Below are 112604 nucleotides of genomic sequence, written 5' to 3'. Positions count from 1 at the left end.
ATGACGGTGCCGAGGCCTACAGCGGCAAAATCTTCGGCGCCACCATCGCGGCGCTGGACCTCGCCAGTCGGGAGGTCGCTCCCGAGCGCATCGAGCGCATGGTCGACTACCTGATCCAGGCCAAGCAGATCCACTTCTTCGGACTCGGTGCCTCCGGCGCGGTGGCCCAGGACGCCCAGCACAAGTTCTTTCGCTTCAACCTGCCGGTCAGCGCCTACATCGACGTACTGATGCAACGCATGGTCGCCTCGGCCTGCCACACCGGCGACGTGGTGGTGGTACTGTCCTACACCGGGCGCACCCGGGAACTGGTCGACATCGCCGCCCTGGCCCGTGAAAACGGTGCCGTGGTGCTCGGTATCACCGCGCCGGACTCACCTTTGTCGCGCCAGTGCACCGAAACCCTTGCGGTCAGCGCGCCCGAAGACACCGACCACTACATGCCGATGACCTCACGCATGGTACAGCTTGCGCTGATCGACGTGCTGGCCACCGGCGTCACCCTGCGTCGCGGCGAGGACTTCCTGCACCACCTCAAGAAGATCAAGGACAGCCTGCGCAGCACAAGGTACAGCGTCGACGAGTGACAACAACGTCAGGCCCGCTCCTCGGCTTGCCTCCTTAGCGTATTGGCACAACAATAGCGGCCTGTCTTGCGTCCCTGTCCGCACGCCGCCATCCACACCATTGCCAGGAAGCCTCATGCGATCACTGCCATCCCTGACCTCCGTTCTGACCGTCTTGAGCCTGGGGCTGTTCAGCCTGCCGACGCTGGCCGACCAGACCGAGACCTTCCGCTTCACCGCCATCCCCGACGAGGACGAATCGCGTCTGGTGGAGCGCTTCTCGCGGGTGGCCGACTATCTGTCCGAGACGCTCGAGGTCGAGGTCGAGTACGTGCCGGTGAAGTCCTACGGTGCGGCGGTCACCGCCTTCCGCAACGACCAGGTTCAGCTGGCCTGGTTTGGCGGTCTGTCCGGTGTCCAGGCCCGTCGTCTGGTGCCCGGTTCCCAGGCGCTGGCCCAGGGCGTCGAGGATGCGGCCTTCGAGAGCTATTTCATCGCCCACTCCAGCACCGGACTCGAGGCCGCCGACCAGCTGCCCGAAGAGATCGAGGGCAAGACCTTCACCTTTGGCGCCAAGACATCCACTTCCGGTCGCCTGATGCCGGAGCACTACCTGCGCGAGCGCTTCGACGCCGCGCCGGAAGAGCTGTTCTCACGGGTCGGCTTCTCCGGTGATCACTCACGCACCATCGCCCTGGTCGAGGCCGGCACCTACGAGCTGGGCGCGGTCAATTTCAAGGTGTGGGACGCGGCGCTGGAAAATGGCGATGTCGACACCGACAAGGTCAGCGTGATCTGGTCTACCCCGAGCTACCCGGACTACCAGTGGACCCTGCGCGGCGACGCCGATGAGGCCTTCGGCGAAGGCTTTACCGACAGGGTTCGCCAGGCACTGCTCGAGATGGAAGATCCCGAACTGCTGGAGAGCTTCCCGCGTTCCGGCTTCATTCCCGCCGACAACAGCATGTACGCCCCCATCGAGACGGTCGCCGAGAGCCTCGGCCTGCTGCGCTGATGGACGATGGCCAACGTCAGGTCACCGGCGGCCGGGACAACGGCCACGGTGACTTCCCGACACTGATCCTCGACGGGGTCGACCTGGGCCACGCCGACCACAGGGTGCTGCATGACGTCCACCTTCGCCTTGCGCCCGGCGAGCGCGTCGCCCTGCTCGGGGAAAGCGGCGTCGGCAAGTCCACCCTGCTGGCGGAGTTGCGCCGCCGTCTTGGCCGCCACGCCGCCTGGTGTCCCCAGTACCACGGCCTGGTGCCTCAGCTATCGGTCTACCATAACGTCTACATGGGCAGGCTGGAGCGCCACTCGGCGCTGGTCAACCTGTGGAACCTGGTCAGGCCGCTGCGCCAGGCCTGGGAAGATGTCGCAAGTCTGTGCGCTGAACTAGGGCTCGAAGGCGCCATCAGGCGCCCGGTAGGTCGGCTGTCGGGTGGCCAGCGCCAGCGGGTCGCCATCGCCCGTGCGCTCTATCAGCGCCGCCAGGTCTTTCTCGGTGACGAGCCGGTCGCCAGCGTCGACCCCCACCAGGCCATGGCGCTGCTCGATCGAATCGATGCCCAGCACGCTACCACGGTGATGGCCCTGCACCAGCGCGAGCTGGCGCTGAGCCACTTCGATCGCGTCTGGGGGCTGGCCGACGGTCGCGTGGTGCTCGACGCGCCCAGCCAAGATCTAAGCCTCGATGATCTCGACGCGCTCTACCCCAGTGCGTCACGCACGGCCTCCTCTCCCGCTGCTCCCAGCCCTGCTCGCGACGACAACAGCGATTCGCCGGCCGAGGCCAGCGCTCGCCACGCCTCGCACCAGGCCGGCGAGGAGCAGGCACGACCGTGAGCGCCGCGCAAGCGACACGCCCAGGCCTGTTGGCCGGCGACGGTATCGGTGCCCGCCTGGCACGCCACAGCCTGTGGCTGGTGGTGCTGGCTGCCCTGGCGATTCCGCTGGCCGACCTCGAAGTATTGAGCCGCGATCCCTGGGGCGAACTCGGACGCATGGCAATGGGCCTGGCGCTGCCTGACTTCGGCGCCATCGAGACGCCCCTGCAGGCCATCGGCCTTACCATCGCGGTGGCCTTCTGGGGCACCCTGGCCGGCGTGGTGCTGGGGCTGCCCCTGGCGCTGGTCTACGCCCGCTCACGCCTGGTGCGCGCGGCCAGTGCCGCGGTGCGGGCAGTGCATGAGCTGTTCTGGGCGCTGCTGTTCCTGCAGGTGTTCGGGTTGTCCGCGCTGACCGCCCTGGCGGCCCTGGCGATCCCCTACGCCGGCATCTTCGCCAAGGTCTACGCCGAGATCCTCGAGCAGACGCCCCAGGCGCCCCAGGCGGCGCTGCCCGAGGGTACCGGGCGCCTTGCCCGGCTGGCCTATACCGAGCTGCCCCAGGCCTTCGCCCAACTGGCCGCCTACACCCGCTACCGCTTCGAGTGCGCGCTCAGAAGCAGCGTGCTGCTGGGTTTTGTCGGTCTGCCGACGCTGGGCTACCAACTCGAGAGCGCCTTTCGCGAGGGTCGCTACTTCGAGGCCGGCGCCCTGCTGTGGGCCTTTTACCTGCTGGTCGCCACCCTGCCCTGGTGGGCCCATCGGCGCCTGCTGCTGCCGCTGGGGCTGGCCAGCGTGTGGCTGCTGGGTCCCTGGCCCGAGATCGACCCAGGCCTGTTATGGCGCTTCGTCAGCGTAGACATCTGGCCCCGCGCTTTGCTTGAGGGCGACATCGGCGGTGTGCTCCGCTGGCTGGCCGAACTGCCCGACCTCGTCGGCGCGGTGGCCAATACCCTGCTGCTGGGGCTGCTCGGCACCGTCGGCGCCCTGCTGCTCGCCCTGGTGCTGTGGCCCCTGGCATCGCGCCACTTCGGCAATCGCGTCAGCCAGGGCATCGGCCAGGGTCTGCTGATCTTTCTGCGTTCGACCCCGGAGCTGATGCTGGCCTTCGTCTTCCTGTTGCTGTTGGGGCCATCGCTGCTGCCGGCCTGGCTGGCCCTGGCGCTGCATAACGGCGCCCTGATCGCCTTTCTGGTATGTCGCCACGCCCAGGCCATCGAGCCCGGCATGCCGGGACTCCCGGCCTCGGGGCGGCTGGCCTACGAGCTGTTGCCGCGGCTGTACCCGGGCATGCTGGCGCTGGTCTATTACCGCGCCGAGGTGATCCTGCGCGAAAGCGCCCTGCTCGGCATGCTTGGGGTCGCCACCCTCGGCGATAATATCGACGACGCTTTCCAGACCTTGATGTTCGACGTGGCCTTCGCCCTGCTGGTGATCACCGCCCTGCTCAATATCGCCGTCGACGCCCTGGCTCGCCGTCTGAGGCCTTGTGAGCCACCCATGGAAGACCCCTGTCTGCGCTGAAGGGAAGACCCCTGCCTGCACCGAAGACAAGACGTCTTGAAGGGCGGCACACGCGCTTTATCCGGCACATCCTGACGCCAGGACCAGTGCCTCAAAAACAACACAAACGACAACGCCGGCCACGGGGCCGGCGTTGTCGTTCGAGCGGACGGCTACGTCAACGGCTATGTCACTGCGGCTCTGTTACAGGCCCTTGACGGCGGCGGTGACGGTGATCTCGACCTTCAGCTCCTTGGCCGGCATCGGCGCGCACACGCAGGTACGGGCGGGGGCGTGGCCTTCCGGCACCCAGGCGTCCCATACCGCGTTCATGGCGGCAAAGTCCTCGCCGTTCTGCAGGTAGATGGTGGCGCTCAGCAGATGCTCGCGGTCGCTGCCCACTTCGGCCAGCAGCTCATCGACACGCTCCAGCATGCTGGTGGTCTGGGCGGTGATATCCCCCTGACGGGCGTCCGGTCCGGCGACCTGACCACACAGGTAGGCAACACCGTGGTGGATGACGGCGCGGCTCATGCGGGTCTTGGTGTCGTGACGCTGAATGCTCATCGCTCTCTCCAAAAAAGTCGGTATTTCTAAAAAATCTCGAAAAGACAGCCGATTCGACCACCTCTTCACCAGTGTCTTCTCTGCAACGTTAGACAGCCGCCCAATATAGCCAACTTCTCCCTGCGCCAGATAGTCTGTTGTCGCGCTTTTGCCTCTTTTGCGATGTCAGGTATCCCTCACCCCGGCGACATAGTCACGACAGTCCTGCTGTCGCCCAACCGTTTATATGAGGGTTTGCAAATGAAACGTTCCGTCATGATGGCCGCCGTGCTGTCCACCGCCCTGGCGCAAGCCGGCGCCATCGCCACCGTCCAGGCCGCCGATGGCGACATGGAAAAGTGTTACGGCGTCGCCCTGGCCGGAGAGAACGACTGCAAGGCAGGGCCAGGCACCACCTGCGCCGGCACCTCTACCGTCGACTACCAGGGCAACGCCTGGACCCTGGTCCCGGAAGGCACCTGTACCGATATCGAAACGCCCCACGGCAATGGCAGCCTGAGCGAGGTCGAGCGCCCCTGAGCCAGAGCACTGGCGCCACGGGGAGGCTACGGCCTTCCCGTGACGTTTACACGCCAAGCCTCAAGCCATAGCGAATCGCCCATGCCCTCTTCCCTGTCATCCAGCCTTCCACGCGAGTCGCTCGAGACGCCCGTCTCGGCGTCCTTGCCGGCGCCACAGCCAATGGCGGCCAATGCGGTCGGTATCGGCCTCAAGTTTCAGCATATGCAGGCGCTGGTCCATCTGGCTCACTCGGTTCACTCAGCCCAGTCGGCCCAGGCCCCGGACTTTCTCGAACTGCACGCCGAGAACTACATGAACGCCGGCGGGCCCCTTCAGGATCGACTCGATGAACTGGCACGCTGCTACCCGCTCTCGGTCCACGGCGTCGGCCTGTCGCTGGGCAGTGCCGAGGGCATCGACCCGGCCCATCTGGAACGTCTTGCACGCCTGGTCGATCACCTGAACCCCGCGCTGGTCTCCGAGCACCTGGCCTGGAGCCGTCTTGATGGCCACAGCTACAACGACCTGCTGCCGGTGCCGCTGACCGAGGAATCGCTGCGCGTCCTCGGCGACAATATCGCACGCACCCAGGACCGTCTCGGCCGCCGCCTGCTGGTGGAGAACCCGAGCCTCTACGTCAGCCTCGACAATCGCTTCAGCGAGACCGAGTTCCTCCAGCGGCTGGTGGAAATGACCGGCTGTGGGCTCTTGTTCGACGTCAACAACGCCTATATCAGCGCCGCCAATCTGGGACGCGACCTGGATGCCTATCTGGACGAGGTGCCCTGGGCCGCCGTCGGCGAATGGCACCTGGCCGGCCACAGCCTCGATGCCGCCGGCGAGCTGTACATCGACGACCATGGCAGCGCCGTCAGTGAGCCGGTGTGGCAGCGCTACCGCCAGGTGCTCGCCCGGCGTCCCGGCCTGCCCACACTGATCGAGTGGGACAACCGGGTGCCGACGCTAGAGCGCTGGATGCAGGAGGTCGACCTGGCACGCCGGCATCAGCATGCAGCCCATGGCCCCGGCGCCGATGCGAGCACCGCCCTGGCAGCCAGCGCCTCGGCGCAAGCCACAGGGAGAGCGCCATGAGCGGCCTGCTCGATTGGCAGCGCAGCTTCATCGATGCCATGCATCGCCCCCAGGCGACGCCACCACAGCTCGGCCACAAGGCCGGGCTCGACGTCTACCGCAACAATATTCGCTCAAGCCTGATCGAGGCCCTGAAGGAAGCCTTTCCCCATACCCTGACCCTGCTGGGCGAGGGCTGCTTCAGTGCCGAGGCCGCAAGCTACGCGGCCACAAGCCCCCCGCAGGACCCTCGACTCAGCCGCTACGGCCGGGGCTTTGCCGACGCTCTGGCGCGCGCACCGGCGCTTGCGCCCTATCGCTTCGTCGCCGATATCGCGCGACTCGAGCACGCCCGGCTTCAGGTCAGTCACGCAGCCGAGGCAGTGCCGCTGGAGGCGTCCGATATCGGCGCCGTCCTTGACGACCAGCGGCTCGTCCAGGCCCGTCCGGCCAGCCGGACCATCCGTTGCCAACATGACGTCGAAGCCCTGTGGCAGGCGCTGGAGAGCGGAGAGGGTGGCGCCCCCCTGGGCGAGCGAGGCGCCGGCCACTGGCTGGTGATCCGCTCGGGTCGCCAGGTCAGGCTTAGGCCACTCGATGCGGCAAGCGCAGCGTTATACGGCTTGCTGGACACACCGACCTCGCTGTCCCAGGCGCTGGGCGAACTGGCCGACAGCGGCGTGGCAGAGGATGCGCTCGGCCACGCCCTGGGCACCCTGGTCGGCCATGGCGCGCTCGCGGTACTGGACCCCGCCCCCACTTTGCTACGAGGCACCCCATGACACCGATGACAAACCTGCTGGACACCTACTACGGGCGACTCTGCCCCTGGCTCGAGCGTCGTTCGCTGGACCTGGTGCTGGCGTTGATGCGCCTGGTACTCGGCGCCGTGTTCTTTCTGTCGGCGCTGACCAAGGTGGAAGGGTTCGGTATCGCCGACAGCACCTTCTTCCTGTTCGAGCACGAATACGCCCTGCCGTTGATTTCGCCGGTGCTGGCCGCCTACCTGGCAACACTCGCCGAGTTCTCGCTGTCGCTGCTGCTGTGGGCGGGGCTTGCCACGCGACTTGCAGCCCTGGGTCTACTGATCATGACCCTGGTGATCCAGACCTTCGTCTATCCCGAGGCCTGGGTCACCCACGGACTCTGGGCGGCGAGCCTCGCCACCCTGATCCTGCGCGGCGGCGGCTGTCTCTCGCTGGAGTGGCTGCTGTGCAGGATGAAAGGCAAAGGTCGCGAACCGATGACGCCACAGCAGGACCGCGCCGACGACGCATAGACGCAAAAAAGAAACGACCCGCCGCCGAACAGGATTCGGCGGCGGGTCGATGTCGTGTCGATGTCGATGTCGGCTCAGCCTCGTCAGCGCAGCAGCAGCACCGGCAGCGAGGTGCGCCTGAGCACACTGGTGGTGGTGCTGCCCACCAGCAGATGGCGAATCCGCGAGTGGCCATAGGCTCCCATCACCACCATCTCGATGGCGTGGTCCTTCTGGTAGGCGCGCAGGGTCTCCTCGACCTCTCCGGCGCGAATCTCGCCCTGGGCCTCGTGACCGGCGCCCTTGAGGCTGTCCAGCGCCCACTCCAGCTGGGTGCGGTTATCACCGGTATCGGCGCCGACCATCACCACGTGACAGGCGATCCCCTTGAACAGCGGGCTCCTGGCCAGCAGCTCGACGCCCTTGCGGGTGGTCTTGCTGCCATCGAAGGCGATCATCACCCGAGTCGGCGGCGTAAAGCTCTCCGGTACCATCAGAATCGGCCGATGCAGACCGCGGACCACCCGCTCGAGATTCGAGCCCAGGTGCTCGCTGGCCTGCTGGGCGCTCTCGCCCCGCTTGCCGATCACCAGCAGGCGGATCTCGTCTTCCAGCTCCAGCAGTGTCTCCACCAGGGTGCCGTTGCGCTGTCGGCAATGCAGGTCATCAACACCACTGGCGCTGGCGCGATCCTTGGCCGCCTTGAGCATCAGGCGGCCGTGCTCCTGGGCGACCTTGGCCCGCCGCTCATCGAGACTGGCCAGCTCCTCGAGCAGGTGCTCCCTGGCGCCGAGTCCCAGGTTACCGGACAGATCGGCCTCGGCGGTCTGGGGGTGGTTATCCACCACGTGAAGAAACGTCAGCGGCGCATCGAGGGCCTGACTGGCCCAGGCGGCAGAGTCGCAGACCCCTTCGGAAAACGGGGACCCGTCGATGGCGGCCATCACCTGTTCTGTCATGAAATCGTCCTGCCTGGCGTTGGGGGCGAACGCGCGTCCTCAGACGTCGCGTTCCATCGATTGTGGCCTTGTCGTCGCGCCCGAGCGGGGCGCGACCCTCAGACCTGTTGTCTAGCCCGATCCGGGTGTTACCTCCAGTTCTACACCAACTGGCACACACCCGTCACATCTTCGGCGCCTGCCTCAGTGACCACCCATCAGCTTTTCCACCGCCGCCGGGTTATCGTGGATGGCGTAGCGATCGACGATGGTGGCGCTGGCCTCGTTGAGCCCGATCAGCTCGACGTCGGTGCCCTCACGGCGGAACTTGATCACCACCATGTCCAGCGCCTGGACCGCGGTGATGTCCCAGAAGTGGGCACGTGACAGGTCGATGACCACCTTCTCGACGCTTTCCTTGAAGTCGAAGGCGGCGGAGAAACGCTGAGACGAGGCGAAGAACACCTGGCCGACCACGCGGTAGCGCCGTCCCTTGCCAAGCTCCTCTTGCTGTTCCAGCTCGTCACTGGCGATGTACAGGAAGTTGCCGACCTTGTTGGCGAAGTTGAGCGCGGCGATCAGCACACCGACGAACACACCGATCGCCAGGTTGTGGGTCCACACCACTACCGCCACGGTGGCGATCATCACCACATTGGTGGACATCGGGTGCTTCTTGAGGTCGCGCAGCGAACTCCAGCTGAAGGTACCGATGGACACCATGATCATCACCGCCACCAGCGCCGCCATGGGGATGCGCGAGACCCAGTCCGACAGGAACACCACCATCAGCAGCAGGAAGACCCCCGCCAGCAGGGTAGACAGGCGTCCACGCCCGCCGGACTTGATGTTGATCACCGACTGGCCAATCATCGCGCAGCCCGCCATGCCGCCAAGCAGACCGGTACCGATGTTGGCCAGACCCTGGCCCTTGCACTCGCGGTTCTTGTCGCTGGAGGTATCGGTCAGATCGTCGACGATAGTGGCGGTCATCATCGATTCGAGCAGACCGACCACGGTCAGCATGACCGCATAGGGGAAGATGATGCCGAGGGTCTCGAGATTCAGCGGCACGTCAGGCCACAGGAACATCGGCAGGGTATCGGGCAGCTCGCCCATGTCACCGACGGTGCGGATGTCCATGCCGGTCGCCAGGTAGACGCCGGTCAGCACCAGGATGCACACCAGCGGGGACGGCAGCAGCTTGCCGATCCTGGGCACGTAGGGGAACAGATAGATGATGCCGAGACCCGCCGCGGTCATCGCGTAGACGTGCCAGGTGACGTTGGTCAGCTCGGGCAGCTGGGCCATGAAGATCAGGATCGCCAGGGCGTTGACGAAGCCGGTCACCACCGAGCGCGAGACGAAACGCATCAGGTCGGCCAGGCGCAGATAGCCGGCGATGATCTGCAGTACCCCGGTCAGCAGGGTCGCGGCCAGCAGATATTGAAGTCCGTGCTCCTTGACCAGGGTCACCATCAACAGTGCCATGGCGCCGGTGGCGGCAGAGATCATCCCCGGCCGGCCCCCGGCGAAGGCAATGATCACCGCCATGGAGAAGGAGGCGTAGAGGCCAATCTTGGGATCGACACCTGCGATGATGGAGAAGGCGATGGCCTCCGGAATCAACGCCAGGGCCACGACGATGCCGGACAGCACGTCGCCCCTAATATTGGAAAACCAGTCTTGCTTGATCGATCGCATCATGAGGCGGTCCAGGGGGAGTGGTTGTGAGATATCGCGACAAGCGGCCCAGGGCCGACCGTTTCTCCACGACAGCAGCGCACCGGGAGGCGTTAGCCTGGCGCTGTCATGATGTAGTGGAGACACGGGAAGGGGCGCAGTTTACCAGAACCACCCGAGCAAGGCGACGCTGCTACCCAGCCTGACTCCGACCAGTCTCGATCCGGCCAAGCCCGCCCGGTGGCATCTTCTTAAAAAAATGTGTAAGGATCGTTGCCCCCTGCCGACTCAGCTGACTACGTCCAAGGAACGCGACATGGAGCGATGCGCCTCGACGCCACCGTCATCGCGAACGGAGAGCCCATCGCCGGGCCCGCCGCTGATAGCGCTCGAGCATAGTCTCGCGCGCCATGGGAGGCCTCTGTCCGGGCATCGACTGGAGCCACTGGCCGATACCGGCCTGGCCCACTGGCATGTGCGCCTGGCCGGCGGCAGTGACAAGGGCGGCTGGCTGGCGCGGTTGCCCAAGCAGAGCCAGATGGGGCTGGACGCGGCGTCCAACCTGGCCTATCAGGTCGCCTGCTTTGACCGCGCCCAGGCCAGTGGCCATACACCCAGACTCGATGACTGGCTGCCCTGCGACGACCTGCTGCCCAGAGGCGCGCTGGTGGTGGAGGCCATCGATGGCCGTCCCGCCAGCCTGCCCTCGGACCTGCCGGCCCTGACCTCGGCCCTGGCCAGCCTGCACCGGTTGCCGCTGCCCGATCAACGCGCCCCCCTGGCCTCACCGGTGGATCCCTGGCGAGAGATGCTCGACGAGATCGCCACCCAGGCCCGCTTTCTCCCCGGGGCCGGGCTATCTCGCACCAGCACTGCCCTGATCGAACAGGCGCTGGCACAGCTCCCGCAGAGGCTTCGCATCGCCGACGACGAGATTCGCCTAATCAGCTTCGATGCTCACCCCGGCAACTTTCTGATCACGCCTCACGGACGCGCCGTACTGGTGGATCTGGAAAAGTGCCGCTATTCGCTACCCGGCTTCGACCTGGCCCACCTGAGCCTTTACACCTCCACCACCTGGGACCTCAACAGCCGCGCGGTGCTGTTCGTCGAGGATCTGGTGGCGCTGTATCGGCGCTGGCAGGAACTGATGGCCGAAGACAGTCATCACAGCGACTGGTCGACGCTGATCACCTGTCGTCGCGCCATGTGGCTATGGTCGCTGACCTGGTGTGCCAAATGGCGTGCCCAGCAGCGCCGCCAGGTCGACAGGCAGCACAGTGGTGAAGACTGGTCGGCACAGCTAAGCGACCATGCCTTGATCGCCCATGTGGCCGACCGCGTCGATCACTACCTCTCGGCCCCCATCATCAGGCGTGTCGCCGACGAACTCGAGGAACTCGCCCGTGCCGGCTGACTTTCCCGGCGCTGTCTGGCGCTGTCCAAGTCTGTCCGGCTCTGTCCGGCTCTGTCCGGTTCTATCCAACCCTGTCCGGCTCTATCCACCCCTGCCTATCCATCGTCACAAGGACGCGACCATGACCACGCCTTTTTCCTGTAGACGCCCGTTGGCCGACCTCCGCTTGACCTGGCCTCCCGGTGGCGCCTTCGTCCTCACCGCCCTGGCTGCCCTGGGGCTAGGCTCGCCCGCCTGGGCCCAGGATACGTCCACGCCGCTGAACCAGCCGTGGCAGGAGATCGAGCAGCAGGCCAGGGGGCAGACGGTCTACTTCAACGCCTGGGGCGGTGACCCCAACGTCAATGGTTATCTCGACTGGGTCGCCGGCGAGCTCGAACAGCGCCACGACATCGATCTGGTCCACGTCAAGCTCGACGACACCGCCGCTGCGGTCTCCCGGGTACTGGCCGAGAAGTCCGCTGGCAACGTCGACGAGGGCGCCATCGACCTGATCTGGATCAACGGCGAGAACTTCGCCGCGATGAAGGCCAATGATCTGCTGCTCGGGCCCTTTGCCCAGCGCCTGCCGAACTTCGCGCTGACCTCGCCGGACGCCAATCCCGAGATGACCACCGACTTCACCGTCCCCACCGAGGGATTCGAGTCACCCTGGGGCAAGGCCCAGCTGACCTTCTACTACGACAGCGAGCGTGTCGAGGCGCCGCCGACCAGCATGGCCGCCCTGCTCGACTGGACCGAGCAGCATCCTGGGCGCTTCACCTATCCACTGGTCCCGGACTTCCACGGTTCCACCTTTCTCAAGCAGGCGCTCATCGCACTGATCGACGACCCGGCGGTGCTTGCCCGCCCCGTCGGCGAAGCCGACGCCGAAGCGGCCATGGCACCGCTGTGGGACTATCTCGACGCCCTGCATCCCCATCTGTGGCGCCAGGGGCGGGACTTCCCCGCTTCAGGGCCTGCGCTCAGAAGCCTGATGGGTGACGGCGAACTGTCGCTGGCCTTTACCTTCAACCCCGCCGAGCCTGCCGCTGCGGTCAACAACTACCAACTGCCTCCCTCGATTCGCAGCTATGTGCTCGACGGCGGGACCATCGGCAACGTTCACTTTGTCACCATCCCGTTCAACGCCAGCCACCAGGCCGGCGCCATGGTCACCGCCAACTTCCTGCTCTCGCCCGAGGCCCAGGCGCGCAAGCAGCGCCTGGACGTCTGGGGCGACCCCAGCGTGCTCGATCTCGCGCGCCTGAATGAGGCCGAGCGTCAGGCATTGACGCCCATGGATGACCAGCCAGCGCGACTGGCGCCACAGGCCCTGCAACAGACCCTGCCCGAGCCGCACCCGAGCTGGATGGAAGCGGTAGAGGCGGCCTGGCTCGAGCGCTATGGCAGCCGCTGATACCTCGACCTTCTCCCGCCTGGTGGGGCTGGCGCCGGCGCTGACGGTACTGCTGCTGGTGGCCCCGGTGGTGGCCGGCCTGGCAGGCGCTGCGGCGCCGGCCTTCGGCTGGCTGCCGGTGCTCGGTGGAGAGCAGCTGAGCCTGGCGCCCTGGGTGAGCCTGGCGAACACCCCCGGGCTTTTCGAGATGCTGGTGCTCAGCTTCACCACTGGCCTGATCAGCACCGCCCTGGCCCTGACCATCGTGGTGCTGTTTCTCGGTGCCTTCGCCGACAGCACCGCCTTTGTCTGGCTCAAGCGCCTGCTGTCGCCGCTCCTGGCGGTGCCCCACGCCGCCGCCGCCATCGGTCTGGCCTTTCTGCTGGCGCCCTCGGGCCTGGCCATGCGCCTGGTCTCCCCGGCCTTGAGCGGTCACGCCACGCCTCCTGACTACCTGTTTCCCGGTGATCCCTTTGGCCTTGCGCTGATCGCCGGACTGGTGGTCAAGGAAGTCCCCTTTCTGCTGCTGATGAGTCTATCGGCGCTGCCTCAGTGCCAGGCCGACGATCGTCGGCACCTGGCACTGTCGCTGGGTTATTCGCCGGTGACCGCCTTTCTCAAGGCGGTACTGCCGAGCCTGTACCCGCTGATTCGGCTACCGGTCTATGCGGTCATCGCCTTTGCCTCGTCCAATGTCGATGTGGCCATGATCCTGGGCCCGTCCACCCCACCGACCCTGGCGGTCAGCGTGGTCCGCTGGCTTGGCGATCCCGACCTGTCGATGCGCTTCATGGCCTCCGCCGCAGCGCTGAGCCAGCTCGGCATCACGCTGCTGGCACTGGCCTGCTGGTGGTGCCTGGAACAGGCCGTACGCTGGTGCGCCACGCCACGCCTGACCGACGGCCGACGCAACAGCGGTCAACGCCTCGGTAGCCTGCTGGGCGGCGGTCTGACCTGGCTCAGCGTCACCCTGCTCGGTGCCAGTCTGCTGGGACTGACGCTGTGGTCGCTGGCGGCCTTCTGGCCCTTTCCCTCGGCCTGGCCCACGCCCCTGACCCTGGCCAACTGGGGTCGTGCGCTGCCAGGCCTGCTGCCGGCCGCCCTCGACACCCTGTGGCTGGCACTGGCCGCCACCGCTCTCGCAACCATCCTGGTGATCGGCTGTCTCGAGAGCGAAGCGCTCAATCACCGCAGCATGGGAGCGAGCGCCACCCTGGTGCTCTACCTGCCGCTGCTGGTGCCACCGGTCGCCTTTCTCTACGGTCTGGTGCAGCTTCAGGCGCAGCTGTCGGTGGCACCGGGCTTCATGGTGGTGGTACTGGGACACTGCCTGTTCGTGCTGCCCTACGTCTTTCTGTCACTGGCCGAGAGCTACCGGCGGCTTGACCCCCGCTGGGCCCAGGTCGCCGCAGGTCTCGGCCATGGCCCGGCCGCCGCCTTTGTACGCGTTCGCCTGCCGCTGCTGCTGGCCCCCATCGCCACCGCCGCCGCCGTGGGGGTCGCCGTCAGCGCCGGCCAGTATCTGCCGACGTTGCTGCTGGGGGCCGGACGCCTGACCACCCTGACCACCGAGGCGGTATCGCTTGCCTCCGGCGGGGATCGTCGCCTGACGGCGGTCTATGCCCTGGCCCAGCTACTCTTGCCGGCACTCGGCTTCGCCCTCGCCATCGGCTTGCCGCGCGTACTGCATAGCCACCGACGCGCCCTGCTGACCTGAACCGCCTCAACGCCATCCGAGCCCACCATGTCACAGACACCAGACACACGATGCCACCTTCCCCCCACGTCTCCAGCGAACCCGACGGGCGCACTGGTCTTCGATCGGGTCGTGATCTCGCTGGACGGTGCCCCCCTGGTATCACTGAATGCTCAGGTCGCCCCCGGCGAGGTGGTCAGCGTCATGGGGCCTTCCGGTGTCGGCAAGTCCACCCTGCTGGCCTACGCTGCGGGCTTTCTCGCCCCTGCCTTTGACGCCCAGGGCGAGGTCCGCCTCGGCGACAGGCGAGTCACCGACCTGCCTGCCTCGGCCCGCCGACTCGGTCTGCTGTTCCAGGATGCGCTGCTGTTTCCCCACCTCAGCGTCGCCGGCAACCTGGCCTTCGGCATGCCGTCGTCTGCCAGCCGACGCGAGCGCCGCGAGGCCATCGAAGAGGCCCTGGCGGATATCGGTCTTGCCGGATTCGGTGAGCGCGATCCGGCAACGCTGTCCGGCGGCCAGCGCGCTCGTGTCGCGCTGATGCGCACCCTGCTGTCGCGTCCCCAGGCGATGCTGCTGGACGAGCCCTTCTCCAAGCTCGACGCCGCGCTCCGCCAGGAGATGCGTGACCTGGTCTTCCAGCGCATCCGAGACCATCGTCTTCCGGCGCTGCTGGTCACCCACGACAGGGCAGACGCCGAGGCAGCGGCGGGTCCGATCGTCGAACTGGCGGCCGCCACCGAAGCCCCCGCCGGGGCCGCCTGGCAGGGTGCCCGCCGTGCCTCTCGCTGAACCAGGGTCCGAGGTCGTCGCCCCACACCTGTGTGTGATCATTCCCGTCCTCGATGAGGCAGCGACCATCGTCGCGGGTCTTGAGCGGCTATCCGAGTGGCGCCAGCAGGGCGTCGAGGTGATCGTCGTCGATGGTGGCAGCGAGGACGATACCCGGGCGCTTGCCCGCCCCCTGGCCGATCGTGTCATCGATGCCCCCCGCGGAAGGGCGCGCCAGATGAACCAGGGAGCCGCTGCGGCGAGTGCGCCGTCCTTGCTGTTTCTGCACGCCGACACTCGACTGCCCGCGGCGGCCATGCCGGCGATACTGAAGGCGCTGGAGAAGCGCCATTGGGGGCGCTTCGACGTGCGCATCCAGGGCCGCTCGCGCTGGTTATCATTGATCGCCGCCTGCATGAACCTGCGCTCACGCCTGACCGGCATCGCCACCGGCGATCAGGCGATGTTCATGCGTCGCAGCGCCTTCGACGCCGTCGGTGGCTTCCCCGACCAGCCGTTGATGGAAGACATCGAAATGTCCAAGCGCCTCAAGCGACTGTCGCCTCCTGCCTGCCTTGGCTTCAAGGTGCTCACCGACGGTCGCCGCTGGGAGCAGGGCGGCGTGCTGACGACGATATTGCTGATGTGGCGACTGCGCTTTCGCTATTGGCGAGGGGCCGATCCCGTTCGCCTGGCCGAGGAGTATCGCCATGTGCGCTGACCACGATAGCGACGGGCTGGCTGGCAGCCTTGGCCAGGTTGGCCTGAAGCTGGCCATCCTGGCCAAGGCGCCGATCCCCGGCCAGGCCAAGACGCGGATGATCCCCGCCCTCGGCGCCGAAGGCGCCGCTCGTCTCCAGCACAGACTGATCGAGTACACCCTGAAGACGGCGCTGGAGACGACGTCCGCGCGCAACATCACGCTGTGGACGGCGCTTGAGCACGACCATCCGTGCTTTGTCGATATCCGCCAGCGGTTCGGCGTGACGCTGAGACCACAGCCTGAAGGCGACCTGGGGGTGCGCATGCACGCGGCGCTGTGCTCGGCAGGTGGCCCGAGCCTTCTAATCGGCACAGATTGCCCGATATTGGATAAGACATTACTAAAAACTTGTCATAAACGGCTTAAAGACGCAGATAGCGTCTTTCTTCCGGCCGAGGACGGCGGCTATGCTCTGGTTGGAGTTCGTCGCCCCGATCCCCGTCTCTTCCGAGGAATCGACTGGGGCACGTCCAGCGTCATGTCCCAGACGCGCACACGTCTTGCGGAGCTTTTGTGGACGCTGGAGTGTCCAACGACCGTATGGGACCTGGATACGCCCCAGGACCTGGCTCGCCTCGCCGACATGGAAGCCCTCGCCCTGGAGATTCTGCCGTGACCCAAGAAACGCTCACCGACCGCCACAAGAAACTCGCCGCCGTGCGCCCCCGCCTGGTGTCCTTCGCCCGCATGCACCTGCGCGATCATGCCGCCGCCGAGGACGCCGTGCAGGAAGCCATGATCGCCGCCATCGAGAAGAACGACAGCTTTTCGGGGCGCTCCGGCTACGAAACCTGGGTATTCGGCATCCTCAAGTACAAGCTGCTCGACCAGATGCGCCAGCAGAAGCGTCATGGTCGCTGGGAGCCCTTCGATGAAGAGCACAGCGACGACGCCATCGACCGCATGTTTCAACAGGATGGGCACTGGGCCGCCGACGCCAAGCCCCAGGCATGGAGCACCCCGGAGCAAGCGTTCGAGAACGAAAATTTCTGGAAAGTATTCGACGCTTGTATGCTGAGTCTTCCAGAAAACGTGGCTCGCGTTTTCTCCCTGCGCGAATTGATGGGCCTTTCCACCGACGATATTTGTAAGGAAGTAGGCATCAAGGAAAACAACGCTTGGGTGATCCTGCATCGGGCTCGCCTCAAGCTTCGCGCTTGCATTGAAAAGGGATGGAAGGAGGACGCGGCATGATGATGTGCAAGGCCGCTACGCGGCTGATGTCAAAGCAGTTGGATGCCCCCCTGACGGCCAGGGAGCGTATTTCGCTGCGGTTTCACTTGATGTTGTGCTCGGCCTGTCGCAACTGCGAAAAGCAGTTCAGCATGCTGCACCGGGTCGGCAATGCCTATAACGGCACAATTGATAAACCCCAGGACGGTACGTCCCCTGGCGCGACTACCGACAACGTCGCCAGTGATCAGGACCTGCTGAAGGTAAAGGAAGCGATGGCCGAGGCGGAGACCCGTCGCCAGAACTGAAGGACTCGGCTGACGGACTTGGCGCAAGGACCTCGACTGCCCTACCTCGACTGCCCTACCTCGAGGGAAGCATCTCGCTGGTCGACCCACCATTCTGCCTCCCCCTGGCGGGCCACCAAGGCAGCCCGCCGACGGGGCGCCAGTTACCCCCCACCTGAGTCAGCCTCAAGCGATTGCGTGCCAGATCCCCGGTAAAGAGGTCCCGAGCCGGACCCGGTGAGCAAGGCTCGGGAGGTGCCTGGGCAAGACCAGGCCATCATTGCTGGCCCGCTGCCTCCCGCGCCAGCCCGGTCAGGGCCTCGGCGATCTTGTCCACGGGCAGCTCGCAGTCCTGCAGGCCGTGGCGCTCCACCAGGTAATGAGGGTCGTTCCACTCGATCACCAGGTGATCTTCCTGCTGGCGAACCAGCATCTTCTGGGGAAGATCCAGCGCGACACTACCCTCGCACTGCATCAGTCGAGTGCCCACCTCGGGCTTGCCGAAGATGTAGGTGCGTGTCGCTGGCAATTCCAGCTCCACCCCGGCGGCGTTGGCCTGGTGGTCCACGCTTGCCATCAGTCCCATTCCCCGTTTTTCCAGCCCCTCCTTGAAGCGAGATTCCACCGCCTCCAGGCTATCGGTCGACGTCAGACTGGCGATACCGCTGTCGCTCACCTCGACCTCGCCCTGCGCCCAGGCCATGGTCGCCATCGATCCTGCCAGCACGCTGCCCAGGCACAGGGTGAACATCTTGCGATAGCACTGCTTCATGATGGAGCTTCCTTTCCAGGTCAATGTGCCTACAGCATGGTCGCCGGTCCCCGACCACCACAAGGGGAAATCTCTCACAATCCGGGTTGACGCTGTGTAAGGTTCAACGCCGGGGCGACGACCCAGTACCCATAGCCGACGCGACTGGGCATAGTGCGCGCAATGCAGCTACACGATGTGCGCACAGGCGATGACCGCCCACACGATTTGGACCTGATGGTTCATATCGTTCATATCGTTCACGTCGTTTCAGCCGCTTCCCCGATTGCCGACGACAGGAGCCTGCATGGCCCGGATTCTTCCCCTTCGCCACCTCGCTGCCCCACCGCCGCGTACCCTGACCTGCGCCCTTGTCTCGGCTGCGGTCCTGATGGCCTCCTGCGCCCAGGCCCAGACCTTCAGCCCGCGCGCCATGCTCGACTGGCCAACCAAATCCTTCGCCGGCGAAACGGCCTACCGACTGGTCGAGCACGATGGCGTCAGCGTGCTCGAAGCGCGCTCCCGGGGGCAGGCCTCGGCCCGCTATCTGGAGCGCGACATCGACCTCGGCGAGACGCCCTACCTGCGCTGGTGCTGGCAGGTATCCGGGGTCTATTCCGGGGTCGACGAACGCACAGAGAGTGGCGACGACTATCCCGCCCGGGTCTACGTGGCCAGACGCACCGGCCTTCTGCCCTGGCAGGTGGAGTCGGTCAACTATGTGTGGTCATCGAATCAGCCGGCAGGCACCAGCTGGCCCAACGCCTTTACCGATCGTGCCGTCCTGCTGGCGCTGCAAAGCGGAGGTGCCAAGGCTGGTCAGTGGGTCGGCGAGGTGCGCGACGTGGCCGCCGACTACCGTCGACTGTTCGGCGCGAGCCCCGACGGCGTCGATGGCCTGGCGCTGATGAGCGATGGCGACAACGCCGGAGGCGACGCCACCGCCTGGTTCAGCAAGATGGAGTTCAGCGCCTCGTCGTCGCCGCCTGTCTGTCCCTGACATCAGCGCTGGAAGACCACCGTGCGCGAGCCGTTGAGAAACACCCGACGCTGCAGGTGCAGGGTGACGGCCCGGGCCAGGGTGATGCACTCGATATCACGCCCTCGGGCCACCAAGTCCTCGGCGGTATCGGCGTGGGTGACCGGCTCCACCCCCTGGGTAATGATCGGGCCTTCGTCCAGGTCATCGTTGATGTAGTGGGCGGTCGCCCCAACCAGCTTGACGCCCTTCTCGAAGGCCTGGTGGTAGGGCTTGGCGCCCTTGAAGCCAGGCAGCAGCGAGTGATGGATATTGATCGCTCGACCGGCCAGGCGTTCGCTCATCTCGCTCGACAGCACCTGCATGTAGCGCGCCAGGATCACCAGCTCTGCGCCACTGTCCTCGACGATCCGCCACACCTCGGCCTCCTGCTCGGCCTTGGTCTCGGCGCTGATCGGCAGATGGTGATAAGGCAGCCCGTGCCACTCGGCCAGCGGCGCCAGATCGGGGTGGTTGGACACCACCGCCTTGATGGCCACCGGAAGCTGGCCGGTACGATAGCGATAGAGCAGGTCATTGAGGCAGTGATCGGCCTTGGAAACCATGATCACCACCGGAGTGAGGCGCTCTGGTGAGGTCAGCTCGAACGCCATGGAGAACGGCGCCGCGCGCTCGGCAAAGGCCGCCTCGAAGGCGCCTGCATCGAACTCGCCCTCCTCGGGAGGGCGGAATTCGGTGCGGATGAAGAAACGACAGGAACTGCTGTCGTCAAAGGACTGCTGCTCGGTGATGTAGCAGCCCTGCTCGCGCAGAAAGCGGGTAACCACGTCCACGGTGCCAAGACGACTAGGACACTGGGCGGTCAGGATCCAGTGGGTCGTGCGCACGGCGCTCACGCTGATCGTCATGTCGTCTCCCCGGCGGTGACGTCACGCTCGACGCCGATGGCGAACTCCTCACCGGCATCGAGCAACCAACGATAAACGTAGTCGGCGAAACTGCGCCGCACCACCAGCTCCCAGCGTCGCTCGTCGGGGCGACGCAGGATGACGCTGGTCTTGGCCAGCACCGTGGTCACCCCCTTGCCCACCGCAAAGTGGCGCGGGTGGACGTCGTAGACCACCGACTTCATCAACAGCTCGCGCAGGGCCTGGTCATCACCGGTCAGCTCGATCACCGTCTGACCGGCGCTGACGTCGGAGAAGGCCACGCTGGCGTCGCCCAGGGCGCTGCGCAGCGCCGTCTCCACGCGAAAGGCGTCACCCTGGGGCAGCACGGCAAGCCACTCGTCGGGACTTAGCCACTGCAGCGAAGCCCTCTCTCCCTGACTGAGTTCCAGCGGACGCGCCGGCAACGACAGCCCCAGCACCGCGCGCACCGCCTCGTCGAGCACGATGGCGCCACCGCGCAGGATCAGATGGTCGTGCTGGCGTTCGCGCATCATTACCCGCGAGTGGGTGCCGGGCGCCGGGCAGCCGACGTGCTCAAACGACCAGGCCAGCGGCGACTCCAAGGGGATGCCTTCGTCCGGGAAGGCATCAAAGGTACGGGCACGTTCTATAGCTTCAGACATTCTGGCGCTCTCCCTTGGGGTCGAGGAAGATGGTGGAAACGATTTCGGCTTCGTGGACCTTGCCGTCGACACAGGGTAGATAGACGGTCTCGCCCATCCGCTGGTGGCCACCCTTGACCACCGCCAGGGCGAAGCCGGTTTCGAGCGTCGGGCTGTAGTAGCTCGAGGTCACGTGGCCGACCATCGGCATGGGAATCGGATGGTCAGGGTCGAGCACGATCTGGGCGCCCTCCTCCAGCACCACCGACGGATCCCTGGGTTTCAGCCCCACCAGCTGCTTGCGGTCCTGGCGCGCGGTGTCGCTGCGGGTCAGCGCCCGCTGGCCGACCCAGGAGAATGGCTTGTCGTAACCCACCGCCCACTGCATGCCCAGATCCTCCGGGGTCACCGAACCGTCGGTGTCCTGACCTGCGATGATGAAGCCCTTCTCGGCACGCAGCACGTGCATGGTCTCGGTCCCGTAGGGTGTCAGGTCGTACTTCTCGCCGTGGGCGAACAGCGCCTTCCACACGTGCATGGCAGCGTGGGCCTGGACGTTGATCTCGTAGGCCAGCTCGCCGGTGAAGGAGATCCGGAACACCCGTGCCGGCACCCCGGCCACCTTGCCCTCACGCCAGTCCATGAAGCGAAACGCCTCGCGATCCAGATCGATGCCCTCGGTAAGCTCGCGCATCAGCTCTCGCGCCATGGGGCCGGTGACGGTCATGGTGGCCCAGTGGTCGGTGACCGAGGTAAAGCTCACGTCGAGCTCCGGCCACTCGGTCTGGTGCCACAGCTCCAGCCACTCGAGCACTCCCGCGGCGCCACCGGTGGTGGTGGTCATCAGGAAGTGATCCTCGGCCAGACAACTGGTGGTGCCGTCATCCATGACCATGCCGTCGTCCTTGCACATCAAGCCGTAGCGCACCTTGCCCACGCCAAGCTTGGCCCACTTGTTGGTATAGATGCGGCCGAGAAACTCGCGGGCGTCCGGCCCCTGGATATCGATCTTGCCCAGGGTCGATGCGTCGAGGATGCCGACACCTTCGCGCACCGCGCGGCACTCACGCATCACCGCCTCGTGCAGGGTCTCGCGCTTGCCGTTGACGGTCCTGGGGAAGTACCAGGGCCGCTTCCACTGGCCCACGTCCTCGAACTCGGCACCCTGCTCGACGTGCCACTGGTGCAGCGCGCTGTAGCGCTCGGGATCGAACAGCGCTCCGCAGTAGCGACCGACGATGGCTCCGAAGGTGACCGGGGTATAGTTGGGCCGGAACACGGTGGTGCCGACCTCGGGAATCGAGCGCCCCAGGCAGCGCGCGGCGATGGCCATGCCATTGATGTTGCCAAGCTTGCCCTGATCGGTACCGAAGCCCATGGCGGTGTAGCGCTTGACGTGCTCGATGGACTCGAAGCCTTCCCGGGTGGCAAGCTCGATCCCGGCGGCGGTGACGTCGTTCTGCAGGTCGACGAACTGCTTGGGCGCCCGCAGGGTCGGCTTTTCGTGGGGCACCTGGAACAGCGCCACCGCCGCACCGTCTCGCCGCGACGCTACCGCCGGCAGTATAAGCTCGGCACTCTCGAAGCCGGCCTGGCTCGCCGCCTCGAGGCCGGCGTCGCGACCTTCCGCCAGCACCTCGGCCAGGCCAAAGGTGCCGCCGGCTGCACCGGCCGCCAACATGCCCCTGGGCAGGTTGGGCACGAAGGCGATCAGGTCGTCGCGCCAGCTCGGCCGCGTTCCGGTATGGGAGGCCAGGTGAATCACCGGACTGAATCCACCGGAACTGGCCAGCGTGTCGCAGTCGAGCGTCTCGCTGGCGCCGGTAACGCGAAAGGCGTCGATATCGATGGTCGCGACCCGCGCCGAGGCGACCCGCTGCTCGCCCCTGGCCTCGACCACTGCAGAGCCCGGCAGGATGCGAATACCGCGCGCCCGGGCAATCTCGACCAGTTCACCGTCGGGGGCGGGACGGGCATCGGCCACCGCCACCACCTCGCGCCCGGCGTCCAGCCAGTCGAGCGCGGCGCGGTAGCCGTCGTCGTTGCTGGTGGAAACCACCAGCCGCTTGCCCGGCACCACACCGTAACGGCGGATGTAGGTGGACACCGCCGAGCACAGCAGATTGCCCGGCACGTCATTGCCGGCGTAGACCAGCGGACGCTCATGGGCACCGGTGGCCAGCACCACCCGAGCGGCCCGCACCCGATGCAGGCGCGAGCGCGACTGACGGCGTCCCTCCACTCGGGGGGCACAGTGGGCCAGGTGCTCGCTGCGCCGCTCGTGCAGGGTGACAAAGTTGTGGTCGTGATAGCCGTTGGCGGTGGTGCGCGGCAACAGCGTCACCTCGGGGTTGGCGGCAAGCTCCTCGAGCACCTGCTCGACCCACTGCAACGCCGGACGATCATCCAGCAACGCCTGCCCGTCCAGCAGCGAGCCGCCAAAGCGCTCCTGCTCATCGCACAGGATCACCCGGGCGCCGCTGCGCGAGGCGGCCAGGGCCGCCGCCAGTCCCGCTGGCCCGGCACCGATCACCAGCACCTCGCAGTGGCGATTGATGCGGTCGTAGATATCCGGGTCGCGCTCCAGTGGACTGCGCCCCAGCCCCGCGCTCTTGCGGATATAGCGCTCGTAGGTCATCCACAGCGAGGCCGGCGCCATGAAGGTCTTGTAGTAGAAGCCGGGGGGCATCAGCTTGCCGCCAAGCTTGCCGATGGTCCCCATCAGGTCGCGCTGGACGTTGGGCCAGCCGTTGGTGGAACGTGCCGTCAGCCCCTCGAACAGGGCCTGCTGGGTGGCACGCACATTGGGCACCTGCTCGGCTTCGGTGTGGCCGAGCTGGACCACCGCATTGGGCTCCTCGGCGCCGGCGGCGACGATGCCGCGGGGACGCGAATACTTGAAGCTGCGATTGACCACGTCCACCCCGTTGGCCAGCAGCGCCGAGGCCAGGGTGTCCCCATGAAAGCCTGAGTACTCCTTGCCATTGAAGGTAAAGCGCAGGGGCCTGCTGCGGTCGATCAGGCCCCCGGTGTCGAGGCGATTGGGCTGGCTCATGCGCGAACCTCCTGGGCGGCGGTGGCGATGTCGCTGTCGTCAAGGGACTCAGGCGCTGACGCAACCACCCCGTCGGGGTTGTCCCGGGTAAAGCGCGGTCGCTCGCCGATGCGATAGGTCTCGAGGATCTCGTAGCTCTGGGTGTGGCGCGTCACGTTGAAGAACTTGCGACAGCCCACCGCGTGGACCCACAGCTCGTGGTGGATGCCGCGGGGGTTATCGCGGAAGAACAGGTAGTCGCCCCACTGCTCGTCGGAGCATCCGGCCGGATCCTCGGGGCGTGCGATGTGCGCCTGTCCCCGGGGATGAAACTCTTCTTCCTCGCGCCACTCGTCGCAGTAGGGACAATGGATATGGAACATGCAAACCTCCTGAAATCAGTGGGCGACACCGGCGGCGCCGTGTTCATCGATCAGCGCGCCGCTGTGGAAGCGGTCGATCGAGAAGGGGGCGGCCAGCGGGTGCATCTCGCCCTTGGCCAGGCTCGCGGCAAACACATGCCCGGAACCCGGGGTCGCCTTGAAGCCACCGGTGCCCCAGCCGCAGTTGAAGTAGAGCCCCTCGATTCGGGTCTTCGACAGGATCGGGCAGGCGTCCGGGCAGGTATCGACGATGCCGCCCCACTGCCGGTTCATGCGCACCCGCGAGAAGATCGGGAACATCTCGACGATGGCCTGCAGGGTGTGCTCGACGGTGGCGTAGCTGCCACGCTGGCCGTAGCCGTTGTAGCCGTCGATGCCCGCGCCGATGACAAGGTCACCCTTGTCGGACTGGCTGATATAGCCATGCACGTGGTTGGACATCACCACGGTATCGAGCACCGGCTTGAGCGGCTCTGACACCAGCGCCTGCAGCGGGTGGCTCTCCAGCGGCAGGCGCAGCCCCGCAAGCGATGCCATCACCCCGGAGTTGCCGGCGGTCACGCAGCCCACGGTGCGAGCCTCGATATCGCCGCGATTGGTGTGCACCCCAAGGATGCGGCCGTCGCGGATCTTGAATCCGGTCACCTCGGTCTGCTGCAGGATGTCGACGCCGAGGGCATCGGCACCACGGGCGTAGCCCCAGGCCACGGCGTCGTGGCGGGCGACCCCGGCACGGGGCTGCCAGGAGGCCCCCATCACCGGGTAGCGCGCGTTCTTCGAGCAGTCGAGGATCGGCACGATCTCCTGCACGCCCCTGGCGTTGAGCACCTCGCCGTCGATGCCGTTGAGCCGGTTGGCGTTGACCCTGCGCTGGATGTCGCGCATGTCCTGCAGGGTATGGCCAAGATTGAGCACGCCGCGCTGGGAGAACATCACGTTGTAGTTGAGATCCCGGGACAGCCCTTCCCACAGCTTCATCGAGTGCTCATAGAGCGCGGCGGCCTCATCCCACAGATAGTTGGAGCGCACGATGGTGGTGTTGCGGGCGGTGTTGCCGCCGCCCAGCCAGCCCTTCTCGATCACCGCGACATTGCGCACGCCAAATTCCTTGGCCAGGTAGTAGGCGGTGGCCAGGCCGTGGCCGCCACCACCGACGATGATCACGTCGTAGGCGGCCTTGGGGGTCGGGTTGCGCCACTGGCGCTGCCAGTTCTCGTGGTGACTCAGGGCGTGGCGGGCCAGCGCGAATCCGGAGTAGCGTTGCATAGGGTGTCCCTCAAAACTCTGGGCTAGAGCGTGTCTGAAAAGTGCCTGGGCGGTCGCTGCGTGCGTCACGACCGCCGGGGGGTCATCAGGCCGGCACGGCAGCGGCTTGCCGAGGGGTCGGATAGACCGGGTGGCGCGTGCATAGCTCGCCGACCCGCTGGCGTACGTCGGCTTCGATGGCGGCGGTGTCCTCGCCACGGGCCAGCACGTCCAGCACATCGCAGATCCAGCCGGCAAGCCGCTCGCACTCTTCGGCATCGAAGCCGCGGGTGGTCACCGCCGGGGTCCCGATGCGCAGGCCCGAGGTGACGAAGGGGCTCTGCGGGTCTCCCGGTACCGCGTTCTTGTTGACGGTGATGTGCGAGCGACCCAGGGCCGCGTCGGCGTCCTTGCCGGTGATCCCCTGGCGAATCAGCGAGACCAGAAACAGATGGTCTTCGGTGCCGCCGGAGACCACGTCGTAGCCGCGCTCGAGAAAGGTCCCGGCCATGGCCTTGGCATTGACGATGACCTGCTCCTGGTAGCGTACGAAGTCCTGGTTCATGGCCTCGCGGAAGGCCACCGCCTTGGCCGCGATGACATGCATCAAGGGGCCGCCCTGCTGGCCGGGGAAAACCGCGCCGTTGAGCTTCTTGTACAGCGCCTCGTCACCGCTGGCCGACAGGATCAGGCCACCGCGCGGCCCGCGCAGGGTCTTGTGGGTGGTGGTGGTGACCACGTGGGCGTGGGGCAGCGGGCTTGGATAGAGCCCGGCCGCCACCAGACCGGCGACGTGGGCCATGTCCACCAGCAGCCAGGCGCCGACGCTGTCGGCGATGGCGCGAAAGCGGCGCCAGTCGACCACCTGGGAGTAGGCCGAGAAGCCAGCGACGATCAACTTGGGGCGATGCTCGTTGGCCAGACGCTCGACCTCGGCGTAGTCGATCTGGCCGGTGGCCTCGTCCAGACCATACTGCACCGCGTGGTAGTGCTTGCCGGAGAAGTTCGGTGCCGCGCCATGGGTCAGGTGGCCGCCGTGAGCCAGACTCATGCCGAGCACGGTATCACCGGGGGACACCAGCGCCATGAAGGCGGCGGCATTGGCCTGGGCGCCGCTGTGGGGCTGCACGTTGGCGTAGTCGGCGCTGAACAGCGCGCAGGCCCGCTCGATGGCCAGACGCTCTACCACGTCGACGTGCTCGCAGCCGCCATAGTAGCGCTTGCCGGGATAGCCCTCGGCGTACTTGTTGGTCAGCTGGGTGCCCTGGGCCTCCATCACCGCGGGACTTGCGTAGTTCTCGGAGGCGATCAGCTCCACATGATCCTGCTGGCGAACGACCTCGTCGGCGATGGCCTCGGCGATCTGCGGATCGAACCGGGACAGTGACGAGCTGGACAGATGAGCGCTTGGCATGGGGTATCTCCGATAATGGCGAAGCGCCTCTTCGCGGCCGCTTTCGCCTGGTCGATATTGTCGTTGTGATGGCTGACGAAGACGGGCAGTCCCCCGCCTCCAAGGTAAGCCGCTATCCCGGCGCCGATATTCTGGAAACGACATCGGCGTCGCCGTCAGGGACATCGACGCTGCCCGGACCGGCCCAGACGGGCCCAGACTGGCAGAGCCCGGCCCAGACTGGCCCATACAGGCAGAGGCCGGCCCAGACGAGCGCAGGTGCCCGGCGGGATAAGGTCATTGAAGCCGAGCGGCTCCTTCAAAACTTGAACAAATGCGACAGCTTTGTTGGACGCAGGCATGAGCCGAGCGCCGTGGACGAGCGCTTGGATGACGTTGCCAGCGGCACGATCAGGGGAGCTATCAGCGGCACTATCAGGAGCAATATCAGGGGCAATTGCGCCAGCGGGGGGCGCTCAGCGATGCCCCAGGCGTGCACCGACATGCAGAAAGAAGGGGTCGACGCCGGCCTCCTCGCGACCGACGGGATCGCGACGCAGACGTGAGGGCGACTGTCCGAAGGCGCTGCGGAAGTGGCGGGAAAAGTGGGCGGTGTCGGCGAAACCACAGCGCTCGCCGATCTCGGTGACGCTATGGTCGGTGAAGTACAGAAGCCACAGACCGTAGCGCAGGCGCAGGTCACGGGCGAACTTCTGCGGGCCGACACCGAAGGCCTGGCGAAACTTGCGCTCGAGCCCCCGACGCGAGGCGCCGGCGCGCGTCGCCAGCTCATCCACCGACAGCGGCTCGCCCAGATGCTGCTCGAGAATTGCCACGGCACGACGCACGATGCGGTCCTCGATGCGATCGAAGACCACCGGCTGGGGCTGGGAGTGGTCGCCGCTTCGGTGGCCGTCCAGCAGCATGATATGCAGGCTCTTGCGTGCCCAGGCGCGTCCCAGGTGGCGCTCCACCAGATAGGCGGCCAGGTCCGCCGCCGCAGCACCACCGGCACAGGTCAAGCGGTCGCCATCGTCGACATAGAGGCGGTCGGCCACCGCGCTGACGGCGGGAAAACGCCGGGTCAGATCCAGGTGGTGGTACCAGCTGACGCAGCAACGCCGCCCCTCCATCACACCGGCCTGGATCAGCGAGTAGACCCCGGTGCACACCCCCACCAGCGGCACGCCCAGCGCTGCCGCATGGCGCAGATAGTCGAGGGTGCCGCCATCTCGCTCGGGGCGGTTTCGCTCGAGAGCCCGTCGTTCAGGGCTCGTTCGCTCAGGGCTATCAGCTTCCTCGCCTTCCCCCAGCACCCCGCCGATGACCACCAGGTAGTCGAACTGGCGGGGATCACAGAAAGGCTGCCCATGACGCCCCCCTATCGGCTCGCAGGGCGAGATCACCGCACCACAGCTTGACGCAACCTCGGCGCCATCCTCTGACAGAAAGCGCCAGCGGCAACGTAGCTGACGACTGCGATCGCCCTCGTCGGACGCCAGCCGCAGGCAGTCGACGAAGGCAGCAAAGGGCAGCAAGGTAAAGCGCGACAGCAACACAAAGCCCACCGACAGCGCCGGCGTGAGCGGCTCGCCGCCAGAGACATCGGCGTGCCCTTGCTGTGCTGACGATGGTGCCGGCGATGGCCGTGATGGATGGAGCGGGTGCAGGGGCGAGGATGGCATGGCGTCCAAATACCAGCAAAAATCAGACTCCAGCCTAACCGAATTTCTCACGGCCCTCCTATTTATCAACGCCATACGGAGTCACCTGCACCGGACGGTTACACCACTGCCGCGCTGGGTAGCCCACGACCCGCCTCCGCCGGGAGCCACCGCCGCTACCAGTCCACCGTGACGTTACCCCTGGGCCGACTGCAGCAGGACAGGATGAAGCCCTCGGCCACGTCCTCGTCGGTGATGCCACCGTTGTGTTCCATGTCCACCTCGCCGGCGACCAGTGGCACCCGGCAGGTGCCGCAGATGCCCATGCCGCAGGCCTTGGGAATATGCAGTCCGAGCTTTGAGGCCGCAGCGTGCACGGTCTCGCCCGGCTGGATGCGCACGCTCTTGCCCGCCGAGGCGAATTCGACACAGTGCATGTCGGCCGCCACGAGCTCCTCGGCCTCTGCCTCGGCCTGCTCCGCCAGCTCGTGGACGTCTTCCTGGACGTCGACCGGCGTGGCACCGAAGGATTCCTCGTGGTAGCGACTCATGTCGAAGCCACGCTGGGTCAACAGACGCCTGACCGCCGACATGAAGGGCGTGGGCCCGCAGCAGAAGACCTCTCGATCCAGAAAATCAGGCGCCATCAGCTCCAGCATGGGCTCCGACAGGAAGCCGCGGAAACCCGCCCAGGCCTGGTTCAGCTCGTTGTCCCGTTCACACACGATATTCAGCCGGAACTCGGGAATCCGCGAGAAGATATGCTCAAGCTCACGGTGAAAGATGATGTCCCTGGGGGTTCTGGCGCAGTGGATAAAGGCCAGGTCCACCGCCGCATTGGTATCGAAGAACCAGCGGGTCATCGACATCAGCGGCGTGATGCCGACACCGCCGGAGAGCATCAGCACCTTGTCGGCGGTATGGTCGATGCAGTTGAAGTCCCCCACCGGACCGTGCACCGCCAGCTCGTGGCCCACGTCCATCTGATCATGCAGCCAGTTGGAGACGCGCCCCCCCGGCACCCGCTTGACGGTGATCGAGAAGCTGTAGGGGATGGAGGGTGAACTGGCGATGGTATAGGAGCGGAAGACGCACTCGCCGTCGATCTCGAGCTCCAGAGTGACGAACTGCCCCGGCTTGAAGAAGAACATCACCGGCTGCTCGGCCATGAAGCAGAAGGTTCGGACGTCCCAGGTCTCCTGGATGACCTTGACGCAGCGCACGACGTGGCGGCCATTGGCCCAGGTCTGGGTGGTCACCGGATTGAGAAAATTCGTCACCATGGCGGTTTCGCTCGCAGACAGTCGGCGGTTCACCCAGGCCCCGAACCTCGTTCGAGGCCTGGTCATTGAGCGCATTCTGCCCCTCGCGCCTCGCACGCCACTTGTCTGATCGCGACATCAGCATACTCGAATCCTCCGGCCACGCTCGCTGCAGCGACAAAGAGGTCGCAACGGCATCATCTGGTGTCGCCACCAGATACCCAGGGTCCCCACCCTTGCCCCAGACTGCGCAGCATGACAACCGCGACGCACGCCAGCTGCCAGCTGATAGCGCCGCTAATGCTTTCCCCTGATCCATAGCGGCGCCCCTTACCATGGGCCACCGCGCCCATCGACACCGCATCTATCGCATCACGAGGAGTGCACCATGGAGCCCATCGCCCATCTCAATCTGGAGGATCCCCTGGGGGACGCCCGTCGTTTCGCCCTGGAGACGATGTCACATCACCCCTTCGGCTTCTCGTTGCCGCAGCCGTTCTACAACGATGAACGACTGTTCCAGCTCGACATGCAGACCATCTTCGAGCGCGAGTGGATCTTCGCCGGCATGAGCTGCGAGATTCCCGCCAAGGGCAACTTCATCACCCTCGACATCGGCCATAATCCGGTGGTCATCGTGCGCGGCGATGGCGACGCCATTCACGCCTTTCACAACACCTGCCGCCATCGCGGATCTCGCCTGTGCTCCACCGAAAAGGGCAAGCTGGCCAAGCTGGTGTGCCCCTACCATCAGTGGACCTACGAGCTGGACGGACGCCTGCTGTTCGCCGGCACCGAGATGGGCGAGGACTTTCGACTCGAGGACTACGGACTCGCCCCGGTCGCGCTGACCGAAGCCGGCGGCTACCTGTTCGTCAGCCTCGCCGAGAATCCGCCGGACGTGAGCGACCTCAAGGCCATCTTCGACAGCTACCTGAGCTTCTACGACATGGCCAACCTCAAGGTGGCCGTGACCACCACCATCGAGGAGCAGGCCAACTGGAAACTGGTGCTCGAGAACAACCGCGAGTGCTACCACTGCAACGGCTCTCACCCGGAGCTGATCAAGTCGCTCTACGAGTTTGACGACACCGAGGACCCCCGTGCCACGCCGGAATACCGCAGTCTGGTAGCACGCAAGCAGCAGGAGTGGGACGGCCTCGGCATCCCCTGGAAGATGAGCTGGGCGGGAGGCAAGCGCAATCGCCTGACCCGCACCCCGCTGGTCGAAGGCACCGTGTCCATGACCATGGACGGCAGGGCCGCCTGTCGCCGTCCGCTGACCCACCAGGGCCTCGAGGACATGGGCTCCCTGCGCATCCTGCATCTGCCCAATAGCTGGAATCACTTTGTCGGCGACCACGCCGCGGTGTTCCGGGTGCTGCCGCTGGGTCCCCAGCGCACTCAGGTCACCACCAAATGGCTGGTCCACAAGGATGCGGTGGAGGGTGTCGACTACGACGTCGAGAACCTGAGCCGAGTATGGGACGCCACCAACGCCCAGGACCGAAGGCTTGCCGAAGAGAACCAGCGAGGCATCAACTCCCTGGCCTATCGCCCCGGCCCCTACTCCCCCACCTACGAATACGGGGTGATCGACTTTATCGACTGGTACCGCACCACCTTGGCAGCCAACCTGGGCAGCAGCCCAGCGCTGAGCCTGGCCAGCGGCTAGGGCCTGTACGAAAAGTCGACGAGCGAAGGTTAGACAAGGCAAAAATCGGTGAGAAAGCGCAGTTTACGGGGTGTAAATGAGCATTTTGATCCGATTTTTAACGCCGTATTACCGAGCGCAGGCACTTTTCAGACAAGCCCTAGGGCCTGGCGGAAAAGCCCCTGCGCTTGTCGACATTGCGGCCCCCTGGGTGTCTCTCTGTCACGGCCTGGTGTCCGACCTGCTGACATAGCCCGCTGACATAGCCCGCTGACATAGCCTGCTGAAACGGCCTGCCGTCATCGCTTGCCCTGAAGCCAGCCCAGGTGTCGTCTTCAAGACGACACCTGGGCGGATTTCAGGACTCGGCGGTCGCTCAGCGTCGGCGCGCTTCCGCCCCAATCAAGTCCTGCCGATCCATCGGGACCTCCTGCTGCGGCGCCAGATGGGGGCGACGCAGCAGGCCGGCAAGCTCCCGGAAAGGCACCGGTCGAGAGAACAGATAGCCCTGGAAGGTGGTGCAGCCCAGGTCCTTCAGGGCGGCACATTGATGCGGTGTCTCGACCCCTTCTGCCAGCGCCTCGAGGCCCAACTCCTGGGCCAGGGTGATCACGCTGCGACAGACCGCGATATCTCGTTCACTGTCCAGGCACTGGGCGACAAAACCACGATCGATCTTGATCTTGTCGATGGGCAGGGACTTGAGGTAATCGAAGCTCGAGTATCCCTTTCCGAAGTCATCGATCGCCGTGGTGACCCCGCGGGCCGCCAGGGCCCCCAGTGTACGAGCCACGCGTTCCTGGTCATCCAGCAACATGCCTTCGGTGATTTCCAGCTCCAGACACTCGGCATGCAGGTGGGTCTGATCCAGCGTCTGGCACACGCTCGATAGAAAATCCATGCGATGAAATTCCAGCGGTGACAGGTTCACCGCCACCCGCCCCGGCTTGAGTCCACTTCGCCACAGGCGCTTGGCGTCGTAGCAGGCCCTGCGCATCACCCAGCGCCCCAGATCGATGATCTGGCCGGTTTCTTCGGCCAGTGGAATGAACTCCGACGGTGAGACCCAGCCGAATTCGGGATGGGACCAGCGTATCAATGCCTCCAGACCGGTGATCCTGCCCTCGCCATCCACCTGGGGCTGATAGAACAACTGCAGACGCTGCTGTTCCATGGCAATACGCAGCGCGTTGCGCAGGGTCACATGACGCCCGGGGACACCGTCGAGGGTGCGTGTGAACAACTGATACTGGTTTCGCCCGCGTTGCTTGGCCTGGTACATGGCCAGATCGGCCTGCTGGATCAGCCGTTGTGGCGACAGGGTGGTCCCGGTGTCCAGCAAGGCGATCCCGATACTCGCGGATATCTGCAGCTGGAAGCCGTCGACGCGGCAGGGTTCACGCAACTGGTTCAGCAGACGCTCGGCCACCGCGATGGCCTTGTCCTTGCCACCGATATCCACCAGCACCAGCACGAATTCGTCCCCGCCCAGACGCGCCAGGGTATCCGAGCGTCGCTGCCCTCGGCTCAGGCGTTTGGCGACCTGTATCAGCACGCGATCACCGACCTCATGCCCCAGGCTATCGTTGATCGGCTTGAACGCATCCAGATCGATGAACAGCACCGCCAGCCCCTGCCGATGACGTGTCGCCAGGGCTACGTCGTGCTCCAGTCGGTCGGCCAGCAGGGTGCGATTGGGCAGACCAGTCAGGGCGTCGTGGGTGGCCTGGTGGGCCAGCATCTCTTCCTGAACCTTGCGCTGACTGACGTCATCGACGATGCCGATGTAGTGACTTACGCCTTCGCGGAGCGCATGCACCGGCGAGAGCGTCAGGTCGTACCAGCGACCGCCTCCTCCTCCCTGGCTGGCCAGCGCAGTGACCGAGCCCGGCTGCTGGGTCTTCATCCAGTGACAGATCTCGGCTTCGGTCACCGGGTCCAGACACATGGTCCTGGCAAGCTCACTCGCCAGCAGTCCGGTCACCGAGGATGCCGAAGCATCCAGCATGCGGCACAGAGCAGCGTTGGCATACATCACGGGGCAGCCCCTGGACTGGGCGTCGAAGATTACGACCCCATTGCTGCTCTCCCTGAGACAGTGCTCCATGATCGACAGCCTGGCTTGCTCCTTCTGACGCAGACTGATGTCGGCGAAACTGGCGAAAAGGCCCACACAGGCCGCCCCCACCCGGACCTGCTGCAGGCGTATCCTGAAGGTAGAATCCGCGATCGAGCACTCGAACACCACGGACCGCTGTCGCCCGGTCATGACATTGTCGAAGTGCTTCATCAATTCATCGGGCGCATCACCGCATCCCAGCAGTCGACTGGCTACCTCGGTGAAGGGTCGAGCGATAGCCTCCCCTGCGCTGTCACCCAGAGCTTCCGTGGCAGAGTCGTTGAGCGCACCGATCAGGCCCGAACGTCGAACCTGCAGCATCGGCACGGGGTGTAGTCCGAACAGGGAATGAAACTCCTGTTCACGCGTCGCCAGCGAAATCGCCTGCTCTCTACGCAATCGCGCCAGCGCAATCCAGGTCATCAGTTGATAGGTGACAAAAAGGCCCAACGCCAGCAACAGCGCCGGCAATAGCACCCACTTGAGCGACAGCGGCTTCGATGCCTGAACCCGCAGCAGCGTGCCGCCAGCCAGGGCAATATCGTCTCGCATTACGCCGGCCAGCCTGCCGCGCTCGACCCAGACCTCGCGGGCACCATGATCCAACGCCTCTGCCGGGCGGAGCCCCAACAGCGACAGGTTCGCCGTCAGTCCTTCACTCATATGCTCAAGCCACAGCGTCGTGTCGACCAGTACGACCAGCCGGGGGCCCGCAGCACCGAAGCTGTTGACCTCCAGCAGCGCCGCGCCTTTGCCCGGAATCCACCAGCGCATGGCCTCGTTCTGACGCTGTTCGAGCCAACTTCGAACCTCGTGCAACGCCAGCATTTCTTCGAGTCGAGACGTCGCCCCACCACCGTCAGCGGGGTTCCAGCGCAATGCGCCCCTGTCCTGCCACCAGACGTAGGCAAGCACCTCTCCCCGGGCTGCGGGACCGGTGGGTTCCGGCGACCCACCTGCCTGGGTCAGTGGAAGGCTCCATTCGCTCCAGCCCAGGCGGTAGCGTTCTTCCCAATTGGCGATGCGCTCACTCAAGGTATCCAGCTGCGTGCTCAGATCCTGTTTCAGATCGAGCGAATAGAGGTGGTAGCCCCCAAAGCCCACCAGCATGCTGAGACTGGTGCCGATAAGCCCGACCTTGATCACCCTGGGCGCCAGCCGTCGCAAGTTCAAGCTGCGCTGGCGGGCGAACAGCCAGAAGATGACGCCATAGGTAAACACCATGACGGTGCCAAGCGGCCGGGACTCGAACAGTATAAGGCGCCAACGAGGGGCATCCTCCGTCGTCCAAAGGATCGAAAATCCCAGCGCACCAGCCACCATGCACACGATTCCCAGGGCCGCGTAGCGCCTGCGCCCGACGCCTCGACCGTGCCACAGACAGAAGGCGAACAGCAGCATCAGCAGCAACGACATTGCCGGCAGCGCCTCGAGGCTCACCTGACGATTGACTTGATCAAGCAGCCATAGCCCTTGTCCCAGGCTGTACCCCAGCAGCGCCAACGAGGCCAGCCGCCTGACACGATCACAGCCGATAACCAGCGCCAGAATACCGAGCGTCGCCAGCAACGACGCCACCGCGCCCCAACGGCTGAAAGTCAGAAGATCGAACAGGAACAATGAGGACGAGGAGGAGGCGAACAGGGTATGCAGGGCCATCAGGGCCCCGAAGGTCAGCACCACCAGCAGCAGTGGCGGAAAGCCCAGACTCCGCTCTTCCTCGGACTTCCAGTCACTCATCGGCCGGCCTCAGTGGTGAAGGAGCGTCCAGATGGGCGGCGCAAGCCTCCTGGGCGAACGCCTTAGATCAGCCCGCCTCAGGGGAAAGCTGCACAGATTTGTCTCCCTGCTAATTATCCTGCACAAAATGTCGCTACGACTCTCAGTAACTAATTCGTAATTTAATGTAAGAAAAAAGCCACAAGCTAAGCGCCGTGGCTTCACATTCTTATCGCGGGCAAGTCCTGACGGCTGGCTTTGTGGCAACCACCACCCTACCTGCAGACACACCAGCAGGCCCGATGCCCCCTGCGACATGATGACGGACAGCATCTAGGCACTACCTCGCAAGCGACAGCTCGCAAGCCGCCGCTCGCCACCCGCGAGAAAGATCAGCCTGTGGGTTTCAATGAGCGCCGTCGCCGGACGACAGCTCCAGACCCAGGAAAAGCTCCACCAGGCCGGTGAAGCAATGGGGAGAAATACCGGTAATCTCGTGGATGCGATCCAGCCGATAGCGCAGAGTGTTGCGATGGACATGCAGGGCATCGGCGCAGCGACTCAGGTTGCCCTCGTGCTCGATCAGCATTGCCAGGGTCTTGAGCAGACGCCCATGGCTGTCGGCGCCACGGATGCGCTCGACCGCCTCGCGCAACTGCTCGCCTTGCCAGCCATCGTTCAGTGGCGACAGCAGCACCGGAAGGCGCAGCTCTTCGTAGTGATAGGTCATTCGCTCGGGAAACTGGCGCTTGCCGATCGCCAGTACCTGCCGGGCGCTCTCGTAGGACAGGTGGAGGTGGCCGGGTGCATCGAAGGCACGCCCGACGGCGACCTTGACCCCGTGAATATCGTGGCGTGCCAGTCGCGCCAGCAGGGCTTCGATAGCCCCGTCGGGGCCTGGGTGTGCGCCCTGCCTGCGCTGTCCAGCCTGATCCATCACCGGCTGGAGCACCAGAGCGCGATGGGGTGACACCTGGGTGACCAGGCTGTCGTGGGCCAGAAGGTCCATCAATCGCTGCATGGCGTCCAGATCTGCACTGGGCGATCCTCTGTCCAGTTCGATCAGCACCGCCAGTCGCTGACAGGCGACGTCGATCCCCAGTCGCTCGGCCCAGTCATGAAGTTGCTCGGAAGAAAGCTCAGCGTTGACCCATGACAGGATAAAACCTTCCCGGTGGCGCTTGGCCCACTCAAGCTGACTCAGCATGTCGGCCTGTTCGACCAGCATCTCGGCGGTCACCTTGACCAGCCGCGCCGCCTGACGTACCTGCGATGGCGGACCGGTGATACCGAGCACTCCCACGGTCTCGCCGGCGCACTGAAGCAGCAGATTGATGCCCGGTCGCGCCCCCTTGAAGGCATCGACGTCATGCTCGGATATCTCGAGTCCATTGCCACGCTGAAGCGCCAGCATTGCGCCATCGTGCAGGGTACCCAGACGCGAGTGATCACCGCTGGCGATGATCACCCCGCGCGCGTCCATCACGTTGATGTTGGCGTCGAGAATATCCTGGGTCTTGTCGATGATCTGCTGTGCGAGCTCAGCGCTCAGAATCATGGGGCCACCTGCCGCCGCTGGCGAAGAACGCCATCTTCGCCTTGCGACTGAGCGGCTGCAAGCCGGCGGTCTAGCCTGCGCCCCAGGCTGAGCCATAGACGGCGGCATAGACGGCACCCTAGGCTAGGCGCCCTAGGCTGAGCCCTTCCCTGCAGCCCTGGATTCGCCGTTATCATCGAGCCCCAGCAGGTGGGCCTGGATGGCCTGATGGACCGACGGCAACAGCACCTCCTGCTTGTCCATCAATTCGCGCACCAGCGCCGCTAGGCCGGGCAAGCCGACCTCACGTGCCTTGAGCCGGGCCATCCTGGCGCAGGTCTCCGGGCAGGCATCCTCGGGCAGGCGCACTCCCAGCGCCAACAGCCGATCACGAAAGTCACGACCGTCGATCAGCTCGGCAATCATCATGGTGGGTGACTCCTTGTTGCTGTGTCTTACGTTCAGATTAGGGCTTGTCTGAAAAGTGCCTGCGCTCGGTAATACGGCGTTAAAAATCGGATCAACATGCTCATTTACACCCCGTAAACTGCGCTGTCTCACCGATTTTTGCCTTGTCTAACCTTCGCTCGTCGACTTTTCGGACAGCGCCTAGGTGACCTGGGCCGGCTCGGCGCGACTCAAGCGACAGGCGGCATACTTGAACTCCGGAATCTTGCCGTAGGGGTCCAGCGCCGGATTGGTCAGCAGATTGACCGCCGCCTCCACATAGCAGAAGGGCACAAACACCATGCCGTCGGGCATGCCGTCGTCGAGCCGCGCCACCAGGGTGATGGCGCCACGCCGGGTGGTGATGGTCACCCGCTCTCCCGGGTGCACGCCCAGCCGGGTGAGCTCCCCCGCCGACAGGCTGGCCACCGCCTCGGGCTCCAGGTCGTCGAGCACCTGGGCCCGGCGGGTCATCGACCCGGTGTGCCAATGCTCAAGCTGGCGTCCGGTGGACAGCACCGTCGGGTAGTCACGGTCGATGGGTTCATCGGGCGGCAGCGGCAGCGCCGGCGAGAAGCGCGCCTTGCCGCTCGCCGTGGGGAAGGCCTCGGAGAACACCACGTCTTCGCCCGGCGCCCCTTCCGCCAGGCAGGGATAGGTGACCGCGCCTTCGCGCTCGAGTCGCTCCCAGTCGATATGGTTCAGCGAGGCCATCCCCTTCTGCATCTCGGCGTAGACCTCGCGCGGGTGGCCATAGTCCCAGTCGAGGCCGAAGCGCCGCGCCATCTCCTGGATGATCCACCAGTCCGGCCTCGCATCACCGGGCAGCGGCAGCGCCTGGCGCCCCAGCTGCACCTGACGGTTGGTGTTGGTCACGGTACCGTCCTTTTCCGGCCAGCTCGAGGCCGGCAGGATGACGTCGGCGAACTGCGCCGTCTCGGTGACGAACAGGTCCTGCACCACCAGATGTTCGAGGCTTGCCAGCGCACCACGAGCGTGGGTCAGGTCCGGGTCCGACATGGCCGGGTTCTCGCCCAGAATGTACATGCCGCGGATGGTGCCGGCGTGGATGGCGTCCATGATCTCGACCACGGTGAGGCCCGGCTCGGGATCCAGGGCGTCGCCGCTGCCGTCGCTGCTTGTGCCGGCGTTGCCCCAGAGTTCCTCGAAGGAGGCCCGCACCTGGGCGTCGGACACCGGCTGATAGTCCGGCAGCACCATCGGGATCAGGCCGGCGTCGGAGGCCCCCTGAACATTATTCTGGCCACGCAGCGGATGCAGGCCGGTGCCGGGGCGCCCGGTGTGACCACAGGCCAGTGCCAGCGAGATCAGGCAGCGGGCATTGTCGGTGCCGTGGGTATGCTGGGAGATCCCCATGCCCCAGAAGATCATCGCCCGTTCGGCGTTGGCGTATTCCCGCGCCGCCGCGCGGATCTCGTCGGCGGGCACGCCACAGGCCATGGCCACCGACTCCGGCGTCTGATCGCGCACCGATGCCTTGAGCCGCTCGAAGCCCTCGGTGTGCTCACGGATATAGGCCTCATCGAAGAGCTGCTCGTCGATGATGACGTTCAGCATGGCGTTGAACAGCGAGACGTCGGCCCCCGGGGTGAAGCGCAGTACCCGATGGGCATAGGCGCCCATGGCCTGGCCCCGTGGGTCGATGATGATGAACCGGGTGCCACCCTTGGCCGCCTGCTTGAAGAAGGTCGCCGCCACCGGATGATTGACCGCCGGATTGCAGCCGGTGAGGATCACCACGTCGGCGTTCAGCGCCTGCATGAAGGAGGCGGTCACCGCACCGGAGCCGATGCATTCCATCAGCGCCGCCACCGAGCTTGCGTGACACAGACGGGTGCAGTGGTCGACGTTGTTGGAGCCGAAGCCGGTGCGTACCAGCTTCTGGAACAGCCAGGCCTCCTCGTTGGAGCACTTGGCACTGCCGAAGCCTGCCAGCGCCCTGGGGCCGTGGTCGGCCTTGAGCCGGGTCAGGCCCCCGGCGGCCAGCGTCAGCGCCTCGTCCCAGTCGGCCTCGCGAAAATGGGTCAGTGGCCGGGCGGGATCGAAGCCCTCGTCCATGCCCTTGGGCACGCCCTCGCGCCGCACCAGCGGCCGGGTCAGCCGTGACGGGTGGCGGCCGTAGTCGAAGCCGAAGCGTCCCTTGACGCACAACCGCCCCTGGTTGGCCGGGCCGTCGCGGCCTTCCACGTAGAGGATGGCGTCATCCTTGACGTGGTAGGTCAACTGGCAGCCGACACCGCAGTAGGGACACACCGAGTCCACCTTGCGCTCGGCGCTGTCGCTGTTACCACGGCCCTGGGCATCGATCAGGCTGGTCGGCGACAGGGCGCCGGTGGGACAGGCCTGGACGCACTCGCCACAACCCACGCAGCTACTCTGGCCCATGGCGTCATCGAGGTCGAACACCACCTTGCTGGCGGCGCCGCGATGGGCCATGCCGATGACGTCATTGACCTGCACCTCACGACAGGCGCGCACGCACAGGGTGCAGTGGATACAGGCGTCCAGATTGACCGTCATCGCCGGATGGCTGGTGTCGTGGCCTGCTGTCGCGGAAGCACGGCGCCCCCCGCTCGCATCATCTGCGATCGGCGGGCACTGGCCGGGAAGGCGAGCGCCGGGCGCATGACGCACGACGTCGGGCCTGCGCCTGGGGTAGCGTGCGCGGGCGCGGGTGGCGTCCACCGCCAGGTGATCGGCCATCTGCCACAGCTGGCTTGCACGGTCCGGGCTATCGTCGCGCGGCGGCTGATCGCTGAGCAGCAGCTCCAGCACGCCCTCGCGGGCGACCCGGGCTCGCTCGGACGACTGGCTTCTGACCACCATCTCGGGGCGCGCCTCCCTCAGGCAGCTGGCGGCGAGCACCCGCTCGCCCTCGATCTCCACCATGCAGGCGCGGCAGTTGCCGTCGGCGCGGTAGCCGCTGGCGTCCTTGAAGCACAGGTGCGGGATGGTCTCCCCGGCACGCTTGGCCACCTGCCACAGGGTCTCGCCGGGCCAGGCGCTCACCTCGACACCATCCAGCGTCAGCGTGAAGGACTCGAGCGTCGAATCTTCAGCGACGTGGGAGACAAAAGCGTTCCGGGATCCGGTCATCAGCATGCTCCCTCAGCGGTATCGGTGACGATGATGTCGTGGCGCCCCAGGTCATCGCGGAAGTGGCGCAGCAGACTCAGCACCGGATTCGGCGCCGCCTGCCCCAGGCCACAGATCGAGGCGTCCTGCATCACCCGGGACAGTCGCTCCAGGTCCTCCACCACCCATTGATCGCGCTCGAGCAGGCTCAGCATCTTCTCGCTACCGACCCGACAGGGGGTGCACTGACCGCAGGATTCATCGGCGAAGAAGGCCAGCAGGTTGGTGGCCACCGCGCGCAGGTCGTCCTGGTCGGACAGCACGATCACCGCCGCCGAGCCGATAAAGCAGCCCTCGGCCTGGAGGGTGTCGAAGTCCAGTGCGATATCCGCCTTGGCAGCGGGCAGGATACCGCCGGAGGCGCCCCCCGGTAGATAGCCGGCCAGCTGATGGCCAGGCGCCATGCCGCCGCCGTACTCGTCGACCAGTTCGCGCAGGCTGATGCCGGCGGGTGCCAGATAGACACCAGGCCGTCGCACCCGCCCGGACAGCGAAAAACTGCGCAGGCCGCTGCGCTCGCGTCGGCCCTGACCGGCGTACATGGCCACCCCCTCGCGCCACAGCACCGGTATCCAGTACAGGGTCTCGACGTTGTTGACCAGCGTAGGTCGGCCGAACAGGCCCTTGTGGGCGACCAGCGGCGGACGATGCCTGGGCTTGCCAGGCTTGCCCTCCAGCGACTCGATCATCGCCGACTCTTCGCCGCAGATGTAGGCCCCGGCGCCACGCCTGAGGATAAGCTGGCCCGGCTGCGCAATACCGGCGTCTTCGAGCTCCTCGATGGCCTCGATCAGTACCCGGTGGACGCCGGGATACTCGTCGCGCAGGTAGATATAGACGCCTTCTGCCTCAACCGCCCAGCAGGCCACCAGGGCGCCCTCCAGCATCTGGTGGGGGGCGCGCTCCAGGTAGTAGCGATCCTTGAAGGTCCCCGGTTCACCTTCGTCGGCGTTGACCGCGCACCAGCGAGGACCGGGCTCGGCGCGAACGCTCTGCCACTTGCGATGGGTCGGGAAACCCGCGCCGCCAAGCCCCCGCAGGCCCGCGCGCTCGAGCATCGAGGTCAACTCATCGGCCGTCACCTGGCCTTCCCGGCAGCCGCGCAGCAGCTCGTAGCCGCCCTCTCGGCGATATTCATCGAGGTGCTGCCACAGCACCGCCTCGGGATGGATCTTGCCGGTTTCCACCAGCACCTCCACCGCCTGCGGGGTGGCGTGGCCCAGGTGGTGGTGCCCCACCTCGACCACCGGCGCCAGGTCGCAGCGGCCCATGCAGGGGGCGCGGGTGACACGCACCTGCTCGGGGTCGAGACCGCTGCTCAGGGCCTCGGCCAGACGCTCGGCCCCGGCCAGTTCACAGGACAGCGAGTCGCACACGCGCACCGTCAGTGCGGGTGGCGGCGCCTCGCCGTCATGCACCACATCGAAGTGAGCGTAAAAGGTCGCCGTCTCGTAGACCGCCGCCATGGGCAGCGTCATGTAGCTCGCAAGCGCCCTCAGCCAGTCAAGCGCCAGATGACCATTGGCGTCCTGGATAGCGTGCAGGTGCTCGATCAATAGATCGCGCCGCCGCAGCTCGGGGTGCTTGCGTTCATCGCCCAGCAACCGACGCAATGCCTCGAGGAGGTCGGGATCGGTCTGGCGCCCCTTGAGGGTCGCCCGGGTACGCCGGGATCGGCTGGCGTCGGAAGTCACGGTGGTATCGGGTTCGACGGTCATTGCTTGACTCTAGTTATGTCCATGTAAGGCAGCGGTGCGGACTTTGCCGGGTCGACGCGCCCTGCCACTGGCGGTCCCTGCCTTGATGCTGGCACCGCTTGGCGTCAGCGTCCATCGCCTTGTGGGCTACCTTGTTGACCGTGCCGGGCCCCGCCGGCAGGCAAGACACCCTCTGCCTCGAGCATCGACAGGATGGCGGCGGCCCCTTCTGTGGCCGAGACATCCTCGAGCACCCGACCACCGCCACCTTCGGCCTTGGCGGCGGCGGCCTTGAAGCGATCCCGGGCGCTGGTGGCGGTGACGATCTTGAGCCGCCTGGGGCGGGCGCGGGCCGGTATCAGCGGCCACTGCTCCACCGCCGGGTCCAGCACCACCTCTTCGCCTGACTCGACCAGACGCAGCTGACCACGCCGGGCCGGACCGAAGGCACTCTGGCGCGCGGCCGGTGCCGCACTGTCCACCCCCAGGATGGCCGGCAGGGTCACCGCCAGACGGCGTCGCTGTCCCTGCGGCAGCGCCTGCAGCACGATGGCCTGGAACAGCACGGTCTCCCCGTCGTGCTTCGCCTCGCCTGGCTCACCGTCCTCAGCGTGCCGCTGGCGACCCTCGATCGCTTCAATACGCTCGAGGGCCACCACCCCAGGGACCCAGGCCCAGCCGAGTTGTTCGGCCAGCACCATCGGCAGCATGCCGGTGCCCTCGCCCTGCTCGGCACGCATCCCGCACAGCACCAGGCGCGCTTGACGGTGGTGAGCGTCCCCCGCCGAAGGCGATGCCAGCGACGCCCGAAGTGGCGCCATGGCGTCCGCCGCCGCCGGTGCCTTGATCCAGCGAATGGCGTCCAGGCCCATCCCCAGATAGCCACGCAGCGCCGCTTCGGTGTCGTCGCCCTCCGGCCCCAGGTGCCAGGGAGTCAGCTCCACCTCGGGAGGGGTCGTCTTCTCGGTCTGCAACGCCTGTCTCAGCGACAGCGCCATTTCCAGCGCCCGGGCGTCGCCATCGGCACGCTGGGCGCGACCGGTCAGGCGATGGCGCCCCACCGACAGCAGCACATCCAGGCGAAGCGATGTGATGTCGCTAGCTTGCGGGTAGGTGGCGTCTGCGCTGGAGGCCTTGGCCTTGGCTTTGTTTTTGACACCGCCGTTGGCATCGGCACTGGCGCCGATCTTGGCCTCGCCATGGGGGGAGGAAGATTCAGGCAACATTCAGGGCCTCCTTCGGGGATGTTTCCGCTGGCGGGGACTCGTGGGTATCGCCACGCTCGCTATCAACTTTGCCTCCACGTTCCCCCCTGGCCTCGACCAGACGTACCAGTTCGGCGAGGATCTCGTCGCCATTACCAATCACCGACAGATCGGCCCGCTTGACCATATCGCAGCCGGCGTCGCGGTTGACGGCGATAACCTTGTCGCAGCGCTGGATCCCCTGCAGGTGCTGGATCGCCCCGCTGATCCCCACCGCCAGGTAGACCCGGGCGCTGACGAAGGTGCCGGTGGCCCCCACCTGGCGATGGCGTGGCATATGGCCGTCGTCCACCGCCACCCGGGAGGCGCCTTCGCTGGCGCCCAGCGCCTGGGCGGCCCGGTGAAAGCCGGGCCAGTCGCCAACGCCATTGCCGCCGGACAGGATAAAGGGCGCCTCGTGCAGGGCGATCTCGGCGGGGTCCACCGCCACCGCGCCAAGATCCTCGACCCTCATCTCAGGCGCGTGCGATGGCTCCAGGGCCATCGCTCTCGCCTCGTGGCGGGTCTCGACCACCGGCTCGGCGCACTCGGCCAGCGCCATCAGGATGCGCGGCAGCGGACGGGGCTGGTCCTCGCGCCCGGACCCGGTCCGACAGACGCAGGACCCGCCGGCATCGAGCCCGCCATCCGCCTCGACCCGCCATACTCCACAGGCGGGCCGCTCGCCCAGCCGTACCGCCAGCCTGCGCCCCAGATCGCCGCCATCCAGGGCGGTATCGGGAAACAGCCAATGGCGCGGCGCCAGCGCTTCATCCACTCGGGTACAGGCCGCCAGGCGTGCCTCGGGGGCGTAGCCCTGGACCACCGCCAAGCAGACCACCCGATCGGCCCCGGCTTCACCGAGCGCCTGCTTCAGCGCGGGTGGCGGCGAATCCCCGAACAGGATGGCCACCACGGCCAGTTCAGCTCCCTCTGGCTGCGAGCCGCTATCGGCCAGTCGACGGGCCAGGCCGAACAGATCGCGATCATGCTCGGTCAGCCTGCCGGACGCGGTATCCGGGACCACCGCGATCCAGCCCGCCGGGGCTTCCAACGTCACCGCGCGGCGCCGGTCACGGGCGGCCTGAACGTCTGCGGTCTGGGCGCGACCTGCAGGCGACGCGGAGGCTCCCGCCTGGACACCGCTGCGGTCGATACGCCGGCGACCGTTGGGGCCAATAAAGCCCACCGCGTGGGGGTTCCGGCGCAACCGTCCCTGGGGGCCCATCCACGCCGGCGGCGAGGTGGCGCCCTCCAAAGCGGCCAGTACCGACTGATGCTGCGGATGCAGGCGGTTGCGGGCGATCCAGTCTTGCCGGGGATCGCGACGCAGCCGAGCCGTCGCTACTGGGGTGCTTTCTCGCGTCGCTTCATCGGACGTGCTCATTGGCTCAGCTCCTCTACGTCACGGCCCACGCCTCGGTCCACGACCGGGTCCACGCCTCTTGCCACACCTCCTTTTGCGGCGACCGTCCTGTCGTGTGCTTGCGCCTTGCGCGCTTGGCGCTTGCCGGCAGGTGGCTCGATCAATGCCTCGGCCACCAGCTCGGCGATATCGCGCACCTGGGCGGTGGCATCGACCACCCCTTCGAGCATGGCGGTGCATTGGGGGCAGCCCACCGCTACCAGCTCGGCGCCGGCCTCGGCCACGTCGGCCATGCGCATGTCGGGAATCCTCCGCTCGCCGGGCACGTCGGTGATCGGGGCGCCGCCACCCCCACCGCAGCAGCGCGAACGGAAACCGGAGCGCTGCATCTCGGATAGCTCGATGCCGAGCGCCGCCAGCACCTGGCGCGGCGCCTCGTATTCGCCGTTGTAGCGCCCCAGATAGCAAGGGTCGTGGTAGGTGACACGGCCGCGCTGACGGGATTCGAGCGTGAGCCGTCCGTCGGCGATCAACTCCTGGATAAAGGTGCTGTGGTGGCGCACCCGGTAGTCGCCGCCGAAGGCGCCGTACTCGTTGCCGAGCACGTGGAAGCTGTGGGGGTCGCAGGTGACGATGGTCTGGAAGCGATAGTGTGAAAGCGTCGCCACGTTGGCCCGGGCCAGACGCTGAAAGGTCGCCTCGTCTCCCAGCCGGCGCGCCACGTCGCCGCTGTCACGTTCCTCGTTACCAAGCACGGCAAAGTCCACCGACGCCGCCCGCAGGATCTTGACCAGGGCACGCAGAGTACGCTGATTGCGCATGTCGAAGGCGCCGTCCCCCAGCCACAGCAGCACATCCACCTGGCCGTAGTCGCGCATCAGCGGGAGCGTCAGGTCGGCCGCCCAGTGCATGCGTGACCCAGGGGCAAAGCCGCCGGGATTGTCCGTGGCGATCAGATTGTCGAGCACCGCCGCGCCCTTGCCCGGGGTCTTGCCGCGCTCCAGGGTCAGGTGACGGCGCAGGTCGACGATGGCGTCCACGTGCTCGATCATCATCGGGCACTCTTCCACGCAGGCCCGGCAGGTGGTGCAGGACCACAGGGTATCGGCATCGAGCAAGGCGCCCCCCGCCTCGACGACGATGGGTCCAGCCGGCCGGCCCTGGTTCTGAGACTTGTCTTGACCTCTATCTTGAGTGAGCGGCCGGCCGGGATAGGGCGAACCGTGGTAGCTGTCGGCGCTGGCGCCGGTCATGCCCCGCACCATATCCTGGATCAGCTTCTTGGGATTGAGCGGCTGGCCGGCGGCGAAGGCCGGGCACACCGCCTCGCAGCGCCCGCACTGCACGCAGGCATCGAAGCCCAGGCGCTGGTTCCAGGTGAAGTCCTCGGGACACGCCACCCCCAGCGGCACCTCGGGGTCGTCCAGATCGAGCGCCTTGAGCCCGGTGGAGCGCGGCGTGCGTCCCTCGCGCTCGCTTGAGCGCGTGGAAAAGCGCTCTGCCCGGCGATGCCAGGCCAGGTGCAGCGCACCGGCGAAGGCGTGCTTCATCGGCCCGCCCCAGGTCATCCCCAGCATCATCTCGGCGAGTCCCAGCGCGAGCCCCAGCAGCAGCACGCCGGCAAGCGTCCAGCCGAGGATGCCGCCGAGCCAGCCTGGCGGCAGCAGCGAGGACAGCAGACTGACCAGTGCAACGCCGGCAAGGCTTGCCGAGAAAACCGTGAGGCTCCTGGGCAGGCGCATCCAGGGGCCACGTGACAGCCGCGCCGGCGGCGAGCGCCGCCGCCTGGCGACCAGCCTGGCACCGACCAGCATCAGCACGCTGGCGGCGAGCATCAGGCCTGTCAGGCCGAGCCTTAGCCCCGCCGGCATCGGCACCAGCAACACCAGCAGCATCAGCAGCGCAGCGGCGACGAAGCCTCCGGCGGTGGCCACGTGGGTGTGGGCGAAGGCCTTGTCCCGGGCCACCACATGATGCAGATCCACCAGATAGCGGCGCGGCATCGCCGCCAGGCCCGCCAACCAGGGCACCGGCGAGGGCCGCCCACGTCGCCAAAGGGTGAAGCGTCTGGCCCCACCCACCAGGGTCAGTGTCAGCACGGCCAGCACCAACACGGCCAGCAGGTCAGGAAGAACGGTTGCGGGCATCTTCTATCTCCTCTCGACGAGGGGCAGGCGGGCGGCGACTGGGCCGCCCTCGTGGCTCGCTCAAACGTCCTTGCACAGACGCAGGGCGTCATAGATGGCGGCGTGCACATTGCGTGGCGCCACCCCGTCGCCCAGTCGGAACAGCACGAAACCGGCGCTGCGATCTCCAGCGCTGCGACCTTCTGCGTCCAGGTGCGCCAGGCAGGGCTGCGGCCTGGCCGCGTAGAGCGCTTCCAGATCGACCTGACCGCGATTGAGCGAGGCCTCCTTCATCTCAAGGTAAAGCCGCTCGTCCGGGCGCACGCCGTTCTCCACCACGATCTGGTCGACCACGCGCTCCTCCTGCACCCCGCTGTACTCGTTCTCGAGCACCGCCACCAGCGACGCCCCCTCGCGGTAGACCTCGTGCAGCATCAGGTCCGAGGTCATGATGACCTCCTTCTCGTACAGGCTGCGGTAGTAGGTGGGGAAGGTGGTGCCCCCCACCGCGGCCCCGGGCTTGATATCGTCGGTGACGATCTCGACCCGGGCGCCCTTGTCGGCCAGAAAGTCGGCGGCGGATACCCCAGAGAACTCGCAGATGGAATCGAACACCAGCACGTTCTGGCCCGGTGCCACCTTGCCCGAGAGGATGTCCCAGGTGCTGACAACCAGGCTCTTTTCCGGGTCAGGGTCGAAGCCCCAGTCGGCGTACTGGTCGAGAAACGGCCGTCCGCCGGTGGCCAGCACCACCAGGTCGGGCCTCAGGTCATCGATGGTGGGTACATCGGCCCGGGTGCCGAGGCGCAGGTCCACCTTGAGCCGGGCAAGTTCGAGCTGATACCAACGGGTAATCCCGGCGATCTGGTCGCGACTCGGGGCCCTGGCCGCCAGGGTAATCTGGCCGCCCAGGCTGTCCTCGGCCTCGAACAGGGTCACCTCATGGCCGCGTTCGGCCAGCACCCGGGCGGCCTCCATGCCACCGGGGCCGCCACCCACCACCACCGCGCGACGCCTCGGGCCTTCGCTCTGGCTGATGACATGGGGCAAGCCCATGTACTCCCGCGATGTCGCCGCGTTCTGGATGCACAGCACGTCGAGGCCCTGGTACTGGCGATCGATGCAGTAGTTGGCGCCGACACACTGACGAATCTGGTCGACCTGGCCCATCTTGATCTTGGCGATCAGGTGGGGGTCGGCGATATGCGCCCGGGTCATCCCCACCAGGTCGACGTAGCCACCTTCGAGGATGCGGTTGGCCTGGGTCGGGTCCTTGATGTTCTGGGCGTGGATCACCGGCACGCTGACCACTTCCTTGATGCCCGCGGCCAGGTGCAGGAAAGGCTCCGGCGGATAGGACATGTTGGGAATGACGTTGGCCAGGGAATTGTGAGTGTCACAGCCGGAGCCGACCACGCCGAAGAAGTCCACCTTGCCGGTGGCGTCGTAGTAGGCGGCGATGGCCTTCATGTCGTCGTGTGTCAGGCCATCGGGGTGGAACTCGTCGCCGCAGATGCGCATGCCCACCACGAAGTCGTCGCCGACCTCGGCACGCACCGCCTTGAGCACCTCCAAGCCAAAGCGCATGCGGCCCTCGAAGGTGCCGCCCCAGGCGTCCTCGCGCTTGTTGACGCGGGGGCTCCAGAACTGGTCGATCAGGTGCTGGTGCACGGCGGACAGCTCGACCCCATCGAGACCGCCCTCCTTGGCCCGGCGAGCGGCCTGGGCGAAGTCACCGACGATGCGCCAGATTTCTTCCTCCTCTATGGTCTTGCAGGTGGAGCGATGGACCGGTTCGCGGATGCCCGAGGGCGACACCAGGGTGGGCCAGTCGTGGCCATCCCAGCGCGAACGACGCCCCATATGGGTAATCTGGATCATGATCTTGCCGCCGTGGCAGTGCACCGCCTCGGCCAGATTCTGAAAGTGCGGGATGATGCGGTCGGTGGACAGGTTGACTGAGCTCCACCAGGCCTGGGGGCTGTCGATGGAGACCACCGAGGAGCCGCCGCAGATGCATAGCCCGCAGCCGCCCTTGGCCTTCTCCTCGTAGTAGCGCACGTAGCGCTCCGTGGTCATGCCACCGTCGGTGGCGTGGACCTCGGCGTGGGCGGTGCTGACCACACGATTGCGAATGGTCTGACTGCCGATGGTGATCGGCTCGAAGATCGCGTCAAAGGCCATGGGGAAACTCCTCTGCCCGGACGAAGGTGGAACCACGACAGACGCCTTGGCCCGAGGTGGTCGCTGACTGGGGTCGCTGGCTAAGCTCGCCGAATCGACGAGATAGCGCAGCTCAGCGAGGCACGGTGGCGAGCGGCTGGACCTCGAAGCGGCCCACCTCGCAGCCTGGCTCGGCGGCGCTCTGGGTCTGCTCGGCACGGGTACGCAGCCCCGACCCCGAGGCCGCCATGATCTGGTCCATGGCACCGGCGAACCAGCCGGTGAACATGTACTCGACCCGGTAGCCGACCTTGCCCAGCTGGTAGACGAAGGCGCTGTGTTCCAAGCGCACCCGGGCAGTCCCCGCCTCCAGGTCGATGGCCTCGGTAATGAAGCGGCCCCAGCCTCGCTGGGACAGACGCGTCATGTAGTGCTCGAACACCGCCTCGCCGGCCAGACCGTGCAACTCGGCCTCCTTTTCGCACCAGTGCCAGGCGCTCTTGTAGCCGGCGTGGTAGAGAATCTCGGCGTAGGCCTCGACGCCCAGCGCCTGCTCCACGGCGATATGGTTGTTGATAAAGAAGTGTCGCGGCACATACAGCATCGGCAGGGCGTCGGTGGTCCAGACACCGGTCTCGACGTCCACCTCTATGGGCAGTTCAGGCGCCATCTTGGTCACGGTCGACTCCTTGGCAGGCGGTATTGTTGTGGTGGTTATGTGCTATTCGCCCCAGACATCGGCCAGCACCCGTACCCAGTTCTCGCCCATGATCTTGCGCACCTGGGCCTCGCTGAGGCCGTGGCGCAGTAGCGCCTCGGTGAGGTTGCCGAACTCGCCGATGGTGCGAATGCCCTTGGGGTTGATGATCTCGCCAAAGGAGGTCAGGCGACGGGCGTAGCCCTTGTCGTGGGTCAGCCACTCGAAGAAGGCCTGGTCGTGGCCCTGGGTGAAGTCGGTGCCGATACCGATGGCGTCTTCGCCGACGATGTTCATCACGTAGACGATGGCCTCGACGTAGTCGTCGATGGTGGCGTTGACCCCGGCCCGCAGGAAGGGGGTGAACATGGTCACGCCGACGAAGCCGCCGTGGTCGGCGATAAACTTGAGCTCCTCGTCGGACTTGTTGCGCGGATGTTCCTTGAGCCCGGAGGGCAGGCAGTGGGAATAACAGACCGGCCTGGACGACTCGAGGATCACTTCGCGCGAGGTGTTGGCGCCAACGTGAGACAGGTCACACATCACCCCGACCCGGTTCATCTCGGCGACGATCTCGCGACCGAAGCCGGACAGGCCACCGTCGCGCTCGTAGCAGCCGGTGCCCACCAGGTTCTGGGTGTTGTAGCAGAGCTGGACGATACCGACGCCGAGCTTCTTGAAGATCTCGACGTAGCCGATCTGGTCCTCGAAGGCATGGGCATTCTGAAAGCCGAAGATGATGCCGGTCTTGTCTTCCTGCTTGGCACGCCGGATGTCCGCGGTGGTGCGCACCGGCAGCACCAGGTCGCTGCACTCTTCCATCAGCGCGTTGGTGGCCACGATATTGTCCACCGTGGCCTGGAACCCCTCCCACACCGACACGGTGCAGTTGGCCGCCGACAGCCCACCACGGCGCATGTCTTCGAGGAGTTCACGGCTCCACTTGGCGATGATCAGACCGTCGATCACCGTGGCCTCGCGGTGAAGCGCCCGGGCGTCGATGGCACCAGTTTCGGTTTGCGTCAGAGGGGAGTTCATCGCTGTTGTCCTTACCCGCTTCAGGGAGAGCGCCAGCAGCAGAACGCTGGCGTTGTGCGGGCAGGATAGCGCCGCCCCGGGGGGCCACGACGCCTGATTGCGACGACGAGAATTCCAAAAGCGTCACCGCCGTTCCGGCAGCGACAAAAGGCACCCGTGGGCAAAGGAAAGAAGCGAAACGACGCGCCTCAAAACACCGCGAAGACGTGCCGGAAGCAAAGGGGCGAAGGGAAAAAGAAGCGAATGGACAGAACCCAAAGGATCAAGGACTGCGACGCCTGCCGGCTACAGCTTCTCCAGGTAGCCAAGCCCCAGGTTATTCATCTGTCGCTGAATCCAGGCGGCGTGACGGGCGGTGCGCGGCCCCGGGTGCGAGGCGCTGCGCTCTCGCGGGTTGGGCAGCACCGCCGCCAGGCGGGCCGCCTGGGCGGCGCTCAACTGATCGGCACCGACGCCGAAGTAGTGGCGACTGGCGGCCTCCAGGCCAAAGACCCCCCGGTCGAATTCGACGATATTGAGATAGACCTCGAGGATGCGCTCCTTGGGCCACAGCAGTTCCATCAGGGTGGCGAACCAAGCCTCGAACACCTTGCGCACATAGTCTCGCCCGGTCCACAGAAACAGGTTCTTGGCGGTCTGCTGGGTAATGGTGCTGGCCCCGCGCAGCGAGCCTCCGTTCATGGCGGACTCGATTGCGCGCTTCAACTCCACCAGGTCGAAGCCGTGATGATCGGGGAAGCGCTGGTCTTCCGCCGCGATTACCGCCAGCTTGGCGTTGTCGGATAGTTCGTCCCAGGGACGCCAGCGCTGCTGGATGTCCAGCGGCTCGCCGGAGAACCAGGACGAGACCTCGCGCTCCAGCATCACCATGGAGCCGAACACCGGCACCACGCGAAACACCAGCACCAGCACCACTGACCCCAGCGCAAAGGCAAGGGTGGCGCGTAGCAGAAGTCGGCTGAGAGGGCGCCACCAGTTGCGCATGCATCGGGCTCGGTTGGAATCGATCCGGGGAGTATATCAAGGCCTTGGGTGGGGCGGGCAATCGCCGCTGTCAGCATTTTACCGGTGTGGCCAAAGGCTCTTCTGCCGATATCTGGCGTCCAGGCATGCCGAAGCCTGGTCCCTGGCTTCGTCCAGCAAATTCAGCCAGCGAAGGCGCATTGTTCAACACGCTCTTCGCTACTTGGGCAACACCTTGAAGCTGCCGTAGGTCGGCTCCCCGCGCGCTTCTTCCAACGCCGACAGCGCCCGGGACACCGGTTCGTCAGGGGCGGCCGCCAGCAGCGGGGATACGGTGCTACCGGCCACCACCGGTGAGAAGGCGCTCCAGCCCAGGCGTTCCTCCCGCGGCGGCAGGCCGAAGCACTCGCGGTAGCACTTGGAGAAGTGCGGGGTGGAGACGAAGCCACAGGCGGCGGCGATATCGATGATCGACATCGAGGTCTGCTTCAACAGCTGACGCGCGCGATTGAGCCGCAGGCGCATGTAATAGCGCGACGGCGAGCAGTGCAGGTTGCGCTGGAACAGCCGTTCCAGCTGGCGCCGCGACAAGCTGACATAGCGGGCCAGTTCGTCCAGGTCGATGGGCTCTTCAAGGTTGTTCTCCATCAGCGCGACGATCTCCTGCAGTCGCGGCTGGGTGGTGCCGAGCATATGCTTGAGCGGCACCCGCTGCTGGTCCTGCTCGCCACGCACCCGATCGCACACGAACATGTCGGAAATGCCCGCCGCCAGCTCGCGCCCATGGTCACGCCCGATCAGCGTCAGCATCATGTCCAGCGGCGCCGTGCCGCCGGAGCAGGTGAAGCGGTCCCGGTCCATGGCAAACAGCTTCGAGGTCAGGCCGATGCCCGGGTAGGCCTCCTGCAGCGCTGCCTGGCATTCCCAATGGGTGCTGACCTCATAACCCTCGAGCAGCCCGGCCCGGGCCAGCGCCCAGGCGCCGGTACACACCGAGCCAAATCGCTTGAGATGGCGCGCCTGGGCCTTCAGCCAGCTGACGTGGCCCTGGTGCACATGGCGGGTCGGCGCCACGCCGCCGCAGACCACGACCATGTCCAGCGACAGCGGCACCGTGATCGACGAGTCCGGCGTCACGGTCAGGCCGTCGCTGGCCTGAAGCGGCGCACCATCCAGGCTCAGGGTGAACCAGCGATAGAGTTCCTGGCCCGATAACTGGTTGGCCATGCGCAGCGGCTCGATGGCCGAGGCCAGCGAGATCAGGGTGAAATGCTCGAGCAGCAGAAAACCTACGGTCTGTGGCCCCTCGGGCCGGCTGGGCAGGGTCATGGTCATCTTCTCCACAGCGTCGGCCTCCTCGTCGCAAGCCACGAGGTACCGTCACGTCCATTTGTTGTTATCGCGACGTCGTAAACGGAACAGGACTCGCGCATGGTGTCGACACCCTCGACGTTGCCAGCGTCGCTACGGGTATCGCAGGCAGGAGCGTCCGTGCTTTTCTCCGACGACTTTACGCCTGGCGACTGAGTCTCGGCATCACAATAATCGCTATCGGCTGCCGCTTGACCAGTCGTCTCCGACAATGATGTCGCTGGTGACTATGACGAGGTCGCATCTGTCATCTGACAAGGCAAAGGATCGGCCATATTTCCCCATTCACGACAGGGCTATCTCTCCAGGCGACCCGGCGATGCCTTGCCGGGACGCCGCCTTTGGCTCGCCAGCCAGCGCACGCCCCCCCTGCCCGGACACGCCAAACCCAGCACTCTCTTCTCCCACTCCATGGCCCGGAAGTTCAGGCCGCAGAAATTCTGGACCCAAGAATCAAGAGCCCAGAAACGCCACGGCCCCCGATGATCGGGGGCCGTGGTGGATACCTTGGAGGGTACTGCAGGTTGGCGAGAAGTCTCGCTCAGCGCTTGGCGTAGAGCTTCTCGGCGTGGTAGCGCAGGTGATCCTCGATAAAGGTCGCGATGAAGAAGTAGCTGTGGTCGTAGCCGGGCTGGCGACGCAGGATCAGCGGGTGATCGCGCTCGGCACAGACCGCCTCGAGCCGCTCTGGACACAACTGCTCATCGAGGAAGTCATCGGCGTCGCCCTGGTCGATGAACAACGGCTGACGTGAGGCGCCACGGGCCACCAGTTCACAGGCGTCGTACTGGGTCCACTTGCTGGAATCCTCGCCCAGATAGGCCGAGAAAGCCTTGCGCCCCCAGGGGCACTGGGTCGGGTTGACGATCGGCGAGAACGCCGACACCGAGCGGTAGTGCCCCGGCTTGCGCAGCGCCAGAATCAGGGCACCGTGGCCTCCCATGGAGTGACCACTGATGGACTCGCGACCGTTGAGCGGGAAGTGCTGACGAACCACCGAAGGCAGCTCTTCGGTGACGTAGTCGTACATCCGGTAGTGGGCCTTCCAAGGCTCCTGGGTGGCGTTGACGTAGAAGCCCGCCCCGGAGCCCAGATCATAGCTGTCGTGCTCACCCGGCAGGTCGGTCCCCCTGGGACTGGTGTCGGGGCAGAGGATGGCGATGCCCAGTTCCGCCGCCAGCCGATGGGCACCGGCCTTCTGCATGAAGTTTTCGTCGGTGCAGGTCAGCCCCGACAGCCACCACAGCAGCGGCACCTTTTCCGTCTCGGCCTGGGGCGGCAGATAGATGGCGAAGGTCATCTCGCAGTCCAGCGCCCGCGAATGATGACGATAGCGCTTGTGCCAGCCGCCGAAGCTGCGATTGGCGCTGACCAGTTCCAGATGTTCGCTCATGGACATGGCGACTTCCCCTCAACGATGAAGCCCCGAGGTCCGGGGCGGATAAAACGACGCGGTGCGTTCTGGCGGACGACGCGGCCGTCTGGCGGTGGGGCGAGCTGGCATCAATACTGCGCCAGCATTCGACTCACCGCCAATCGGCGCCCGCCTGGCCCATCGCTTGGGTCAGGCGGGCGTGGCCTCATCAGCGCCGTCTCGATGCTACCGGCTCAGTAATGCAGTACGGTGCGGATGCTCTCGCCGGCGTGAAGCAGGTCGAAGGCTTCGTTGATCTTCTCGAACTCCATGTTGTGGGTGATGAAGTCGTCGATGTTCAGCTCGCCCTTCATGTACTGCTCGACGTAGCCCGGCAGCTGGCTACGGCCCTTGACGCCACCGAAGGCGGAGCCCTTCCATACCCGACCGGTCACCAGCTGGAAAGGCCGGGTGGAGATCTCTTCGCCGGCGCCGGCGACACCGATGACGATCGACTCGCCCCAGCCCTTGTGACAGCACTCCAGCGCCGAGCGCATGACGTTGACGTTGCCGATGCACTCGAAGGAGTAGTCGACGCCGCCGTCGGTCAGGTCGACGATCACCTGCTGGATGGAATCGCTGTAGTCCTTCGGATTGACGAAGTCGGTGGCGCCAAACTGCTTGGCCAGCTCGAACTTGTCCGGATTCACGTCGATGGCGATGATACGACCGGCCTTGGCCATCACCGCACCCTGGATTACCGCAAGGCCGATGGCACCGAGACCGAACACAGCCACGGTGGCGCCCGGCTCGACCTTGGCGGTGTTCATCACCGCGCCGATCCCGGTGGTCACCCCGCAGCCGAGCAGGCAGATCTTGTCCAGCGGCGCTTCCTTGGACACCTTGGCCAGCGAGACCTCCGGCACCACGGTGTACTCGCTGAAGGTGGAAGTGCCCATATAGTGATAGAGCGGCTTGCCGTCCAGCGAGAAGCGCGTGGTGCCGTCAGGCATCTGGCCCTTGCCCTGGGTGGCACGGACCGAGCTGCACAGGTTGGTCTTGCCCGAACGGCAGAACTTGCACTCGCCGCACTCGGCCGTGTACAGCGGGATGACGTGGTCACCGGGCTTCAGGCTGGTGACGCCCTCCCCCACTTCTTCCACCACACCGGCACCCTCGTGACCCAGTACCGACGGAAACAGCCCCTCCGGGTCGGCTCCGGACAGGGTATAGGCGTCGGTGTGACAGACGCTGGTAGCGACCACCCTGACCAGCACTTCGCCGGCCTTGGGGCCTTCGACATCGATTTCGGTCAGGGTAAGCGGCTTGCCGGCTTCCAGGGCAATGGCGGCGCGAGACTTCATGGCAATCTCCTCGGATCGGGGGTTGCACGCCAGGCATGAACGACCAAGCCTGGCGCACTAACGTAAGGGGCACGGGTCATCCTGACCCGGTGGATGATGACCACAGTCTAGACCTCGCTACGGACTGGGATAAAGCACGCATTCGGCATAACATTGTTGCTGTCTCGCAACAATGGAGAGCGCCATGCATCCTTGGGCCGGCATTGAAGCCTTTATCGAGGTGGTGCGCCTGAAGTCCTTTGCCGCCGCCGCCCGACGCCTGGGTGTATCCAGCTCCCACGTCAGCCGACAGGTGGCCGCCCTGGAAAGCCGCCTCGATACGCCGCTTCTGTATCGCACCACCCGCCAGATAAGCCTGACCGAGGCCGGTCGGCTCTACTATCAACAATGCGAGGCACTGGTCGACGGCTTTCGCGAGGCCGACGCCGTGGTCAAGGACTTCGAGGCTCACCCCAGGGGCGAGCTGGCGCTGACCTGCGCCACCACCTTTGGCGAGCGCTACGTGGCGCCTCTGATCAATGACCTGTTGATCCAGTACCCCCAGCTCGGCGTGCGCCTGCACTTCACCAACCGCCAGGTGGACCTGATCGAGGAAGGCTTCGATATCGGCATCCGCATGGGCACGCTGGAGGACAGCACCATGATCGCCCGTCGTCTGGCCGATCGCCGCGAGTACGTGGTGGGCTCCCCCGACTACTTCCAGCGCTATTCGCAGCCCCACGCCCTGTCCGAGCTGAAGCATCACCGCTGTCTGCATGGCTCACGCGATCGCTGGCGCTTCGCCGTCGACGGCATTCCCCGGGAAGTGGCGATCAAGGGGCCCTGGCAGGGCAACTCCGGCCCGGCCCTGCTCGACGCCGTGCTGAAGGGCGTGGGCCTGGGTCAGCTTCCCGACTACTACGTCGAGCACCATCTGGCCCAGGGTGAGCTGGTCTCGGTACTCGACACCTACCGTCACAGCGATACCGGCGTCTGGGCCGTCACCCCCCACCACCGCCACCGCTCCCCCAAGGTCCGCGTGGTCATCGACTACCTCGCCGAGCACCTCGCAGAGCGCCTGCCACCGCGATATCGCGACAGGCGAGGCATCGACGAGCCAGCGCCATCCGATTAACCCCCAGCGACAAAAAGGCCCTCGATACGCTTTCGTATCGAGGGCCTTCGACATCTGGTCACCAAAAGCCTTGTCTCCTATTGCCTGCCATCTGCGGCTATTGAAAGGTCCCATCCTCCTGATACTCCAGGCCGTAGTAGCTGGGAACAAAGATATTGTGTTCTTCCTGCCACTGGCGAGAAAGTCGGATCGCCTCACGGATCTGCTCAGGGGTCATTTGTTCTTCAAGGCGGGCTTTGTCGGGGGCGCTGCCGGGGGAGAGAAGGTCGTAATATTTATAGACTTGGACGAGATCTATGTCGGTACCGATACCTTTTTCATAAAATGCTGCCAGCCCTCTAAACCCTGATGTATCGCGGCCATAAGGCATATCCTCCGTCCTAGAAAACCAACGAAATGCCTCATCGTCATCTTTATCTACACCTCTTCCTTCGTGAAGAAACACTGCCACATTCGTTGCAGAAGTCCTATCTCCTTGCTCTGCAGCCAATAAAAACCATTCGAATGCTGCAGCTTCATCTTTATCCACCAAGTCACGTAAAGTTAGCCCCCTATATGCCACGCCCAATTGTCTTTGCGATCTAATAAAACCTAGCCTAGCTGAATCCAATAGATATCTTAATGCAACTCCTTTGTTTTTCTCGACGCCACCCCCGGTATAGTACATTCCAAACAGAACGTATCCCGCATCAACTGCACCCAACCTCCAGGCGTTCTCATTATATTTCACCATATCTTCAATATTTTTCTCCACATCAAAACCACGCACTCCACCCTGAGATAAAAATCCTGACAAAAAAAGCCCGGCCTTGAGGCCGGGCAGCGGGAGAACAGCGGCAATCGCCGTGTCTATTTGAAGTTCTTGCGCACCATGTTCTGGATCTCGCCGACGATACCGCTGCGAAAGCTCAGCACGCAGAGCACGAAGATGGACCCCAGGATGACGCTGACCCAGTTGCCCAGCGGCGACTGCGCCAGCTGAGTCTGCAGGCTGACCACCAGGCCAGCGCCGACCAGCGGGCCGAACAGGGTGCCGACACCACCGACCAGGGTCATCAGGATGACCTCGCCGGACATGTGCCAGTGGGCATCGGTGAGCGAGGCAAGCTGGAACACCACCGTCTTGGTCGCGCCGGCAAGGCCAGCAAGCCCCGCCGAGATGACGAAGGCCACCAGCTTGTAGGCGTCGACGTTGTAGCCCAGTGACACCGCCCGTGGCTCGTTCTCGCGGATGGCCTTGAGCACCTGACCGAAGGGCGAGTGCACGGTGCGCTGGATGATGGCGAAGCCGATCACGAAGATCGCCAGCACCACGTAGTACATCGCCAGGTTGTCGGACAGATCGATCAGCCCCAGCAGCTTGCCCCGCGGCACACCGTGCAGGCCATCCTCGCCCCCGGTGAAGGGCGCCTGGATGTAGAAGAAGAACATCATCTGGGCCAGCGCCAGGGTCACCATGGCGAAGTAGATGCCCTGACGACGGATCGCCAGCGCCCCAAACAGGGTGCCGAGGATCACCGCCGCCAGGGTGCCGACGACGATCCCGAGTTCCGGCGTCAGGCCCGGATAGCTCGACAGCAGAAAGCCGGTGACGTAGCCCCCGGTGGCGAGAAAGGCGGCGTGGCCGAAGGACAACAGTCCGGCGAAGCCCAGCAGCAGGTTGAAGGCACAGGCGAACAGCGCGAAGCACAGCACCTTCATCAGGAACACCGGGTAGGCAAACAGCGGCGCGACCAGGGCGATGGCCAGCAACACGATCATCAGCATGCCCTGGCGTCGGCGCGCGGCGCGGGCCCGGGTCTGAGTCGGCGTCGGCGAAGTAGTGGTTGTGGACATCTCAGGCCTCCTTTCCAAACAGCCCGGCGGGCCTCAGCATCAGCACCATGATCATCACCAGGAAGATCACGGTGTTGGCTGCCTCCGGGTAGTACACCTTGGTCAGCCCCTCGATCAGCCCCATGGCAAGACCGGTCAGGATGGCACCGAGGATCGAGCCCATGCCGCCGATCACCACCACCGCGAAGACCACGATCAACAGACTCGAGCCCATGGTCGGTGACACCGGGTACAAGGGCGCGGCGAGTACCCCGGCGAAGGCCGCCAGGGCCACCCCGAAGCCGTAGGTCAGGGTGACCAGCAGCGGCACGTTGACGCCGAAGGCCTGCATCAAGGCGGGGTTCTCGGTGCCCGCCCGCAGGTAGGCGCCAAGCCGGGTTCGCTCGATGATGAACCAGGTGCCCAGGCATACCACCAGGGCCGCCACCAGCACCCAGCCGCGATAGGTCGGCAGGAACATGAAGGGCAGCTTGATGCCGCCGCTCAACGCCTCGGGAATCGGGTAGCTGGCCCCGGACACGCCGAACAGGTTGATCAGGCTACCCTCGAAGATCAGCGCCAGGCCGAAGGTCAGCAGCAGCCCATAGAGGTGATCCAGGTGGGCGATGCGCCGCAGCACCAGACGCTCGAGCAGAGCACCGAAGGCGCCGACCACCAGCGGCACCAGCAACAGCGCCAGCCAGTAGTTGATGCCCAGGTACTGAGCCCCGAGCAGTGCAGCAAAGGCACCCAGCATGTACTGGGCGCCGTGGGCGAAATTGACGATCTTCAGCAGACCGAAGATGACCGCCAGCCCCAGGCTGAGCAGCGCATAGAAGGCGCCGTTGATCAGCCCCAGCATCAGCTGGCCCATGAACACCGCCAGCGGTACGCCGAATATCATGGTCATGATGATTTCCCTTGAGCATCAGGCCGGGGCACCACCCTGGTGACCCCGGCGTAGATCGAGCGCGGGCGGCTCAGTTGACGAGCTTGCAGGAACTCTCGGACAGCGGACGGTAGGCCTCTTCGGCCGGGATCGTGGCCTGGATCTCGTAAAGGTCCCACTCGCCCTCGGAGTCGGCGGGAGCCTTCACCTCGGCCAGGTACATGTCATGCACCATGCGACCATCCTCGCGAATCTGGCCATTGCGAGCGAAGAAGTCGTTGATCGGCGCCTCGCCCAGCTTGGCCCTGACGGTGGCAGGATCGTCGGTGCCGGCGTCTTCCAGCGCCTTCAGGTACTGGGTGGTGCTGGAGTAGATGCCGGCCTGAACCATGGTCGGCATCTTGCCCACCCGCTCGAAGTAGCGCTCGGCCCACTCGCGGGACTCGTCATCCATGTCCCAGTACCAGCCGGTGGTCAACAACAGGCCCTGAGTCGTCTCCAGGCCCATGGCATGGACGTCGTTGAGGAAGATCAGCAGGCCGGCCAGCTGCTGGCCACTCTGGGTCAGGCCAAACTGGCTGGCCGTCTTGATCGCGTTGACGGTGTCGGAGCCGGCGTTGGCCAGACCGACGATCTTGGCGCCAGAGCCCTGGGCCTGAAGGATGTAGGAGGAGAAGTCGCTGGTCGGGAACGGATGGCGAACGCGATCGATGATGGTGCCACCGTTGTCGGTGACCACCTTTTCCACGTCGCTCTCGAGGGCATGACCGAAGGCGTAGTCGGCGGTGAGCATGAACCAGCTGTCGCCGCCCTGCTCGACCACCGCCTTGGCGGTACCGTTGGCCAGCGGATAGGTGTCATAGACGTAGTGAATATGGTTCGGGGTGCAGTGTTCGTTGGTGATGCTCGAGGCCGCCGAGCCGGAAATGATGGCCAGACCGCCGGCCTCCTCCAGCACCTTGGTCACGGCGATGGACACCGAGGAGGCGACCATGCCGGCCACCAGGTCGACGTTCTGCTGGTCGACCCAGCCGCGCACGGTGTTGGCGCCCACGTCGGCGCTGTTGCGGTCGTCGGCGCTGAACACCTCGATGGGGGCACCGGCGACTTCGCCGCCGAAGTCCTCTACCGCCATCTTCAGCGCTTCGAGGCCGCCGGGGCCGGCCAGGTCACGGTAGGTGCCGGACATGTCGGCCAGATAGCCGATACGCACCTCGCCATCGCTGATGGCGTCCTGCGCCATGGCCGACGATGCCAGGCCCAGGCCGGTGGCGGCGGCGACCGCCAGGGCCAGGTGGCGGCGGGCAAGACGGGGGGAGGAAGCGTGTACCTTGGTCATGGGAGGCTCCTGGGGCCAGCGGCCCTTGTTGTTGTTGAATAGGTTGTTGTTTAGAAAGTGGTTGTTGAACGGCTACTGCCGGACATCTTGTGGTTGATGCAAAGGTCCTCTAAGGCCTGGAAGACAGCGGCCATGGACACTAGACCCCGAGCAGGCTGTTGAGGTGCTCACGACGAGCGTCCAGATCACGCGCCTCGATGGTCTCGATGATGCGACCGTGTTCCATCACGAAGTGGCGATCGGCCAGGGGCGCGGCGAAGCGGAAGTTCTGCTCCACCAGCACGATGGTCATGCCCCGAGACTTGAGGGTAATCAGCACCTCGGCGAGCTTCTGGTTGATGACCGGTGCCAGCCCCTCGGTGATCTCGTCTAGCAGCAGGATCTCGGCCCCGGTACGCAGGATGCGGGCCATCGCCAGCATTTGCTGCTCGCCGCCGGACAGCCGCGTCCCCTGACTGCGACGCCGCTCGTAGAGGTTGGGGAACATGGCGTAGATGTCATCCAGGCTCATTCCGCCCGAGCGCACGGTGGGCGGCAGCAGCAGGTTCTCCTCGACGTCGAGACTGGCGAAGATGCCACGCTCCTCAGGGCAGTAGCCGACCCCCAGACGCGGGATGTGATGAGGCTTCATGCCCAGGGTCTCCTGGCCGTTGATCTTGATCGAGCCACTGCGCGAACCGACCATGTTCATGATGGTCTTCAGGGTGGTGCTGCGTCCGGCCCCGTTGCGCCCCAGCAGGGTCACCAGCTCTCCCCGCTTCACGCGCAGCTCCACGCCATGCAGGATATGCGACTCGCCGTAGAAGGCGTTGACGTCCGCTAGACTGAGCGCCTCGTCGCCATGGGCGCCGACCGCCGGTGAAGCAGTTGGCCTGTCGAGAGTCTGGTTCATGCGCTGGCCTCCTCACCGACGCTGGCTTCACTGCCCATGTAGGCTTCACGCACCGCCGGATCGGCCGAGACGCTGGCATAGTCGCCTTCGGCCAGTACCGAGCCCCGGGCCAGCACGGTGATGCGATCACAAAGACGACTGACGACGCTCAGATTGTGCTCGACCATCAACACGGTACGCCCGGCAGAAACCCGCCGAATCAGCTCGACGATACGGTCGACGTCCTCGGCTCCCATGCCCTGGGTGGGCTCGTCGAGCAGCATCACGGTGGGCTCCAGCGCCAGGGTGGTGGCCACCTCCAGCGCACGCTTGCGTCCGTAGGGCAACTCCACGGTGAGGACATCGGCGACGTCGGCCAGTCCCACCTGCTCGAGCAGTTCCATGGCACGCTGGTTGAGTGGCTCCAGCGAGCGCTCTGACTTCCAGAAATGGAAGGAGGTGCCGAGATTGCGCTGCAGGGCCACACGCACGTTCTCGAGCGCGGTCATGTGGGCGAACACGGCGGATATCTGGAACGAACGCACCAGCCCCAGCCGCGCGATCTCGTTGGCCCGCATGCGGGTGATCGGCTTGCCGCGATAGAGGATCTCGCCGCGGGTCGGCGGAAGAAACTTGGTGAGCAGATTGAAGACCGTGGTCTTGCCGGCGCCGTTGGGGCCAATCAGGGCGTGGATATGCCCTTCCGTGATCTTGAGATCCACGCCGTCCACGGCGGTGAAGCCACGAAACGACTTGGTCAGGCCACGGGTCTCTAGCACGTACTGCTGGGTCATGTGGCGTCCTCTGCGGGACCGGGGTCCCTGGCTTGAGGTTGTTATGGTTGTTCGATGCCGCGATGGCGACGCTCTACTTTACGTTTACGTAAGCTAGAAGAGTCAAAGGCCCGACGCAATTGGCCAAGCGTTGAACAAGACCAAAGATGTATTCTCCGCATTTCAATAGGTTGCTTACGACAAACCGGCAACACCTTGGCCCCGCGAGGTTTTCCCCCTGAAAAGCACAAGGCCCCCGTCGCGCTGGCGCGACGGGGGCCTGAAAGAAGAGGCTCCAATGGTTCGGTCCTCGTCGAGCGACTGGTCAACCACCACGACCAGCGCCCGCGTCCTGCTCAGCACTCGATGGCGTTGACGGCGAGTCCCCCCTTGGAGGTTTCCTTGTACTTCTCCTGCATGTCGGCGCCGGTGTCGCGCATGGTGCGGATGGCCTTGTCCAGCGAGATGAAGTGCTCACCATCACCGCGACAGGCCATCAGGGCGGCGTTGATGGCCTTGACCGAGGCAATCGCATTGCGCTCGATGCAGGGCACCTGGACCAGGCCTCCGACCGGATCGCAGGTCAGCCCCAGATTGTGCTCGAGCCCAATCTCGGCGGCGTTCTCGACCTGGGGAACGCTGGCCCCCATGACTTCGGCGAGTCCGGCCGCGGCCATGGCGCAGGCCGATCCCACCTCACCCTGACAGCCCACCTCGGCGCCGGAGATGGAGGCATTCTTCTTGCACAGGATGCCGACGGCGCCGGCGGTCAGCAGGAAGTTGACCACGTCCTTCTCGGAGGCACCGGGCTGAAACTTCATGTAGTAGTGCAGCACGGCGGGAATGATCCCCGCGGCGCCATTGGTGGGCGCGGTGACCATGCGCCCACCGGCGGCATTTTCCTCGTTGACCGCCAGGGCGTAGACGTTGACCCAGTCCATCGCCGAAAACGTCGTGGCGATCAGCCCCGCGTCATCGCCCATCGCCTCGAGACGGCGATACAGTGACGCGGCGCGACGCTTGACGTTGAGCCCGCCAGGCAACACCCCTTCCCCCTCGACACCACGGTTGACGCAGGCCTGCATGGCTTGCCAGATATCCCACAGACCGGAGCGCACCTCGGCTTCGCTGCGCCAGGCCTTCTCGTTTTCCAGCATCAGCTCGCTGATGCTCATGCCATGCAGACGACACAGCGCCATCAGTTCCGCGCCGCTGTTGAAGTCGTAAGGCAAGGGGGTGGTGTCGGAATCCAGCGCTCCGTCCCGGGCCTGGGCCTCGTCGATGACGAAGCCACCTCCGACCGAGTAGTAGGTCTCGCGCTTGACCTCCTCGCTGTGCCCCTTGGCCACCAGCGTCATGGCGTTGGGGTGATAGGGCAGGCTCTCCTCGTGCCATTGCAGGTCTCTGGCCCACAGGAAAGGCACCGCCACCTGACCACCGAGCAACAGGGTCTGGCTCTCGAGCAGCTCTTCGATGCAGGGGCCAACAACGGCCGGATCGATGCGGTCTGGACGCTCACCCATCAGTCCCATCACGCAGGCGCGATCGGTGGCGTGGCCCTTGCCGGTGGCCGACAGCGAACCGTAGAGGTGAATCTCGATCCCCGCGACGCGCTCCAGCAGGTCCTGCGACCGCAGCGCCTCGACGAAGTCGTAGGCGGCCTTCATCGGCCCCACGGTGTGGGAGCTGGACGGCCCGATCCCGATCTTGAACAGGTCGAATACGCTGATAGCCATGGCGCTGCCTCTTGTACGAATGACGCGAAGTGTGGGGCATGAGGGGCGGAGGTCCGAGACCTGCGAGGTCAATTTCGCTAAAGCGAGGGCTGTCGTTCCTCCGGGATATCGTTATGCTGGCTGCCATCGCTTCGATGGACAAGGCAGAATATCTTGCCTTCACTATAGCTCAGCTAAACCATACCTAAACCACCGCCATACCACGGCCAGACCATGACCTCTTGTCGGAACACATCGCAATGAGTCGACTGCTCAACGCCCAGACCCACGCCTGGCTGAAGGGGTTCGCCGTCAGCGCCCGCCACCTGTCCTTCACCCGAGCGGCGGAGGAACTGCACGTCACCACCGGCGCCGTCAGCCAGCAGATCAAGCAACTGGAGGACCGGCTGGGCTTCAAGCTGTTCCGACGCCTGCCCCGTCGCCTGGAACTGACCGAAGAAGGCAAGCGCCTGGCCGCCGTGGTGGACGACGCCTACCAGGCGGTGGGACTCGAGGTGAGTCGCCTGCGCAGCGGGGTAATGAGCGGGGTCATCCGCCTGCGCTCGGTGCCCTCCTTCCTCAACAAGTGGCTGATGCCCCGCCTGCCGCGTCTGCAGGCCAGGTTTCCCGATATCGAACTGCATATCACCGCCGAGGACAGCAACATCTCGTTGCGTGACGGCGACTTTGACCTCGCACTCGACCTCAACGACGGCCACTATCCGGGACTTGCCATCACCCCGCTGATGCAGGAACGCATCTTCCCGGTCTGTTCACCCGGCCTGCTGAAGGGCCGCCCACCGCTCAGACGTCCCGAAGACCTGGCCTGGTACCCGCTGCTGCATGACATCACCGCCTGGCGCGGCAGCCAGGAGTATGGCGAGTGGCGCCACTACCTGTCCGCCATCGGCGCCCCTTCGATCAATCTGGAGCGTGGCTACACCTTCAACCGCAATCACCTCACCATGGAGGCCGCCATCGCCGGCATGGGGGTGGCGATCGCCCGGGAAACACTGATCACCAGCGAGTTGAAGAGCGGCGCCCTGATCGCCCCCTTCCGTGCCCGCGTCGACAGTGGCAAGCAGTACGGCATCGTCCACGCCGCAGGCGCCACCGACGATCGCCGGGTCAAGGCCGTGCACGACTGGCTGGTGGAGGAGGCCGGCCGCAGCACTAACCACTAACCACTAACCACTAACCCCCGTGCCTGAATGAGCGGCCCTGACCAGGTCATCGGGCACCTGTCTTGCGCCTTACCTATGCTGTATAAGCATATGGCGAAGACTGGCGAAGAATCCTTCGGGATTCCCAGACACTCCCCCGGCTCGACGGGTATAATCACGCCCAGATACACCCCTTTTCTGGAGATTGAGAGGGATGCTCAATACCCCCCCTTCCATCACGCCTACCATCAGCTTTCGCGCGACCTGCGCCAGAGCCTTGCTCTATATCCTGATCATCGGCGCGATGATGCAGGGCGTGCTGTGGGAGACCGGCCTGCCCGAAAAGATTCGCTTCAGCGAAGTCGGCTTTACCGAGAGCATGCAGACACTGTGGCTGCTGATCAGCTGCCTCTTGCTGATCTACGCCCGCCAGGTGCTGGGCGGCCTGCCACGGGTGACGCTATTGATGTTCGGTCTGCTCGGCGCCGCCCTGATTCGCGAGCAGGACGCCTTTCTCGACGCCTACGTTTTCGACGGCGCCTGGCAGACCCTGGTGACCCTGCTGCTGCTGCCCATTCTCTATTGCGTGCTTCGCCAGCGTCACGCCTTCGTACGCGAGTTCGAGGAGTTCGTCGAAAGCTTCGCCTTCGGCCTGTTTGCAGCAGGCTTCCTTTGCACCTTTGCCTTCTCGCGGCTCTACGGCCGCAGCGAGATGTGGGAGGCCCTGCTCGCCGAACGCTACGTCAGGGTATTCAAGGACGCCGCCGAAGAGGTCACGGAACTGTTCGGGTACACCCTGCTGATGTTCGCCATGGTCGAACTGGTGCTGTGGATCCGCCGGCGCCAGGCCAGAAGCCAATAGCTCGCGACCACCACAGCGTCGTGACACGACAACGCCCGCGGCCATCACCGCGGGCGTTGTCGCTTTCAGCCTTCGCTCGCCGGAAACGCTCGCGTGCGGCAGCGCTTCACCCTGATTCGATGACATGAAAAAACGCCCGTGGCTTTCGCCACGGGCGTCCTGTGCTCACCCTACTGCTTCGCTGTCGACGCAAGCCCTGCTCGGTCGAGACAGGCGTTACTCGTCGAGGAAGGAGCGCAGCGGTTCGGAGCGGGTCGGATGGCGCAACTTGCGCAGCGCCTTGGCCTCGATCTGACGGATACGCTCGCGGGTCACGTCAAACTGCTTGCCGACCTCCTCGAGGGTGTGGTCGGTGTTCATGTCGATACCGAAGCGCATCCGCAGCACCTTGGCTTCGCGGGCGGTCAGGCCACCGAGCACGTTGCGCGTGGCTTCGACGAGGCCCTCGCCGGTGGCCGAGTCGATCGGCAGCACCATGGTGGAGTCTTCGATGAAGTCACCCAGGTGCGAATCGTCGTCGTCACCGATCGGCGTCTCCATGGAGATCGGCTCCTTGGCGATCTTGAGCACCTTGCGCACCTTGTCTTCCGGCATCTCGAGACGCTCGCCCAGTTCTTCAGGCGTCGGCTCGCGCCCCATCTCCTGCAGCATCTGCCGCGAAACGCGGTTGAGCTTGTTGATGGTCTCGATCATGTGCACCGGAATACGGATAGTGCGCGCCTGGTCGGCGATGGAACGCGTGATCGCCTGACGAATCCACCAGGTGGCGTAGGTCGAGAACTTGTAGCCGCGACGATATTCGAACTTGTCCACCGCCTTCATCAGGCCGATGTTGCCTTCCTGGATCAGGTCGAGGAACTGCAGGCCGCGATTGGTGTACTTCTTGGCGATGGAGATGACCAGACGCAGGTTGGCCTCGACCATCTCCTTCTTGGCACGGCGAGCCTTGGCCTCACCGATGGACAGGCGACGATTGACCTCCTTCACCTCGCTCACCGGCAGCTGGATCATCTCCTCCTCGAAGGCGATCTTGCGCTGGGCACGCTGAACGTCGGCCTTGAGCGGCGCGAGACGATCGGCGTAGCGGGCGTTGTCGGCCATGAAGTCGTCGAGCCAGTCGAGCCGGGACTCGTTGCTCGGGAAGGCCTTGATAAAGGCCTTGCGCGGCACCTTGGCCTGCTTCACCAGGAGCTGCATCACCGTCTTTTCCTGGGCACGCACCTGCTCGACGCTGATGCGGACCTGTCCGACCAGACGTTCGAAGTGCTTGGGCACCAGCTTGATCGGAGAGAACAGCTCGGCCAGACGTGCCAGCTCTTCCTGAGCCTCACGGGACTGACGACCGTGGGTCTCGATGGCGGCGTTGGCGGCCTGGCTCTGCTCGCGAATCTGCCCGAAACGCGCACGGGCCTCTTCCGGATCCGGGCCACCACCGGAGTCGTCCTCTTCTTCCTCGCCGTCTTCGTCGTCGTCGCTGGCAGCCTGCTCGTCCACCTCGGGCACTTCGGCCTCGGCCACGCCGGGGATGCCTTCGTCGGGGTCGATGAAGCCGGAAAACAGGTCAGAGAGACGTCCCGGCGCTTCCTCGTCCTGGGTGGCATCGTAGGCATCGAGGATCGACTCGACGGCACCCGGCACATAGGCCAGCGCCGACATGACTTCACGGGTGCCTTCTTCGATGCGCTTGGCGATCTCGATCTCGCCTTCACGAGTCAACAGCTCGACGGTGCCCATCTCGCGCATGTACATGCGCACCGGGTCCGTGGTGCGACCGACATCGCTTTCCACCGCGGCCAGGGCCGCCACTGCCTCTTCAGCCGCGGATTCATCGGTTGAGTGATCCGACATCATCAGGGTATCTTCGTCGGGAGCTTCCTCGACGACGTTAATACCCATGTCATTGATCATGCCGATGATATCTTCCACCTGGTCGGGGTCGGCGATATCTTCGGGAAGGTGGTCGTTGACCTCGGCATAGGTCAGGAAGCCCTGTTCCTTGCCGCGCGCGATCAACTCCTTCAGACGTGACTGCTGCTGCGCATTTCCAGCCATAGAAACCCTATCTCGACGAAGAAGAATGAAGCACCTGAAGCGCTAAGGTGGAGAAACTCGGTAAGCCGGACAGTATAGCGGTTTTGGGGCCACTTCTGCCAGTCTGGAGTGTTTGCGCGATGTCTCAGGTGTGTTAGTTTATCTGGTTGCGCCACTTGTCAGCGCCGTATCCCTTAGATGGTGATGGTAGGACAAAATTCAACCCTACCCACATCCATACCTCATATTTGTCGTCGAACGCTCACAGGTTCTTACCATTGGTGGTAGCCGAACCTGCCGTCGTGACAGCGCTCGCGCCCTGCCGCAAGCGACCTAGCGCCCCGCCGCCAGCAACTCCATCAAGCGCCCGCGTTCTTCACTCGACAACCGCTCGCCGGACTGTTGCCGCCTCAGCAAGGCGTCGATCTCTTCCTGCCGGGACGGGGTCTGACTGGCTCTCTGAAAATAGCTCACCAGACCATCGAGCTCCGCCGCCCTGGCTGCCACCGGGATCAACAACTCCCGTCGCGCCAGCGCCGCCAGCCGCTCACCGTCCTCGCTACCGTGGAAGTGCATCAGCAGCACCTGAGCGCTTGAGTAGCCGCCAGCGCGCAGCAAGGTAATGACCTCCCGGCACAGCCGGGCGTCCTCGTCCTGCCCCCCGCACCAGTCCAGCGATTCGGGCAAGCGCTCCACCAGCCTGGGCTCGTGAACCAGCAATTGCAGGGTTCGCGCCATCAGGCCAAGGGCGCCCCCGGAACGGCGCGGCCGTGGCGCCGGCTCGCCGTCCTCGACGACGGGTTCGAAAAACTCATCGACCGGCGCGACGTCGTTGTCCTCGGGCGCCGGCGCCAGCAGCGCCTCGAAGCGCGACTGCTCGACCCCGGTGCGACGCGAGAGTTCGGTCAGCATCAGCGACTTGAGCACCCCCTGCGGCAGCTTCTCGATCGCTGCCAGCACCTGACTGGCGTAGCGCTCTCGCGACTCAAGCTGCGCCAGATCGCGCCCCTGGGCGGCGTGCTCGAACAGAAACTCCGACAGAGGGCTTGCGCACGTCACCCGATCCTCGAAGGCCTCGGTTCCCTCCTTGCGCACCAGGGAGTCGGGATCCTCTCCCTCCGGCAGGAACAGGAAGCGTGCCTGGCGACCATCGATCATCTCCGGCAGCACCGTTTCCAGCGCCCGCGCTGCCGCCTGGCGTCCCGCCTTGTCGCCGTCGAAGCAGAACACTACTTCGCTGACCAGACGGAACAGCCGACGCAGGTGATCGGCGGTGGTGGCGGTGCCAAGCGTCGCCACCGCGTTGCGAATGCCGAACTGGGCCAGCGCCACCACGTCCATGTAGCCCTCGACGATCAGCAGGCGTTCCAGGCGATGATTGGCCTGACGTGCCTCATAGAGGCCGTAGAGCTCGCGCCCCTTGTGGAACACCGGCGTCTCGGGCGAGTTCAGATACTTGGGCTTGGCGTCGCCCATCACTCGGCCGCCGAAGCCAAGCGTCCTGCCGCGAATGTCGCGGATCGGAAAGACCACCCGGTCGCGGAAGCGGTCGTAGCTGCGGCCACTGTCCTCGTGATGCACCAGCAGGCCGTACTCGATCTGCACCGACTCATCGACGCCCTGGCTGCCCAGGTGTCGCTTCAGCGCCTCCCACTGGGCCGGCGCGTAGCCGATGCCGAAGGTCTCGCGCACCTCATCGGACAGCCCTCGACCCTCGAGGTATTCGCGCGCCGCCTTGCCTTCCGGCATCTTGAGCCGCTCGCGAAAATAGCTGGCCGACATTTCCAGCAGGTTGACGCCTTCCTTGCGCTTCTTCTCGCGGGCCTGGGCGCGAGGGTCGTCCGCCCCTTCCCTCGGCACTTCCATTCCCATCCGCGAGGCCAGCTGCTCCACCGCTTCGGGAAACCGCAGCTTGTCGTACTCCATCAGAAAGCGCAGGGCGTTGCCGTGGGCGCCGCAGCCGAAGCAGTGATAGAACTGCTTGTCCGCACTGACCGTGAAAGACGGGCTCTTTTCCTGGTGGAAGGGGCACAGACCGGAATGGTTGCGCCCGGCCTTTTTCAGCTTGACGCGCTCTCCCACCACTTCGACCACGTCGACGCGGGCAAGGAGATCATCGATGAAACGCTGGGGAATCTGACCGGCCATATTCTGCTCGACAGGAGCTCTCTCGACTGAAGCGCGCTAGTCTAGACTGAAACGCGCTAGACAATGCACTAGCAGGAGCAAGAGAAGCGAAGCGGGAGTCGGCGACAAACGTCAGAAAAACAAGCGGCCACCTCAATGGCGGCCGCTTGGCGTCCTCCTGAACCGAGGGCGGCGGACCGCGCTCGACTCAAGTACGGATCAATAGAGCCGTTCGAAACGCTTGCGCTCGCGCTGGAGCTTCTTGGCGTGACGCTTGACAGCGGCAGCAGCCTTGCGCTTGCGCTCGGCAGTCGGCTTCTCGTACTGCTCACGACGACGAACCTCGGACAGAACGCCGGCTTTTTCACAGGAACGCTTGAAGCGACGCAGAGCGACGTCAAACGGCTCGTTATCACGTACTTTGACAGAAGGCATTAAGCACTCACCTACCTTGGGTAACTTGAGTTCGGTTTGTACGCACACCTTCAAGGCCAATACCCCGCACCACTCCTTGTCCGGCCAACCCTTGAGCTGACAACAGCTCAGCGCAGGAACCCTGCGGGCATGACCTGAAACGGAACAGAGACGGGGGAAGCGAGCCCTGGATGCACGACCCAGTCTTGCAGCGGACAGTATTTTAGTGACCATCCCGCTTTCTTGCAAATGCTTTCGTCTCGCTCACCCTTCAATCTGTACCCGCCGCCAGCGCTGCTTGCCTGCCACAAGGCGCGCCGCGGCCGCCGAAAGGGAGCCCGTCGCTTATGCAGCGGAAGCCAAATCGGCGTAGAATACTCCCCCCTTTCACCGTTTCCCGAGCCCGATCCATGCGCGTACTAGGCATCGAAACCTCCTGCGACGAGACCGGCGTCGCCCTTTACGACACCGACCGCGGCTTGCTGGCCGATGCGTTGCATAGCCAGGTGGCGATGCACGCGGACTACGGCGGTGTGGTGCCGGAACTCGCCTCTCGCGACCATACCCGGCGCCTGCTGCCGCTGATCGACCAGGTGCTCTCTGGAGCACAGCTCGAACGCACCCAGCTGGACGCCATCGCCTACACGGCAGGCCCCGGGCTGGTCGGCGCGCTGATGGTCGGCGCCAGCACCGCCCACGGCATGGCCCGCGCACTCGGCATTCCGGTGCTCGGCGTTCACCATATGGAAGGACACCTGCTCGCTCCCATGCTCGAGGACGAGCCTCCGGCCTTTCCCTTCGTGGCATTGCTGGTCTCGGGCGGCCACACCCAGCTGGTCCAGGTTGACGGCATCGGGTGCTATCAACTGCTGGGCGAATCGGTGGACGATGCCGCCGGTGAAGCCTTCGACAAGGCTGCCAAGATGCTGGACCTCGATTACCCCGGCGGCCCGCGGGTAGCTGCCCTGGCCGAGGGCGGCGACCCGGGCCGCTTCCGCTTCCCCCGGCCGATGACCGATCGCCCGGGTCTCGACTTCAGCTTTTCGGGGCTCAAGACCCACACCCTGACCGCCATTCGTCAGTTAGAACAGGCTGGCCAGCTCGACGACCAGGCCCGCGCCGACGTCGCCAGAGCCTTCGAGGAGGCCGTCGCCGACACCCTGGCGATCAAGTGCCGTCGGGCCCTCAAGCAGACCGGGCTCACCCGCCTGGTGGTGGCCGGCGGTGTCAGTGCCAATGTGCGCCTGCGCGCCAAGCTGGAAGAAGCGACGCGAAAACAGGGGGCTCGCGCCTACTACCCTCGCGGCCGCTTCTGCACCGACAACGGCGCCATGATCGCTTATGCGGGAGCCCAGCGTTTGATCGCAGGAGAAAAGGATACCGTGGGTCAGATGAAGGCGGTGCCGCGCTGGCCGATGGATCAACTCAGCGCGCCGTAGTCGACTAGCAAGAAGAAAGGGCCATGATTGCGCTCTCTATACGCCCAGGAGCCCAGCCTGCCCCATCGAGCCGGTCGCTTTACAGGTGGGGCTCCTTGCCCTGGCGCAACCGGCCGATATTGATGGCGTGGCGGGCCACCACAAGACCGGCGAACACCAGCACTACCCAGACAAAGTCCGGCGCCAGCCACAGGCTCAGCAGCGGGGCCAGGGTGGCGCTGGTCAATGAGGCCACCGCCGCGGTGTGCGCCCACCAGGCAAGCAGCGCCCAGATCACGGCGCTGACCAAGGCTACCCCAGGGGTCAACAACAGCATCACGCCGAAGGCGCTGGCCACCGCCTTGCCACCACGGAAGCGATACCACGCCGGGTAGCAGTGGCCCAGCAGCACACCGAGCCCCACCAGGCCTAGCCCCCAGGGCGGCAGTTCGAGCCACAGGCCGAGCAGCAGCACCGGCCAGCTTTTCAGGGCGTCGATCGCCAGCGTCGCCAGCGCCAGCGGCACGCCGTGCTGGCGAAGCACATTGGAGAAGCCGGGATTGCAGGAGCCGCTGAGCCGCGGATCCGGGCGCCCGGCCCAGCGGCAGACGCTGATGGCGCCCAGCCAGGTGCCGCTCAGGTAGGCAAGAGCGGTCAAGGGCAGTATCACTTCCAACGATGAACCCATGGCGACTCCTGACCCGACGCAACCGGTGCTGGCGAAAGATGCCACACTCAAGGGCATTCCGTCGTAGTTTGCCAGTACGAGCACTCGCGAGTCACCCGCGGCCTGTTTCCCGGGGGGCGGCTCAAGTACAATCGGGCGCCTTGTCACACCTGCTTTTCCCGGTTCTTGCTTAGCGGCCGGGAGGACAATCACCGGGGATCACCGATGGATCAGGTACTGATCGAAGGCCTTGAACTGGATACCGTCATCGGCGTCTATGACTGGGAGCGCAGCATCACCCAGCGCCTGACGCTGGACCTGGTGCTGGCCACCGACATCCGCGCTGCAGCGCAAGACGATGACCTGAGCCAGACCCTCGACTATGACGCCATCAGCCGTCGCATCGGGGTCTTCGCCGAAGAACACAGCTTCGAGTTGGTGGAAACCTTCGCCGAGCGGCTGGCGGAACTATTGCAGGAGGAGTTCGGCGTGCCCTGGCTGAAGATGACCCTGCGCAAGCCCGGGGCGGTGGCCAACGCCCGCGCCGTAGGCGTCAGCATCGAGCGCGGTCAGCGCCCCGGGGGCCACTGATGGCGCTGGTAACCCTGAGTCTTGGCAGCAATATCGAGCGCGACCAGCATATTCGCGTCTGCCTGGACGCCCTGTCGGAGACCTTTGGCGAGCTTGCCATCTCGCGGGTCTACGAAAGCAAGCCGGTCGGCTTCGAAGACGGTCGCAACTTCTACAACCTGGTGGTCGCCCTCTACAGCGACTGGTCCGTTGGCGAACTGCAGGCCTGGTGCAAACGTCTCGAGGCCGCCAATGGTCGACGCAAGGACAGCCCAAAGTTCAGCCCTCGCACCCTCGACGTGGACATCCTCACCGTCGGCGAGCAGGTAGGCGACATCGACGGCGTCAGCCTGCCGCGAGGCGAAATCCTGCACCACGCCTTCGTGCTCTGGCCCATGGCCGAGCTGCTGCCGGAGCACCGCCACCCCCTCGACGGGCGCTGCTATCAGGAGATCTGGCAGGCCTTCGACGCGGACGACCAGCCGTTGTGGCCCATCGAGTTCCACTGGGGGGATCGGGCGCTGCCTTCACGCGCAGCACTCGAGGGGACTCTCGAGCAGTAGCCCCGCAAGCCCGCTAGCGCCAGGCGTCTTCCAGGACGGCAAGCCGCCTGTGTCGTAGCTCCTGACCCAGCGCCGCACCCTTGAAGCCCTCATCGAGCAGGTCTCTGGGCGAGAGCGCCAGCGCCGTACGATAGCCCAGCGCCAACCGTTCGGCGTCCCCGGGACGCCTAAGTGCCAGCACCGCCAGCAGCGGCGCCACCCTCTCACCGCGGCGCCAGGCGTCGATGCCATCGAGCCAGTCCATGGCGATCGACGGCGCCGAGCGATCACCGCCCTGAGCAAGCGACGACGCCAGCTGCCGGGTCGACGCCAATTGATGCCCGGCGTCACGATAGTCGTTGGGTAGCTTGAGGCGTTCCTCCAGGGCCTTGCGTGCGGGCGCACTCAGTGCCTCCACCAGGCGCCCCCAGCGCCAACAGGGCGAACCGGACAACGCCTCGGGCAATCTCGTCATCCGCACAAGCGCGCGCTCAAGGGCATCACCGCCCGCCTCGTTCAGCGCCGGCATCAGCCGCTCAAGTGCACCGCAGGCGGCCAGGGCATCGAAGTAATGCCGCGGCTCGGGCTCGCCGAGCGCTTTCTCGGTCTCCACCCAGACCCGCTCGGCCACCAGATGGTCGAGCTCACCGCTGTCGGCCAGTTGGCGCATCAGCGCCTGGGTCGGTTCGGCGATGCGAAAGCCAAGACCTGCATAACGGGCCAGAAAGCGGGCGGTACGCAGCACCCTCAAGGGATCCTCGACGAAAGCCGGGCTGACGTGGCGCAGCAGTCGATCATCGAGGTCTCGACGGCCATCGAAGGGATCCACCAGCGCGCCGTCGAGTGACTCGGCCATGGCGTTGATGGTCAGATCGCGGCGGGCCAGGTCTTCCTCCAGGGTCACCTCGGGGCTGGCGTGCACCACAAAGCCGGTATAGCCGTGACCGGACTTTCGCTCGGTCCGCGCCAGGGCGTACTCTTCGTGGGTCTCGGGGTGCAGAAATACCGGAAAGTCGCGCCCCACCGGGCGAAAACCACGCTGGCGCATGGCCTCGGGGGTGGCACCGACCACCACCCAGTCGGTGTCCTTCACCGGCCAGCCAAGCAGCGCGTCGCGTACCGCGCCACCCACCCGATAGACCTCCAGCCCCGCACAAGGCTCGTCGCCCTGACGCTGCTCGCGTTCCTGGGTCATGACGCCGTCCGGCTCACCCGTTCGGGCAGGCGATGCTGCCACTCGGTAAAGCCACCATCGAGGCTGTAGACGCGCTCGAAGCCCTGGGCGCTGAGCCAGCTTGCCGCCTGCTGGCTGGAATGGCCGTGATAGCACACCACTACCAGGGGTCTATCCTTCGGCGTCTGTTCGACCAACGGCCCTACGCTGTGGTTGTCCAGATGGCGGCTGCCGGGAATGTGGCCCTGGGCGTAGCTGCCGGGATCGCGAATATCGACGAGACACAGCTCGCCTTGCTCATCGAGCCACTGGCTCAGGCGCTCGATATCCAGATGTTCGAAGGCGGCGGACGTCATATGGACTCCTTGATAAAGGGAAGGGTCGGGCACGGGGAAGCGGGTATCGGCGAGTGGCCTGCGGCGTTACGCAAACTGCCGACTGGGCACGCTGATGCGCTCGCCGCTGTCCAGGTCCAGCGCGGTCAGACTGCCGCCCCAGACGCAGCCGGTATCCAGCGCCTCGGCGCGAACCCGACTGCCGATGGCCTCGCCGTTGAGCGCGGCCCAGTGGCCGAACAGCAGCCAGGGATCATCCTGGCGAGGGTACTGAAACCAGGGAGCGAAGCCATCCGGCGCGCTGTCCAAGCCTTCCTTGGCGTCGAAATCCAGGCGCCCCTCGGCGTCGATGAAGCGCATACGGGTCAGGGTGTTGACGATGGCCCGCAGGCGGTCGACCCCTTCCTGGTGCGGCTTGAAGCGGCGCGGACGATTGCCGTACATGCGCGTGAGAAAATCGCCGGCACGCTCGCCGGTCAGCATCCACTCGACCTCACCAGCCAGCGACTCGGCCTGATCCAGCCCCCACTGGGGCGGCAGACCGGCGTGGGTCATCAGGGTATTGCCATCGCGCACCAGCAGCGGCCTGGCCTGGAGCCAGTCGAGCAGGGTCTCGCGATCCTCGGCCTCTAGAATATCGTCGATGGTGTCCTTGCGCTTGGTCGCGGCGCCACCTCGCGCCACCGCCAGCAAATGCAGGTCGTGGTTGCCTAGCACCACCCTGGCCGCCTCCCCCAGCGCCATCACTTCGCGCAGGCAGGCCAGCGACCCCGGCCCGCGGTTGACCAGATCTCCGGCCAGCCACAACTGATCCCGACGTGGATCGAAGTCGAGCGCCTCGAGAAGGGCGATGAATTCCTCGTGACAGCCTTGAAGGTCACCGATAGCGTAGCGTTTCATAGGATCTCGGGGCTCTTGAAGGGCGTTCGATTCGCCAGATCAGTGAATCTGGTTGGGTGTGGCCAGGCGAAACACCGTGATCGGCACCTCGAAGGGACGCTGGCTGGCGGTGTCCACGCAGGTGTAGGCCCCTTCCATGAACCCTACCGGCCCGTCGAGAATGGCACGACTGGTGTACTGAAAGGTCTGACCGGGGCCTATCATCGGCTGCTTGCCGACCACCCCCTTGCCGCGAACCTCCTGGACCTGCCCGCTGGTCTGGGTGATCTTCCAGAAACGCGCCATCAACTGGATATTCCCCGGCGAATGATTGTGCACCGTCACCGTGTAGCTGAACACGAAGCGGTTCTCCATCGGCGAAGATTCATCTTCACGATAGGCGGGCTCCACATCGACCCTTACGTCAGGCATCTCGCTCATGACGGATTCTCCTCTGCACTCAAGGCGTTGGCGATGGACACGAACTCTTCCACCTCCAGCGTCTGGGGCCGCCGGCTCGGATCGATACCGAGGGCCTCGAGGGCGTCACCGTCGATGCGTCCCTTGAGATTGTTGCGCAGCGTCTTGCGCCGCTGACCGAAGGCCTCGCGCACCACGTCGAACAGCAACGTCTCGTCCTTGGCCCGCCCCTGGGGTCGCTCACGCGGGGTCAGCCTGACGATGGCCGAGTCCACCTTGGGACGCGGCACGAAGGCCTCCGGCGGTACCACGAACAGCGAATCGACGTCGCAGAAGTACTGCGCCAGCACCGACAGCCGCCCACGATCACCTCCGCCCGGTGGCGCCGCAAGACGATCCACCACCTCCTTCTGCAGCATGAAGTGCATGTCCTGGATGGCGTCGCCGGCCCTGAGCAGGTGCGAGATCAGCGGGGTCGAGATGTTGTAGGGAAGGTTGCCGACGACCCTGAGTGGCTGGCCCTCGCCGCGTAGCGCAACGAAGTCCATCTTGAGCGCATCGCCTTCGTGGATGACGAAGTTCGGGTGATTGAAGAATTGCACCCGCAGCCCCGGAATCAGGTCCCGGTCCAGCTCGATGACCTCGAGATCACCGTCGGTGGCATCGAGCAGTGGCTCGGTCAGCGCCCCCTGGCCAGGGCCGATCTCGACCATACGGTCGCCGGGGCGCGCCCCGATGGAACGCACGATGCGCGAGATGACGCCGGGATCACGCAAGAAGTTCTGACCGAAGCGCTTGCGGGCCCGGTGCGCCGTGGGGCGGGATGACATGCTTGAATCCTTTGCAAAACGAGGGTTGGGGTGACGGACCTTCAGCGCTCGGCCACCCGGCTTCCCATATCCTCGGCGAGGGCAATCGCCACCGCCAGGCTATCGGGACTGGCAGTGCCATGCCCGGCCAGGTCCAGGGCGGTGCCGTGGTCCACCGAGGTCCGTGCCAGCGGCAGCCCTAATGTGATGTTGGCGGCCTGGCCGAATCCCGAATACTTGAGCACCGGCAGACCCTGGTCATGATACATCGCCAGCACCGCGTCGACGCCGTCGAGATGACGCGGGGTGAACAGGGTATCCGCCGGCAGCGGCCCGTCAAGGGCCAGTCCTTCTTCACGTAGCCGTTCGAGCACCGGGGTGATGATCTCGATCTCTTCGCGCCCGAGATGCCCATCCTCGCCGGCGTGGGGGTTCAGACCGCACACGGCGATCCGCGGAGAGACAACGCCAAAGAAGTCTGTCAGGTCCCGGGCCAGAATACGCAGCACTCGCTCGAGACCCTTTTGAGACAGTGCATCGGCCACCTCGCGCAGCGGCAGGTGGGTGGTCGCCAGGGCCACCCGCAGCGGTATCGAATGCAATGAATCAGTGGTGGCGTCGGCCGAGACGACGCGCCCGTGCAGGGCGCTGTCGGTGGCCAGCATCATGACCACCTCCTCGACCCCGCAGGCATCGCGCAGGTACTCGGTGTGGCCCGTGAAGTGGTGATGGCCCGCGTCGCGGATCACCCCCTTGTGCAGCGGCGCCGTGACCATCGCCGAGGCCTTGCCGGCCAGGCACTGGGCCACCGCCATATCCAGGGTCTCGAGCACATAGTCGGCGTTGGCCGTCGACAGCACGCCAGGCTCGCTGGCCTCCTTGAGCGCGACCGGCCACACCGCCAGACGCTGCCGGCGCGGCCCCGGATGCGCCTCGCCCGGTGCCACTATTACCACCTCGACATCCAGTCCGAGCGCCAGGGCGCGAGCCCTCAACAGCTCTGGGTCGCCAATGGCGACCCAGTCGGTGGCGTGGCGCGCAGCCAGCATCAGGGCAAGCTCGGGACCGATGCCGGCGGGTTCGCCGGTGGTCACCACGATCGGTGCCTTCATCCGCTGCGACATCAGCCCTGGTTCAGGCGCTTCTCGACGAAGGCCTCGCCGCGAATTTCCTGAACCCACTTCTCGAGTTCATCGCCGGCCTTGCGCTGGAAGATCGCCTGGCGCGCCTCCTCGCGGCTGGTACCGACGCCTTGCTGCTGCAGATAGCGCTCGACCTCGGACTCGGAGATGTTGATCCGGCTGGACACCTGGGCCTGCTGGACCTTCATGATCAGCATCTCGCGACGGATCTGATCACGCACCTGGGACAGGCTCATGCCCTGGGACTCGAGCCGATCGGCGAACTGCTCCAGGCTGACACCGTTCTGGTTGGCCACGGCGCGCACCTGACGATTGAGCTCGGTATCGTCGACGCTCAGGTTCATGCGCTCGGCCATCTGCACCTCGATCTCCTCGACGATCATGCGGTCCAGAATCTGCTCACGCAGGGCCTGCTCCGGAGGAGTGTCCATGTCGCTGGCGCGCAGTCTGGCCATGGCCTGCTCGACACGGTCATCGAGCTGGGAGGCCATGATGGCGTCCTCGTTGACCACGGCGACGATCCGATCCAGCGGCTGGCGGTAACCGTCCTGGGCGTGGGCCGCCACGGTGGTCAGTGCCAGACAGGCGGCCATCGCCAGGGCGGCAAGGGGTCGGCTACGCATAGTCATGCTTCCTCGTTCACTCAGATTCGATGCGGCGAGCACGTCTCGTGCTCGCCGTTGGGGATACGCCAGGGTATTTAGTTCAGGCCGGGACGGTAACCGGGCACCGCAGACTGGAAGTAGGTGTCCGCGTCGCCACCGATGCCACCGAAGCCCTTGAGCACAAAGCGCAGGAAGAGCCCGCGATCCGTGGTGTCGTCCTCGATGTTGTTGGCGGTGTCCTCGTCTTCGATCCACTCGCGCCACACGACCTGCACACCATAACAGCAGTCGTTCCACTGCACACCCGCCATCTGGTCGAGGGCACGGTCGTTGGTGTTGTCGTAGAGCACCCGGCCGATGACGTCGAAACGATCCGTCGCCTTGTAGGCGAAGGACATGTCGTACTCTTCGCGGTTGTAGTTGCGAACGTCATCGTCATCGTCGGCGTTGTCGAAGCCTTCGATCTCCCAGCGGTAGCCCAGGTTGAGCACGTGACCGGCGTCGGCACGGTACTGCACGCCGAGGCCGGTGCTCTCGGTGCGACTCTCCTCGTCGTCGTAGAGCCACTGCCAGCGGGTGCTCCAATTGTCGGTGATCTGCCAGTTGATTCGGGTCACCCAGGGCGAACGATCGCGGGTGGCTTCGTAGTAGTCGAACGACTCCTCATCACCGGGCAAGGTGTCGGGATCACCGGCCATATCGATATTGCGGTCCTCGAAGTAGGCCGACTGCCCGACCCCCACAGACAACCGCTCGCGGCCGCTCTGGTCTTCGAGGAAGCGGCTTTCCACGCCGTAGGACAAACGGTTCAGGTCGCCCAGACGATCGCCGCCGGAGAAGCGGTACGGCGACCACAGCTGGCCCCAGGAGAACGCCAGTTCCTCGGTGTCGAAGTCGGGGAAGTCACTCTGGTCGCGCTCCGGTACGTAGGCGTAGTTGAGGCGTGGCTCGAGGGTCTGGCGCCAGTCGTCACCGCCAAAGGCGAAGTCGCGCTCGAAGATCAGCCCGGCGTCGATGGTGGTCACCGGTGCGGTCAGCGTCGGGCTCTCGCTGTTGTCGGTGATGCGCTCGTCATAGTCGAGGTCATAGCTCGTGTGCTGCAGCGCCACGCGGGGTTCGAAGAAGCCCCAGCTCGGCTCGAAGCGGTAGCCCACCGCCGGCGCCAGATCCAGGCGGGCGCCCTTGACGTCTTCCCTGAGCGGGATGCGGCGCTGGGTATCCTCGTAGTCGTAGAAGCCGTTCTCGTCGCCCTCGATATCGCGCCAGAAGTAGGTGGCGTTGGAGTTCCACTCCTGATAGAAGCCGAGGTCCTGGGACCAGCGGCCGTTGGCGGTCAGGCTCGGCAGCCGGTAGAAGGGCTTGTCGCCTTCGTCGACCGGATCGTCCAGCAGCTGATAGCCCTGGGCCTTGGCCTGGAGGTTCCAGGTGTCGCCGAGGTAGTCGATCTGGGCCAGACGCGCCATGTTGCTGGTATCGGTCTCACCAAAGGTACGCCCGAAGTCATCGAAATAGCGGCCGTCACTGGCGGCGCCATAGCGCAGCCGGTAGGGAACGCGCGAGCTGAAGCGCCCGTAATGGCTGTAGTCGAAGTACCAGCGTTCGTCGCCGTTCTCGAGCTCGGTGGTGGAGTCGTCATCTCCGGCGGACTCGTCGTCACCGATGTAGGCGCCTTCCAGGGTGCCCTGATCGGTGGGAAACAGGTAGCGGAACTCCGCCCCCATCAATAACCCGCTGTCGTCGATCCAGCGCGGGGTGATGGTGGCGTCATAGTTGGGCGCCAGATTCAGATAGAAGGGCTGCGCGTAGTCGACACCACCGTCGGAGACGCCGATGGTCGGCCACAGGAAGCCTGTCTGGCGCCGCTCGTCGATGGGAAAGCGCACCCAGGGCCAGTAGAACACCGGCACATCGCCTACCTCCAGGCGGGCATGCTTGGCGGTACCGTAGCCCTGATTGCGATCCAGCAGAATATCGTTGCCGATCAGGCGCCAGGTGCTGTCGCCAGGCTCACAGGTGGTGAAGCTGGCCTCGCGCAGACGAAAGACGTTGTCACTGACTCGCTCGAGCTGGATGGCATCGCCGCGCAGGCGCGACTCGTGGGCCACGTAGTGGGCCGAATCGATGGTGGCCTGGTCGCTGTTCAGCGACACCTCGGCGCTGTCACCGCGCACCAGCAGGCCCTTGTCGCGCAGGGTCAGGGGACCACTGGCGTTGGCCAGGTCACGCTCCGGTGGTACCTGCACCCGGGTTGCCTCGAGCTGGGTATCGCCCTTGCGCAGCACCACTTCACCGTCGAGCACGGTGTCACCGTCGGTGCCGTAGTTGGCGGTGTTGGATTCGCTGTTGACCTGGCCATCGATGGCCGGCGCAGGAAGGCGGTATTCGGGCTGAACGTAGTAGCCTCGGCACACCGTCCCGGCGGGACGGTCATCGCCCCAGGGCTGCCAATCCATCTGGCTTGCCGGCAGGGGTTCAGGTGGGGCCGCCCACAGGGGGGACGACACCAGACTGGTGGTGGCGAGGCCCGCCAGGGCCGTCCATGCGTATCGCTTGGCCATGTTGCACGCTGTCCTCGACGGGGTGAATCGGTATTATACAGGCCGCGGCCGACCTGTAACGCCGATCTGTTCCAACGAGATTCGCGCCACGGCCGCCCTTGATCCATGCACAGCATGCGGTGAGGCCAACGGAGCGTCAACCGACATTGGCATCCTTCGCCCTGCCGCCACCAGGAGTTTCCCCCCCGATGTCCCAGGCTGAAAGCCCCCACCGACTCGAGCAACTGCGCCTTTGGGCACAGGCACAGCACCCGTCCATCGAGGGCTCGAGCGATCTCGTGCTGGCCGCCGGCGACGCCAGCTTCAGGCGTTACTACCGCCTCACCCTGGAAAGTGGGGAGACCCGCATGCTGATGGACGCCCCACCCCCCCAGGAGGACGTCGGCCCCTTCGTCGCCATCGCCCGTGACTGGCACGCAGCGGGCCTGCCGGTACCCCGGGTCTATGCCGTGGACGCCGACCAGGGCTTCGTGGAGCTTGAGGACCTCGGCGACGAGCCGCTGCACCTGGCCCTCGACGGTGCCGACGAGGCCACCACCCACGCCCATTTCGACGCCGCCATCGCGCTGCTCGAGGAGCTTCAGCGGAAGGCTCCGAGCGATAGCCTGCCGCCCTACGACGCCGTAACGCTGGCCCGGGAGCTGGACCTGTTCCCCGACTGGTGCCTCGCCCAGTGGCTGGAGTTGGATGGCCAGCCTCCCGGCTGGCCTGCGCTGCGCCAGGCGCTGATCGAACAGGCGCTGGCCCAGCCGGTGGTCACCGTGCACCGCGACTTCGATGCCATGAACCTGATGCGTCACGCCGCCGAACTGTGGTTGATCGACTTCCAGGACGCCCTGGCAGGCCCCATCACCTATGACCTGATCTCGCTGTTGCACGGGCGCTATCGGCGCTTCGATGCGGCCACCCGGGCGGCCTGGAGCGAGGCTTTCCGCCAGCGCGCGATAGCCGACGGGCGCCTGTCTGACTCGGTAGATAGCGACAGTTTCCTGCGCTGGGTCAATGCCATGGCTGCCCAGCGTGCGCTCAAGGTGCTCGGCATCTTCTGTCGCCTGACCCTGCGCGACCAGCGCGACGGCTACCTGGCGCGTCTACCTCACTTTCTTGCCCATCTTCAGGACAGCCTCGAGGGGCTGGAGGGCCTCGCGGGACACGCCGACTTCAGCGCCTGGGTCGAAGACAGCCTGCGCCCGCTGATCGAAGCCCGCGTCGCAGAGGTGCGCCCATGAAAGCCATGATCCTGGCCGCCGGTCTCGGCAAACGCATGCGGCCGCTGACCGACCACTGCCCCAAACCCCTGTTGCCGGTGGCCGGCGAACCGCTGATTGGCCACCACCTCAGGCGCCTGGCCGGCTGCGGTATCGAACAGGTGGTGATCAACGTCAGCTACCGTGCCGACCAGATTATCGAGACCCTGGGCGACGGTGAACGCTACGGGGTATCGATTGCCTACAGTCGCGAGGACGAGCCGCTGGAGACCGCCGGCGGTATCGCCAAGGCTCGCCCACTGCTCGGCGAGGAGCCCTTCGTGCTGGTCAGCGCCGATGCCTTCTGCGACATCGACCCCAGCGCCCTGCCCTCTCTGGAGGGCGATCTGGCCCATCTGGTGCTGGTCGACAACCCCGTCCACAACCCGGACGGCGACTTCCACCTGGCGGCCGGCGGCAGAGTTTCGAGCGACGGCTCGCCAAAGTTGACCTACTCGGGGATAGCGCTGATCGACCCGCGTCTGGTGAATGACCTGCCCGCTCCCTGCTATCCTGTCGCTCCACTGCTTCGCGAGGCCATGGCCCGCGACCTCGTCGCCGGCACCCACCATCGGGGAGACTGGGTCGACGTGGGTACGCCCGAGCGCCTCGAGGCGTTGAATCACAGACTCGGCGGCGCTCCTGGCGAACGCTGATTGAGTCCGGCTGCATCCTGCAGACCGCATCCTGCAGACCGCATCCTGCAGACCGCATCAAAAAACATCGACATCACTATCGCAGAAAAAGAAGGAATCCCCATGAAAGCCAGCGTCAAATGGACCGACGGCCGTCAGTTCGTGGCCGAATCCGGTAGTGGCCACGCCGTGGTCATCGACGGCCCCCCCGATCACGGTGGCCGCAACACCGGGCCGCGCCCGATGGAGATGCTGCTGATGGGCATGGGCGCCTGCACCTCCTTCGACGTGCTGGAGATCCTCGAGAAGTCCCGCGCCCCGGTGGAAGACTGCGTCGCCGACATCGAGGCCGAACGCGCCGACAGCGTGCCGTCGGTGTTTACCAAGATCCACGTGCACTTCACCGTCACCGGCAAGGGGCTCAAGGAAAAGCAGGTCCAGCGCGCGGTGGAACTCTCCGCCGACAAGTACTGCAGCGCCTCCATCATGCTGGCCAAGGGCGGCGTCGAGGTCACCCATTCCTACACCATCGTCGAATCCTGAGGCCGCTTCGAGCGCCGCGCAGCAGCGAGCGCCTCGGATCGACAGCCACCCTCACGCAAAAGCCCCTGCCGATCGGCAGGGGCTTTTGCGTGAGGGCGAGGCCATCGCAGCATCAGGCGCTGGCCACCGGCACAGGATCAGATGCGGTAGACGCTCTTGGTCATCACCCTGGACATCAGCGTCATGCCGGCCTTGACCGGGCCAGGGAACCTGGCGCCACCAGCCTCCAGCGCCTGCTGGGCGTGGTGGGCCTCGTCGATGGCCATCTGCCTGAGCACCGCCCGGGAGCGCTTGTCTCCTTCGGGCAAGGTCTCGAGGTGCTCGTCCAGATGCTTGCCCACCTGTTCCTCGGTGGCGGCGACAAAGCCCAGGCTGACACGATCGCCAACCGCCCCCGCCAGTGCCCCCATGCCGAAGGACGCCGCATAGAACAGCGGATTGAGTCGACTGGTCGGCGCATTCAACTCCCTGAGCCGGTCCTCGCACCAGGCAAGGTGATCGATCTCTTCCTGGGCGGCTTCCTCCATCTGGCCGCGCACCTCCGGCAATTTGGCGGTCAGGCCCTGGCCCTGGTACAGCGCCTGGGCGCATACCTCTCCGGTGTGGTTGATGCGCATCAGGCCGGCCGCGTGATGGCGCTCATCCGGGCTCATTTCGCCGTCATGGATCGTATCGACCGCGGGCGTCGGCCGAGATGCCCGCGCCGCCCCCGGCACCAGGGTGCGCAATACATTGTCGAACTGATGGATGGCCCGATCGGCGGGGCTGAGAGAGCGGGACATGGCGCGATCCTTGTACGACTAAGTGAGCCAGCGAACATGGGCGAAACGATGAACGTTCGCATCAAGGGATTATTCTACGCAAGCGTCGGCGGCACTCAAGCGCCGGCTTTTCAAATGGGGCACCAGCCCCTCGGCTGCGCCTAGAAACAAAAAGCGATCGGCGCCGCCTGGGGGACACCAGGCGACGCCGGAGAATGCACGGATGCGTCGAGCGCTTGAACTGCCGGAAGAGACTCCGTTGCGCGCCGGCTAGCCAGCCGGCCATGTGAAGCGACGACCGCCCATCACGTGCATGTGAATATGATAGACCGTCTGGCCGCCGTCTTCATTGCAATTCATCACCACCCTGAAGCCGTCTTCGGCAAACCCGAGGTCCTTGGCCAGACGCGAGGCGGTCAGCGGCAGGCGCCCCACCAGTGCCTGGTCTTCCTCGGTGATGTCGTTGAGGGTGGCAATATGCTTCTTGGGGATGACCAGCATATGGGTCGGGGCCTTGGGATCGATATCGTTGAAGGCCAGCACCTGATCGTCCTCGTAGACGATATCGGCGGGAATCTCGCGGTTGATGATCTTGCAGAACAGGCAATCCATGGCAGGCTCCGGGGCACACTGAAAAAACGGTGTCTTCGAGATTACCCGCCAACAGGGCCGCTGTCAGTCCCCTGACTCGCCCGATCACTGACCCAGGCCCCATGATCAACGTTCCCAAACCGCCAGTTATGCACCTCTGGTCATCGCGCTCGCCTGCCCCCCCAAGCCATTGCGGCTATGGTACAACCGTAGCTCCCATGCATTTTCGGAGTGTCGCCTGCCATGCATCACACCGCCCTGCTGCTGATCCTTCTGATCATCATCGCCTTTGCCCTGCTGTCGCGGCGCATCTCGGCCTCGCTGATCAGTCTGCCCATGGTGTTCATGGCCGCGGGGATGGGGCTGGGCGCGCTGACGCCGGACCTGGTGCCCATGGACATGCAGCAGGAGCTGACCCAGGTGATCGCCGAGATCACCCTGATCATCGTGCTGTTCGCCGATGCCTCGGTGGTCAAGCTGAAGTCTCTGCGCCAGAACCTGGCGATTCCGCTGCGCATGCTGTTGATCGGCATGCCCCTGACGGTCTTGCTGGGCACGCTGATGGCCAAGTGGGTCTCGCCGGAAGCAGCCTGGGGCACCGCCATGCTGGTGGCGGCGATTCTTACCCCGACCGACGCGGCCTTGGGCCAGGCGGTGGTATCGAGCCCCAGCGTGCCGGAACGTATCCGCCAGTCGATCAACGTCGAAAGTGGGCTCAATGATGGTCTGGCTGTACCCGTGATTCTTGCCTCGGCACTGCTGGCGGTGGCGGCCACCGGCACCGAGGTCGCCGACGCCCCGAACAACCTCTGGACCTTCGCCCTGCTGCAACTGACCCTCGGGCCGCTGGTCGGGGTGCTGTTCGGCTGGGGCTTTGCCCGCCTGCTCGACGCCGCCATCGACCGCGGCTACGTCACCGTCATCTATCAGGGCATCCTGTTTCTGGCGCTGGCCTTCCTGATCTATCTGGTCGCCGAAACCGTCGGCGGCAACGGCTTTATCGCGGTGTTCCTCGGCGGCCTGACCTTCGGCAACCAGCTACGCCATGACACCACCTTCATCGAGGAGTTCATGGAGAGCGAGGGCCAGCTCTTGACCATCGCCACCTTCCTGATCTTCGGTGCGGTAATGGTGCCGCTGGCCCTCTCGCATGCGTCCTGGAAGACCGTGGCCCTGGCGCTGATGTACCTGTCGGTGATTCGCATGATTCCGATCTGGATATCGCTCACCGGACTCGGCTTGTCCGCCTATGAAAAGACCTTCCTCGGCTGGTTCGGACCTCGGGGGTTGGCCAGCATCCTGTTCGCACTGCTGATCTACGATCAGTACCCGATCCCCGGCAGCGACGAGATCCTCGCCTGCGTGGTGTTGACGGTCATGATCTCGGTGGTGCTGCACGGCGTCAGCGCCCAGCCCATGGCCCAGCGCTTTGTCGGCTCTGGCGCCGCCAAGGACGCCCCCGTCAAGCAGGCGCCTCCCGGCCACTGAGCCCCCTCCAGGATGAGCGGGACTGGCATGGCACCACGAAGGTCAGTCCCCGCCCCGGGCCGCCCGCTCCATGGCCCGGTCCAGCGCCCTGAAGACGTCATCATCCAGCGACTGCGCCACATTGAAGCGCAGGTAGTGACTGTTCGCCGTTTCCGGGCTGAACACCTCCCCAGGCGCCAGTACCAGATCCTCGTCCAACGCCGCTCTGGCCACGTCCTTGGCGCAGAGCCCCGCGGGCAGTCGCGTCCACAGAAAGAGCCCCGCACTGGGCTCCACCCAGGGCTCCAGGCCCGCCGAGCGCAGTCGCGGCATGACCTGTCCCATGGCGTCTGCCAGGCGCGTCCTGAGCACGTTGAGGTGACGTCGATAGGCGCCTTCCCTGACCAGCTGGAACACCAGCTCTGCCGACAGCGCGCTGGCGCCAAAGGAGGTCGCCAGCTTCAGGTCGACCAGCTCCTCGAACCACTCGGGGCGGATGGCGATATAGCCACAGCGCACCGAGGCCGACAGGGTCTTGGAGAAGCTGCCCACCTGGATTACCCGCTCGAGCCCGTCCAGCGCCGCCAGGCGTGGTGACGCCTGGTGCTCGAAGTCGGCGAAGATGTCGTCCTCGATGATCAGCAGGTCGTGACGCTCGGCCAGGCGCAGCACGCGGTGGGCCACCGCCAGTGACAGGCTGGCACCGGTTGGATTATGCAGCCCCGAGTTGGTGATATAGAGCCGCGGACGATGCTGCTCGAGGGCCTCGGCAAGGCGCGATAGGTCCGGCCCCGCAGGGCTGAAGGGCACCCCCACCACCTTGACCCGGTGGGCACGCAGCAGGGCATGAAAGTTGAAATAGCAGGGGTCATCGACCAGCACGCGGTCGCCCGGCTCGAGCAGAAACCGACACAACAGATCGATGGCCTGGGTGCCGGACTCGGTCAGCAGGATCTGGGACGGCGCCGCCTCGACACCCCGCTCGGTAAGGCGATGCGCCAGCACCTGACGCAGTGCTTGCAGGCCCTGGGGCGACGCATAGTCGGTCAGGCTGGCGACAGCGCCGGAACGCCTCGCCAACTGCCTCAGCCCACGGCGAATCTCCTCGTGGGGCATCCACTCTGCCGGCAGCCAGCCACAGCCTGGCCTCAGCCGGTAATGGTCGCTCTCGAGCGCCTGGCGGGTCAGCCACAGCGGGTCCACTTCGCGCTCGCGACGGGGCGCCAGCTCCGCCAGGGACAGCGGCGGCAAGCGATCACCGACGAAAAAGCCGGCGCCGCGACGGGAATGGATGGCGCCCTCGGCGACCAGCCGATCGTAGGCCTCGACCACGGTGGAGCGTGACACCCCGAGCGATTCAGCCAAGCCGCGAATCGACGGCAGGCGCGCACCTGGCGCCAGCTGACGCTGGGCCATGCGGCGCAGGATCAGCGCTACCACCTGCTCGACCAGGCTGATGCCCGCCCGACGATCGATGTCCTGTGCCTTCATCTGTACTGGAGGCTCCACCATGACAGTTTGTCAAAACTGTACTGCACCGTCTCTGGCTGCACCAGCGCACGCCCTTCACCCTAGGCGCTACTGACCCGCCACGGAGTTCGCGCAGATGCCCTCACGACACCGACCATTGAACCCGACACACCGCCCGGACCTTGGCAAGGGCTGGGCCTGCGGCGCCCTCGGCATGGCCATCTTCAGCGGTTCATTGCCCGCCACCCGGGTGGCGGTGAGGGCCTTCGATCCGCTGTTTCTGACCTTTTCCAGGGCCAGCCTGGCGGGACTGGTGGCGGTGGTATTGCTGGCGTGCCTGAAGGGACGCCGGCCGCGGACCGATGAGCTTGCATCGCTGGGGCTGGTTGCCGCCTGCGTGGTGGTGGGGTTTCCACTGCTGACCGCCATGGCGCTGGAGCACGTCAGCGCAGCGCACTCGCTGGTCTATATCGGCCTGCTGCCGATGGCTACCGCGCTGTTCGGGGTGCTGCGTACCGGCGACAGGCCCCGCCCGGCGTTCTGGGCCTGCTCGTTGAGCGGTGCTGCGCTGGTCGCAGGCTTCGCGCTCGGCCAGCCTGGCAGCGCCTCCTTGACCGGCGATCTGTTGATGCTGGCCGCCGTGACCGTCTGCGGGCTCGGTTACGCCGAGGGCGCGCGACTATCAAGACGGCTGCAAGGCTGGCGGGTGATCTGCTGGGCGCTGACCCTGACCCTGCCGTTGATGCTGCCTCTGGCGGTCGCATCGCAACCGCCGACCCTGCAGGGTATCGGCAGCGCCGCCTGGTGGTCGCTGGGCTATGTATCGCTGTTCAGCATGCTGATTGGCTTCATCTTCTGGTATCGCGGCCTGGCGCTCGGTGGGGTGGCCGCGGTGGGTCAGCTACAGTTGCTGCAGCCGTTTCTCGGGCTTGGCCTGGCGGCCTGGTTGTTGAACGAGTCGATCAGCGTGGCGATGCTCGCCACCTGTGCCGCGGTCGTGGTGTGCGTCGCCGGCGCAAAACGCTTCGCCACACCAGCTCCGGTGCCGTCGATCCCGACCTGTCAGTCAGACGAAGCCGGCATCAACGGTGCGGCAGCTCAACGAAAACGTCGTTGGGCCAGCAGATGACGCACCAGCGGACCGAGGATCAGCTCCATCGCCAAGGATAGACGAGAGCCGGGCACCACCAGGGTGTGGGGGCGACTCATGAAGGCGTCCTGAATCATCGCCAGCAGGTAGGGAAAATCCACGGTGGACGGATCGCGGAACCGGATCACCACGAAGGACTCGGCATCGGTGGGGATATCCTGGACCTCGAAGGGGTTCGAGGTATCTACCGTGGGCACCCGCTGAAAGTTGATATGGGTACGCGAGAACTGCGGCAGGATGTAGCGCACGTAGTCATCCATGCGCCCCAGGATGGTGTCGATGACCGCTTCCTGGGTGTAGCCGCGGGCATGCATGTCGCGGTCGATCTTCTGGATCCACTCGAGGTTCATGGTCGGGGCGACGCCCACCAGCAGATCGACGTGGCGGGCGATGTCCACCTCACTGGTGACCAGCCCACCGTGCAGACCCTCGTAGAACAGCAGGTCGGTACCGGTGGGCAGCGGCTGCCATTCGGTAAAGGTGCCGACCTGGTAGCCGGCCTCGATCATCTTCTTGTCTTCGGCGTGGATATAGTGCCGGAAGGTCCCGGCGCCGCTGTCACCGTACTCCTGGAACAGCGTCTCCAGGCGATCGAGCAGGTTGGCCTCCACCGCAAAGTGGGACAGCTCATCCTTGCGCTCGGGCTCCTCGCGAAAGATCCGCGCCATCTCCTGGCGGGTGTAGCGATGGAAGGCGTCACCATCGACGAAGGCGGCATGGACATCTTCCCGGGCGAACATGCGCTCGAAGGTACGCTTGACCGTAGTGGTGCCGGCACCGGACGAGCCGGTGACCGCGATGACTGGATACTCCCTCGACATCAGCCAGCCCTCGCCAGGGCGTCACGTACCGCTTCGGGCACCGCCACCGCACGCCCTGCCTGGGGGTCGACCACCATCAGGTTGAGCCTGGCGGTCGCCACTATCCGCTGGTCGCTGTCGCGACGCATGCGATGGTAGACCGTGATGGCCTTGCGCGCCGGTTCGGGGATGGCGGTCTCGACCGTCAAGGCATCCGGCCAACGAGACTCGGCCTGGTACTGCACCGCCAGGTCAGCGGCGACACTGGGATAGCCTCCCATGTCACCTTCGTGAAGCCCGAGATGGGCCAGGGCGGCCGCCCTGGCCTCGTGCAACAGCGAAATCACGGCGTCATGGCCCAGATGGTGCCCGTAGTTCATGTCGGTCACGCGCACCGTCAAACCATGACGGTGGACGATCGCCTGCTCGGGAAACTCCAGTTTGACGCGTTCCATGCTCGCTCCTTGCTGATTATTGTTGGTCAGTACCATGGGGCAAGCCAGACCGGTACCCGACGATCAGGACTGCCGGGCCATGGCGCGGTGGGCGATGTCCGAACGCCAGAAGGCGCCTTCGAAACTCACCGTCTTGACCCCGCGGTAGGCCAGCTCCCGAGCCTCGCCAAGATCCTGACCGAGGGCGGTCACGCACAACACTCGTCCGCCGGAGGTGACCACCTGGCCATCCTTTTCCGCGGTGCCGGCGTGGAAGACCTTGACGCCCAGGGCCTCGGCACTGTCGCCTCCGCTGATCACGTCGCCCTTGCGGTAGCTGCCGGGGTAGCCTTCGGCGGCCATCACCACACCGATGGCCGGACGCGGGTCCCAGCGGCAATCGTGACCGGACAGGCGACCCTCGGCGCCGGCCAGACACAGCTCGGCCAGATCGCTCTGCAGGCGCATCATGATCGGCTGGGTTTCGGGGTCGCCGAAGCGGCAGTTGTACTCGATCACCTTGGGTTCACCCGCGTCGGTGATCATCAGCCCGGCGTAGAGGAAGCCGGTATAAGGATGCCCTTCGTCGGCCATGCCACGCACCGTGGGGCGAATCACCTCGTCCATGATGCGCTGGTAGACGCTGTCGGTGACCACAGGTGCCGGCGAATAGGCGCCCATGCCGCCGGTGTTGGGGCCGGTGTCGCCCTCGCCCACCCGCTTGTGGTCCTGGCTGGTGGCCATGGGCACGATGGACTCGCCATCCACCATGACGATAAAGCTGGCTTCCTCACCTTCGAGGAATTCCTCGATCACGACACGAGCACCGGCATCACCGAAGGCGTTGTCTTCGAGCATGTCGCGCACCGCCGCCTCGGCCTCGGCCTCGGTCATGGCCACGATGACGCCCTTGCCCGCCGCCAGGCCGTCGGCCTTGATGACGATGGGTGCGCCCTTGTCCCGCAGATAGGCCAGCGCCGGTTCCACGGCGGTGAAGGTGCTGTAGTCAGCGGTGGGAATGGCGTGGCGAGCCAGAAAGTCCTTGGTAAAGGACTTGGATCCCTCGAGCTGGGCAGCGCCCTGGGTCGGGCCGAAGATCGCGAGCCCGGCATCACGAAAACGATCCACCACTCCCTCGACCAGCGGCGCCTCGGGGCCCACGATGGTCAGGCCGACGCTCTCGCGCCGGGCAAAGTCCACCAGCCCGTCGAGGTCGGATACCGCGATATCGACGTTGGTCAGTCCCGCCTCCCGTGCGGTGCCGGCATTGCCTGGCGCCACGAAGACCGAGGAGACGCTGGACGACTGGGCGACCTTCCAGGCCAGGGCATGTTCGCGGCCACCGCCGCCGATGATCAGGACCTTCATCCGCTCAACTACCTTTCGAGTACCAAATGAGGCGGCATTATGGCAGAAAAAGCCCGCTCTCGCCCTCCTGGCCTCTCTCCATCAGAGCCGGGCGTGGGAGGGTCAGGAGGAACGCTCGTCGTCGTCCTTGGTGGTCCCGCCCTGGCTGGTTCCGCCCTGGCTGATGGTGTTCTGCCAGAAACGCATGTTTTCCTCGGCCAGCTCGCGCATCAGCTCCATCGGCGAATGCCGCATGGCCTGCTGCCACTGATCCTGCATCTTCTTCTGCTGCTCCATCATCAACCGGGTGCCCTGCTCCAGGTAGCGCGCCAGGGGCAGCGGCTGAGACATGGCGTACACCCGAATCAGCTGTTGCAGCAGGTCATTGGAGAACACCTCGGCGTCGCTGTCGGCCTGCTCCTGCTCGATGATGATCGACAGCAGAATGGTACGCGTCAGGTCCTCGCCACTCTTGGCATCTTCCACACGGAAAGGCACTTCCTCGAGAATCAGGCTTCGTAGATCCTCGAGCGTTACATAGCGGCTCTGTTCGGTATCATAGAGCCGGCGATTGGCATACTTGCGAATCACGCGCACGGCGCTGCTCCTTTGTTCGTGGGAAGCCCAGGGACTGCAGCTGCAGATCCTCGGCTTCGTTCGCATCCATTTTGCACCGCGACACGGCCCTTGCAAGACAAACCGGTACTCGAGGCTCCATGAATCTGATACTTCTCACCCGGAACGACGTCGATGACGCCGGGTTGGCACGGGTCCGCGACCCCCGGCGCCTGGCCCACCTGCGCCAGGTCCACCGCGCCCGCCAGGGCGACGTGATGACCCTGGGACTGGAGAACGGCCCGCTGGGCCGCGGTCAGCTCGTGTCGCTGACCGACGATGAGGCCTGCTTCGACGTTTCCGGGCTCGATCAGGCTCCGCCCGCGGCGCTACCGGTGCACCTGGTGCTGGCGCTGCCTCGCCCACGCATGCTGGCAAGAAGCATAGAGCATGCCACCGCGCTGGGGGTGAAGCGCATCACGTTGCTGCATAGCCGCAGGGTGGAGAAGAGCTACTGGCAGTCCCCCGAACTCGATCCCGCCAAGATCCACCAGCACCTGGTGCTTGGCCTGGAGCAGGCCCGCGATACTGCGCTGCCGGTGGTGAACACGGCGCGGGGCTTTCGGCCCTTCGTCGAGGACCGTCTGCCGTCCCTGCTGGAAGGACGACGGGGCCTGTTGGCGCACCCCGGGATGGCGAATGCCTGCCCTCGTGGCCTGACCGAGCCTGTGACCCTGCTGGTCGGCCCCGAGGGCGGCTTCATCGAATGGGAGGTGGAACAGATGCTGGCGGCAGGCTGCGAGGGCATCCACCTGGGCGAGCGCATCCTGCGAGTGGAAACCGCGGTGACCGCGCTACTGTCCAGGCTCTTCTAGGCCAACCCTGTAGACCACACCAGCGGTGCCATCGACGTATCAGCTCTCGCTGTCCTCGTCATCGGCACCGTCATCCTTGTTGGTGCCGTACTCGCCCTCTCCCTCATGCTCGATGACCGGAGAGTTCTCGTCGCAACTCGGCTCGATCATGAAGGTCTCGCGCACGTCCAGCAGCCCGAGCTCACCGATGGTACGGCGACCCAGCAGCATCGGGTAGTTCATCTCTTCCCGGTTGCGCAGGCTGAACTGCTCCTCGTGGATGGTGTCCCCCATGCACACCTCCATCAACACCACCAGGCGCTCGTCGCGACCGCCGGCGCCGCGCACCGTCATGTCGCGATAGAGCGGGCGCTCGAGCTGCTTCTTGAAGGTTTCACCGGTCTCCTCGTCCTCGAGCTCGAGGGCGAAACGCACCCAGGGTTCGCCTTCCTTGTCGAAGCGCTCGATATCCCGGGCATCCAGCGAAGACGTCAGCGCCCCGCTGTCCAGCTTTGCCTTCACTTCGACGTCCCAGGGCTCCAGGGTCGCCATCTCGACCCAGCCAAAGACGTCAGGGCCGTCATCGGCCAGGGCGCCGCCGGCCGGTGCCATGCAAAGGGGAAGCGCCGCCAGCGCCATCAGTCGGGCGGGGCCCGACAGCCATCGATTCCAGAGAGTCATCGTGCCATTTCCATGTGGAGGGCGTCCCGCCGGACGCCGATACGTCAGGCCCCTGAGTCAGGGGCCGCCTTGATGTTTTCAGGGCTGATTGATCGCTCAGTGGCTTAGGCGTTCGAGCAGGTTGAGCGTGGCGAAGCCGTCGGGCACCAGACCCTGGTCGCGCTGCCAGGCGCGCAACCCTGCCCGGGTATTGGGACCCATGATGCCGTCCGGGGTTCCCACCTCGTAGCCAAGCGCCTGAAGCCGCGACTGCAGCGTCTTCACCTGAGTACGAGAGAGCGGTTGCTCGTCACGAGGCCAGCCACCCTCGATGCCGGCGCGCCCGGCGATACGGTCGCTCAGCGAGGCCACCGCCAGGGCGTAGCTGGTGGCGTTGTTGTAGCGCAGGATGGCGCGGAAGTTCGGTCCCACCAGGAAAGCAGGACCACGCGCGCCGGCCGGAGTGATCACCGACGCCTCATCGAAGGCCGGCAGATCGCCACCGCCCAGCGGGCTCACACCCAGGCCGGCCCAAGCCGAGGCGCTCTTGCGGGTATCGAGCTCGGTCTGGGCGTAGTCGAACCCGGACGGCAGTTGCACCTCGACACCCCAGGGCTCGCCCTGACGCCAACCGGCACGATCCAGATAGTTGGCAGTCGACGCCATGACGTCGGGGATACTCGCCCAGATATCACGGCGACCGTCGCCGTCTCCGTCCTTGGCGTAGGCCACGAAACTGGAAGGAATGAACTGGGTGTGGCCCATGGCCCCCGCCCAGGAGCCCTTCATACGCTGCGGTGTGATATCGCCGGCGTCGATGATCTCGAGCGCTGCCATCAGTTCACCGCGTGCAAAGTCTCGGCGCCGACCGTCATAGGCCAGGGTCGCCAGTGCCTCCAGGGTCGAGAAGTCACCGAAGTTCTGGCCGTAGTTGCTCTCGATACCCCAGATGGCGGTAAGGACCTCGGCGGGCACACCGTAGTCGGCCTCGGCGCGGTCGGCCGCAGCGCGATTGGCGGCGAGCTTGTCACGCCCCTGGGTCACCCTGGCGTTGGAGACCGCGGTATCCAGGTATTGCCAGATCGGGCGCACGAACTCCGGCTGGGAGCCGTCGAGTTCGATCACCCGGGGACGGTAGCGCAGGCCATCCAGCGCGCGCGCCAGGGTCGCTTCGCTGATGCCTTCTGCACGCGCCTGATCACGAAAGCCGGCCAGCCACTGATCGAAGCTCTGGGGCTCGGCTGCAGCGGCGGCAGGGGCGGCCTGCCCAGACGCTTCGCCACTGGCGCTGGCGGTGACGCTTGCACCAGCACTGGCATTGGTACCGGCCGCGGCATCGCCGGAGGGGGCGGCGGAGGTACTCTGGCAACCGGCCAGGGTCACCACGAGAAGGGCGGGGAACAATCGGGTCAGCATGATGAAGCAATCCTTGGCGATCAATATGCGGGCATGATGACCCAGGACCCGCTGTCATACCAGCCAGTCAGGACACCAGAGCATCGCAAGATGTGGCACCACTACCACCAAGGTGAGAGCCACCCGCATGGGCAAGAGACCTCATACGGGAGGTCGAACAACGTGGTGAACTGGGCATCGCTCGTCCTTCCATACACCGGTGCCTCAATGCCCCAGTGCCTCAATGCCCCAGTGCCTCGTAGGAAGACGGCTGCAAGCTCAGCTCCTTCCAGTGGCGGACATAGCGTTCATCGGGGTCGTAGCGCCGGCTCTGTTCGTCGATATCGAAGATCCTGGGTTTGGCGTTGCGGCCCACTCCTGCGATGTACTTCCAGTTGCCCCAGTTGCTGGCAACGTCATGGTCGATCAGACAGCGTTCGAACCAGGCGGCGCCGTGGCGCCAGTCCTCCCCGAGATCGTGCACCAGGTAGCTGGCGACGAGCTGACGCGCGCGATTGGAGAGCCAGCCGCTGACCGTCAACTCACGCATGGCTGCATCGATCAGCGGCTGCCCGGTAGCGCCCAGGCGCCAGCACTCGAATGCCTGCCCCGGCGATGATGGAGGATCGCCGAACAGCGCTTTGCCTTCCTGGCGTGCCGCCCAGTGGAAGTACTCGCGCCATAACAACTCGTGATAGAAGTGGCGAGATGATGCGTTGGCGCCCCGCCGGTCTTCCCATTCACGCAGTGCTTCGAGGACCTGGGTCGCCGACACACAGCCAAGCGCCAGCCAGGGCGATAGACGGGACGAAAAGCCAGCGCCGATCAAACCATTGCGCGTCTGCTGATAGGTCGCCAGCAAATCGGACTCCCACACGACGTCGTCGAGACGCTGCCAGGCGGGCGCTTCACCGCCGACAAAGGCAAGCCCGGCGCTGTCGGGCGCGTCGTTCAAGGCGTCCGCTTCGCGTGACAATCGCTGCAACGAGGGCAGTCCGCGCGGCGCTCGCTCCGGCCACGCCGGCTGCGTCGCCGGGGCCGGACGACTGTGGCTTCGAGGAGACGCCTCGCCGAGACGACGCCGGAAAGCCGACCAGCTTGCCGGTACCTCATCCAACGTCATCGGCAACGTCTGCGACGTCCACAGCGTGCCCGCACCACGACGCTCCAGTCGACACTGCCTTGGCAGGCAGCGTGCCAGACGCTCAAGCTGGTCGTCCCCGCCTGCTGCCTCGCTGGCCACCACCCGTGTCACCTGATACTGCTCGGCCAGCCGGGCGACCAGCGACACCGGCTCGTCCACCGCCACCAGCAGGTCGCTACCCTTCTTCAACAGCGTCCCACGCAACTCCTTGAGACACTGCCACAGAAAGCGCAGCCGACGAGCGCCGATACCGGCCACGCCGTCTGCCGATGTGCCATCAAGCAGCGCCTCGTCGATCACGAACACCACCAGGCGCTCGCTGACCGAGGGCGCGATGTCCAGCAAGGGATTGTCGGCCAGCCGCAGTTCCCCACGCAACCACACCAGCTCTGTTTCCATGTCACGCTCCCGACAGGCCTGAGGATTCGCGGCACGCGCCCCGTGGGCACAGATCGTGCGCTACCGACGGAGGCATTGCCCTACTGCATAGCGATAATATATAGGCCTTGTACACTACATGTACAATTTTTAGAGCGCCTACGGCTATCACGTTGAATCCGCACGGGGCAGCGGTCCGTCCATCTTTCGGGTAAAGTGGGTCGGCGCTTCAGGGTGAGCTGAATCAACACCCCTGGCGGTAGGCCAAGGCATTGTGAGGGCTCGTGTTTTCAGACCATCGCGGCGCTCACCACGTTCAAGGACAGGCAGGATGACCGACAGATGACTTTGCTATGGATTCCCTTGCTCCCCCTTCTCGGTGTGCTGGTCCCCGCATTGACCGGATCTAGAGGCCGCCCTCTTTGCACCCTCGCCACGGCGGTCCTTCCCGCCATTGCCCTGGCCATGACCCTGGCCCAGCTGCCCGCCCTGGGTGCCGGGGATATCCCTCGGGTCTCCCTGAGCTGGGTGCCCCAACTGGGGCTGGACCTGGCCTTTCGCCTCGATGGCCTGTCACTGCTGTTCAATGTGCTGATCCTGGGCATCGGCCTGCTGATCATCCTGTACGCCCACTACTATCTCGACGCCAGCGAGAACTACGCCCGCTTCTACGCCTACCTGATCCTGTTCATGGCCTCCATGGTGGGCATCGCCATGGCCGACAACCTGCTGGTGCTGTGGTTCTTCTGGGAGTTGACCAGCCTGTCATCCTTCCTGCTGATCGGTTTCTGGTCACACCGCTCGGAGGCGCGCAAGGGCGCGCGCATGGCGATGACGGTCACTGGCGCCGGTGGCCTCGCCCTGCTGGCGGGCTTTCTGCTGCTGGGCGATATCGTCGGCAGTCTCGACATGCAGGTGGTGCTGGAAAGCGGCGAGACGATCCTGGCCGACCCGCGCTACCCGCTGATGCTGGTCCTGGTGCTGCTCGGCGCCTTCGCCAAGTCCGCCCAGTTCCCGTTCCACTTCTGGCTACCCCATGCCATGGCGGCACCGACTCCGGTGTCTGCGTACCTGCACTCCGCCACCATGGTCAAGGCGGGGATCTTCCTGATGGCGCGCCTGCATCCCGCCATCGCCGGCAGTGAGCTGTGGTCGGCCATCGTGACCGTGATCGGTATCGTCACCATGGTGTATGCCGCCTGGTTTGCTCTGATCAAGGCGGATCTCAAGGGTATCCTGGCGTTCTCCACCGTCAGCCATCTGGGCCTGATCACCGTACTGCTGGGCATCGGCAGCCCCATGGCGGTCCTGGCGGCGCTGTTTCATATCCTCAACCACGCCACCTTCAAGGCCGCACTGTTCATGTGTTCGGGGATCATCGACCATGAGGCCGGCACCCGCGACCTGGCCCGGCTGGGCAAACTGGCCAAGGCGATGCCGGTCACCTGCGTGGTGATGAGCATCACCGGCGCCGCCATGGCGGGCGTGCCGCTGTTCAATGGCTTCATCTCCAAGGAAATGTTCTTCACCGAGGCCCTCGAGACCCACGCCTTCGGTGGCCTCAGCCTGGTGCTGCCGGTACTGGCCACCATTGGCGGCGTGCTGTCGGTGGCCTATTCCGCGCGGCTGGTCCACGCGGTGTTCTTCTCCCCTCCGCGCCACGCGCCGCCCAAGACGCCGCACGAGCCGCCCCATCTGATGCGGGCTCCGGCGGAGCTGTTGGCAGTGCTGTGTATCCTGGTCGGCCTGTTCCCGGCGCTGATGGCCACCTGGCTGATGGCGCCTGCGGTCGAGGCGGTGCTGCTCGAGCCGCTGGAGTTCCACCTGGCCCTGTGGCACGGCTTCAACCTGCCGCTGGCGATGAGCGCCGTGGCCCTGGTCGCCGGCGTCATCACCTATATCCTGCATCGCAAGATTCGCCAGTTCGTGCGGGACTTCCCGCCGCGTGATGCCAGCCGTATCTTCGAGGGTGTCATCCAGTGCATCGGCGATCGCGCCGAGCGCATCACCGAATGCGTCGACAACGCCTCGCTGCAGCGCTTCATGACCCTGCTGCTGACCGCCTCCCTGGTGGTCGGCGCCATCGGTCTGGCCCAGATGGATACCCTGACCGGGGCCAAGGGCAACCAACCGGTGGACGGCGTGCTGCTGGTCGGCGCCCTGCTGCTGGTGTTCACCGGCATCGGTACCGCCATTACCCATCGCCATCGTCTGATCTCGCTGCTGATGCTGTCGGTGGTGGGCCTGCTGGTATCACTGACCTTTGCCCGCTTCTCGGCACCGGACCTGGCGTTGACCCAGCTATCGGTCGAGGTGGTCACCATGATCCTGCTGATGCTGGCGCTGTTCTTCCTGCCCCAGAAGACCCCTCGGGAATCCACCCCGGCGCGGGCGCTGCGCGACCTGGTGCTGTGTACCGGTCTGGGCGGGGTGATCGCCGGACTCAACTACACCGTGCTGACCCGCGACACCGAAAGCATCTCGGACTTCTTCCTCGACAACAGCGTGCCCGGCGGCGGCGGCCACAATGTAGTCAATGTCATCCTGGTCGACTTCCGTGGCTTCGACACCCTGGGCGAGATCACGGTGCTGGCGATCGCCGGTCTCGCCATCTTCAAGCTGCTCAACCGTCTGCGCCTGTTCATGCCTCACAGCGACAGCGAGGGACGCATCTGGGCACCGGACCGCTACCCGATGATTCTGACCACCATCTCCCAGACGGTACTGCCGCTGGCACTGCTGGTGTCGGTGTTCATCTTCCTGCGTGGCCACAACCAGCCCGGTGGCGGCTTTATCGCCGGCCTGATCACCGCGGTGGGGCTGATTCTGGTGTACATGGCCCGGGGCGTTGCCTGGACCCAGAAGCGTCTCGACTTCCCCTACCAGCCGGTGGCGATCCTCGGCGTCGGTGTCGCCGCCCTGACTGGCTTCGGCAGCTGGCTGTTCGGCGCACCCTTCCTGACCTCGTCCTTCGGCCATTTCCATATCCCGCTGATCGGCGATATCGAACTGGCCACCGCGATGCTGTTCGATCTCGGTGTCTATCTGGCGGTGGTCGGTGCGACCCTGATGATCCTGGCCAACCTGGGCAAGGTGACCACCCCCCACCGTCCGGCCAAGGAAGACCATGACGCGACGGAACGCGGCCTGCACCGCACCGACGACCCCACCCCCGACGGCAAGGAGACCGTGTGACATGGAAATGCTCTATGCCATAACGACCGGCGTGCTCGCCGCCAGTGGCCTGTATCTGATGCTGCGCGGCCGAACCTTCCCAGTGGTGGTCGGTCTGACGCTTCTCTCCTACGCCACCAACCTCTTTCTGTTCTCCATGGGCGGACTGACCACCGGTGGTTCCGCCATCATCGACGGCAAGAGCGACTACAGCGATCCGCTGCCCCAGGCGCTGGTGCTGACGGCCATCGTCATTGGCTTCGCCATGACCGCCTTCGCGGTGATCCTGGCGATGCGTGCACGGGGCGACATGGGCAATGACCACGTGGACGGGCGCAAGGCCGAGGACAAGGAGGAGCGACGCTGATGTCCCACCTGATCGTGATGCCCATCGTGCTGCCGCTGGCAGCAGCGGTGGCGCTGCTGCTGACCCGATTCGGCAATGCCACGCTCAAGCGTGGTCTCGGCCTTGCCACCACCCTGGCGCTGCTGGTGATCAGCGTGATGCTGCTGCGCCAGGCGGCCAGCGGCGAGATCCAGTACTACGCCCTGGGCAACTGGCAGCCGCCCTTCGGCATCATCATGGTGCTGGACCGGCTATCGGCACTGATGCTGTTCGTGACCTCGATGCTGGCGGTTGGTGCGGTACTGTTCGCCTGCGGCGGCGACGACGAGAAGGGCAGCAACTTCCACGGCCTGTTCCAGCTGCAGCTGATGGGAATCAACGGCGCCTTCCTGACCGGCGACCTGTTCAACCTGTTCGTGTTCTTCGAGGTGCTGCTGCTGGCCTCCTACGCCCTGCTGGTCCACGGTGGTGGCAAGGCGCGCATCCAGTCGGCGGTCCACTACGCCGTGCTCAACCTGGCGGGATCGGCGCTGTTCCTGTTCGCCGTGGGGCTGCTGTACGGGGCTACCGGCACTCTCAACATGGCGGACATGGCCCAGGCGGTGAGTCAGCTGCCGGGAGAGCGTCAGGGCATGGTCGTCGCCGGCGCTCTGCTGCTGCTGGTGGTATTTGGCCTCAAGGCGGCGGTACTGCCACTGTATTTCTGGCTCCCGCGGGCCTACGCCAGCGCGCCGCCGCCGGTGGCCGCCCTGTTTGCGGTGATGACCAAGATCGGCGTCTACGCCATCCTGCGGGTCTACTGGCTGGTCTTCGGCGACCAGGCAGGTCCCCTGGAGGCGCTTGAGCAGAGCTGGGTGTGGTGGCTGTCGCTTGGCACCCTGGCGATTGCCGGTGTCGGCGTGCTGGCCGCCCGCGACCTGCGCCTACTGGTGGCCTATCTGGTACTGGTGTCGGTGGGCACCCTGCTCGCCGGCGTCGGCATGCGCTCCCCCGTGGCGGTATCGGGCCTCCTGTTCTATCTGGTGCACACCACCCTGGTCACCGGCGGGCTGTTCCTGCTGGCGGACATGATCGGCGTCCAGCGTGGCAAGGCCGGTACCCGCCTGGTGCGCGGCCGGATACCGCGCAACGCCACGGCGCTGGGCCTGATGTTCCTGATCGGGTCCATGGCGGTGGCGGGCCTGCCCCCGCTGTCCGGGGCGCTGGGCAAGGTCATGCTGATGAACGCCGGCGACAGCGCCCAACGTCTCTGGTTCTGGCCTCTGCTGCTGGCCACCGGCCTGTGCGCCATCGTGGCGCTCTCGCGGGCAGGGTCCACCCTGTTCTGGCGCAGCCAGGCCAGCGATGACGGCGATTCGCTGTCCCCCTGGCAGTGGGCGGGCACCGGCTGGCTGCTGGCATCGTCGCCGTTGCTGGTGATCCTCGCCGGCCCCCTGGCCGGCTACACCGAGGCCACGGCAGAACAGTTGAGCGACCCGCAACCGATGATTCAGGCCGTTCTGATCGATCAGGGAGACGCCCAATGAACCGACGCACTCGCTCACTACTGCCGACACCGCTGCTCAGCCTGCTGCTGCTGGTCGTGTGGCTGTTGCTGGTCAACACGGTCTCGGTCGGTCACCTGCTGCTTGGCGGCTTTCTGGCCGTGCTCATCCCCTGGCTGACCTACCCCTTCTGGGACATGCAGCCCGGTGTAAAGAAGCCCTGGAAACTGCTGCGCTTCTTCTTCCGGGTGATCGGTGACATCGTGGTGGCCAACATGCAGGTGGCCTGGATCATCATCAATCCCTGGCGCCGCACTCGGCCCCACTTCGTCGAGTATCCGCTGATGCTCGAGGAGCGATTCACCATCACCCTGCTGGCCAGCACCATCACCCTGACCCCAGGAACGGTGTCGGCCAACCTGCGCATGGACGGCAAGACGCTGCTGATCCACGCTCTGGACGTGCGTGACGAACAGACCCTGATCCGCACCATCCGCGAACGCTACGAGCAGCCGCTGAAGGAGATCTTCGAATGCTAGACACCGCCTTGACCATCAGTTTGGCGCTGGTCTGCCTGGCGCTGCTGCTGAACCTGTTTCGCCTGACCGTGGGCCCGGACATGCCCGACAGGATCCTGGCGCTGGATACCATGTACGTGAACTCCATCGCCCTGATCATCCTGATGGGAGTGTGGCTCAACTCCAAGACCTACTTCGAAGCCGCGCTGCTGATCGCGCTGCTCGGCTTCATCAGCACCATTGCCGTCTGCAAGTATCTGCTGCGCGGCGATATCATCGAGTAACTTCGGGAGAATTCCATGTTCTACGTCATTCTCGAGGGGCTGATCTCGGTGCTGCTGATCGCCGGCGGGCTGTTTGCCTTCATCGGCTCGCTGGGCATGGCCCACCTGCGGGACTTCTACATGCGTCTGCACGGCCCGACCAAGGCCACCACCCTGGGCATGGGCTGCATCCTGTCCGGCTCCATGGTGTACTTCAGCGCCACCCAGGAAGGCACCCACCTACAGGAGATGCTGATCACCCTGTTCCTGTTCATCACCGCCCCGGTAAGCGCCCACATGCTGGCCAAGACTGGCCTGCACCAGCGCCTCAAGTATCTGGACAAGACCCGCGGCAAGCCGCTCGAATTCCGTGAGGAGGAGGTTGGGGATAAGCCGGTGCCCCACCCCGACCGAGACTAAGGCTTGTTCGAAAAGTGCCTGCGCTCGGTAATACGGCGTTAAAAATCAGGTCAAAATGCTCATTTACACCTCGTAAACTGCGCTTTCTCACCGATTTTTGCCTTGTCTAACCATCGCTCGCCGGCTTTTCGTACAAAGCCTGGGCATCATGCAAGCCAGACACGAAACGGGCAGCCCATGGGCTGCCCGTTCTGTGTCTGGCTATCGTGGCGCGAAAGGCCGAGCGATCAGATCCAGCCGCCCAGTTCGCGCTTGACGATATCGGCCAGCACCGCGATATGGTCGTCGCGATCGTTGAGACACGGAATGTAGATGAAGTGCTCGCCGCCGGCCTCCATGAAGGCGTCGCGGATCTCTTCCTCGATCTCTTCCAGGGTCTCCACGCAGTCGGCGCTGAAGGCGGGGGACAGTACGGCGATACTCTTGTGACCCTGACGCGCCAGCTCCGCCACCTTGTCGACGGTGGCGGGGCCCACCCATTCTTCAGGCCCGAACTTGGACTGGAAGGCGGTAACCACCTCGTCCTCGGCCTGCCCCAGCCGTTCGCGCAGCAGTCGCGTGGTCTTCCTGCACTGACAGTAGTAGGGGTCGCCTTCCTCCAGAAAGCGCTTGGGTACGCCGTGATAGGACGCCACCACCACCGAAGGCTGGTGCGTCTCGTTCTCCAGGCGTTCGCTGACCGAGGCGGCCAGGGCCTCGATGTAGCCCGGCTCGTCGAAGTAGGCCGGCACCGTTCGCACCGATGGCTGCCACTTGCGCTTCATCAGCTGACGGAAGAACTGATCGCAGGCGGTGGCGGTAGTGGGCGAGCCGTACTGGGGATACAGCGGGAAGAACAGGATACGCCGACATCCCTTCTCCTCCAGCTCCTTGAGCGCCTTGTCGGTGGAAGGATTGCCGTAGCGCATGCCGAAGCTGACCTCGATCGAGTCCCCCAGCTCAGCGCGCAGCCTCGTCGACAGCTTCTCGCTCTGGCTTCTGGTGATGGTCAGCAATGGACTCTCGTCCTTGTCGGTGTTCCAGATGCTGCGATAGGCCGCCCCGGAAGCAAATGGCCGGCGACTCAGGATGATCAACTGCAGCAGTGGCTGCCAGAGCCAGCGCGGATAGTCGACCACCCGCTGGTCCGACAGAAATTCGCTGAGATAGCGGCGCATGGACCAGTAGTCGGTATCGTCCGGCGTACCCAGGTTGGCGACCAGCACGCCGATCTTTTCACGTGCGACGGCGGGGTGGTCGACCGGCGCCTGCTCCGGGCGATGGGCCTCCACCACTGAGGGGGGAACGGACTGATCCATGAAGGTGACTTCCTCTTGGTAACGAATGCACAAAGCCTATCACCGGTGGGTATCAGGCTCGAATGAAGTGTTACTATGAAGAAGATTTGTACAATTTTTGGTGAACCCATGTCCAGATCCTTGATCCTGATCACCGGCGACCAGTTGAGCCTGGACCTCGGACTCTTGCAGACCACTGGCGACGACGACGTCGTCGCGCTGTGCGAGGTCGCCGAGGAAGGCCGCTACGTGCCGCATCATCCTCAGAAGATCGCCATGATGCTGTCGGCCATGCGCCACTTCGCCGCCACTCTTCGCGACAAGGGCTATCGCGTCCACTACAGCGCCCTCGATGATCCGGACAACGCCCATGGCCTGCTGGCGGAGGCGGAACGCCTCGCGCAAGCCTACGACTGTTCGCGGATTGTCACCACAAGGCCCGGCGAATGGCGGCTGCTGGATGCCATGGAGCGCCGCCAGGGCGGGATACCCTGGCAATGGGTCGAGGACGACCGCTTCTACTGCACGCCTGGTGAATTCGGCGACTGGTTGTCCCATCGCCGGCAGCCTCGCATGGAGGGCTTCTATCGACTGATGCGTCGCCGCACCGGCCTGCTGATGGAGGGCGATGAACCCATGGGCGGCCAGTGGAACTTCGACAAGGACAACCGACGGCCCCTGCCCCAGCACTACACGCTGCCCAAGCCTCCCCGCCACACCGTCGACGACTTGACCCGTGAGGTGCTGACACTGGTGGAGGAACACTTCGATGAACACTTCGGTCGTCTGGATGGCTTCCACTGGCCGGTCACCCGACGCCAGGCGCTGGTCGATCTCAGACACTTCATCGATCACCTGCTGCCGAGCTTCGGTGACGTCCAGGACGCCATCAGCGACAGCGATCCCTTTCTCTTCCACTCGCGCCTGTCCGCTCCCATGAACCTTGGCCTGCTCAGCCCGAGAGAGGTCTGCGAGGCCGCCGAAACCGCTTATCTCGAGGGGCATGCACCGATCAATGCGGTGGAAGGTTTTATCCGCCAGATCCTCGGCTGGCGAGAGTACGTCAGGGGCATCTACTGGACCCGTATGCCGGACTACAAGGGCTATAACGCCTTGCAGGCCCGCAGGGGTCTGCCCCACTTCTACTGGAGCGGTGACACCGGCATGCGCTGTCTATCCCGCGCGATCGGCATGACCCGGGACAACGCCTACGCGCACCATATCCAGCGTCTGATGGTGACCGGCAACTTTGCTCTGCTGTGCGACGTCAGCCCCGAGGCCCTGTGCGACTGGTACCTGGCGGTCTACGCCGACGCCTGCGAATGGGTCGAATTGCCCAATACGCTTGGCATGGTGTTGCACGCCGACGGTGGACTGATGGGCTCGAAGCCCTACTGTGCGTCAGGCAAGTACATCGATCGGATGTCTGACCATTGCCGCCACTGTCGCTATGACGTGAAAAAGACCCTGGGCGAAGACGCCTGTCCCTTCAACAGCCTCTACTGGGACTTTCTCGAACGTCACGCCGACACCCTGGCGAGCAATCCTCGCATGAAGCTGATCTATGGCTCGCTGCGCCGCATGAGCGATGACAAGCGCAGCGCCATGCGCCGCCAGGCCACGTCCTTTCTCGACAACCTGGCATGCGAACCGAGCTACGGTCAGGGTCCCCACCGCGACGGCTATCGACCTCAGGGAGCGAATCCATGAATCGGTTCGAGACACTCGCCACACCGCTTGCGCTGTTTCATGATGGTCAGTGCCCACTATGCCGCAAGGAGATCGCCTGGCTGAGGCGGCATCCGCGCAGCCGGCTGATCCACTTTATCGATATCCGCGACGACGATTTTTGCGCCGAGGCCTGGGGCCAGCGCTTCGATGACATGCTGGGCAAGCTGCACCTGCGCGACGCCACAGGTCGCTGGTTCATCGGCATGGATGCCACTCGCGCATTGTACGCGACGCTGGGTCATCGCCGTTGGGTGCAGCTAAGCAGCGTACCCGGTTTGCGTGGACTGCTGGACATCGGCTATCTGGGCTTCGCCCGACTGCGCCCCTGGCTAACAGGGACTCATAGGAAGCGATGAGGCAGGTCGACACCGCCAAGGGCCCTGGCAGCTTGCGCCAGGGACTTGTTCGGTGAACGTGGGTACATCAGTGGCAAGGCAGAGACGGCGAGACTGCCGTCGAGAGGGTTCCAGCACCAGGGTGGTGTGGAACGATGTCACTCAAAACACCAGGGGCATACGTGAGGCCAGCGGTTCGGCATAGTGGGCCTCGCGACCGATCACCTCGTCGTGGGCCACGTGCTGGACCAGGTAGGCGCGGTGGATACCGGCACGCTTGAGCTCCAGGTAGACGTCGTCCAGCGAGCGGAACAACACCGGCTTGCCGCGGCGGCAGAGCATCTTGCGGGCACCTTCCACGTCTTCCAGTTCGACCTGGTAAAAACGGCTGCCGGCATGGCCGATCACGCGAATCTCGAAGTTGTCGTGGCGGCCGACAAAGGCCTTGAGATCATTAATTTCCATCGTATCTTTCGCCTCTTTTCATCCTGTCGCGACGGGGGTCCTGTGGCCCCCGCCCTCCTTATGTGACGACACTACGGCGACGAGCGTGCCGATGATATTTCGGCAGACCATGACGCTCGTTTCATTTCCCTGTGCCGCGCATGTGACTCTCTGATCATGGCACAGCCTGGGCCCTTCGGGTGACATTCCCGTGACGGTGTGAAGAATTTCTCTGATCTGGATACATATTGGCCGTTTCGCGCGCACAGCGGGTTAAACGACCTCCATGATCGCGGCGGAGAAAAGGGGCTCTTCAGCGGCAGGCAGCGCCTTTGCGGGGGGAAGTGGAGAGCTTGAAGGAGGAAAAACGAAGGCCCGCGACACGAATGCTCGCGGGCGACGGATCCGGCGGTGAGGCTACTGGTAGTCGGAGGGATCGATGGCCTTGCCGAGGGAGTTGCGGTCGACCCAATTGCCGGCCTTGGTCTCCTTGTAGCGAAACACCACCTTGTCGCCGATCTGCACCGGCAGCTCGGAGTCTTCTGTCTGGTAGCTGTAGTCCACGCCGTCCACTACCAGGTGATAGCGATACAGGTCGGGCATGCCGAGCCATTCCTTGAACGGGCCTTCCCGCTCCACCGAGGTCAATTCGCCACGGGCTTCCAGCTTGGGCGCGCGACGGCGATTGCCGCGTCGAAATCCGCCTGCCATGTCAGGTCTCCTTCACTGTGTCTGTCGAAATCGCAAGGGGCGGCATTATACGAGCCCGTCGGTCAGGCTCAAGCACGTTTATTCGCCGAAGGTATCACCGTAGCTGTCCGGCGCCAGATCCTCGAAGCGGGTGTACTTGCCGATAAAGGCCATGTGCACCGTCCCGATGGGGCCATTACGCTGCTTGCCGATGATGAATTCGGCGAGTCCCTTGTTGTCGGGATTATCCGGGTTGTAGACCTCATCACGATAGACGAAACCGATCAGGTCGGCGTCCTGCTCGATGGCCCCGGATTCACGCAGGTCCGACATCACCGGACGCTTGTTGGGGCGCTGCTCCAGCGAGCGGTTGAGCTGCGACAACGCAATCACCGGGCAGCCGAACTCCTTGGCAAGCCCCTTGAGCGAGCGCGAGATCTCCGAAATCTCGCCGGTACGGTTGTCACCGAACCCCGGCACCTGCATCAACTGCAGGTAGTCGATCATGATCATCGCCAGGTTGCCGTGCTCGCGCACCACGCGACGCACCCGTGAGCGCATCTCGTTGGGCGACAGCGCAGCGGTGTCATCGATGAACAGTTGCTTGTCCTTGAGCAGGTTGACCGCCGAGGTCAACCTCGGCCAGTCCTCGTCCTCGAGCTGACCGGAGCGCACTCGGGTCTGGTCGATACGCCCGAGTGACGACAGCATGCGCAGCATGATCGAGTCCGCCGGCATCTCCATGGAGAACACCATCACCGGCTTGTCGCTGGACACCACCGCGTGCTCCACCAGGTTCATGGCGAAGGTGGTCTTGCCCATGGACGGGCGGCCGGCGACGATCACCAGGTCGGAGGGCTGCAGCCCGGAGGTCATGTCATCGAGATCGCGAAAGCCGGTCGACAGGCCGGTCATCTCGCCTTTCATGTTGAACAGCTCGTCGATGCGATCGACGGCCTTGGTCAGCAGCTCGCTCATGCCGATGGGGCCGCCGGCCTTGGGGCGGTCCTCGCTGATCTGGAACACCAGCCGCTCGGCCTCGTTGACCAGCTCATCGGCAGGACGCCCATTGGGGCTGAAGGCGCCGTCGGCGATCTGGTTGGCCGCCTGGATCAGCTTTCTCAGGGTGGCGCGTTCGCGCACGATGTCGCCATAGGCGCGGATATTGCTGGCCGAGGGAGTGTTGCGGGCCAGCTCCGCCAGGTAGGCGAGCCCGCCCACGGTGTCGAGCTGGTCGCGCCCCTCCAGGGCCTCGGACAGGGTCACCACGTCCAGCGGACGGCTCGACTCGGCCAGCGCCACCATGGCGTTGAACACCAGGCGATGCTCGTAGCGATAGAAGTCGTCGGCCACCAGCCGGTCGGCGATATTGTCCCAGGCCTGATTGTCGAGCATCAGGCCACCCAGCACCGACTGCTCGGCCTCCACCGAGTGCGGCGGAACCTTCAGCGCCGCGGCTTCACGATCGATGGTCTGGACGTCACTCATGCGCTTGTCTCTTCGCTGTTGTTCACGGCGCCATGCCACTGGATCCAGGCTGTGTCCGAAAAGTCGACGAGCGCAGCCACTCTCCAGACAAGCCTTAGTCTACCCGAAGCCGGGTCCGTCGCACGATCACCCGTGCGGGCGATCGCGAGCCACAAAAAAGGGCGCGGGATGTGACTCCCGCGCCCTTGCCACTGCCGTGGGAGACGACCTTACTCGGCCACCACCACCACGCGCACGGTGGCGTCGACGTCGGCATGCAGGTGCAGCACGATGTCGTATTCGCCGGTCTGGCGGATCGGGCCTTCCGGCATGCGGACTTCGCTCTTGGCGACGTCGATACCGGCGCTGGAGATCGCCTCGGCCAGGTCACGCGGACCGATGGAACCGAACAGCTTGCCTTCGTCGCCAGACTTGGCGACCAGAGACAGCTCGATGTCGTTGAGCTGCTCGGCGCGAGCTTCGGCTTCGGCCTTGCGCTCGGCGGCCTGAGCTTCGAGCTCGGCACGCTGGGCTTCAAAGGCAGCGATGTTGTCCTTGGTGGCCGGTACGGCGAGACCGTAGGGCACCAGGTAGTTGCGGCCGTAACCAGGCTTGACGGTGACCTTGTCACCGAGACCGCCCAGCTTGCCAATGTTGTCGAGCAGAATGACTTCCATCTCGTAAACCTCTATGTCAGTTGCTGTGACCCAGACGCCCGCGGAAGTCCGCGAAGGTATCGATCAGGGCCACAACCAGCACGATGAGAATCATGGGCCAGGTGGTGATCAGCAGCAGATAGAACGCGACCAGCCACAACCCGTTCATTCCCTTACGTCCAACTACACCATGTGTCAGGCCGATGCCGGCCATCAGCAGCGGAATCCAGGCCAGCATGCCGATCCCGGGGAGACCCAGCAGGGTGCCGGCGATCACCAGCACCACCAACAGGATCAGCTCCCTCGGGGTGAGCCGCAGGGCGTGGAACTCTTCCCGGAAACCTCCCGGGTTGTAGAGCCCCGCCTGCCAGCTGCGTGCCAGGGCCAGACAGGCCACCGCAGCGAGCATCACCACCAGACCGGTGACACCGCTGATGACCAGCTCGGCCAGCCGACTGGCGTCGAGCCCCTGGGCAGCCAGCTCGTCGAGCATGGCCGCCACCTCGGAGGAACTCTGGCGCAGCTGCTCCAGCATCAGGGCGGTGTCTGCCTTGGGCAGGAACACCCCCAACTGGATCATCGCAGCGCCGGCCAGCGACCCCAGGATCAGCGCCTCGCCCCAGCGCATGCGGGAGCGCAGCACGATGGCCATCAACAGCGCCAGCAGGGTGGTCGCCAGGGGGATCGGATCTCCCTGGGTCCACCACCAGCCTGCCGGCACCGCCGCGGCGGCGATCACCGGCATCGCCGGTGCCATGCCCTTGCGCAAGGTCACCAGAGCGGCAATCGCCGCCCCGAACCAGAACAGCCAGGGCACCGCAGACGCCACCAGCGCGACCAGAGCCGCCTGGGGCATGCCTTTCATCGACCATCGGGCGACGGGCAGCATCGGCGACGACTTACTGGTGGCTGTCGGTGTAAGGCAGCAGGGCCAGGTAGCGTGCGCGCTTGATCGCGGTGGACAGCTGGCGCTGGTAACGGGCCTTGGTACCGGTGATGCGGCTGGGAACGATCTTGCCGGTCTCGGTGATGTAGGCCTTGAGCGTGTCCAGATCCTTGTAGTCGATCTGCTTCACGCCTTCAGCGGTGAAACGGCAAAACTTGCGGCGACGGAAAAAGCGTGCCATGGAAAGACTCCTTATACGTGCGTTGCAGAGCTAGTGATGCGCGGCTCAGGCGGATTCAGCGGTGCGCGGCTTTTCTTCGCGACGGGCACGCTTCTCTTCCACCGGCTTCATCATCGGAGACGCTTCGGTGATGGCTTCCTTGCAGCGCACCACCAGGCTGCGAATGATGGCGTCGTTGAAACGGAAGATGTTCTCGATTTCCTCGAGGGTCTCGCCGCTGCACTCGACGTTCATCAGCACGTAGTGAGCCTTGTGGATCTTGTTGATCGGGTAGGCCAGGTGACGGCGGCCCCAATCCTCGAGACGGTGAACAGTACCGGCGTTCTCGGTGACGATGCTGGTGTAGCGCTCGACCATGGCCGGAACCTGCTCACTCTGGTCCGGGTGGACCATGAAGACGATCTCGTAGTGACGCATGGATTCTCCTTTCGGTTTGGCAGCTTCCGCAGGGGCCTGAGTAGTCTCGGCGCCGGGGGAAGCAAGGAGTGAATAACAATTAGCCTGTCCCGCGCAGAACGCACGGGCGCCCAGATTCTACGGAGTTGTGACCAGGGTTGCAAGCCGATGCTGGGGCGACACCGTCATCCGCGGGCCTTGAGCTCGCGCTGGCGCACCACCTCGAACAGACAGACGCCGGTGGCCACCGACACATTGAGACTCGAGACGGTGCCCGCCATGGGCAGCTTGACCAGGTTGTCGCAGGCCTCCCGGGTCAACCGACGCATGCCCTTGCCCTCGGCCCCCATCACCAGCGCCATGGGCCCGGTGAAGTCGGCAGCGAAGACGCTGGCGTCGGCCTCGCCGGCGGTACCGGTGATCCACACCCCTTCTTCCTTCAGTCGCGCCATGGCGCGGGCCAGGTTGGTCACCTGATAGACCGGCACGCTCTCGGCGGCACCGCAGGCCACCTTGCGCACGGTGGCGTTGAGCGGTGCCGACTTGTCCTTGGGCACGATCACGCCGTGCACCCCGGCGGCGTCGGCACTGCGTAGACAGGCGCCGAAGTTGTGAACGTCGGTGACACCATCGAGGATCAGCAACAGCGGCGGCGTCTCCAGCGGCCAGGCCTTGAGCTTGTGCCACAGGGACTCCTCGCCCTCCGGCGCCAGTGGCGGACAGAACGCCACGATACCCTGATGGGAGGCACCCTGGGAAAGGCCGTCGAGCTCTTCACGAGGCACGCTCCTGAGCCTGGCGCCGCGACTGCGCGCGGTATCGACCAGCTCACTGAGACGACGCCCGGCGTCGCCCTCCTGCACCCACAGTTCCTTGGGTGATTCGCCACGCTCCAGCAGTGCCCGGACGGCGTGAACGCCGAACACACTGTCGA

General features: G+C 65.2%; 103 protein-coding genes (1 of these 103 only partly in view). 38 read left to right on the top strand and 65 right to left on the bottom strand.

Translation table 11 applies throughout. The features are described 5' to 3' along the window. From C6W88_RS02640 to C6W88_RS02625, 4 genes are all read left to right on the top strand, one after another. A protein-coding gene (locus C6W88_RS02640) for a MurR/RpiR family transcriptional regulator (RefSeq protein WP_045991062.1) crosses the window boundary here: on the top strand, positions 1–587 show its 3' portion. It extends 271 nt beyond the left edge of the window; only the last 587 of its 858 coding nucleotides appear in the window; the start codon falls outside the window, past its left edge; the stop codon is at positions 585–587. Positions 588–702: 115 nt separating this feature from the next. Beyond that, the gene (locus tag C6W88_RS02635) at positions 703–1581 is read left to right on the top strand and encodes a putative selenate ABC transporter substrate-binding protein (RefSeq protein WP_181248571.1); all 879 of its coding nucleotides are present in this window, start codon (positions 703–705) and stop codon (positions 1579–1581) included. Further along, positions 1581–2414 (top strand): ATP-binding cassette domain-containing protein, encoded by an 834-nt coding sequence (locus tag C6W88_RS02630; RefSeq protein WP_108131373.1) that lies wholly within the window; start codon positions 1581–1583, stop codon positions 2412–2414. Before C6W88_RS02635 ends, C6W88_RS02630 begins: the two co-directional genes overlap by 1 nt. Continuing rightward, positions 2411–3919 carry an ABC transporter permease subunit gene (locus tag C6W88_RS02625; RefSeq protein ID WP_108131372.1) on the top strand — a complete coding sequence of 503 codons (1509 nt, stop codon included), beginning with the start codon at positions 2411–2413 and terminating at the stop codon, positions 3917–3919. The genes C6W88_RS02630 and C6W88_RS02625 overlap by 4 nt, the downstream gene beginning before the upstream one ends. A 183-nt stretch (positions 3920–4102) precedes the next feature. Here C6W88_RS02625 and C6W88_RS02620 read toward each other — a convergent pair whose 3' ends face one another. After that, on the bottom strand, positions 4103–4465 hold the full coding sequence (locus C6W88_RS02620) for a RidA family protein (protein WP_045991015.1): 363 nt from the start codon (positions 4463–4465) through the stop codon (positions 4103–4105). Between the two features lie 240 nt (positions 4466–4705). Between C6W88_RS02620 and C6W88_RS02615 the strand changes: the two genes are divergently transcribed. The 4 genes from C6W88_RS02615 (at position 4706) to C6W88_RS02600 (ending at position 7316) form a co-directional block, all read left to right on the top strand. Next, complete coding sequence (locus C6W88_RS02615; protein ID WP_045991014.1) at positions 4706–4984, top strand: BufA1 family periplasmic bufferin-type metallophore; 279 nt, start codon at positions 4706–4708, stop codon at positions 4982–4984. 81 nt (positions 4985–5065) lie between these two features. Then, positions 5066–6058 (top strand): MNIO family bufferin maturase, encoded by a 993-nt coding sequence (gene bufB / locus C6W88_RS02610; protein ID WP_231498459.1) that lies wholly within the window; start codon positions 5066–5068, stop codon positions 6056–6058. Continuing rightward, positions 6055–6819: an HvfC/BufC N-terminal domain-containing protein gene (locus C6W88_RS02605; RefSeq protein WP_108131370.1), complete on the top strand. Its 765-nt coding sequence runs from the start codon at positions 6055–6057 to the stop codon at positions 6817–6819. The genes bufB and C6W88_RS02605 overlap by 4 nt, the downstream gene beginning before the upstream one ends. Beyond that, entirely contained in the window at positions 6816–7316 is a 501-nt protein-coding gene (locus tag C6W88_RS02600) for a DoxX family protein (protein WP_108131369.1), read from the top strand. The genes C6W88_RS02605 and C6W88_RS02600 overlap by 4 nt, the downstream gene beginning before the upstream one ends. Before the next feature lie 83 nt (positions 7317–7399). Here the strand turns inward: C6W88_RS02600 and C6W88_RS02595 are convergent, their stop codons facing one another. Next, on the bottom strand, positions 7400–8254 hold the full coding sequence (locus C6W88_RS02595; RefSeq protein ID WP_108131368.1) for a universal stress protein: 855 nt from the start codon (positions 8252–8254) through the stop codon (positions 7400–7402). 183 nt (positions 8255–8437) lie between these two features. Beyond that, positions 8438–9940, bottom strand: coding sequence for a SulP family inorganic anion transporter (locus tag C6W88_RS02590; protein WP_045991010.1), 1503 nt, complete (start codon positions 9938–9940; stop codon positions 8438–8440). A gap of 292 nt (positions 9941–10232) precedes the next feature. Here C6W88_RS02590 and C6W88_RS02585 point away from each other — a divergent pair, with 292 nt between their 5' ends. The 8 genes from C6W88_RS02585 to C6W88_RS02550 all read left to right on the top strand — a co-directional run bounded on the left by C6W88_RS02585 (position 10233) and on the right by C6W88_RS02550 (position 17422). Then, positions 10233–11333, top strand: coding sequence for an aminoglycoside phosphotransferase family protein (locus C6W88_RS02585; protein ID WP_219906529.1), 1101 nt, complete (start codon positions 10233–10235; stop codon positions 11331–11333). Between the two features lie 121 nt (positions 11334–11454). Beyond that, entirely contained in the window at positions 11455–12732 is a 1278-nt protein-coding gene (locus tag C6W88_RS02580; protein ID WP_108131367.1) for an ABC transporter substrate-binding protein, read from the top strand. Then, on the top strand, positions 12719–14428 hold the full coding sequence (locus C6W88_RS02575) for an ABC transporter permease (RefSeq protein WP_108131366.1): 1710 nt from the start codon (positions 12719–12721) through the stop codon (positions 14426–14428). The genes C6W88_RS02580 and C6W88_RS02575 overlap by 14 nt, the downstream gene beginning before the upstream one ends. A gap of 27 nt (positions 14429–14455) precedes the next feature. Further along, complete coding sequence (locus tag C6W88_RS02570) at positions 14456–15199, top strand: ABC transporter ATP-binding protein (protein ID WP_108131365.1); 744 nt, start codon at positions 14456–14458, stop codon at positions 15197–15199. Continuing rightward, positions 15186–15899 carry a TIGR04283 family arsenosugar biosynthesis glycosyltransferase gene (locus tag C6W88_RS02565; RefSeq protein WP_231498458.1) on the top strand — a complete coding sequence of 238 codons (714 nt, stop codon included), beginning with the start codon at positions 15186–15188 and terminating at the stop codon, positions 15897–15899. Before C6W88_RS02570 ends, C6W88_RS02565 begins: the two co-directional genes overlap by 14 nt. Next, positions 15889–16557: a TIGR04282 family arsenosugar biosynthesis glycosyltransferase gene (locus C6W88_RS02560; protein ID WP_108131364.1), complete on the top strand. Its 669-nt coding sequence runs from the start codon at positions 15889–15891 to the stop codon at positions 16555–16557. The genes C6W88_RS02565 and C6W88_RS02560 overlap by 11 nt, the downstream gene beginning before the upstream one ends. After that, positions 16482–17135, top strand: coding sequence for a sigma-70 family RNA polymerase sigma factor (locus C6W88_RS02555; RefSeq protein WP_083970172.1), 654 nt, complete (start codon positions 16482–16484; stop codon positions 17133–17135). Before C6W88_RS02560 ends, C6W88_RS02555 begins: the two co-directional genes overlap by 76 nt. After that, positions 17132–17422, top strand: a complete 291-nt coding sequence (locus C6W88_RS02550) for a zf-HC2 domain-containing protein (RefSeq protein ID WP_108131363.1) — start codon at positions 17132–17134, stop codon at positions 17420–17422. Before C6W88_RS02555 ends, C6W88_RS02550 begins: the two co-directional genes overlap by 4 nt. A 256-nt stretch (positions 17423–17678) precedes the next feature. On the opposite strand, the gene C6W88_RS02545 is transcribed toward C6W88_RS02550, so the two are convergent. Further along, positions 17679–18173 (bottom strand): DUF302 domain-containing protein, encoded by a 495-nt coding sequence (locus tag C6W88_RS02545; RefSeq protein WP_231498455.1) that lies wholly within the window; start codon positions 18171–18173, stop codon positions 17679–17681. 286 nt (positions 18174–18459) lie between these two features. On the opposite strand from C6W88_RS02545, the gene C6W88_RS02540 reads away from it, so the two are divergent. Further along, positions 18460–19152 (top strand): DUF3047 domain-containing protein, encoded by a 693-nt coding sequence (locus C6W88_RS02540; protein WP_108131362.1) that lies wholly within the window; start codon positions 18460–18462, stop codon positions 19150–19152. A 2-nt stretch (positions 19153–19154) separates the two neighbouring features. Here C6W88_RS02540 and purU read toward each other — a convergent pair whose 3' ends face one another. The 8 genes from purU to C6W88_RS02500 all read right to left on the bottom strand — a co-directional run bounded on the left by purU (position 19155) and on the right by C6W88_RS02500 (position 29685). Continuing rightward, positions 19155–20039 carry a formyltetrahydrofolate deformylase gene (gene purU, locus C6W88_RS02535; protein WP_108131361.1) on the bottom strand — a complete coding sequence of 295 codons (885 nt, stop codon included), beginning with the start codon at positions 20037–20039 and terminating at the stop codon, positions 19155–19157. Beyond that, positions 20036–20704 (bottom strand): sarcosine oxidase subunit gamma, encoded by a 669-nt coding sequence (locus C6W88_RS02530; protein WP_108131360.1) that lies wholly within the window; start codon positions 20702–20704, stop codon positions 20036–20038. Before C6W88_RS02530 ends, purU begins: the two co-directional genes overlap by 4 nt. Then, the gene (locus tag C6W88_RS02525; protein ID WP_108131359.1) at positions 20697–23738 is read right to left on the bottom strand and encodes a sarcosine oxidase subunit alpha family protein; all 3042 of its coding nucleotides are present in this window, start codon (positions 23736–23738) and stop codon (positions 20697–20699) included. The genes C6W88_RS02530 and C6W88_RS02525 overlap by 8 nt, the downstream gene beginning before the upstream one ends. Next, positions 23735–24100, bottom strand: coding sequence for a sarcosine oxidase subunit delta (locus C6W88_RS02520; protein WP_108131358.1), 366 nt, complete (start codon positions 24098–24100; stop codon positions 23735–23737). Before C6W88_RS02520 ends, C6W88_RS02525 begins: the two co-directional genes overlap by 4 nt. A gap of 15 nt (positions 24101–24115) precedes the next feature. Beyond that, complete coding sequence (locus C6W88_RS02515) at positions 24116–25366, bottom strand: sarcosine oxidase subunit beta family protein (RefSeq protein WP_108131357.1); 1251 nt, start codon at positions 25364–25366, stop codon at positions 24116–24118. Positions 25367–25451: 85 nt separating this feature from the next. After that, the gene (gene glyA / locus C6W88_RS02510; RefSeq protein WP_108131356.1) at positions 25452–26759 is read right to left on the bottom strand and encodes a serine hydroxymethyltransferase; all 1308 of its coding nucleotides are present in this window, start codon (positions 26757–26759) and stop codon (positions 25452–25454) included. A gap of 455 nt (positions 26760–27214) precedes the next feature. Further along, on the bottom strand, positions 27215–28423 hold the full coding sequence (locus tag C6W88_RS02505) for a GlxA family transcriptional regulator (protein WP_108131355.1): 1209 nt from the start codon (positions 28421–28423) through the stop codon (positions 27215–27217). Positions 28424–28578: 155 nt separating this feature from the next. Further along, entirely contained in the window at positions 28579–29685 is a 1107-nt protein-coding gene (locus C6W88_RS02500) for a glycine betaine monooxygenase reductase subunit (RefSeq protein WP_108131354.1), read from the bottom strand. A 367-nt stretch (positions 29686–30052) separates the two neighbouring features. On the opposite strand from C6W88_RS02500, the gene C6W88_RS02495 reads away from it, so the two are divergent. Beyond that, complete coding sequence (locus tag C6W88_RS02495) at positions 30053–31339, top strand: glycine betaine monooxygenase oxygenase subunit (RefSeq protein WP_108131353.1); 1287 nt, start codon at positions 30053–30055, stop codon at positions 31337–31339. A gap of 355 nt (positions 31340–31694) precedes the next feature. Here the strand turns inward: C6W88_RS02495 and C6W88_RS02485 are convergent, their stop codons facing one another. The 15 genes from C6W88_RS02485 to C6W88_RS02415 form a co-directional block, all read right to left on the bottom strand. Next, entirely contained in the window at positions 31695–35177 is a 3483-nt protein-coding gene (locus tag C6W88_RS02485) for a putative bifunctional diguanylate cyclase/phosphodiesterase (protein ID WP_108131351.1), read from the bottom strand. Between the two features lie 385 nt (positions 35178–35562). Next, positions 35563–36714, bottom strand: a complete 1152-nt coding sequence (locus C6W88_RS02480; protein WP_197037049.1) for a sugar diacid recognition domain-containing protein — start codon at positions 36712–36714, stop codon at positions 35563–35565. A 132-nt stretch (positions 36715–36846) separates the two neighbouring features. Then, positions 36847–37122 carry a hypothetical protein gene (locus tag C6W88_RS02475; RefSeq protein ID WP_045990997.1) on the bottom strand — a complete coding sequence of 92 codons (276 nt, stop codon included), beginning with the start codon at positions 37120–37122 and terminating at the stop codon, positions 36847–36849. A 180-nt stretch (positions 37123–37302) separates the two neighbouring features. Then, positions 37303–40257, bottom strand: coding sequence for a formate dehydrogenase subunit alpha (gene fdhF, locus C6W88_RS02470; RefSeq protein ID WP_108131350.1), 2955 nt, complete (start codon positions 40255–40257; stop codon positions 37303–37305). Beyond that, positions 40257–42014 carry an NADH-ubiquinone oxidoreductase-F iron-sulfur binding region domain-containing protein gene (locus tag C6W88_RS02465; protein ID WP_181248572.1) on the bottom strand — a complete coding sequence of 586 codons (1758 nt, stop codon included), beginning with the start codon at positions 42012–42014 and terminating at the stop codon, positions 40257–40259. Before C6W88_RS02465 ends, fdhF begins: the two co-directional genes overlap by 1 nt. A gap of 104 nt (positions 42015–42118) precedes the next feature. Then, positions 42119–43219, bottom strand: coding sequence for an electron transfer flavoprotein subunit beta (locus C6W88_RS02460; RefSeq protein WP_231498453.1), 1101 nt, complete (start codon positions 43217–43219; stop codon positions 42119–42121). Beyond that, the gene (locus C6W88_RS02455; RefSeq protein WP_108131349.1) at positions 43209–44624 is read right to left on the bottom strand and encodes an electron transfer flavoprotein subunit alpha/FixB family protein; all 1416 of its coding nucleotides are present in this window, start codon (positions 44622–44624) and stop codon (positions 43209–43211) included. Before C6W88_RS02455 ends, C6W88_RS02460 begins: the two co-directional genes overlap by 11 nt. Beyond that, positions 44621–46750, bottom strand: a complete 2130-nt coding sequence (locus C6W88_RS02450; protein ID WP_108131348.1) for a DUF3483 domain-containing protein — start codon at positions 46748–46750, stop codon at positions 44621–44623. Before C6W88_RS02450 ends, C6W88_RS02455 begins: the two co-directional genes overlap by 4 nt. Positions 46751–46810: 60 nt before the next feature. Further along, positions 46811–48913 carry an NADH:flavin oxidoreductase gene (locus C6W88_RS02445; RefSeq protein ID WP_108131347.1) on the bottom strand — a complete coding sequence of 701 codons (2103 nt, stop codon included), beginning with the start codon at positions 48911–48913 and terminating at the stop codon, positions 46811–46813. Between the two features lie 112 nt (positions 48914–49025). Then, positions 49026–49571 (bottom strand): 4-vinyl reductase, encoded by a 546-nt coding sequence (locus tag C6W88_RS02440; protein WP_108131346.1) that lies wholly within the window; start codon positions 49569–49571, stop codon positions 49026–49028. A 42-nt stretch (positions 49572–49613) separates the two neighbouring features. Next, positions 49614–50627 (bottom strand): dipeptidase, encoded by a 1014-nt coding sequence (locus tag C6W88_RS02435; RefSeq protein WP_045994977.1) that lies wholly within the window; start codon positions 50625–50627, stop codon positions 49614–49616. Between the two features lie 285 nt (positions 50628–50912). Continuing rightward, positions 50913–51611, bottom strand: a complete 699-nt coding sequence (gene mtgA / locus C6W88_RS02430) for a monofunctional biosynthetic peptidoglycan transglycosylase (RefSeq protein WP_045994978.1) — start codon at positions 51609–51611, stop codon at positions 50913–50915. A 198-nt stretch (positions 51612–51809) separates the two neighbouring features. Then, on the bottom strand, positions 51810–52925 hold the full coding sequence (gene gbdR / locus C6W88_RS02425) for a choline metabolism transcriptional regulator GbdR (protein ID WP_045994991.1): 1116 nt from the start codon (positions 52923–52925) through the stop codon (positions 51810–51812). Positions 52926–53502: 577 nt separating this feature from the next. Next, positions 53503–54360, bottom strand: a complete 858-nt coding sequence (gene fghA, locus C6W88_RS02420) for an S-formylglutathione hydrolase (RefSeq protein ID WP_045994979.1) — start codon at positions 54358–54360, stop codon at positions 53503–53505. A gap of 209 nt (positions 54361–54569) precedes the next feature. Then, positions 54570–55679: an S-(hydroxymethyl)glutathione dehydrogenase/class III alcohol dehydrogenase gene (locus tag C6W88_RS02415; protein WP_045994980.1), complete on the bottom strand. Its 1110-nt coding sequence runs from the start codon at positions 55677–55679 to the stop codon at positions 54570–54572. Positions 55680–55863: 184 nt separating this feature from the next. Between C6W88_RS02415 and C6W88_RS02410 the strand changes: the two genes are divergently transcribed. Further along, on the top strand, positions 55864–56793 hold the full coding sequence (locus tag C6W88_RS02410) for a LysR family transcriptional regulator (protein ID WP_108131345.1): 930 nt from the start codon (positions 55864–55866) through the stop codon (positions 56791–56793). 97 nt (positions 56794–56890) lie between these two features. Here C6W88_RS02410 and C6W88_RS02405 read toward each other — a convergent pair whose 3' ends face one another. From C6W88_RS02405 to C6W88_RS02375, 7 genes are all read right to left on the bottom strand, one after another. Further along, the gene (locus C6W88_RS02405; protein ID WP_146164627.1) at positions 56891–57589 is read right to left on the bottom strand and encodes a tetratricopeptide repeat protein; all 699 of its coding nucleotides are present in this window, start codon (positions 57587–57589) and stop codon (positions 56891–56893) included. Between the two features lie 53 nt (positions 57590–57642). Then, positions 57643–58560, bottom strand: a complete 918-nt coding sequence (locus tag C6W88_RS02400) for a branched-chain amino acid ABC transporter permease (RefSeq protein ID WP_371931873.1) — start codon at positions 58558–58560, stop codon at positions 57643–57645. 70 nt (positions 58561–58630) lie between these two features. Continuing rightward, positions 58631–59518, bottom strand: coding sequence for a branched-chain amino acid ABC transporter permease (locus tag C6W88_RS02395; protein WP_045991867.1), 888 nt, complete (start codon positions 59516–59518; stop codon positions 58631–58633). A gap of 70 nt (positions 59519–59588) precedes the next feature. After that, positions 59589–60836, bottom strand: coding sequence for an ABC transporter substrate-binding protein (locus tag C6W88_RS02390; protein WP_045991866.1), 1248 nt, complete (start codon positions 60834–60836; stop codon positions 59589–59591). Between the two features lie 139 nt (positions 60837–60975). Next, positions 60976–61728, bottom strand: coding sequence for an ABC transporter ATP-binding protein (locus tag C6W88_RS02385; RefSeq protein ID WP_108131343.1), 753 nt, complete (start codon positions 61726–61728; stop codon positions 60976–60978). Beyond that, complete coding sequence (locus C6W88_RS02380) at positions 61725–62501, bottom strand: ABC transporter ATP-binding protein (protein WP_045991864.1); 777 nt, start codon at positions 62499–62501, stop codon at positions 61725–61727. The genes C6W88_RS02385 and C6W88_RS02380 overlap by 4 nt, the downstream gene beginning before the upstream one ends. Positions 62502–62836: 335 nt before the next feature. Further along, positions 62837–64216, bottom strand: coding sequence for an L-serine ammonia-lyase (locus tag C6W88_RS02375; protein ID WP_108131342.1), 1380 nt, complete (start codon positions 64214–64216; stop codon positions 62837–62839). A 239-nt stretch (positions 64217–64455) separates the two neighbouring features. Between C6W88_RS02375 and C6W88_RS02370 the strand changes: the two genes are divergently transcribed. Both C6W88_RS02370 and C6W88_RS02365 read left to right on the top strand, forming a co-directional pair. Next, positions 64456–65379 carry a LysR substrate-binding domain-containing protein gene (locus C6W88_RS02370; protein WP_108131341.1) on the top strand — a complete coding sequence of 308 codons (924 nt, stop codon included), beginning with the start codon at positions 64456–64458 and terminating at the stop codon, positions 65377–65379. A gap of 193 nt (positions 65380–65572) precedes the next feature. Continuing rightward, positions 65573–66220 carry a hypothetical protein gene (locus C6W88_RS02365; protein ID WP_108131340.1) on the top strand — a complete coding sequence of 216 codons (648 nt, stop codon included), beginning with the start codon at positions 65573–65575 and terminating at the stop codon, positions 66218–66220. A gap of 216 nt (positions 66221–66436) precedes the next feature. On the opposite strand, the gene rpoD is transcribed toward C6W88_RS02365, so the two are convergent. The 3 genes from rpoD to rpsU form a co-directional block, all read right to left on the bottom strand. Continuing rightward, positions 66437–68272, bottom strand: a complete 1836-nt coding sequence (gene rpoD, locus C6W88_RS02360; RefSeq protein ID WP_108131339.1) for an RNA polymerase sigma factor RpoD — start codon at positions 68270–68272, stop codon at positions 66437–66439. A 312-nt stretch (positions 68273–68584) separates the two neighbouring features. Further along, a complete protein-coding gene (gene dnaG / locus C6W88_RS02355) occupies positions 68585–70399 on the bottom strand; it encodes a DNA primase (protein WP_045991859.1) in 1815 nt (604 codons plus the stop codon). A gap of 198 nt (positions 70400–70597) precedes the next feature. Beyond that, on the bottom strand, positions 70598–70813 hold the full coding sequence (rpsU, locus tag C6W88_RS02350; protein WP_013333229.1) for a 30S ribosomal protein S21: 216 nt from the start codon (positions 70811–70813) through the stop codon (positions 70598–70600). 389 nt (positions 70814–71202) lie between these two features. Between rpsU and tsaD the strand changes: the two genes are divergently transcribed. Continuing rightward, positions 71203–72231, top strand: coding sequence for a tRNA (adenosine(37)-N6)-threonylcarbamoyltransferase complex transferase subunit TsaD (gene tsaD / locus C6W88_RS02345; protein ID WP_108131338.1), 1029 nt, complete (start codon positions 71203–71205; stop codon positions 72229–72231). Positions 72232–72310: 79 nt separating this feature from the next. On the opposite strand, the gene C6W88_RS02340 is transcribed toward tsaD, so the two are convergent. After that, complete coding sequence (locus C6W88_RS02340) at positions 72311–72898, bottom strand: glycerol-3-phosphate acyltransferase (protein WP_045991857.1); 588 nt, start codon at positions 72896–72898, stop codon at positions 72311–72313. A 204-nt stretch (positions 72899–73102) separates the two neighbouring features. Here C6W88_RS02340 and folB point away from each other — a divergent pair, with 204 nt between their 5' ends. Further along, positions 73103–73468 (top strand): dihydroneopterin aldolase, encoded by a 366-nt coding sequence (folB, locus tag C6W88_RS02335; protein ID WP_045991856.1) that lies wholly within the window; start codon positions 73103–73105, stop codon positions 73466–73468. Continuing rightward, on the top strand, positions 73468–74010 hold the full coding sequence (folK, locus tag C6W88_RS02330) for a 2-amino-4-hydroxy-6-hydroxymethyldihydropteridine diphosphokinase (protein WP_045991855.1): 543 nt from the start codon (positions 73468–73470) through the stop codon (positions 74008–74010). Before folB ends, folK begins: the two co-directional genes overlap by 1 nt. Before the next feature lie 13 nt (positions 74011–74023). Here the strand turns inward: folK and C6W88_RS02325 are convergent, their stop codons facing one another. The 8 genes from C6W88_RS02325 to C6W88_RS02290 form a co-directional block, all read right to left on the bottom strand. Next, positions 74024–75184, bottom strand: a complete 1161-nt coding sequence (locus tag C6W88_RS02325) for a tRNA nucleotidyltransferase/poly(A) polymerase-related protein (RefSeq protein WP_108131337.1) — start codon at positions 75182–75184, stop codon at positions 74024–74026. Next, positions 75181–75519: a thiosulfate sulfurtransferase GlpE gene (glpE, locus tag C6W88_RS02320; protein WP_045991853.1), complete on the bottom strand. Its 339-nt coding sequence runs from the start codon at positions 75517–75519 to the stop codon at positions 75181–75183. The genes C6W88_RS02325 and glpE overlap by 4 nt, the downstream gene beginning before the upstream one ends. A gap of 66 nt (positions 75520–75585) precedes the next feature. Beyond that, complete coding sequence (locus tag C6W88_RS02315; protein ID WP_045991852.1) at positions 75586–76398, bottom strand: symmetrical bis(5'-nucleosyl)-tetraphosphatase; 813 nt, start codon at positions 76396–76398, stop codon at positions 75586–75588. 39 nt (positions 76399–76437) lie between these two features. Beyond that, the gene (gene apaG, locus C6W88_RS02310; protein WP_045991851.1) at positions 76438–76818 is read right to left on the bottom strand and encodes a Co2+/Mg2+ efflux facilitator ApaG/CorD; all 381 of its coding nucleotides are present in this window, start codon (positions 76816–76818) and stop codon (positions 76438–76440) included. Then, the gene (gene rsmA, locus C6W88_RS02305; RefSeq protein ID WP_045991850.1) at positions 76815–77627 is read right to left on the bottom strand and encodes a 16S rRNA (adenine(1518)-N(6)/adenine(1519)-N(6))-dimethyltransferase RsmA; all 813 of its coding nucleotides are present in this window, start codon (positions 77625–77627) and stop codon (positions 76815–76817) included. Before rsmA ends, apaG begins: the two co-directional genes overlap by 4 nt. Before the next feature lie 41 nt (positions 77628–77668). Next, positions 77669–78718, bottom strand: coding sequence for a 4-hydroxythreonine-4-phosphate dehydrogenase PdxA (gene pdxA / locus C6W88_RS02300; RefSeq protein WP_108131618.1), 1050 nt, complete (start codon positions 78716–78718; stop codon positions 77669–77671). Between the two features lie 11 nt (positions 78719–78729). Further along, complete coding sequence (locus tag C6W88_RS02295; RefSeq protein WP_045991849.1) at positions 78730–79371, bottom strand: SurA N-terminal domain-containing protein; 642 nt, start codon at positions 79369–79371, stop codon at positions 78730–78732. 77 nt (positions 79372–79448) lie between these two features. Then, a complete protein-coding gene (locus C6W88_RS02290; RefSeq protein WP_045991848.1) occupies positions 79449–81911 on the bottom strand; it encodes an LPS-assembly protein LptD in 2463 nt (820 codons plus the stop codon). 188 nt (positions 81912–82099) lie between these two features. Between C6W88_RS02290 and C6W88_RS02285 the strand changes: the two genes are divergently transcribed. The 3 genes from C6W88_RS02285 (at position 82100) to C6W88_RS02275 (ending at position 84336) form a co-directional block, all read left to right on the top strand. Next, positions 82100–83140: an aminoglycoside phosphotransferase family protein gene (locus C6W88_RS02285; protein WP_108131336.1), complete on the top strand. Its 1041-nt coding sequence runs from the start codon at positions 82100–82102 to the stop codon at positions 83138–83140. Further along, positions 83137–83814, top strand: a complete 678-nt coding sequence (gene murU / locus C6W88_RS02280; protein ID WP_045991846.1) for an N-acetylmuramate alpha-1-phosphate uridylyltransferase MurU — start codon at positions 83137–83139, stop codon at positions 83812–83814. The genes C6W88_RS02285 and murU overlap by 4 nt, the downstream gene beginning before the upstream one ends. Positions 83815–83916: 102 nt before the next feature. Next, complete coding sequence (locus tag C6W88_RS02275; protein ID WP_108131335.1) at positions 83917–84336, top strand: OsmC family protein; 420 nt, start codon at positions 83917–83919, stop codon at positions 84334–84336. Positions 84337–84473: 137 nt separating this feature from the next. On the opposite strand, the gene coq7 is transcribed toward C6W88_RS02275, so the two are convergent. Next, positions 84474–85118: a 2-polyprenyl-3-methyl-6-methoxy-1,4-benzoquinone monooxygenase gene (gene coq7, locus C6W88_RS02270; RefSeq protein WP_108131334.1), complete on the bottom strand. Its 645-nt coding sequence runs from the start codon at positions 85116–85118 to the stop codon at positions 84474–84476. 249 nt (positions 85119–85367) lie between these two features. Further along, positions 85368–85709 carry a histidine triad nucleotide-binding protein gene (locus C6W88_RS02265; RefSeq protein ID WP_045992116.1) on the bottom strand — a complete coding sequence of 114 codons (342 nt, stop codon included), beginning with the start codon at positions 85707–85709 and terminating at the stop codon, positions 85368–85370. Between the two features lie 222 nt (positions 85710–85931). Between C6W88_RS02265 and C6W88_RS02260 the strand changes: the two genes are divergently transcribed. Next, on the top strand, positions 85932–87176 hold the full coding sequence (locus tag C6W88_RS02260) for a cation:proton antiporter (protein ID WP_045992117.1): 1245 nt from the start codon (positions 85932–85934) through the stop codon (positions 87174–87176). 42 nt (positions 87177–87218) lie between these two features. Here C6W88_RS02260 and C6W88_RS02255 read toward each other — a convergent pair whose 3' ends face one another. Continuing rightward, a complete protein-coding gene (locus tag C6W88_RS02255) occupies positions 87219–88646 on the bottom strand; it encodes an aminotransferase-like domain-containing protein (protein WP_108131333.1) in 1428 nt (475 codons plus the stop codon). A gap of 115 nt (positions 88647–88761) precedes the next feature. On the opposite strand from C6W88_RS02255, the gene C6W88_RS02250 reads away from it, so the two are divergent. After that, entirely contained in the window at positions 88762–89754 is a 993-nt protein-coding gene (locus C6W88_RS02250) for a DMT family transporter (RefSeq protein WP_108131332.1), read from the top strand. Here the strand turns inward: C6W88_RS02250 and C6W88_RS02245 are convergent. The 4 genes from C6W88_RS02245 to phaR form a co-directional block, all read right to left on the bottom strand. Beyond that, positions 89724–90596: a phosphoribulokinase gene (locus C6W88_RS02245; protein WP_045992119.1), complete on the bottom strand. Its 873-nt coding sequence runs from the start codon at positions 90594–90596 to the stop codon at positions 89724–89726. The genes C6W88_RS02250 and C6W88_RS02245 overlap by 31 nt on opposite strands. Beyond that, the gene (locus C6W88_RS02240; RefSeq protein ID WP_045992120.1) at positions 90596–91030 is read right to left on the bottom strand and encodes an acyl-CoA thioesterase; all 435 of its coding nucleotides are present in this window, start codon (positions 91028–91030) and stop codon (positions 90596–90598) included. The genes C6W88_RS02245 and C6W88_RS02240 overlap by 1 nt, the downstream gene beginning before the upstream one ends. A 63-nt stretch (positions 91031–91093) precedes the next feature. Next, positions 91094–92377, bottom strand: a complete 1284-nt coding sequence (purD, locus tag C6W88_RS02235; protein ID WP_045992121.1) for a phosphoribosylamine--glycine ligase — start codon at positions 92375–92377, stop codon at positions 91094–91096. A 102-nt stretch (positions 92378–92479) separates the two neighbouring features. Beyond that, entirely contained in the window at positions 92480–92953 is a 474-nt protein-coding gene (phaR, locus tag C6W88_RS02230) for a polyhydroxyalkanoate synthesis repressor PhaR (protein WP_045992122.1), read from the bottom strand. Positions 92954–93072: 119 nt separating this feature from the next. Between phaR and C6W88_RS02225 the strand changes: the two genes are divergently transcribed. Next, complete coding sequence (locus C6W88_RS02225) at positions 93073–93786, top strand: 16S rRNA (uracil(1498)-N(3))-methyltransferase (RefSeq protein ID WP_108131331.1); 714 nt, start codon at positions 93073–93075, stop codon at positions 93784–93786. 39 nt (positions 93787–93825) lie between these two features. On the opposite strand, the gene rloA3 is transcribed toward C6W88_RS02225, so the two are convergent. The 3 genes from rloA3 to C6W88_RS02210 form a co-directional block, all read right to left on the bottom strand. Next, complete coding sequence (gene rloA3, locus C6W88_RS02220; RefSeq protein WP_045992177.1) at positions 93826–94404, bottom strand: retropepsin-like aspartic peptidase RloA3; 579 nt, start codon at positions 94402–94404, stop codon at positions 93826–93828. 138 nt (positions 94405–94542) lie between these two features. Beyond that, on the bottom strand, positions 94543–95841 hold the full coding sequence (locus tag C6W88_RS02215) for a lytic murein transglycosylase (protein ID WP_108131330.1): 1299 nt from the start codon (positions 95839–95841) through the stop codon (positions 94543–94545). A 220-nt stretch (positions 95842–96061) separates the two neighbouring features. Further along, entirely contained in the window at positions 96062–97363 is a 1302-nt protein-coding gene (locus C6W88_RS02210) for a DASH family cryptochrome (RefSeq protein ID WP_108131329.1), read from the bottom strand. 321 nt (positions 97364–97684) lie between these two features. On the opposite strand from C6W88_RS02210, the gene C6W88_RS02205 reads away from it, so the two are divergent. From C6W88_RS02205 to C6W88_RS02180, 6 genes are read left to right on the top strand one after another with little or no spacing between them, the layout of a single operon-like run. Continuing rightward, entirely contained in the window at positions 97685–100537 is a 2853-nt protein-coding gene (locus tag C6W88_RS02205) for a monovalent cation/H+ antiporter subunit A (protein WP_045992126.1), read from the top strand. 1 nt (position 100538) lies between these two features. Then, complete coding sequence (locus C6W88_RS02200) at positions 100539–100883, top strand: Na+/H+ antiporter subunit C (RefSeq protein ID WP_045992127.1); 345 nt, start codon at positions 100539–100541, stop codon at positions 100881–100883. Further along, a complete protein-coding gene (locus C6W88_RS02195) occupies positions 100880–102388 on the top strand; it encodes a monovalent cation/H+ antiporter subunit D (protein ID WP_108131328.1) in 1509 nt (502 codons plus the stop codon). The genes C6W88_RS02200 and C6W88_RS02195 overlap by 4 nt, the downstream gene beginning before the upstream one ends. Beyond that, positions 102385–102885, top strand: coding sequence for a Na+/H+ antiporter subunit E (locus C6W88_RS02190; protein WP_045992129.1), 501 nt, complete (start codon positions 102385–102387; stop codon positions 102883–102885). The genes C6W88_RS02195 and C6W88_RS02190 overlap by 4 nt, the downstream gene beginning before the upstream one ends. Further along, complete coding sequence (locus C6W88_RS02185) at positions 102879–103148, top strand: K+/H+ antiporter subunit F (protein ID WP_045992130.1); 270 nt, start codon at positions 102879–102881, stop codon at positions 103146–103148. The genes C6W88_RS02190 and C6W88_RS02185 overlap by 7 nt, the downstream gene beginning before the upstream one ends. 15 nt (positions 103149–103163) lie before the next feature. Continuing rightward, positions 103164–103547, top strand: a complete 384-nt coding sequence (locus C6W88_RS02180) for a Na+/H+ antiporter subunit G (RefSeq protein ID WP_045992131.1) — start codon at positions 103164–103166, stop codon at positions 103545–103547. A gap of 227 nt (positions 103548–103774) precedes the next feature. On the opposite strand, the gene hemH is transcribed toward C6W88_RS02180, so the two are convergent. Beyond that, a complete protein-coding gene (hemH, locus tag C6W88_RS02175; protein ID WP_045992132.1) occupies positions 103775–104845 on the bottom strand; it encodes a ferrochelatase in 1071 nt (356 codons plus the stop codon). A 108-nt stretch (positions 104846–104953) separates the two neighbouring features. Between hemH and C6W88_RS02170 the strand changes: the two genes are divergently transcribed. Both C6W88_RS02170 and C6W88_RS02165 read left to right on the top strand, forming a co-directional pair. Further along, complete coding sequence (locus tag C6W88_RS02170; RefSeq protein WP_108131617.1) at positions 104954–106534, top strand: cryptochrome/photolyase family protein; 1581 nt, start codon at positions 104954–104956, stop codon at positions 106532–106534. Further along, on the top strand, positions 106531–106911 hold the full coding sequence (locus C6W88_RS02165) for a thiol-disulfide oxidoreductase DCC family protein (protein WP_108131327.1): 381 nt from the start codon (positions 106531–106533) through the stop codon (positions 106909–106911). The genes C6W88_RS02170 and C6W88_RS02165 overlap by 4 nt, the downstream gene beginning before the upstream one ends. A 141-nt stretch (positions 106912–107052) precedes the next feature. Here C6W88_RS02165 and C6W88_RS02160 read toward each other — a convergent pair whose 3' ends face one another. The 8 genes from C6W88_RS02160 to rlmB form a co-directional block, all read right to left on the bottom strand. After that, complete coding sequence (locus tag C6W88_RS02160) at positions 107053–107355, bottom strand: DUF6482 family protein (RefSeq protein WP_045992135.1); 303 nt, start codon at positions 107353–107355, stop codon at positions 107053–107055. A 396-nt stretch (positions 107356–107751) separates the two neighbouring features. Further along, a complete protein-coding gene (locus tag C6W88_RS02155) occupies positions 107752–108045 on the bottom strand; it encodes a hypothetical protein (protein WP_045992136.1) in 294 nt (97 codons plus the stop codon). Positions 108046–108123: 78 nt separating this feature from the next. Beyond that, positions 108124–109512, bottom strand: coding sequence for a replicative DNA helicase (gene dnaB / locus C6W88_RS02150; protein WP_045992137.1), 1389 nt, complete (start codon positions 109510–109512; stop codon positions 108124–108126). A 209-nt stretch (positions 109513–109721) separates the two neighbouring features. Then, positions 109722–110168, bottom strand: coding sequence for a 50S ribosomal protein L9 (gene rplI / locus C6W88_RS02145; protein WP_045992138.1), 447 nt, complete (start codon positions 110166–110168; stop codon positions 109722–109724). A gap of 16 nt (positions 110169–110184) precedes the next feature. Then, positions 110185–111036 (bottom strand): hypothetical protein, encoded by an 852-nt coding sequence (locus C6W88_RS02140; RefSeq protein WP_108131326.1) that lies wholly within the window; start codon positions 111034–111036, stop codon positions 110185–110187. A 10-nt stretch (positions 111037–111046) separates the two neighbouring features. Continuing rightward, positions 111047–111274, bottom strand: coding sequence for a 30S ribosomal protein S18 (rpsR, locus tag C6W88_RS02135; RefSeq protein WP_016853668.1), 228 nt, complete (start codon positions 111272–111274; stop codon positions 111047–111049). A gap of 45 nt (positions 111275–111319) precedes the next feature. Beyond that, positions 111320–111691: a 30S ribosomal protein S6 gene (gene rpsF, locus C6W88_RS02130; RefSeq protein WP_045992140.1), complete on the bottom strand. Its 372-nt coding sequence runs from the start codon at positions 111689–111691 to the stop codon at positions 111320–111322. Positions 111692–111855: 164 nt separating this feature from the next. After that, entirely contained in the window at positions 111856–112596 is a 741-nt protein-coding gene (gene rlmB, locus C6W88_RS02125; protein ID WP_222515811.1) for a 23S rRNA (guanosine(2251)-2'-O)-methyltransferase RlmB, read from the bottom strand. Positions 112597–112604: the final 8 nt, after the last annotated feature.

The sequence above is a fragment of the Halomonas litopenaei genome (assembly GCF_003045775.1).
GTDB classification, from domain to species: Bacteria; Pseudomonadota; Gammaproteobacteria; order Pseudomonadales; family Halomonadaceae; genus Halomonas; species Halomonas litopenaei.
Note: the sequence above shows the minus strand (reverse complement) of the source record. Positions and strands in the feature narration are given on the sequence as shown.

What these genes read in the sequence shown, in the direction of transcription:
- C6W88_RS02635 (WP_181248571.1), top strand. Translation starts at nt 703, where the DNA reads ATGCGATCACTGCCATCCCTGACCTCCGTTCTGACCGTCTTGAGCCTG.
- C6W88_RS02630 (WP_108131373.1), top strand. Translation starts at nt 1,581, where the DNA reads ATGGACGATGGCCAACGTCAGGTCACCGGCGGCCGGGACAACGGCCAC.
- C6W88_RS02620 (WP_045991015.1), bottom strand. Translation starts at nt 4,465, where the DNA reads ATGAGCATTCAGCGTCACGACACCAAGACCCGCATGAGCCGCGCCGTC.
- C6W88_RS02615 (WP_045991014.1), top strand. Translation starts at nt 4,706, where the DNA reads ATGAAACGTTCCGTCATGATGGCCGCCGTGCTGTCCACCGCCCTGGCG.
- bufB (WP_231498459.1), top strand. Translation starts at nt 5,066, where the DNA reads ATGCCCTCTTCCCTGTCATCCAGCCTTCCACGCGAGTCGCTCGAGACG.
- C6W88_RS02605 (WP_108131370.1), top strand. Translation starts at nt 6,055, where the DNA reads ATGAGCGGCCTGCTCGATTGGCAGCGCAGCTTCATCGATGCCATGCAT.
- C6W88_RS02600 (WP_108131369.1), top strand. Translation starts at nt 6,816, where the DNA reads ATGACACCGATGACAAACCTGCTGGACACCTACTACGGGCGACTCTGC.
- C6W88_RS02595 (WP_108131368.1), bottom strand. Translation starts at nt 8,254, where the DNA reads ATGACAGAACAGGTGATGGCCGCCATCGACGGGTCCCCGTTTTCCGAA.
- C6W88_RS02590 (WP_045991010.1), bottom strand. Translation starts at nt 9,940, where the DNA reads ATGATGCGATCGATCAAGCAAGACTGGTTTTCCAATATTAGGGGCGAC.
- C6W88_RS02585 (WP_219906529.1), top strand. Translation starts at nt 10,233, where the DNA reads ATGGAGCGATGCGCCTCGACGCCACCGTCATCGCGAACGGAGAGCCCA.
- C6W88_RS02580 (WP_108131367.1), top strand. Translation starts at nt 11,455, where the DNA reads ATGACCACGCCTTTTTCCTGTAGACGCCCGTTGGCCGACCTCCGCTTG.
- C6W88_RS02575 (WP_108131366.1), top strand. Translation starts at nt 12,719, where the DNA reads ATGGCAGCCGCTGATACCTCGACCTTCTCCCGCCTGGTGGGGCTGGCG.
- C6W88_RS02570 (WP_108131365.1), top strand. Translation starts at nt 14,456, where the DNA reads ATGTCACAGACACCAGACACACGATGCCACCTTCCCCCCACGTCTCCA.
- C6W88_RS02560 (WP_108131364.1), top strand. Translation starts at nt 15,889, where the DNA reads ATGTGCGCTGACCACGATAGCGACGGGCTGGCTGGCAGCCTTGGCCAG.
- C6W88_RS02555 (WP_083970172.1), top strand. Translation starts at nt 16,482, where the DNA reads ATGGGACCTGGATACGCCCCAGGACCTGGCTCGCCTCGCCGACATGGA.
- C6W88_RS02550 (WP_108131363.1), top strand. Translation starts at nt 17,132, where the DNA reads ATGATGATGTGCAAGGCCGCTACGCGGCTGATGTCAAAGCAGTTGGAT.
- C6W88_RS02545 (WP_231498455.1), bottom strand. Translation starts at nt 18,173, where the DNA reads ATGAAGCAGTGCTATCGCAAGATGTTCACCCTGTGCCTGGGCAGCGTG.
- C6W88_RS02540 (WP_108131362.1), top strand. Translation starts at nt 18,460, where the DNA reads ATGGCCCGGATTCTTCCCCTTCGCCACCTCGCTGCCCCACCGCCGCGT.
- purU (WP_108131361.1), bottom strand. Translation starts at nt 20,039, where the DNA reads ATGACGATCAGCGTGAGCGCCGTGCGCACGACCCACTGGATCCTGACC.
- C6W88_RS02530 (WP_108131360.1), bottom strand. Translation starts at nt 20,704, where the DNA reads ATGTCTGAAGCTATAGAACGTGCCCGTACCTTTGATGCCTTCCCGGAC.
- C6W88_RS02525 (WP_108131359.1), bottom strand. Translation starts at nt 23,738, where the DNA reads ATGAGCCAGCCCAATCGCCTCGACACCGGGGGCCTGATCGACCGCAGC.
- C6W88_RS02520 (WP_108131358.1), bottom strand. Translation starts at nt 24,100, where the DNA reads ATGTTCCATATCCATTGTCCCTACTGCGACGAGTGGCGCGAGGAAGAA.
- C6W88_RS02515 (WP_108131357.1), bottom strand. Translation starts at nt 25,366, where the DNA reads ATGCAACGCTACTCCGGATTCGCGCTGGCCCGCCACGCCCTGAGTCAC.
- glyA (WP_108131356.1), bottom strand. Translation starts at nt 26,759, where the DNA reads ATGCCAAGCGCTCATCTGTCCAGCTCGTCACTGTCCCGGTTCGATCCG.
- C6W88_RS02505 (WP_108131355.1), bottom strand. Translation starts at nt 28,423, where the DNA reads ATGCCATCCTCGCCCCTGCACCCGCTCCATCCATCACGGCCATCGCCG.
- C6W88_RS02500 (WP_108131354.1), bottom strand. Translation starts at nt 29,685, where the DNA reads ATGGTGACGAATTTTCTCAATCCGGTGACCACCCAGACCTGGGCCAAT.
- C6W88_RS02495 (WP_108131353.1), top strand. Translation starts at nt 30,053, where the DNA reads ATGGAGCCCATCGCCCATCTCAATCTGGAGGATCCCCTGGGGGACGCC.
- C6W88_RS02485 (WP_108131351.1), bottom strand. Translation starts at nt 35,177, where the DNA reads ATGAGTGACTGGAAGTCCGAGGAAGAGCGGAGTCTGGGCTTTCCGCCA.
- C6W88_RS02480 (WP_197037049.1), bottom strand. Translation starts at nt 36,714, where the DNA reads ATGATTCTGAGCGCTGAGCTCGCACAGCAGATCATCGACAAGACCCAG.
- C6W88_RS02475 (WP_045990997.1), bottom strand. Translation starts at nt 37,122, where the DNA reads ATGATGATTGCCGAGCTGATCGACGGTCGTGACTTTCGTGATCGGCTG.
- fdhF (WP_108131350.1), bottom strand. Translation starts at nt 40,257, where the DNA reads ATGACCGGATCCCGGAACGCTTTTGTCTCCCACGTCGCTGAAGATTCG.
- C6W88_RS02465 (WP_181248572.1), bottom strand. Translation starts at nt 42,014, where the DNA reads ATGACCGTCGAACCCGATACCACCGTGACTTCCGACGCCAGCCGATCC.
- C6W88_RS02460 (WP_231498453.1), bottom strand. Translation starts at nt 43,219, where the DNA reads ATGTTGCCTGAATCTTCCTCCCCCCATGGCGAGGCCAAGATCGGCGCC.
- C6W88_RS02455 (WP_108131349.1), bottom strand. Translation starts at nt 44,624, where the DNA reads ATGAGCACGTCCGATGAAGCGACGCGAGAAAGCACCCCAGTAGCGACG.
- C6W88_RS02450 (WP_108131348.1), bottom strand. Translation starts at nt 46,750, where the DNA reads ATGCCCGCAACCGTTCTTCCTGACCTGCTGGCCGTGTTGGTGCTGGCC.
- C6W88_RS02445 (WP_108131347.1), bottom strand. Translation starts at nt 48,913, where the DNA reads ATGGCCTTTGACGCGATCTTCGAGCCGATCACCATCGGCAGTCAGACC.
- C6W88_RS02435 (WP_045994977.1), bottom strand. Translation starts at nt 50,627, where the DNA reads ATGAACTCCCCTCTGACGCAAACCGAAACTGGTGCCATCGACGCCCGG.
- mtgA (WP_045994978.1), bottom strand. Translation starts at nt 51,611, where the DNA reads ATGCGCAACTGGTGGCGCCCTCTCAGCCGACTTCTGCTACGCGCCACC.
- gbdR (WP_045994991.1), bottom strand. Translation starts at nt 52,925, where the DNA reads ATGACCATGACCCTGCCCAGCCGGCCCGAGGGGCCACAGACCGTAGGT.
- fghA (WP_045994979.1), bottom strand. Translation starts at nt 54,360, where the DNA reads ATGTCCATGAGCGAACATCTGGAACTGGTCAGCGCCAATCGCAGCTTC.
- C6W88_RS02415 (WP_045994980.1), bottom strand. Translation starts at nt 55,679, where the DNA reads ATGAAGTCTCGCGCCGCCATTGCCCTGGAAGCCGGCAAGCCGCTTACC.
- C6W88_RS02410 (WP_108131345.1), top strand. Translation starts at nt 55,864, where the DNA reads ATGCATCCTTGGGCCGGCATTGAAGCCTTTATCGAGGTGGTGCGCCTG.
- C6W88_RS02400 (WP_371931873.1), bottom strand. Translation starts at nt 58,560, where the DNA reads ATGCTGATGATCGTGTTGCTGGCCATCGCCCTGGTCGCGCCGCTGTTT.
- C6W88_RS02395 (WP_045991867.1), bottom strand. Translation starts at nt 59,518, where the DNA reads ATGACCATGATATTCGGCGTACCGCTGGCGGTGTTCATGGGCCAGCTG.
- C6W88_RS02390 (WP_045991866.1), bottom strand. Translation starts at nt 60,836, where the DNA reads ATGACCAAGGTACACGCTTCCTCCCCCCGTCTTGCCCGCCGCCACCTG.
- C6W88_RS02385 (WP_108131343.1), bottom strand. Translation starts at nt 61,728, where the DNA reads ATGAACCAGACTCTCGACAGGCCAACTGCTTCACCGGCGGTCGGCGCC.
- C6W88_RS02380 (WP_045991864.1), bottom strand. Translation starts at nt 62,501, where the DNA reads ATGACCCAGCAGTACGTGCTAGAGACCCGTGGCCTGACCAAGTCGTTT.
- C6W88_RS02375 (WP_108131342.1), bottom strand. Translation starts at nt 64,216, where the DNA reads ATGGCTATCAGCGTATTCGACCTGTTCAAGATCGGGATCGGGCCGTCC.
- C6W88_RS02370 (WP_108131341.1), top strand. Translation starts at nt 64,456, where the DNA reads ATGAGTCGACTGCTCAACGCCCAGACCCACGCCTGGCTGAAGGGGTTC.
- C6W88_RS02365 (WP_108131340.1), top strand. Translation starts at nt 65,573, where the DNA reads ATGCTCAATACCCCCCCTTCCATCACGCCTACCATCAGCTTTCGCGCG.
- rpoD (WP_108131339.1), bottom strand. Translation starts at nt 68,272, where the DNA reads ATGGCTGGAAATGCGCAGCAGCAGTCACGTCTGAAGGAGTTGATCGCG.
- dnaG (WP_045991859.1), bottom strand. Translation starts at nt 70,399, where the DNA reads ATGGCCGGTCAGATTCCCCAGCGTTTCATCGATGATCTCCTTGCCCGC.
- rpsU (WP_013333229.1), bottom strand. Translation starts at nt 70,813, where the DNA reads ATGCCTTCTGTCAAAGTACGTGATAACGAGCCGTTTGACGTCGCTCTG.
- tsaD (WP_108131338.1), top strand. Translation starts at nt 71,203, where the DNA reads ATGCGCGTACTAGGCATCGAAACCTCCTGCGACGAGACCGGCGTCGCC.
- C6W88_RS02340 (WP_045991857.1), bottom strand. Translation starts at nt 72,898, where the DNA reads ATGGGTTCATCGTTGGAAGTGATACTGCCCTTGACCGCTCTTGCCTAC.
- folB (WP_045991856.1), top strand. Translation starts at nt 73,103, where the DNA reads ATGGATCAGGTACTGATCGAAGGCCTTGAACTGGATACCGTCATCGGC.
- folK (WP_045991855.1), top strand. Translation starts at nt 73,468, where the DNA reads ATGGCGCTGGTAACCCTGAGTCTTGGCAGCAATATCGAGCGCGACCAG.
- C6W88_RS02325 (WP_108131337.1), bottom strand. Translation starts at nt 75,184, where the DNA reads ATGACCCAGGAACGCGAGCAGCGTCAGGGCGACGAGCCTTGTGCGGGG.
- glpE (WP_045991853.1), bottom strand. Translation starts at nt 75,519, where the DNA reads ATGACGTCCGCCGCCTTCGAACATCTGGATATCGAGCGCCTGAGCCAG.
- C6W88_RS02315 (WP_045991852.1), bottom strand. Translation starts at nt 76,398, where the DNA reads ATGAAACGCTACGCTATCGGTGACCTTCAAGGCTGTCACGAGGAATTC.
- apaG (WP_045991851.1), bottom strand. Translation starts at nt 76,818, where the DNA reads ATGAGCGAGATGCCTGACGTAAGGGTCGATGTGGAGCCCGCCTATCGT.
- rsmA (WP_045991850.1), bottom strand. Translation starts at nt 77,627, where the DNA reads ATGTCATCCCGCCCCACGGCGCACCGGGCCCGCAAGCGCTTCGGTCAG.
- pdxA (WP_108131618.1), bottom strand. Translation starts at nt 78,718, where the DNA reads ATGAAGGCACCGATCGTGGTGACCACCGGCGAACCCGCCGGCATCGGT.
- C6W88_RS02295 (WP_045991849.1), bottom strand. Translation starts at nt 79,371, where the DNA reads ATGCGTAGCCGACCCCTTGCCGCCCTGGCGATGGCCGCCTGTCTGGCA.
- C6W88_RS02290 (WP_045991848.1), bottom strand. Translation starts at nt 81,911, where the DNA reads ATGGCCAAGCGATACGCATGGACGGCCCTGGCGGGCCTCGCCACCACC.
- C6W88_RS02285 (WP_108131336.1), top strand. Translation starts at nt 82,100, where the DNA reads ATGTCCCAGGCTGAAAGCCCCCACCGACTCGAGCAACTGCGCCTTTGG.
- murU (WP_045991846.1), top strand. Translation starts at nt 83,137, where the DNA reads ATGAAAGCCATGATCCTGGCCGCCGGTCTCGGCAAACGCATGCGGCCG.
- C6W88_RS02275 (WP_108131335.1), top strand. Translation starts at nt 83,917, where the DNA reads ATGAAAGCCAGCGTCAAATGGACCGACGGCCGTCAGTTCGTGGCCGAA.
- coq7 (WP_108131334.1), bottom strand. Translation starts at nt 85,118, where the DNA reads ATGTCCCGCTCTCTCAGCCCCGCCGATCGGGCCATCCATCAGTTCGAC.
- C6W88_RS02265 (WP_045992116.1), bottom strand. Translation starts at nt 85,709, where the DNA reads ATGGATTGCCTGTTCTGCAAGATCATCAACCGCGAGATTCCCGCCGAT.
- C6W88_RS02260 (WP_045992117.1), top strand. Translation starts at nt 85,932, where the DNA reads ATGCATCACACCGCCCTGCTGCTGATCCTTCTGATCATCATCGCCTTT.
- C6W88_RS02255 (WP_108131333.1), bottom strand. Translation starts at nt 88,646, where the DNA reads ATGAAGGCACAGGACATCGATCGTCGGGCGGGCATCAGCCTGGTCGAG.
- C6W88_RS02250 (WP_108131332.1), top strand. Translation starts at nt 88,762, where the DNA reads ATGCCCTCACGACACCGACCATTGAACCCGACACACCGCCCGGACCTT.
- C6W88_RS02245 (WP_045992119.1), bottom strand. Translation starts at nt 90,596, where the DNA reads ATGTCGAGGGAGTATCCAGTCATCGCGGTCACCGGCTCGTCCGGTGCC.
- C6W88_RS02240 (WP_045992120.1), bottom strand. Translation starts at nt 91,030, where the DNA reads ATGGAACGCGTCAAACTGGAGTTTCCCGAGCAGGCGATCGTCCACCGT.
- purD (WP_045992121.1), bottom strand. Translation starts at nt 92,377, where the DNA reads ATGAAGGTCCTGATCATCGGCGGCGGTGGCCGCGAACATGCCCTGGCC.
- C6W88_RS02225 (WP_108131331.1), top strand. Translation starts at nt 93,073, where the DNA reads ATGAATCTGATACTTCTCACCCGGAACGACGTCGATGACGCCGGGTTG.
- rloA3 (WP_045992177.1), bottom strand. Translation starts at nt 94,404, where the DNA reads ATGGCGCTGGCGGCGCTTCCCCTTTGCATGGCACCGGCCGGCGGCGCC.
- C6W88_RS02215 (WP_108131330.1), bottom strand. Translation starts at nt 95,841, where the DNA reads ATGCTGACCCGATTGTTCCCCGCCCTTCTCGTGGTGACCCTGGCCGGT.
- C6W88_RS02210 (WP_108131329.1), bottom strand. Translation starts at nt 97,363, where the DNA reads ATGGAAACAGAGCTGGTGTGGTTGCGTGGGGAACTGCGGCTGGCCGAC.
- C6W88_RS02205 (WP_045992126.1), top strand. Translation starts at nt 97,685, where the DNA reads ATGACTTTGCTATGGATTCCCTTGCTCCCCCTTCTCGGTGTGCTGGTC.
- C6W88_RS02200 (WP_045992127.1), top strand. Translation starts at nt 100,539, where the DNA reads ATGGAAATGCTCTATGCCATAACGACCGGCGTGCTCGCCGCCAGTGGC.
- C6W88_RS02190 (WP_045992129.1), top strand. Translation starts at nt 102,385, where the DNA reads ATGAACCGACGCACTCGCTCACTACTGCCGACACCGCTGCTCAGCCTG.
- C6W88_RS02185 (WP_045992130.1), top strand. Translation starts at nt 102,879, where the DNA reads ATGCTAGACACCGCCTTGACCATCAGTTTGGCGCTGGTCTGCCTGGCG.
- C6W88_RS02180 (WP_045992131.1), top strand. Translation starts at nt 103,164, where the DNA reads ATGTTCTACGTCATTCTCGAGGGGCTGATCTCGGTGCTGCTGATCGCC.
- hemH (WP_045992132.1), bottom strand. Translation starts at nt 104,845, where the DNA reads ATGGATCAGTCCGTTCCCCCCTCAGTGGTGGAGGCCCATCGCCCGGAG.
- C6W88_RS02170 (WP_108131617.1), top strand. Translation starts at nt 104,954, where the DNA reads ATGTCCAGATCCTTGATCCTGATCACCGGCGACCAGTTGAGCCTGGAC.
- C6W88_RS02165 (WP_108131327.1), top strand. Translation starts at nt 106,531, where the DNA reads ATGAATCGGTTCGAGACACTCGCCACACCGCTTGCGCTGTTTCATGAT.
- C6W88_RS02160 (WP_045992135.1), bottom strand. Translation starts at nt 107,355, where the DNA reads ATGGAAATTAATGATCTCAAGGCCTTTGTCGGCCGCCACGACAACTTC.
- C6W88_RS02155 (WP_045992136.1), bottom strand. Translation starts at nt 108,045, where the DNA reads ATGGCAGGCGGATTTCGACGCGGCAATCGCCGTCGCGCGCCCAAGCTG.
- dnaB (WP_045992137.1), bottom strand. Translation starts at nt 109,512, where the DNA reads ATGAGTGACGTCCAGACCATCGATCGTGAAGCCGCGGCGCTGAAGGTT.
- rplI (WP_045992138.1), bottom strand. Translation starts at nt 110,168, where the DNA reads ATGGAAGTCATTCTGCTCGACAACATTGGCAAGCTGGGCGGTCTCGGT.
- C6W88_RS02140 (WP_108131326.1), bottom strand. Translation starts at nt 111,036, where the DNA reads ATGCTGCCCGTCGCCCGATGGTCGATGAAAGGCATGCCCCAGGCGGCT.
- rpsR (WP_016853668.1), bottom strand. Translation starts at nt 111,274, where the DNA reads ATGGCACGCTTTTTCCGTCGCCGCAAGTTTTGCCGTTTCACCGCTGAA.
- rpsF (WP_045992140.1), bottom strand. Translation starts at nt 111,691, where the DNA reads ATGCGTCACTACGAGATCGTCTTCATGGTCCACCCGGACCAGAGTGAG.